Below are 115343 nucleotides of genomic sequence, written 5' to 3' on the forward strand. Positions count from 1 at the left end.
ATTCGTCTCCTCCTGTTGCTCTTCCGTGTTATTTTGATTAAGTAAATCAGGTAGAACAATATTAGGAATCTCAGCATCAGGATTCAAGCCCTCTGTACTGCTACTATCCTGACGAACACGCACTCTAGGTCCTGGACAGTTGTATTTCTTGGTAATTTCAACTGTTGATTCCGGAAATTTCCCAAAGGTCACCCCTAATTCAGGATGTTTATAAAGCTCTTCCATAAACAGGGCATATATCGGTAATGCAGTCTTAGACCCTTCTCCAGTTGCAGAACTCTTAAAATGTATGCTTTGTTCATCACAACCTACCCACACTCCAGCAACCAAATCTTTCGTTACCCCCATGTACCAACCGTCAACATAATCTGAAGAAGTACCTGTTTTACCACCGATTTGATTCTCATCCTGAAAAAGATCCCATTCCCATAAAGCTTGGGATGTGCCCCCCGACTCTTCGATGGTACCCCTAAGCATATAGCCCATTAACCAAGCATTTTCAGCAGTAATTGCCTCCTTCGTAGTGGTTTTGAATTCAGCCAATACCTTTCCATCCTTATCTTCAATCCTTGAAACCAATACCGGCTCCGTACGCTTTCCTTCATTCATGAAGGTGCTATAACCCCTGACCATTTCAAAAACGGAAACATCATTCGAGCCCAATCCAACTGACGGAACCGACTCCAATTTACTATCAATACCACATTTATGAGCCATCTCCACAACCTTATCCCAACCTACTTTCTCTGTTATCTGTGCAGTAACCGTATTTAATGAACGAGCCATGGCATGTCTTAGCGACAAGTCACTGTGAGAAAATGACCAATCCGCATTTTTTGGCTCCCAGATCTCATGCTCCCCTTTATTGTTAATGAATTCAATTTTTACTGGTTTATCGGTGAATTTATCACATGGTGCCATACCAGACTCCAAGGCTGCTGCATAAGCAAAAGGCTTAAAGGTAGATCCAGCCTGTCTTTTCGCTTGGTTTACATGGTCAAATTTGTAATAGTTGTGATTGATACCACCAACCCAAACTTTAATATTTCCATTGTATGGGTCCATGACCATCATTCCTGTATTCAACATGGTCAGGTAATGTTTCAGCGAATCCATGGTCGAATAATCCACTTTCTCCATTCCATCCCAGGTAAAGACCTCCATGGATTTTTTCTTGTTCAACTCCTCAAAAACCTTGGCTTCATCATTGTATTTTTTCATCAATGATGCATAAGCCGGAAGTTTTTTCGCATGGTCTTCCAAAAAATTAGGGATCACATTACCTTCTTTATCTCTCCATGGCAGATCATTTCCCCAAACATTGTCCAGACGCTGTTGCAATTCCTTCATCTTGGTTGAAACAACCGTTTCAGCAATTTTCTGCATCCTGGAATCAATAGTTGTATATATTTTCAGACCACTGGTATAGATATCTATTTCGTTTTCTTCACCCCATTCTTCCAACCATTTTTCGACTGCCGTACGAAGGTAGGAATCGTTGGAATTGCGAACTTCCTGATTATTCAGGTTCAAGCCCAAGGAATCTTTACTCAGGGTTGCTACTTCATCCTTTTTCAGATAACCTTCTTTTTCCATTTGGTTTAGAACGACGTTTCTACGTTGCAGAGCGTTCTTAGGATTTCTGATTGGATTATAATAGGTAGTACCCTTCAACATACCGACCAAAACAGCAGCTTCATTGACGGTAACTTCACTTGGCAGCTTATCAAAATACCTTACAGATGCCGACTTAATACCGTAGGCATTATTGCTAAACGAAACGGTATTCAGGTACATCGTCAAGATTTCTTCTTTGCTGTATTTGCTCTCCAATTTGAAGGCAGTCATCCATTCCTTGTACTTTGTGACCAACAGACCAACTCCCGGGATCTTCCCTAACAGTCCTTGAGCATCCTTGTAGCGAGTTCTATATAAATTCTTTGCAAGTTGCTGGGTAATAGTACTTGCTCCACGATCACTTCCACTTAAAGTTGAAAACACTCCGCCAAACAACCCAATAAAATCCACCCCATGATGCTTTCTAAAACGAACATCTTCAGTAGCAATTAGGGCATTAACGATATTTGGAGAAATACTATCATAAGGGACAGGATCACGATCTTGCTTGTAATAGCGACCGATTAAAACAGAGTCGGCGGTAAAAAGTTCGGAAGAAACATTCAGTTCAGGCAACAATATTTCTTTCTTAGTAGGCGATGATCCGAACAAGCCTAGGAAGTTAATTTGTACCGCGCAAGTAAATAAGATAATAAAGTAAATAACAATCAGTGCGATACGCAAAAATTTGTTCCGGACTCGTCTAAACATACGGTAAATATGAACAAAACTTTGGAAAAAATCATATCAATTCGCCCAAAAATGAACCTTGAAATGAAAATTAACGAAATTTAACAAATGAAATTTTTGGTTTTTAACTAGGCTGTTTTTCCGAGACTTATAATAGCAAAAACTGTTCCTAAATTCTCTTTTGTTTACAACAATTTTATCTTATTGAATATTATTCCCTATTTTTACCTGACTTATTTATCGGGGACATGTTAAAGCAAACACTACAACAAAAATTATTACAGAAACTTTCACCGCAACAAATTCAATTCATAAAATTGCTTCAGGTACCTACTGTATCATTAGATGCCCGTATCAAAGAAGAACTTGAAGAGAATCCAGCCTTGGAAGATGGTAGTTTGACCAACATGAACGACCCTGTCGAAGAATACCCAGACAAAGATCCGGATGACGACTTCAACATGGAAGACAATAGCTATGATGACGAATTCAGCGTAGATGAATATATCCAGGAAGACGACTATAAAGATTACGGTGGAGGTTATGACCATGATGATGAGGATGGTAAAAAAGAAATCCCTATCGCAGTCCAAGATTCCTTCTTTGAAAATCTTCAAAATCAGCTTGACTTACTTGCCCTTTCTGATAAAGATTATGTACTAGGCCAACAAATCATCGGTTCCTTGGATGATGATGGTTATCTGCGCCGACCTATCCTTTCTCTGATCGACGACCTAGCCTTTTCCCAAAATGTCATCGTTGAAGAAGATGAGGTTGAAGAGATGCTGAAAATTGTTCAAACCTTTGACCCAGCGGGAATTGGCGCCAGAAATCTTCAGGAATGCTTGAGCATACAACTTCGTAAGAAAGATCAAAATAATCCAATAATTCAACAGGCCCAATTGGTTGTAGAGAACTACTTGGATGAATTCACCAAAAAACATTACGACAAAATCGAAAAGCAATTGGGAGTAAACTCCGAAGAGCTTAAAGAAATTGTAAACGAAATCTTAAAACTGAATCCAAAACCAGGCGATTCAGGAGCTGTTGCTGGTAAGCAATTGCAGATTATCCCAGATTTCCATATCTCCAACAACGACGGTGTCCTGCACCTGACCTTAAATGGCAGGAACGCACCAGAGCTTCGTGTGTCCCGCTCCTACCAGGAAATGTTTGAACATTACGAAAAAGCCGAAAAGAACGACAAGAAAATGCGTGAGGCCGTTCAGTTTGTTAAACAGAAACTGGACTCTGCAAAATGGTTTATCGACGCCATCAAACAAAGACAGCAGACTTTGTTGAAAACCATGAATGCCATTATGGAATATCAATATGACTATTTCCTAACTGGTGATGACAGAATGCTGAAACCTATGATCTTGAAGGATATTGCCGACAAGATCGAAATGGACATTTCAACGGTTTCCCGTGTAGCGAATTCCAAGTATGTCCAAACCGAATTTGGCACTTTCCTTTTAAAATCTTTCTTCTCTGAAGCCATTCAGACTGAGTCCGGTGAAGAGGTTTCCAACAAGGAAGTCAAGAAAATCTTGGAAGAATGCATCGCCAATGAGGATAAGAGAAAACCTCTGGCAGATGAGAAACTAACAGAGATTTTAAAAGAAAAAGGCTATTCCATTGCCCGTAGGACAGTTGCAAAATATCGCGAGGCCATGAATATCCCTGTTGCCCGCCTGAGAAAAGAATTATAGAAAATTTTAATTGACACTTGCATATTAAAATATAATCTACTAAGTTTGTAGAGTATTCAGAATTGCAGATGCAATACCAACCGAGTGAGAGACACCGCGGTGGTAAATCGATACGGGCGACAAGCCAAAATAAACGAATATTGCAAAGTCTTTTAAGACGCCTCTGAATGCAATTATGGTTAAACCCTTTAAACATTAATTGTATGTCGAACACAACAAAACCCTTACACCAGCACCTAGTGGAGAAATTCCACCACTATTCCACCAACGAATTAGTTGTATTGAACAATGATTTGGTAAAATCCAATTGGGGTGCAAACAAAACAGCTTTTAGGACTGCATTGATTTCCGCACTATCCAATCGCGGAATCGATCTGTCAGCCATAATCAGTACGGAAGACGGCTTTACCCAGATCCAAAGTGTCCCAGTGAAACTATCTGAAAATAAATTAATTCCTTTATGTTAAGTTAGGAGATTTGAGATTTGAGATTTGAGATTTGAGATATAAAGGTTAATACCTTTGTACTCAAATCTCAATACTATAAAAATGAGTAAGTACGGTTGATATCCCAATACTCATATCTCACATCTCAATACTATAAAAATAAGTTAGTACGATTAATATCTCAATACTCATATCTCACATCTCAATACTATCCCTAAAACCTCCCTATCGCGTACAGTGCGAACGTTCCTAGCCAATGGCTTCCCATATAGTCGTCTTCAGCACTTAAGTTAACTATGGAGAAGTTAAAATGTTCAATAGCATTGCCTTTTAAATGCTGCAAACTTCCATCGATTTTACTGATGCCGGAAAGACATGCGGCTCGACTATAATTCAAACCATCCAAATGAACCAATTTACCGTCCGTCCTATCCTTAACTATTGCGGGTTTCAATTCAAAGGAAGGGTCAAACAATCCTGGCATAAATCCTTTCAACCACGTTAAATACTCATTCTTTTCCATCAATTTACTCATCAAATAAGCTTCTTCTAAACATGGGGAAAGAAAATCATATCCACTCGGTTCATAGGCCAGATCACAAATCTTATCGTTTTGGAACAAACGCAATGAGTTTTCTTGAATGGATTTCTTAAAGGCCTCATCCCCTACGGAATTGGCATAATCCAAAGAAAGCGATAAACTAAAGGCCGAATTATCATGTTGTCCCGCCCTAATTGGGTATACCAATTTTGGGAGATATTCGATATATCGCTTGACCAAAAGATCCACTAATGGCTGTAAAGCCACTTTCCAGCGCTGCCCATCCTCATCTTCCCAATTTGCCAGTTCTTCTTGCAACTTGAACAGCCAAGCCCAACCATAAGTCCTTTCAAACCCTAAATTGTTCTTGTCATTGAAAAAAGCAATTTCAGTTTGCACATTCTCAGGCGTAATATGGCTATTCAACACTTTCCTCATATTCCCTTCTTTATCTAGTTCAGGAAAAGCCTTCAGCAATTTTATTACTGACCAATAACCATGTACAGAGGAATGCCAGTCAAAACATCCATAAAAGACAGGCCGAAGGGATTTGGGCGATTTAAGATCAGCTCCTGACCCCAAGACTTGGCCTAACTTATTGGGATACTCCACCTCAATACAATGGGTCGGCATGGCATAAATTTGCTGTGCTAATTCAAGGGATAATTTCACGTCTTCGACTTGCACTCCTTCTTCATTTTTCGATGGGTTATTGCAACCATAGAACAAAAGAACCGTAAGTGCAAAGATGTTTGAACATATTTTTTTCATACTAGTAAAATTGGCAATATATTTGAGTTATAAAAATAACATTTATAAACAATAACAATCTACAATATGAACATTAGTGACTTAATTTCAGGAAGCATTGGTTCACAAGCTACTGAAGGAATATCAGAAAAATTAGGACTTGATAAAAACCAAACCCAATGGGTTGTTTCTGCAGCTATCCCATTGATGATGTCTGCCTTGAATTACAATGCGCAAAAGGGGCCTGAACAAGCTCAAGGCATACAAAAAGCATTGGATAACCACTCTGGGGGGATATTCGATAACCTAGCAGGATTATTTAATCAAGGACCAACAGAAGATGAAGATAAAATTGTAAATCACATCTTTGGTCGCAACACCGATACGGTAAAACAATCCCTTTCTGAAAAATCAGGAATTAGCATGGGGAAAATCGGTGGCATTTTAGCGCTATTGGCTCCTTTGGTAATGGGTTATCTAGGTAAAAAGAAACAAGCTGACGCTGGAACTGGCGGCGGAGGGATTGGAGACCTTTTAGGAAGCATCCTTGGAGGTGGCACGTCAAATGCCGGTGCTTCAGGAGGCGGAATCGGTGATTTGATCGGAAGCGTATTAGGAGGCGGTGGTTCTAGCACTGCTAGCTCATCACAACCTAATATTGCTGGTGGTTTAGGTGATTTAGTTGGACAGTTTTTCGACCAGAAAAACGACAATAGTGCTAAAGGCAACATCTTGGATAGCCTTGCTGGAATGTTTGGAAAATAAACGAATAATTATACAACCACAAAGGGATTGGTCAATTTGATCAATCCTTTTTCTATTTTATTCCATCCGATTGCGAAAACGATTATATTTACACATGCAATCTAAAATAAGCTTCAAAAACGATTATAGTGAGGGTGCTCACCCCAATATATTAAACCTTCTATCCCAAACCAATCTTGATCAGGAAGCCGGTTATGGGGAAGATAATCTCAGCCTAAAGGCAAAATCTTTCATCAAAAAAAGAATCAACAATCCAGATGCTGAGATCTATTTTGTTTCTGGAGGTACCCAAGCAAACATGCTGGTCATTAGCCATCTCCTTAAACCATACGAATCCGTGATTGCTGCCGATACCGGACATATTGAGGTCCATGAAACGGGTGCCATTGAAAATACAGGACACAAAATCAATTGTATCCCCAACAAAGATGGTAAAATTTCCATTCAGGGAATACAAGCTGCCCTAGATTACCATACCGACAACCATATGGTCAAACCTGCTATGGTCTATATTTCGCAGTGCACAGAAATCGGAAGCATCTACAGCAAAGCAGAATTGGAAGAAATCTCCTCATTCTGTAAATCAAATGGATTGATATTATTTGTAGACGGTGCTAGGCTGGCTACTGCACTGACTTCAGCCTATGCTGACCTGAACATCGAAGATTTAGCAATTCTTGCAGATGTATTCTACATCGGGGCAACAAAAAATGCCGGATTATTAGGTGAAGCCATTGTATTCAAAAACAAAGAACTCGCTCATGGTTTCGATTACTATATCAAGCAAAAAGGAGCTCTAATGGCTAAAGGTCGAATCTTAGGGGCACAATTCTACGCACTGTTTGAAGATAACCTGTTTTTTGACCTAGGAAAACATGCCAACCGAATGGCCGCTAAAATAGCTGATGCATTCCAATCCAGAGGCTTTGAGTTCTCTAGCAAACCCGTTAGCAACCAAATCTTCCCTATCCTTCCATATTCCGCCATAAAAGAACTCCATAAAAAATATGAATTCTATGTTTGGCAGAAGTTAGATGGTGATAAGGCCGTGGTACGGATAGTGACCTCCTGGGCAACAGCTGAATCAGTCATAGATCAGTTTATCGCAGATCTTCCTCAGGATTTTTAGGTTAAATAGCCATAATTCCTTATTTTAGGAGAATACCCTAAATCTAGACTATGACTGTAGAAGAATTTGTGATATTGGTAGATCAACAGGACAATGAAATTGGCCAAATGGAAAAACAAGAGGCTCACCTTCAAAACCGAAAACACCGTGCTTTCTCTGTATTCCTTTTGGACGATCAAGGTAATCTGATATTACAACAACGTGCGGATTCAAAATACCACAGCCCCGGACTATGGACCAACAGCTGCTGCGGACATCCTCGACCTAATGAGACAACAATAGAAGCTGCCAAGAGACGAACTTTTGAAGAACTGGGAATCCACATAGACATCAAAGAGGTTTTCCAGCTGAGCTATGAAGAACACCTAGAAAATGGCCTTTGGGAAAATGAATTTGACCATATCTTCATCGGTAATTTCAATGAGGATATCCCAAACCCAAATCCAGATGAAGTTCAAGCTCTAAAATATAGCAGTGTTGCTAAAATCGAAAATGACCTCAAGGAAAACCCTCAAGACTATACCTTCTGGTTTAAACTGATATTCCCTAAGATTAAACATTTATTAGAGAAATAAGACCATAGGCATAAGACCTAAGAAGTGTAAACCTTCTATTTTCTCACTTCCAACTCTGAATAATAGCAAGATTCTGTTCGATTCTCTTTAATTCATCTAATCAGCCTTTTGGATAAAAGGCATTAGATTACTAAAGCTCTTGTGTCTTATGTCTTAAATCTCCTAACCTACCACCATTCTGCATTTGGCAAATAATAGTGGGCTGTATCTTTTTCATTTTGCCAAGGAGCCAATTCAAACAAATAGCCTTTTTGACTGACTTTCCAGGGATAATTGTAATCATATTCCCCCCATCGAAATTCAACCTTATAGGTTTTTCCATCTGAACTCGTCAAGGTCCCAAACAGTCTGGGATAAGATGAACCAGAAACCCCATTGGTATACATGACAGCTTTATCAAAAACTAACTTGGCATTGGCCTCAACCGAATCGCTCAGTTTGATGACAGGTTCTTCGGCTTGCAACATAGCTGTATAGGACTTCCAAGAAGATTGATTGGTATCAGACATCGCATAAGGATAATCCTTTTTTGTAGGGGTTTGCTCCATAAACAATCGCACTGGTCTATTAGTAACCAATTCCTTGCCCAAAACCTCCTTATATGGTGCTTTTTTACTGATGTTGGTAGACTTGGTCTTAACGGTCTGAATTATAGCAAGTACAAACAGAAAGAAGCCAACAATAATGCAAATAATAAATATCTTGATCACCTTTTTTGCAGTTATACCCTCTTTTATTCCCATATATTATTTTTTCTCGGTCAAACTAACTTCAAAACTACCGTCTTCAGAAACCAGGTCGATTTGATAGCTTTCCTGTCCTATTAATTTCATTGGCACAGTCTCCGTGTCAAAATCCGTACTATTCATTTCCATAGAAGTTTTAGCAGTAGTACTTTTTTCCCTTCCTTTAGCTATCAACAAGCTTCCTTCACCTGCATCCATTACCTTAAACCAACTAAAACCCGAACTTTTTGGAGCGCCTGTACCCGGGTTCTTTTCCGTAAACCTGCCAAAATACAAATCTCCGCCATGCATAGGTTCGGATAACTTGGAAACTCGCTCTTGCTGGTATGGATTCGGCTTCACCGTATCATATACTAAATAAGCAAAAAATCCAATAAAAGCTAGAATAAAGATATAACCAAAAATCGTTGGCTTCAGTCGGAAGGGGGCCTGACGTATATGTGGTTCACATTCCTTTACATAGCTTTTCATCCCATCGGACCATTTCCGCTTTGGGATAAACTTATCGGTTACACGATCATAATAACTAGGAGCAGCATTCTTGGAATAACCAGTATAGAATGCGGTAGAAAAATATGATCTATAAAACACCAAAATCATTTGATTTCCCGGATTCACAGGATTTTGCAAATGATCCGCTGAAAAACTCGCCTCTTCAATTTTCTTAAAATAAATAAACATATATGTTGCGTCTAGTTCTTATTGATTTTTTGTTCTGATTACCTCTGATTCCCAGCCACTATAGATTCCATTGAAGGATTTAGCTTTCTCCCATATCGGAAGACATAATTCGTCAATCTGTTCATAGCTTACATAGTCTTGCCTGGATATCCCTAATTTCCATAATTCATCCCGTTTTTCTTTCAAAAAGAGAACAAAGCGTTCGCTTTCCGCAAATTGGAGAAACTCATCCATATCCTTTTCTTCCCTGAAATCTAGGTAATGATGGACATTCCTGGATTCTTTAAGGTCATCCCCTGCTTCGGTCAACTGCCTCAGCACAATTCTGTTCTTGATCATTTCCATCTGGAATGGCAATGGATAAGCCAAATTGAAATAATCACTCCAATTGGGATCATGTCTATGGTCAATTTGATAGGTTAATTTTTCACCAAAATCCTTGTCTAATTGTGAAAGAAAGGCTTTGCTATTTTCTACCTTATGACAATAATACATCTGTAATCGTTCTGAATTCATGGTCAAGGTTGAGACATGCAACATATTCTCTCCATAACGTACGATCAAATCCGAAATCTTATCTTCAACTTCATTGATTAGCTTATAACTTTCTATGGTCGGCAAGCCTTCCTCATTGGCATAGTCAAATGGGATAATCAGATAAAAAACTTCCGATAAGGAATTTATAGGGGCAATTTCAGCTACATTGATATCTACGATGACAGAGGTAACCTGGTTATTGATCCTAGAAAAATAAACCTGCCAATTTTCATCATGACTAGGTACCTGAATCTTTTTCCTGAATAATGATTTGAACATGCTTTCCTTTAGATAAATCAATCCATGGTGAATTACCCAAAAGTAAGCTCCTGTTTTTACTTGTCCGAGTGAAGGGTTGTCGAATTTATATAAATGAAACAGATAGAAATAGCTGAAAAACGCTATTTATTGGTTTCTTCTTTCAGATAGTCCAAAAATTGGGATGGAGTAACTCCAGTACTTTTTTTAAACGCTTTACTGAATATACTATGGGATGAGAATCCACTGACCTCTGCCAAATATGAAATCTTGTACTGCTCAAATTTTGGTTCGTTCTTGATTCTTTCAATTATATATCGGATCCTCAGACCGTTGATATAATCATTGAAATTCATTTCTTTATAGGTATTGATTATTTTAGAAAGGGTGATGGTATTTGTTTCTAGATAACTCGCTAAAAACGCCAAACTCATTTTGCTGTCAACAAATAGTTCTCCTTCCTCAAAATCCTCTAGCTTGTCCAATATTCTGCTAGTTTTTTCATCCATCTCCTTGGTCTGGGAGCTAGCATTTGGCTCTTGATCAACGGTTTCCTTTTTTCGGTTAGCAACCTCCTCCTTATTCTTTTTATCTTTATTTAGCTGCTCCAGGTAATCAGAAATCTTTTGTTTGTTCTTCTTGTTTTCCTTCATTTGGTAAACCAAGATAATGGCCAAACCTGCAATCAGAACAGCTAATCCAAAAAGGATATACCTCAACATAAAATTGGTGCTGTCTTTTGCAGATATATCTTTCTGCAATTTGCCAACCTCCAGATTATTGATAAATGTATTGATGAAATTGGACCTTTTATTATCATTTAGCGCTTGATCTTGCTCCATAAACAGGCCTGAATACATCAGCGATTTCTCTGTATCCCCCAGCTGTTTGCTCGCCAAATAGGCATATCTATAGGATTCCATTTCATATTTGATGTAATCAGCGACAAGCATGTGGTTTTGGATGGCATCTTCCAAGTAATTAAGAGAAGTTTGATAATCTTCCAATTGATAATAGATCATGCCCAGAAAGACTTTGGCCATGTAGGCATATTCCTTGAAATCCTTTCGTTCATTGATATCTATCACTTCTTTAAAAAATGGAATGGCCTGATCAAATTCCTTTTTAAAGAAATGGTATTTACCTTTTACCAAGATCTCATGGACAAAGGTAGTGGTGGTATCTCCCTTAAAGTTTTCAGAATAGATATCTTCTACCAACTTCAGGTTCTTTTCAGCATTACTGAAATCTTCTTTCAGGATATAGCCACATGCTAGGTTCACGGAAAGAGTTGCGATTGCATTTAAATGAAAGCTTTTTTCCTCTTCGGGCAAACGGTCATTTTTCAACTTTTGGAGTTCCCCTATCAGTTTTTCCAATTCATGGTTATATACATCAAAGTTCCCACTCAGATAGTAGAAGTAATTGTATTCCGCATTGGCCAGTACACGTTCGATGCCAGGAGGATAATCATCTATGAATTTTTGGGCCTGCAAAAATGCTTCTTTACTTTTTGCATAATCAGACTTCTTATAATACACCTCGGCAATCCCCATTTTTGCAACAAATTGATTCACTGGATCTTTTGTTGCAACAGAAATGGAATCAAGCTTATTTAGATATTTTAAGGTACCATCCAAGTCACCATTCCCGGCCATAAGATAAAAAAACCAAGTGTAGACTTCTTTCTGTTGATCGGTAGTCAACTTCTTTTTCTCTAAATATTCTAAATAAACCGTGGAACGGGTTAGGTAAGCTTTATCCAATAATTCATCATGAGAATAATTAACCAAACTATCTGTTTTGTCCTGACCTTTTGTAACAAAACCATGAAACATTAAGCTTATAAAAACAATCCAATAAAATATTGAAATTTTCTTTCTCATGCACTGAACCTCAGTTAAATAATCATAGATATAGATGCCTTGAATTAATTTATTTACGAAGAACAATGGTAACTATTCGGGCATTTACGTAAATATAATTTTTTTTACCAATTATGACGTAGCATACCATCAAATAGATGCTATTTTTAAAATTTTAATTAGATGTTTGGACATTTAATTAAAATTCCATTTTTACACTGATCAGGAGCATTGCTTTATGCTCATTACTTTCTTCATGACTGCCGGTAATTGCAATAGATCAAAGTCATGGTCAAAAAGAAGGTATCTTTTCTCCCATTTATTGGAATATTTATCCTTAAAGTCCTTTTGATTTTTGTATTTACGGTATCGTGGAAAAGTATTCGAAACGAAATGCATGATATGCTCTGCAGCAGTATCTGGCTCTTCAATCCCTACCAAAGGCACCATTCCCAAATTAATATATCGATAATCCTGTGACTTGGCATATTCAATAAGCTTAACGATCAATCCGTCCATACAGGCACTTGGAGCATCCATTTTTTTCCTAAAGAGGTCATAAGTGCATTCATCCATTGCATAATCTGGAACGATGTTTAAAAAGGAAACTACATTTCCATCTTTATCATGAATGCAGATCATATCTAATGAACGTAAGATCTCATTGTCAAACTGCCCTTGCGAAAAGATCACCTCGCTCCGATTATTTCCTAATAACCATTCATCTGATACCGATCTTAATTCAGTGATAAACTTCTCGCTGTGTGGCGCATGATGGATCAATGCATGGTAGCCATTCTTCTCCAAAAAGTTCAATCCGTTTCGAAGGGACTTCCTTGATTTCCCATTTAAATTAAATTGAGATACATCTATGATCCCTTCAATTCCAATAAGCAATTTCTTCTTTCGCAGATACTGGAAATTGAACAAATTATCTTCTGAAACCCTAAAGTAAATGCTCTTTAGCCCCTGCTTACGGCAGTACTGATCAAATTCCTGGATAATATTTACCTTATCTGTCCAATGACAGACTGGCTCGTCCAATACTACAGCATATTTATTGGCAACCCGATAGGAAACAAAACCCAAAGCCAAATCCGAAAAATAAAGCTCCTTTTCCTTGGAGATCTTAAAATAATCCAAGGATGAATTTACAAACTTATCTAAAAGCATTTTAGCCATCGCTTTCTCATCCTGCCCATGGTCCTTTGCTATATACTTCTTCGATTGGAGGATCGTATAGAAAAACAAGATCCAACATGCAAAACCCAGAACATGGATGATATGGAGAAACTCCCGGCCAAAATTTGTCTTTGGTTCCAAGCCAGCATCGGAAAACAATAAAAAACCATTCAAGGCATATAAAAAAGATTCCTTCCAGCTAAAGTCTATCCCAAAATGCCTTTTATCAATAATATAAAAGCTAATGGTTTCAAAAAACAGAACCGCCAGAAATGAAACCAGAAAGGATAATATCCCGATCCGGACCCAATAGATATTGGCCTGAATGCGGTATTCTTTTCGATTATAGATCAAAAAGAGCAATGTAATGGCCGCAACAATGGACTCCTCATAGTCAATGCCCTTTATCAAGTGACCAAACAACGATAAAATACAGAATATGCTAGCAAACCAATACGCCGTCCTATAACCCTTTAACAAATAGGTGGAACTCACCAATAGGCCAATTCCAATAATTAAAACAAGCAGTTTAGAAATTGACAAGGTCTCTGCAGGAAAGTAAAACTTTTCTAAATGTAACCTATCAGCAATTGGAGGTAATAAGACCGATATGATATTGAGAATCCCCAACAAGAAAATCATCACTGAAGGACCAATTCGGGTAATCAATTGTGCCCCTTTCATGGAAAAGGAAATAAATCCAAATAAGAGCGGCAACCAAAACTCAAACACCCTATACAGAAGGGTAATTCCGAGACCTGCTTCTTGGCTATATCCAAATTTCTTAAAAATTAAAAACATGGATAGCTCAACAGCTCCTAATCCTCGCAAAAATGGCGATACAATCATCAATAAAGTTGAAATGATATAACCTAAAATAGCCGCTTCAAAAGAAAGTGGCAGGCCTAAAGCTTTCATGGCTATCAAAATATGGAAGATCCCACAAAATTCGACCAGAACAGAAAAGAACAAGGATAAAAGCAGGTACCTTTTGTCCACTTCACTTGAAAAGAGATTTGAAATCTGAATAACGGTATTCGGAAACCTTCTTTCTAAAAGTTGATAAAGCCTCGTTCTATACCTAATGCAATAAAAAACATAAAATGAAACAGCTAAAATTAAAGCCAATATGAGGAAGGGGACCAACAAATTGCCGACCTGATCACTCTTCCATAGGCTATATAACAAAATTGGAATGGCAAGTAAAAAGACCGAAAACAAGGCAAGATAACCATAAAGGATGCTGGTCTGGTGGATTTGGGTCTTATTGAGGTTCATCCTTCTCAATTGAGTGGTATTATAAGCCAAAGAAGAGATTCCTCCGGCTGGCAAAAAAACACTCAAAAGATTCCTTTTCAAGAAAAGTTCCAAGGCAACTTTGATACTGATCTTGAGGCTCATCGCTCTAAAACTGGCCACATACATATAGCCTTCCATCAGAATAAAAAATAAAGTCAGTAAAACACCAGCTATTACCCAATAGATATTACAGTTTTGTAATAGCGGCATGATCTGTTCTATTTCCTTCCGCTGATCCCGAAAGAAAACGAAGGCCAATAAAATAATGAGAATTCCCAAAAGCTCCTTCCAGTATCGTAGGGGACTTATATTCTTAAGGTTTACAACTATTCTTTTTGGCATACTATAAAAAAACAATGCGATAATTTCTATAAATCTAATCAGCTCATGTTTACAATTAGTTAAAATTTTATAATCTAATTATAAACTGTTCTTTTCTTTAAAATTCTTTAAAGGACTTTCCCTAAAATGTGTATGCTTTCCGTCTCATTTTAGTATATTTACTCTGATGATACATGTTGCTTGTGCCTTAATAGAAAAAGATCAACAGATATTGATCTGTCAGCGATCCGCAAAAATGAAATTGCCTCTAAAATGGGAGTTTCCAGGAGGAAAATTGGAAGAAGGTGAAACCCTGGAAGAATGCCTGGTTAGGGAAGTTTTAGAAGAGATCAATCTGAACATACAGATCCATGAACCCCTCACAAAAGTAGAATACCATTATCCCGACTTCTCTTTAACCCTTTACCCTTTTATTTGTTCCATTAAAAGTGGCAAACTGAAAGCCAATGAACATGAACAGGTAATCTGGGTTGATAGAACTGAATTGTTCCGTTTCGATTGGGCAAATGCCGACCTCCCTATTATTGAAGAATATATCAGGACACGAAGGGAAGAGGTGTAATCTCCTAAGGCAAATACCCAGAAAAAAATTAACAAATCAATAAAGATTGCATTGGCGTACTGCTCCTGCACCTTCGGTTTCCCCTTCCTGTCGTCCTGACGAAGGAAGAATCTCGGAATATTACAGACCTTTTCGATTAAGATATTGGGGATTGCATCGGCGTACAGTTCCTGCACCTTCCGTTTCCCCCCTTCCTGTCGTCCTGACGAAGGAAAAATCTCGGAACCATACAAATAAGATTGAATTAGCTTACTGCTCCTGCACTTTTTGCCTTACTGTCATGTTGAGGCACGAAACATCTCGGAACATTACAAACATTATCTAATAATAAATCAATAAAGATTGCATTGGCTGGCGGAAAGTTCCTGGACCTTCGGTGCAGCATGACATGCCTTAGTAGTAGAGAACCGTACAGATTCTTCACCGATCGTTCAGAATCAAAATTCGCTAAAGAGGGATTCAGAGTGAAACGAAGAATCTATTTTTTGTTTTTTAGGATCGCTGTCATCGTGAGCACAGCGAACGAACCGTTTTCTTACTTTATCAAGAACTATTGAAAAACATTTTACCCACGCTGTGGGTTGGCCATTACACACATCCAATTTCTACAAAGATTCCCCCCCCTCTGGGGATTCACAAAACAAACAACCATTCTTCCGAAGGAAGCCCATTAGCTACCGGCTCATTTCAATTGGCGGAAAAATGGAAAGAATGCCGTTGCCTGGAGCGTTGGGATCGGCTTCCTCGACATCAAGACATTCTTTTCATGTGTTGTGGCTGCTGCGAAAAGCCATCATAAATTGGCCGAAGCGTATTTTAGAAAATTTGCAGCAATGAGAAATGGTGGTATTCACCCATTTGGGTAAATGATTATTGGAATATATGCGGCGGGCGAATGCTATTCGCCCCTACAGCATTAGGGACTTTCCAACGTCAAGTTAATCAAAATCATGGTCCATCCGGTGGGTGAGCGGAGCTGATCCCTATCCTGGTTCATATCCAGTTCTTGGTCTATCCTCTTATCCGTTTCATCCTGGTTCATTTCCAGTTCTTGGTCCATCCTCTTATCCCTTCCATCCTGGTTCAAACCAACGTTATAATTTCTTTTTCATAGATCATTACTTATTTATTTTCTCTACAATTTGCCAACGGACAATTATTAAAACCACCTATTCTCTCAAAAAAAATGGCCCCGCAAAATCTATCAAAAAACAAAAAAGCCAGCAAAAATACTTTGCTGGCCGACAATTATTTACTATTCATCAACTATAGCAATTGCCTCAAGGCTAATTCATAAGCTCTTGAGGAAATGTTTATTTTAGTTTCAGGGTTATAGCTATGGATCTGCTCCAATGCTTTTCGGATAACATCTGAAACATCCTGAAACAGGGAGTCATCGCTGATCTCAATATTAGGCTGCATCAGGTAGGCAAAGACCCTTGCCATGCCACAATTGGCAACAAAGTCTGGGATCACTGCAACATGTTGATCGGCATATTCCATTACAGGGCCATAAAAAATCTCACGATCTGCAAAAGGAACATTGGCGCCAGAAGCAATTACCTCCAGACTGTTATCGATCATCTGCTGGATCTGTTCCTTAGAAACCAATCTTGAAGCTGCCGCAGGGATAAAGATTTCAGCAGGAATACCCCAAATTTTGGAATTGACCTCCTCAAATGGAATCATATCTTCGGCAAAAAGTGAATTTCCGTTTCGGGATAATAACAAAGATTGGATTTCCTCTTCGGAAAAACCCTCTTCTTTAATCAAACCTCCTACCCGATCGATGATACCAACAACTTTCACCCCTTTTTTGCTCAGATAAAATGCAGCAGAAGCTGCTACATTGCCCCAACCTTGGATGATGGGACTTTTTCCAGAAACATGACCCTCAAATAAATCATAATAATGGCTAACCGATTCTGCTACGCCGAAACCCGTAATCATATCAGCAACCTTAAATTTCCTTTTCAGGTCAGGGCTATAGTGTGAGTCTTCCAATACCTTGGAAACTCCATATCTCAATTGCCCAATCTGATGGATACGTCCATTCTCCCGAATATCAAAATGACCATTCAGGACACCCTCTTGAGGATGCCATAAGCCAAATTGCTCCGTCAATGGGATGACATCATGGATTTCATCCACGTTCAGATCACCGCCAGTGCCATAATAATTCTTCAACAGAGGAGTTACCACTTTAAACCAGCGTTCCAATACACCATGTTTTCTTGGGTCTGCAGGATCAAAATTAATCCCTGATTTTGCCCCTCCAATTGCAGGTCCAGAAACCGTGAACTTCACTTCCATTGTCTTTGCCAAGGATTCAACTTCATTCCTGTCCAATCCCGAACGCATCCTTGTACCACCTCCGGCTGCTCCACCTCTCAAGGAATTGATCACAACCCAGCCTTCTGCTTCAGTTTCAGTATCTTTCCATTCAAAAACAATCTCAGGTTGTTTCTGCTCAAACTCCTGCAATAATTCTTTCATAATCAATAGGTTCATTAAATTGAAATCTTATAGGTTACCTCTTTTTTCTTGTTCTCTTTCAATCGCCTCAAACAGCGCCTTAAAATTTCCAGCCCCAAAGCTTTGGGCCCCTTTACGCTGAATGATTTCAAAGAACAAGGTCGGGCGATCCTCCACCGGCTTGGTAAAGATCTGCAACAAATAGCCCTCTTCATCACGGTCAACCAATATCCCTAAATCTTGGATAGCCTTGATCTCCTCATCAATTTCGCCTACCCTTTCTGAAAGCATATCATAATAGGCCTCTGGTGGAGCTCCTAAAAACTCAACGCCTCTTTCCTTTAATGCTTTTACCGTTTTCATTATATCATGCGTTGCCAGGGCAGCATGCTGAACACCTTCGCCCTCATAAAACTCTAAGTATTCTTCGATCTGGGATTTCTTCTTCCCTTCTGCAGGTTCATTGATCGGAAATTTCACATAACCATTTCCATTGCTCATGACTTTACTCATCAATGCAGAATATTCTGTATTGATCTGTTTGTCATCAAAAGAAAGGATGTTTACAAATCCCATAACATCCTGGTACCATTCCACGGTTTCATTCATACGGTCCCAGCCCACATTTCCAACACAATGGTCTACATATAACAAGCCAGTTTCTTCAGGATTATAATCGCTCTCCCACTTGACATACCCCGGCATAAATGGTCCTGAATAGTTCTTCCGTTCAACAAACATGTGTACCGTTTCCCCATAGGTATAGATTCCAGCTGTCCGTACTTCCCCGAATTCATCTTCCTTGACCTCCAATTCCTGATAAACCTTTGCACCGCGTTTTTTCGTTTCTTGCAGTGATTTTTCAGCATCATCAACCCATAATGCCAATATCTTCACACCGTCCCCATGCTTTTTAACATGTTCAGAAATAGGGCTATCGGATTTCAAGGCGGTAGTCAGGATAATACGGATCTTGTTCTGCTTCAATACATAAGATGCTCTATCCCTAACACCAGTTTCGGGACCTGCGTAGGCCTCCGATTGAAATCCGAATGCCGTTTTATAGAAATGGGCCGCTTGCTTGGCATTACCCACATAAAATTCAATATAATCCGTTCCATTGATAGGCAAAAAATCCTGAGCCTTTGCTATCTTCTCTGCGAATGTTTGTGTCATAATATTTTTATTGATTGGTTAGTTTATCCATGATTTATAATAGTCCTGATCTTCAATTTCCAAGGCTTCCTCTGTTAACATCAAAGGCCTAAAAGGATCGATCATTACGGCGAGTTCTTCTGTTTTGGTCTGACCAATACTTTTTTCCACTGTTCCAGGATGTGGTCCATGCGGAATTCCACCAGGGTGTAAGGTAATCTGTCCGCGTTCTACAGATTTTCTGCTCATGAAATCTCCATCTACATAATAGAGGACCTCATCGGAATCTACATTGCTATGGTTATATGGCGCAGGAATGGAATCAGGATGATAATCGTACATCCTAGGGCAGAAACTGCATAAAACAAAGGAATTTGTTTCAAAGGTCTGATGGACTGGAGGGGGTTGATGCAACATCCCGGTAATCGGCATGAAATCATGAATGGAAAAGGCCCATGGATAATGGTAGCCATCCCAACCTACAAAATCAAAAGGATGTGTCCCGTAGATATAAGGATAAATCAATCCTTGTTTCTTGATCTTGATTTCGAAATCTCCCTTTTCATCAAATGTTTTCAGGTTCTGTGGCCTGCGGATATCTCTTTCACAAAATGGGGAATGCTCCATCAATTGCCCAAATTCATTTCTATATCGTTTTGGAGTTCGAATAGGTTCAAAGGATTCAACGATAAACAGTCGATTTTTATCAGCATCAAAATCAATCTGGTAGATTACCCCTCTAGGAATCACTAAATAATCACCGTAAGCAAATGGAATCTCGCCGTAGCCGGTCCTCAACGTTCCAGAACCTTCATGGATAAAGATTACCTCGTCTGCTTGGGAGTTCTTGTAAAAATAACTGTCCATAGATTTCTGTGGAGCAGCTAAAGAAATATGTAGATCGGAGTTGACCAGAACTGGGGTCCTACTCTCTAAAAAATCGGCCTTAGGTTTGACCTGAAATCCTCTCAAGCTGGTATGTTTCAAATGCTTGTCCCGGGCAATTTTAGGGTTCACATCATAAGGCTCCCTAATCTCCTTGACAATGGTCGGTGGATAGCAATGATACACCAAGGAATAAACACTTGAAAACCCATGGGTGGATACTAGTTCCTCAGAAAACAATTCTCCATTGTCTTTTCTGAAAACTGTATGTCTTTTTGGGGGAATCTTACCCAATTGATGATAAAGTGGCATAATAATAAGTTTAAAAAATGATTATAATATGATTGAATTACATAGCCTCTGGCTAGATATCACTTTGAAAAAGAATTAAATTTGGTATTAGTACTGCGCGAAAACAACATCAGCTATCAATGCCTTGATATAGGGCATTAAACCTTTTGGGAGGTTTTTTGGCTTTATGTTGCTTATGTTCATATTGGTATGTATTATTTCAAATATACCCTTTATAATTTTATATTTACATAAAGATTGGGAAAATAAATATGGTATTATGAAATTTAATTTTCCGTCACAGAAAAATTATAACCTTTATAAATAAATAAGCAGAGTATTCAAAAAATCATTATGAAAATTGTAACATACTTGGAAAATGGCAAAGAACAGCTTGGTTTTGTTATTGAAAACCTCGTTTTTCCTAGCCATATGATATCTAACAAACTTCCCAATTCCTGCTTAGCATTGCTTCAGCTCGGGCAAGAAGGACTTGATTTAGCAAATAAGGAGCTACAAGAATTCAAAAAGATAAAAGATTTTCAAAATGAGGGCGTAAGTTTTTCGGAAATTACCATGATCGCCCCCCTTCCCAATCCAACCTCCTTTCGGGATGCCTATGCATTTAGACAACATGTAGAAACTTCCCGTCTGAACCGTGGATTGGAAATGATACCCGAATTCGACCAATTCCCCGTGTTCTACTTTTCCAATCACCAAGCCATTCAAGGTCCTGGACCCGTATATTGCATGCCCCGCCATTTTGAAAAAATGGACTTTGAATTGGAGGTGGCCATTGTCATCCTTAAAAAGGGTAGAAATATCAAAGCATCCGATGCTGATCAATATATAGCTGGTTTCACCATCTTAAATGACCTCAGTGCCAGAAATTTGCAGATGCAGGAAATGAAGCTCAACCTGGGACCAGCAAAAGGAAAAGATTTCGCCAGTACCTTTGGTCCTTATCTGGTTACCCTCGATGAACTGGAGCAATACAGAACAGCACCTTTGCCAGGGCATACAGGAAATGCCTATGACCTTAAAATGAAATGTTGGATCAATGACCGGCTGGTTTCTGAAGGTAGCCTTGCCAGCATGAACTGGACCTTTGCTGAAATTATCGAACGGGCATCTTATGGCGTGACCCTCTTTCCTGGTGATATTATAGGTTCTGGAACGGTTGGAACGGGTTGCCTATTAGAAATTAACGGTACTGGAAAGCGTAAGGACCAAGCTTATCAAGAAATCTGGATCCAACCAAATGATAGAATCAGTATGGAGGTAACAGGTTTGGGGAAACTTGAAAACATCATCTACCAAGAGGACCTTTCTGAATAATCAATAATTAATACGATATATATGCAGTTCAACGAAACAAAGACATTCAACCAAGAAACCCACGGATCAGTTTTCGATAGCTTAATAAAATACGCAGTGGCGCCAAGGCCGATTTGCTTTGCCTCAACCATAGATAAAGCAGGAAATGTAAATCTAAGCCCATTCAGCTATTTCAATTTCATGTCCCAGAACCCGCCCATTTGTGTGTTTTCACCGCTTACCCGGGTCCGTGACGGAAAAGATAAACACACCTTGGAAAATATCCGTGAAGTTCCTGAAGTCGTTATCAATATCGTAAATTATGATATGGTACAACAGCAGTCCTTAGCCAGTACGGAGTACGCAAAAGAAATCAATGAGTTTGACAAATCTGGATTTACCGCTTTACCCTCAGGATTGGTCAAACCACCTAGGGTAGCTGAATCACCAGTCCAATTGGAGTGTAAGGTCAGAGAGATTATCACCATCCAAGAAGGTGGAGGAACAGGAAATTTAGTTATTGCTGAAGTGGTCAATATGCATATAAAAAGTTACCTATTGGACGAAAATGATCAAATGGACCAAGCAGCCCTAGATCTTGTGGCACGATTGGGTGGGGACTGGTACTGCCGAGTGACGAAAGAAAACCTTTTTGAGGTTCCAAAACCGCTACGGAAATTAGGGATCGGAGTAGATCAATTACCAGAACATATCCGCAATTCCTCTATATTGACAGGAAACCAATTAGGTCTCCTCGCTAATATAGAAGCGATCCCATCATTTGAAAATGACATCTTGGAGGATGAACAGATCCATACCTTAAAAAGTATGTGGGAACAGGACCAAACCCAATTGAATAATGAGCTGCAGCGATATGCTGCCAGATTATTGGATGAAGAGCAAATAGAAAAAGCTTGGCAAGTCCTACTGGTACATTAATTCCAAATTAATTGGTTGGGTCTGTGCAAGCCTTATTCCATCAGATATTAACTTTTCAAGGTCAGGGTTTTTCCTGGCCTTTTCCTTTAAAATAAACCTTAAACTATCTTCTAATTCAATCTGCCCTTCGTGGATCGCTAATTCATAGAGCTCGACCATGGCTAACCAATCGTTAGGGAATCCTTCCAACAGCTCTTGAACCAATACTGATAAGGCCCTTTCTTTTCCCTGCCCTTCTCTTAATTCCCTGATTTGCCCGTAAATTTCATGGAGATCTTTTTGTTCATCGGTCCAATTTTGCTTTTCAGTTTTAATTTCTGAAATATTGATGTCAGGATCAAATGCAAATTTATCAGCAGCCCCTGCATACACAGATTTAACCGAGCTTCCTACAGCCATGTCATAGATACCCCATTCAGGCTGGAATAAAACTTGACCAGTAGGTTCATGGACGACCGTGCATTCCTCAAAACTAACGAGCAGCAGCAAGCCATCTTCATTGAACACAAAGGATCTTACATTCCCTGATACCAATATTCCAGATTTAAAATATAATGATCCTGGCATGCCTTCAATCAATCCTAGGCCCTCTAAATCTTCTGCTCTACATTGTTCCAATGGCAATCGCTTTCCTATCAATAATCCAATCGGAGAACTAAATCCATCTTTATGGTAATGCTTTCCATGACCTTTCAATTCCAGATTTTTATAAGCCAATGCGGTTGGCCCTGTAGTTTTAATTGCAATCAGTTCCTCCCCCAAAAACATGGATGTAAATACTCCTGAAACCTGTAAACCAGAACTCAGCTCTACCGTGCAGGTATTACTGCTGTCAATGGCTTTTTCCATCGCTTCCTGCCCCCCCACACGAAAAGCCATAGTTTTTGAAAATTCATCCAGTACCTCGTAAGCATGTTTAAAATCAGGCGTTACAAATAATTGAGGTTGCGGCTTGGTAATATCATATGAAAACTGGAGGGTATCGATATCATAAGGCAGTTTTTTGACGTCCGGTTGCATACAACTTGCACTTTCACCAATGGAAGAAAGCAAACCTGCGCCATATATTTTATGATCTTTTACCGTTCCGATCAATCCATATTCCACCGTCCACCAATGCAACCTGCTCAGTAAAGCCATTTCTGAAGGCTCACCCATATTACTTGAAATGGCGTCAAAACGATCCGTTGCTGCTTGTACTTCTTCTTCAGTGGCATCTTCTCTTTCTTTGACAATGGATAAGGCCCTGATAGCCTCATACAGCTCAAAATCTTTACCTGAACTCATGGCTTTGGATCCAACCTCACCGAAATGCTGTAAATAGGCGGCATATTCAGGTTCACCTATGATAGGTGCATGACCGGAAGACTCATGAATAATATCTGGAGCTGGTGTATAGGTAATATGTTCAATCTGTCTAATGTCTGCTGCAATGACCAACACACAATGTGCTTGGAATTCCATGAATGCTGCTGGCGGTATAAATCCATCAACCGTTACTGCCCCCCAGCCTATTTTCTTTAGGCTATCATTCATGGATTGCAAGTTAGGGATACGTTCGATCGTCAATCCAGCCTTTGTCAACCCTGGTATATAAGGGTAATACGCAATGTCCTTCAGGTAGGCATAGTTCTGCCGCATCACATATCGCCAAATCGCCTGATCTAAGGCAGAGTATCGATCATAATTTTGCTCGACTACATATCTTTGAAGATGTTTGGGCAATCGCTCTAAGACGGGATTATCGTAGCTATTCATTATAAATTAGTTTAAACGAAAATAAAAAAATTTAACTAAATAAACAATAGACCAAACCTTCCTCTCCTAGAATGTCCCTTAAATCTGATGTTTATTTTTCTGTTTATATTGGTTCCTTTGGATGAGCAATTTACAACTATTTTCAGAAACTATTTTTGCAATCTGGCCATTATGAACTGAACTACACTACCGAAAACCAAATTTATTAAGTCTAAACGCAACAATTTCATACTTTTGCAAAACTTCTTAACCATCATTTCTGTTATCTTGGTTAAGCTTCCTGTCGATAAACTTGAAAGACAGGCTTTTATATGTTATGGTGGAAAATCTTAGACTTTTTGATCTTGCCTTAAGGCAGGTAAACCTTTTTCCGGACCTCAATATGTTCGCGCATAAAAAAGAGGGGGAATGGAAAACCTTGACTTCTGTAGAATTCTTGGAACAGGTGAACGCGATCTCCAAAGGATTGCTTGAACTTGGTGTTAAACCAAACGACAAAGTTGGATTGATTGCTGATAGTAGCATTGAATGGCATATTGTCGATTTCGCTATCCAACAGATCGGAGCTGTTGTCGTTGCCATCTATCCAAATATCAGTGATTCCGATTATCAGTTCATTTTCAATGATGCTGAAATTAAGCTCTGCATCGTTAGCAATAAAAGCTTATTCCATAGATTGACCCAACTAAATGACTCTATCTATACCCTAAAGTATATTTTCTGCATTGAAAAAAATGAAAATGTACGCAATTGGGATGAATTGAGGACCGTTGGTGCCCATATTCCCGATTCTAAAATTGAAGAACTTAGAGCAAATATCAAACATACCGACTTAGCTACGCTAATCTATACTTCAGGCACCACAGGAAAGCCGAAAGGGGTCATGTTGACCCATCATAACATTATTTCCAATGTGGAAGCAGCAAGAGAGATTACACCTTGTAAGGCCTACGACAGGGCATTGACTTTCCTTCCACCTTGCCATGCCTATGAAAGAATGGTCATCTATACTTATCTGTACATTGGGATCACGGTACATATCGCCGAATCCTTGGACAAAATCGGTCAGAATATCAATGAAGTAAAACCTCATATCATGACTGCCGTTCCGAGGATCTTGGAAAAGGTCTACGAAAAGATCATGAAAACAGGTATGGAACTGACCGGTATGAAGCGCAAGATCTTTGACTGGGCTGTTGAAGTGGCTGAACAATTCGACCCAAATCCAGAAAAAAGGAGTTTCGGCTACAACATCAAGCTAAAGTTGGCAAAAAAACTGGTCCTAGATAAGTGGTACCAAGCATTAGGTGGAGAGTTAAAAACGGTTGCTTCGGGAAGTGCATCGCTACAGGCCAAACTTGCCCGAGTATTCCTCGCTGCGGGAATCCCGCTCTACGAAGGATACGGCATGACTGAAGCTTCCCCCTTGATCTCTGTAAACCATTACCTCAAAGGAATCCGTATCGGAACCGTGGGATTAGCTGTAAAATATGTGGAAATTAAATTGGCGGATGATGGAGAGATCTTGGTCAAAGGTCCCAATGTGATGCAAGGCTATTATAAGAACAGGGAAGAAACGGATAAAACCATTATCGATGGTTGGTTGCATACAGGTGATATTGGCGTTTGGGAAGATGAGGTTTTCTTGAAAATCATCGACCGTAAAAAGGAGATGTTCAAGATTTCTGGAGGTAAGTATGTGGTGCCACAACCTATCGAGAAGAAATTATTGGAATCCAATTACATCGAACAGGCGATGGTGATCGGTGATGGTCAGAAGTTTGCTTCTGCCTTTATTGTGCCTAACTATGCCCACCTACAAGATTGGTCCCGAAATGAAGCTCCTGAATTAAAAGGAATGCCCAAAGACCAGTTCCTGACTGAAACAAAAGTAGTCCGTAAAATCAATAAAGAAGTTCAATTGGCCAACCAACATTTTGGGAACTGGGAACAGATCAAAAAACCGATCATCCTCTCGGATGAGTTCACCATTGAAAACGGAGAACTGACCCCTACCCTTAAAATGAAACGTAAGGTCATTCTGGAAAAATACAAAAAGGAATTTGAGGAATTGTACCATTTGGCAGATTAATAAAATGGTTACTATTTCTTAACATACATCAATCAAGATTTAAATGGATAGGATTAATTTTACCAAAGATTACAAACTATCCATTTAAATTTTTGTTGATTCGGTATGAAAGATAAATTTATCAACCTCCCATTAATTAAGAACGAAGAAAAAAGCAGATTTGAATTAGATGTCGATGGCCATATAACTTTCATTGACTACAAAGAAACAAGCAGTACCGTTGCCCTGATCCATACCGAAGCTCCTTCTGAATTGGCAGGAAGCGGAGCCGCAGCTGCCATTGTAGAAAAAACATTGCAGCACATCAAGGATGCTGGAAAAACAGTCTCTCCCTATTGTCCGTATGTGTTTGCATTCATCAAAAAACATCCCGAATGGAAAGAATTGGTATCACCAAGGTTTCCAAAATTCAATGAATTGTAATTTATTGTTATTCTGAAAGGTTTGAACCAGGATGTTCGGGATTGGAGGATGGACCAAGATCATTGGCGGAATGCCTACCGAATAAATATAAATCAAGTTTTGTAGGGTCGTATCGCATACGCCCGCCCCATATAGGCAAAAAAACAATTAATTTTCCATTTTCCGCTATCATCCTGAGAAGAAAAATTTGGGCTAAATTTATTGGAAGTTGATGACAGCTTGTTGGCAATGAAAATCAATTAGCTCTTTTATTTTTTACATATAGAACCCCTTTGGGGTTCCATTATTTTAGCTGGCATGGCACGTTAGCCTGAAAGTTGCGCAAACCTGATGTTCGATTAATCGAACATCAGTTTTGCGCAACTCCTATATTGTTCAATACTATTGCTAAAATAATTCATCCCCGCTGGGGATGTATGACGGCTAGATATATCTTCTGCTAAATAAACATGGGTTTGGATTGCCATAAACGTGGATCTAACAAACTTGTCATTGGTAGGAACGAATCATTTCGGATAAATGCGAACTTTTAAAATCAAAGACACCCATCATGGTATTGGCGTACAGTTCCTTGACCGAAGGTCAAGGATGACAGGGTCGGTGGGAGGAAAACCGTACAGATTCTTCACTATTCGTTCAGAATCGCAAATGCGCTAGAGAGGGATTCAGAGTAAAACGAAGAATCTATTTTTATTTTTTTAGGAAGATTTGGTCATTCCGAAATCGTAAGATGAGCAAACTATTTTCTATATTTAGGAAGAGCTTTTGAAAACCATACCAGCCCCGTGTGGTTTACACTCCCCACCCCTTGCCTTCCTGTTTTATGCGTGTTTGCGGTTTTTTAATTCCATGAGGTTTTATCGATTTCAAAGCGACCTCATTCGAGGCATATTTTCAAAATTCGCAAAGCATCCCGAATATGTCTCGAATGAGACCAAAAGAATTCCCAATCAGGGACAAAATTTGTCAAAGCCTCCTATGTTCCAAATTATATGTCAAAAAATGAGTAGGAAAATAGCGTTTAATTAGCGTAAAACAAAAAAGAAAGGGAAGCAATCTGGCAATTGCTCCCCTAACTATTAACCAATTATAAACTTAAATTATGAGATAGCAAATATAGTTATTAAAAAGATTATTCCTAATAATATTTGCGTTTTTATGCGGTTTTATTTTAGCGGTCGACTTCACCAAGCACAATATCGATGGAACCTAAAATGGCTATCAGATCAGCGATGAGCACTCCCTTACCAAGCTCTGGCAACACCGAAAGGTTATTGAAGCTGGGTCCTCTAGCCTTCACCCGCTTAGGGATGTCGGTTTTCTCTTGCGTGACAAAATAGAAGCCTAGTTCCCCCTTAGGGTTTTCGGCACGGACATAATATTCCTGCGCTTTCAGGTTTACTTTCTTTGGTACCATGCCACGAGGGTCAAAGTCAGGTGTTCTCTTGAAATCACTCATCAATCTTGGCAAACATTGTTCAATAATCTTGACAGACTCTTTGACCTCATCTACCCTGACCTTATAGCGATCCCAACAATCTCCGACTGCACCCATTTCGCCTTTACCTACAGGGATCTCAAAATCCAACTCCGGATAAACGGAATACCCATCCACCCTTCTCAGGTCCCATTTGATACCTGAGCCGCGCAACATAGGTCCTGAACAGCCATAATTGATGGCTACATCAGCTGGCAGAACGCCAATATTGGCCGTCCGCTGTATAAAAATCTGGTTATTGGACAATAGGTCGTCCAATTCGACCAATTTCGGTTTAAAGTAATTGATAAATTCCAGGCAACGTTCTTCAAAGTTGACCGGGATATCATAGAACAAACCTCCAACCCAGATATAATTATAGAGCATCCTGGAACCGGAAGCCCATTCTAACATATTCATGATATGTTCCCGATCGCGGAAACACCACATAAAAGGTGTAAAAGCTCCAATATCGATCCCATAGGTCCCTATGGCAATCAAATGGGATGCAATACGGTTCAGTTCGGTGACCAAGACACGGATATATTCAATTCTTTTGGGAATTTTATCTTGAATTCCAAGCATACGCTCAACCCCCATCACAAAGGCATGTGCATTGTTCATGGAAGCTAAGTAGTCCAAACGATCGGTGAAGGGAATAGTCTTTCCGTAATTCATGGACTCTGCATGTTTATCAAAGCAACGGTGCAGGTAGCCCATATGTGGAATGATTTCCTTAACGATTTCACCGTCAGTGATCAACTCCAACCTCAAAACACCATGGGTAGATGGATGTTGAGGGCCCAAGTTGATTACCATCTCCTGAGATGAAACCGAATTAATTTTATCCTGATAGTTTTTATTAGCTTGTAGGTATCTTTCGTTCATAACTATTTGATCGGGATATTATGATAAGTTTCAGGATCTTGATAATCTTTACGTAGTGGATACCCCACCCAGTCTTCAGGCATGAGGATGCGTCTCAAATCAGGATGACCTGTAAAGAAAACACCCATCAGGTCATAGGCCTCGCGTTCATGCCAATCCGCTGTTCGCCAAACTTCAGACACAGAAGGAATCTCTGGCAATTCATTCAGGTCTCTTCCGGCATCTAGCGTTACTTTAAGCGTAAGTTGTTTTTGAAAGGGAATGGAAGTTAGGTTATAGACCAGCTCAAAGTATTCTTGCGGAAAATAATCTACTGCCGTGATATTTGCCAGGAAATCAAAATAGCAGTTTTCATTATCCCGGAGAAAAAGACAAACCTCTTTAAGATGTTCAGGTGCAATAAAAAGAGCAGGCTGTAGCCCATGCTCCTGCACATCCTGCACCGCATCGATATGTACGTATTCCTCTAGGTATTTTTTTATTTCTTGGATCATTATCAAGGCGCTAAACGGTTGATCGTCCAATTGCCATCATCCTTTATATAGACAATGCGGTCATGGAGTCTGCTTCCCCTTCCCTGCCAGAACTCAACCCGAACAGGTTTTAACAGGAAACCACCCCAAAATTCCGGTCTTGGGACTTCTTTAATATTTTCCATTTCCTTTTCCACTTCTGCTACTCTTTTTTCCAAAGTTTCCCGATCAGGGATAATGGCACTCTGAGGAGAAGCAATGGCACCGATTTGGCTACCTCTAGGTCTAATGGAGAAGTATTCGTCAGAATCTGCTTTAGGTAATTTTTCGACCTCTGCTTCAAAGCGTACCTGTCTTTGCAATTCAGGCCAGAAAAACAAGGCCGAAACATGTGGGTTCTGGATGATCTCTTGTCCTTTCCTACTGTTGTAGTTGGTAAAAAAACTCAGACCTTCCGTTTTAATGTCCTTTAACAGTACAACTCTGGAAGAGGGATAGCCATTTTCGGAGACCGTAGAAACGACCATGGCAGTCGGTTCAGTGACCTGCGAGGACATGGCTTCATCAAACCATTTTTGGAATTGTTCGATAGGGTTTTTCTGTACGTCCGATTCGCTCAAACTGCTTTTCACATAGTCTTCCCGAATGGCGGCAATTTCTTTATGTTCAATGGACATGGCAAAGGATATTTCCTACAAACTTAACATAATATCCATTTTTTATAGAAAATGAAATGAAAAATTATTGCTATTTTACAGTGGATTAATAATGATATTCTATAAATTTGGTATAAACACATCTATTCTGTTATGTTCAACGAATATATCCCAAAACGCGGCAGTCTAATTTTATCTGAGCCCTTCATGCTGGATCAGAATTTTGAGCGCTCAGTGATCTTGTTGTGCGAGCATGATGAAAACGATGGAACCGTCGGATTGATCCTCAACCATCGCTCCATGCTTATGCTATCGGATGTCCTTGAAGAGGTTGACAATTCTGAAATACCTTTATACTTCGGTGGTCCAGTGGAAGGAAATGCGCTTTTCTTTGTCCACAAGGCCCACGAGAAAATCGAAGGCGGCACCCATATCGTAGATGACCTCTATTGGGGTGGTGACTTTGAACGTTTAAAATATCTGATCAACGAAAATTTGATCAGCAGTGAAGAAGTCAAGATTTTCCTAGGATATTCAGGATGGAGTCCGGGTCAACTTGATGGAGAGATCAAACAGAACTCTTGGGCAGTACATAATTCATTTAATATAGACCTGGCCTTTATTACCGATGGCGAAAATCTTTGGAAGGAAGCCTTGATCAGTATGGGTCCGAAATATGCACATGTTGCAAATTTCCCGAAAAGACCTGAATTCAATTGAAAAACAACAAATAAACATAAATCAACCAACATGAAGAAACACTTCTCAAACGCATTGTTTTTGGCAGCAACTACAGCGTTCGTGGCTTGTTCAGGAGCGAATTCCAACGGTACAGAACCGCAGGATTCAACCGCAGTAGTACAGGACACGACGAAATACCCGCCTGTTGAAACAAAACCAGGAAATACAGATTACAAACCGGCATTTGAGGGTCAAACCCGAATTGCAGGCGTAAAGACTACTTCACCTTATGAAGCTGCGGTGGTTGTTGAAGGTCTAAAAACTCCATGGGGAATTGCAGAGCTCCCAGATGGAAGACTATTGATTACTGAGAAAGAAGGTACCATGCGTATCGTCGACCCGAATGCAAAAACCATCGGTGAAGCGATTACAGGTATTCCAAAAGTAGATTCGCAAGGTCAAGGCGGCTTATTGGGCATCACCCTAGATCCTGACTTTGCCAACAACAGAATGGTTTACTGGACTTTTGCAGAACCTGTTTCAGGGGGCAACCATACTGCCGTAGCCAAAGGTAAGTTATCACAGGATGAAAAAAGCATTGAAGGCGCTAAAGTGATCTACCAAGCCTTGCCAACCTACAACGGTAAGCTGCACTATGGTGGCCGTATCTTATTTGATAAAGAAGGTAATCTATTTGTGTCTACAGGAGAGCGTTCAGACCTTGAAACTCGTCCGCAAGCACAGCAATTAAATTCTGCCCTAGGTAAGATCTTAAGAATCACAACCGATGGTAAACCAGCGGCTGGAAACCCTTTTGCCGGCAAAGGTGATGCAAAACCAGAAATCTACAGTTATGGACATAGAAACGTTCAAGGTTTGGCATTCAACCCCGTTACCGGAGAACTTTGGGACTCAGAATTTGGACCTCGAGGAGGTGATGAAATCAACTTGGTCAAACCAGGAAACAACTATGGCTGGCCTACGATTACCTATGGTATCGAATATAAAGGAGATCAAATCGGTAACCCTCCTATCCAACAAAAGGAAGGTATGGAGCAACCAGTTTATTATTGGGACCCCGTATTGTCACCTAGTGGAATGACCTTCTACACAGGTTCGAATGTTCCTGAATGGCAAAACAACCTATTCATCGGAGGCTTGAGCAGTACGCATATCGCTAGATTGGTCATCAAGGACAACAAAGTTGTTGGCGAAGAAAGATTATTAGCGGATAAAGGTGAACGCTTTAGAGATGTAATCCAAGGTAAAAATGGAGCATTGTACAGCGTTACTGATGGCGGTAAATTATTTAAGATCGACAAAAAGTAAAATTAGAGAATGCCTTGAAAAAGGTGTTTTTGGATAATAAAGAGGGGCGCTTGAAGAGTGCCCCTTTTTTTATTTTTGAACCAGGATGCCCATCGGCTTCGCTCTAGGTACGGGATGGGGGGGATGGACCAAGATCATGGAATGAACCAGGATGCAAAGGATGAGAGGATTAAACAAGAATATATCCGGATTGAAAAATTTGGACTAAATTTAAAGAAAGGTGATGACAGTCTTTTTCCACGAAAACATTTAGGCCCTGAAATTTGAGTTATAGAACCCCTTCGGGGTTCCATTATTTTAGCAAACATGGCACGTTAGTCTAAATGTAGCGAAAAACTGATGTTCGATTAATCGAACATCAGTTTTTCGCTACTCCTATATTGTTTAATATCATTCATGCTAAAATAATTCATCCCCACTGAGGATGTATGGCGGCTAGAAAAATTCTTCGGATAAATAAATATGGAACTGAAGGCTAGAAACACAGTTCTAACAAACTTGTCATTCGTACATAGGAAGGGTCTCCGAATAACTCAGAATTAGTCAAGGAAAGCTAAGAATGGAATTGTCGTGCAGTTCCTTAACCTTCGGATGACAGGATCTGTGAGAGGGAAACCGCACAGATTCTTCACCAAACGTTCAGAATCAGCAAAGGATCTGTTCGGAAAGTATGCTGTAAACCTATGATCAGCCAAATAAGATATTAACTCAGGATTTTATCAAAACCGTATCCAATTAAAATTATTAACATTCATTTTGTAAAATTTTACAATAAAACATATTACTTTCAAATAAATTTAACATATTAGACTCATTATAAGCATTTTTTAATTTGAATATTAATTTTTTTATTTATTTTAGATTAAAATTTAAATATTTATTCATTAGTTTAATTTAATTGAGTTAATTCTTGTGATTGAACTTTGATTTAAGCCTCAAAAATTAACGATGAGATTTTATTAACTCAAACAAACATGAAATTTATTGAAAAGCTATTAGTGAGTCCATCGGGCTTATCTAAAAAAACTGCCAAATCAGCGAAGAAAAAACTTAAATTATTAAAAGCCGTTTATGAACTTGACAATGCTTCGGTAAATGATTTAATGAAGAGTTTGACCTTAAGTTTTCCAACCTTGAACACGTTGATGGTGGAGTTAGTGGAGAAGAAATATCTGAATCAGCACGAACGTGGTGAATCCTTAGGTGGAAGAAAACCTAATTTATACCAATTAAGCGACAGTCTGTTTCGAGTTCTGACCATAGAAATCAACCGCAGGTCTATTCGTATCGCTCTGGTAGACAACAATTGCAACATTCTCAATATTCCGCAGCAATTTCAATTTGAAATCTCTACGGACCTAAAGGAACTGCCTGCCTTTTTGATCATTGTTAAAAAATACATCAAGGATCAAAAACTGGACATGGAGCAAGTATCTGGGATATCTATTTCTATGCCGGGGCTAATTGACCGTTACTCAGGTGAGAACTTCACTTATTTTTACGAAGCAGGATTCAACCTAGAGAACCATCTGGAACATGAGTTCAACAAGAGAACCAAGGTTATCAATGATGCCAAGGCTGCAACCTTGGCAGAGAAATTCTACGGAAAACTGAAGCGGAAAAGGGATGCTTTAGTGATCCGTTTAGATTGGGGAATTTCCTTGGGGATAGTCTCCAATGGGGAAATCTATTTGGGTAAAGATGGATTCTCCGGTGAAATGGGCCATATCAGTTTTGTCAACGATGGCGAGTTATGCTACTGCGGCAAGCGTGGCTGTCTGGAAACCTTGGTTTCCGGTACTGCGCTGGTAAACAAGGCTACCCGGGACATTGAAGCTGGCATCCCTACCCTAATCGTATCAAAATATGAAAATTTGCAGCTGACACCTGAACATATTATCCAGGCTGCCATGGATGGTGATCAATATGCCATTCAGCTGATTTCTGAACTGGGCAGCAAACTAGGCAGGGCAATATCCCTTTTTATGCAAGTTTTCAACCCCGAAACTATTGTGCTTTCTGGAAGCTTTGCCAGAACCTCTATGCTCATGATTACTCCGATCCAACAACAGATCCAGACCTATTCCATGAGCAAGATCGCGACAGGGTGCAGCCTACAGGTTTCTACCTTGGGCGACAATGGGTTATCCTTTGCCTTGGCAAGACATTTTGTGAACTGCTATTTTGAGGAACGCATCGGTAGGAATTAAGGAATGGTTAGCTGAATATTAATCTTTAACATTCAGCACTTCTTTTATATTCAAAATCTTTTGGATTCAGGGCAATCTTAATACCTTTGCGTATAATTTCAAAATATGAGTACACAGCTATCCAAGTACAGCGTCCTATTCTGGGCCACTGTGCTTATGGTCTTCAGCTCCTGTAAGACCACATTTTACCAAGCAGCTGTATCAAACAAACAAATGTTGGCAATCAACAATCAGATTGCGGAAGATACAGCGATTACAAATTACATTTTACCCTATAAGAACCAACTTGAGGATAAGATGAACGAGGTATTGGGATATGCACCAGAGGCACTGATAAAAAACCGCAATCTTCCTGAGTCAGAATTGAGCAACTTCTTTTCAGATGCGCTATTGGCCATCGGCAAAAAAGTCGACCCGGAGGTAGTATTTTCCATGGCTACCAAAGACGGTATCCGTTCTGGCATCAAACAGGGCAATGTGACCGTAGGTTCTATTTTTGAGGTCATGCCATTCGAGAATTACATTACCATATTGGAACTTAAGGGAACGGATGTTCAGGTATTGGCAGATTTTATTGCCGAAACCAATGGTCAGCCCTTAGGGAATGTTGAACAGGTCATAAAGGACAAGAAAATCCAAAGTTTCAAGATTGGCGGGAAAGATATCGATCCTAATAAAACCTATAAGTTGGTCACTTACGACTTCATTGCCAACGGAGGTGATCTCGTTAGAGGGCTCAACAGTCCCATCAGTAAGAATGTTACTGCAGAAAGAGTGCGCGAAGCTTTGATCAGCTATGTACAGGAATTAACAAAAGAAGGTAAAAAAGTAGAAGCAAAATTAGATGGAAGAGTTAAGATCATTGAATAGAAGGAGCTTTTTAAAAAGCGTAATGGCTTTGGGAGCAACCGCATCCTTGAGTTCCATTCCATTTGTAGGCTATAGTAAATCTAAAGAAGTAAAGATTACCTTTCTACATACGAACGATGTACATAGCCGTATTGAACCTTATCCCATGGATGGGTCAAGGTTACAAGGTTTAGGCGGAGTGGCCCGAAGAAGCACCCTCATCCAGAAGATCCGTTCGGAAGAAAAGAACGTGCTGTTATTTGATGCAGGAGATATGTTTCAGGGCACGCCCTATTTCAATGTTTTTGATGGCAAGGTAGAACTTGAACTCATGTCGAAATTAGGATATGATGCAGGAACATTCGGTAACCATGAGTTTGACAATGGATTACCGGGATTACTTAAGCATTTTGACAAGGCGAACTTCCCTTTTGTCACTTCCAACTATGATTTTACGGGAACCATTATGGAAGGAAAAACCAAGGACTATCTGGTGTTCGAGCGAGATTCTGTAAAAATCGGTGTTTTTGGAGTCGGTGTAGACTTAAAAGGTATGGTTGATCCGCGAAGCTATGCAGGTGTTAAGATTTCAGATCCGATCGAGGTCGCCGCTAAATATACACAGAAGTTAAAAAACGAGTTGAAGTGTGACCTGATTATCTGCCTTTCGCATATTGGCTACAACTACGATACGGAAAAAGTATCAGATTTGATGCTGGCAAAGAATTCAAGGCATATTGACCTGATCATAGGTGGGCATACCCATACTTTCTTGGACAAACCGACTGAGGTGAAGAATCTGGACAACCAGATAACCTTGGTAAACCAAACGGGCTTTTCTGGGGTTAACTTAGGCAGGATAGATTTTATTCTTGACAAAAAGAAAGGGACGAAGCGAAGTATAGCAACGACCTATAGCATAGACAAAAGATTAGACAACCTAGCAAGCAGGATTGCTTAGATAAAACACACTATTGAGAGCATTAGTACGACTTTATATCAACTCCTATAAAGGCTTATCGCCTGCTGCATGGCTATTGGCATTGGTTATGCTGATCAACCGTGCGGGATCCATGGTAATTCCATTTTTGGGGATTTACATGTCCTCGGAATTAGGATTCAGCAAAACGCAGATAGGTCTCGTATTGGGCTGTTTTGGTTTAGGTTCAGTCTGCGGATCCTGGCTGGGAGGCTGGTTAACCGATAAATTCGGGAACTTCAAGGTACAGACCTGGAGCTTGATCTTGGTCATTCCGCTGTTCTTATTACTGCCTAACTTCAGGACCTTTGAGGGCTTGGCCATTATGATCTTCATCTTGACCTTGGTTGCGGACGTCTTCCGTCCAGCCAACTCCGTTTCTGTAGCAAGGTATGCCAAGCCTGAAAACATCACCCGTGCCTATTCCCTAAACCGGATGGCAGTGAACCTTGGTTTCTCCATAGGCCCGGCATTAGGAGGTTTTTTAGCTAAGTTTTCCTATAACTGGATATTTTACGGTAATGCCATCGCTGCAGCCTGTGCAGCTATTGTATTTATATATTTCTTTAGAAACAGAAAAGCAAGGACTGAAATAGGTCAGACGAAGGTTCAGGAAATTGAAGATGAAAAACCTGTCAGAAATGCCTATAAGGACGGACTCTTTATTGTATTCAATATTTTATGCTGTTTGTTCTCGATGGCATTCTTTCAATTATTGAGTACACTCCCGCTCTTCTATAAAGAGGCGCACAATCTCCACTCCGATGAAATCGGTTTATTGCTTGGATTTAGTGGTTTTGTGATCGTATTGTTTGAGATGGTACTGGTCCATGTAGTGGAACATCGATTTTCAGTCCGGCAGATTATGCTCTGGGGAACGGCGATTTCTGGAATGTCCTACTTGATGTTGACGGCAGACTTTGGGATTGCCTGGTTGTACCTAGCCATGTTTTTCCTGTCCACTGGAGAGATGTTAACATTACCATTTACAGCCACCGTAGCCATCAACAGAGCCAGTCGGAGCAATCAGGGCGCTTATATGGGCTTTAACTCTTTGGCTTTTGCTGCTGCCAATATATTTTCTCCCTTCTTAGGAACCTATACAGCTGAACACTTTGGCTATTCTACCTTGTGGACATCAGCAGGATTGATATTGATCTTCTGTGGGGTTGGATTTTATTGGATCATCAGCAAGATGAAAACAGAACATTAACCGACATTCCGTTCATATGGGACTCTTGTTGCAATAGATCTCCCCAAAGTGATTTCATCTACATATTCCAGTTCACCACCAAAGGCAATACCCCTGGCAATGGTACTGATCTGCACATTGAACTCTTTCAATTTGCGGTAGAGGTAAAATATCGTGGTGTCCCCTTCCATGGTTGCACTAAGTGCTAGAATTACTTCTTGGACTTGACCGGAACGTACACGGTCTATCAAACCCTCGATTTTCAGGTCTGCTGGCCCTATTCCTTCCATAGGTGATATCAAGCCGCCAAGCACATGGTAAACTCCACTATATTGGTTGGTATTTTCTATAGCCATTACATCACGGGTATCTTCGACAACACAGATCAAGGCTTTATCACGCTTCGGGGAAGCACAGATTTCACATTGCTCAGAATCAGAGATGTTAAAACAGGTACGGCAATATTTAATGTCTTGTTTCAATCGGTCCAAGGATTCAGTAAAACGGCTCACCTCGGCATCAGATTGTTTCAAGAGATGCAAGACCAAGCGTAAAGCTGTTTTTTTACCGACGCCGGGAAGTTTTCCAAATTCTTCCACAGCCTGTTCCAATAGTTTTGACGAAAAGTTCATTTTTCAAAATTACGAAAATAAAGAGCAAAAAAACACGCCAGAATTCTTTCGAATATCTGGCGCATCGGTTTATGAAACAAATCTATGTGTGCTCTAATTTAAAAATCCAAATAATCCCATTTCCCTCTGTATGCCCTACCCTTTAGATTATTGGCAAATGGGCTGTCGAACACTTCTTTGTTCGGATCCCATTTGATAGGTTTCTGTATTTGATAGGCGATGTTGACTGCATTACATACTGTAGCGGTTCTATGTCCAATTTCAACATCACAGATTGGTTTAGAACGTTTTTTGATGGCATCAACGAAATCCTGGTAATGGTCTTCCGAATAGTACACCTTCCGATCCTTCTCGGCAATCTGTAATTTTGGGAGGTCCGCTTTATCAGATCTCAGGAATTCCCTGGATACTTCAATCTTACCTTCTGTCCCTAAAAACTGGATAGCATTGAAGCTCCCCCAAGATTTATGATGGACTTTAATTCCATTTTTATAGGTGAAATATAGACCTTCCTTCGCCATGGGTATATCTGGCGGAGTAAAAGAAACAGGTCCTGATTGGTCCATTCCTAAGGCCCATTGAACGATATCAAACATGTGGGCTCCCCAATCCGTTACATATCCACCGCCGAATCCATGATACAGTCGCCATAGGGACCATTCAGGGGCATCTAAAGCTGGGCTTAAGATTGGATTATAGCCACGGTAAAGCGATGGGCCGATCCACGAATCCCAATCAAGATGTGCAGGGGTTGGCATGGAAGGCAGATCACATTCCTTTACAGGCTCTCCTACCGATACATTGACCTCTTTGATATCACCGATATAACCATTGCGGATCAGGTCAGCTGCCTGCCTAAAATTATATTGGGAGCGCTGCATACTTCCTGTCTGCAAAACCCTTTTATATTTCCGTACTGCATTTACCATTGCACGACCTTCATCGATGGTCAAAGCCAGAGGTTTTTCGCAATAGATATCCTTCCCTGCTTTTGCGGCATCAACCACATGCATGGCATGCCAATGGTCAGGAGAAGCAATGATTACGGCATCTATATCTTTAATGGCCAGCAAATCCCTATACTGTCCAAAACCTTGGACCTGATGAGCAGCCTTAGCGGCATTCAGCTTATTAGCCTTGCCAATGAAATTATTCAGTTTGCTACTATCCACATCAGCAGCCGCAATGACCATGGCCTCCGGAATTTTCATGAACTGGTTCAAAAGACCGTACATCTGCTTGCCTACACCGATAAATCCTAGGTTGAGACGATCGCTAGGTGCCAAGAAGCCATTACCACCCAAGACATGTCTAGGTATTATGGTAACTGCAGCTGCGCCTAAAGCGGTTTTACTAATAAAGTCCCGTCTATTCATTATAGGTTTAAGATTTTTTCAGTCGTGAATAGGTTTACGTTTGATAAATGTATTAAATCAGTTTAATAATTCAAAATTTAATTGAAATATTTATGTTTTTTTATGATAATAACAACAATCATCAAGCTTTCGAAAAATTTAATATAAAACCTTATATTACATCGAAAAGGGCGAAAAAAGCCCTTTCATGGACAAAAAACAAAAAGACCAAATGGTTAAAGACGATAAAATCAGAAATTCATTTGCCAATAAAACTTGGCAAGAAATTAAGGTAAAAGACTCTTGGCAAATCTTTAAGATCATGTCGGAGTTTGTAGATGGGTTTGAAAAATTGGCTAAGATTGGCCCCTGTGTTTCGATCTTTGGATCGGCAAGGACACCGGATGAGCATAAATATTATCAAATGACCGTAGAGATTGCGAGGCTATTGGCAGACCGCGGGTACGGTGTTATATCAGGTGGTGGACCAGGAATCATGGAAGCTGCCAATAAAGGAGCCTATACGGCCGGAGGTAAGTCGGTAGGACTGAACATTGAACTGCCACATGAGCAATTCCACAATAAATATATTGACCGCGATAAATTACTGGAGTTTAATTATTTCTTTGTCCGCAAGGTTATGTTCATGAAATATTCTCAAGGTTATATCGTATTGCCAGGAGGGTTCGGGACAATGGACGAACTGTTTGAAGCTGTTACATTGATACAAACTGGTAAGATTGCCCGCTTCCCTATCGTACTGGTTGGTACTGAATACTGGAACGGCCTTTTTGACTGGATCAAAAACACCATGCTTGGCAATAAATATATCAGCGAGGAAGATCTGAACCTATACAGAATGGTGGATACAGCGGAAGAAGCTACTGAACATATCTTTAGGTTCTATGATAAATATCTGTTGAAACCGAATTTTTAGGGTTGAACCAGGATGGAAGGGATGAGAGGATGGACCAAGATCAGGGATTGAACCAGGATGGAACGGATGAGAGGATGGGCCAAGATCGGGGATTGAACCAGGATGGAAAGGTAGCCGATTTTGTAGGGGCTTATTGCATAAGCCCACCTCTTGCAATCCTAACAATAATATCTCCCTTTAGGGTGATTAACTCCTTTATCCTTTTAGGACAGATAATAACCCCTAGAGGGGGTGAAATCTTTGTAGAAACTTGATGTCTGTAATGGCGAACCCACTGCGTGGGTGAAATATTTTACAACAAATCTCCTTTTATGGGCATAAAGTAAAAAAATAGTTCCCTCATCTTACGATTTCGGGATGACAAAAACCTCTAAATAAATAAAAAATAGATTCTTCGCTTCACTCTGAATCCCTCTTTAGCAAATTTTGATTCTGAACGATTAGTAAGGGATCTGTACGGTTTTCCACAAAAGGACACTGTCCTCCTAAATCGAAGATTTAGGAACTGTTCCCTAATTCAAAAATTAATATTCGGTTCTTTGATTTGGATTGTTCCGAGATCCTTCCTGCGTCAGGATGACACAAAAAACCTTAACTTAATGACATTGCCCCGATGGGGTTCTATATATAGAAATTAAGAAATCAATGTTTTTCAGGGCCAACATCCTGTCATCAACTTCTTATAAATTTAGTCCAAATTTTCACTTCTAATTATGACTAAAAGAATTAAATAAGGACATTGCCGTCTGGTACCCTATCGCCAAAATATTAAGGCAGTTTTTTCATTGCACTATAATGTCATTAGGTTTCGATAAGTGTTACTCAAATTGTCAAAACACAGGTAAACAGCCAGCTGGCATGAACAACATTATAAAAAGAAAGTCCCTCGGCACAACCGAGGGACTTTCAATATTTATTGGAATTAAATTTTTGCTTAGAAGTTGTAAGTCAAACCTGTGTTCCAAGTAGTACCTAAACCGTAGAAATAACCGAAAGCATCTTTTCTAGAGAAGTAGTTCTCGTTGAAAAGGTTTTTCACATTACCTCTGAATTTAATGTTTTTACCGTTTTTCAAGTTGAAAGTATAGCTTAAACCAGCATCTACTACGTTATAAGCTTTTAATTCTTCAGGTTGGTAAACTTCATTGTTCAAAGATGATTTGATTACGTCATCTACATTCACATTACCGTATAATCTAGCATAGTGGTTGTAATCAGCATCGATTGAGAATTGAGGAAGGATAAAGTATTTAACACCAAGACCAAAAGTTGTCTGTGCAGCATTACCTACTTTTACACCAGTTAAATCTTGACCTGCTTTATCTTCGAAAACGATATCAAATGAGTTGTTATCTCTTACACGGTAAGGAGATGTACCATCATATTTCCAGTCACCGATTGATCCGTAACCTCTTAATTTAAGGTTAGAAAGAACGTTTACATCAAATTCTAATTCTAAACCTTTGTGAAGCTGACCAACACCAGTGAATAAGTAAGTTACATCAGGGTATGTTGTTCCACCTACAGTATAATCTCTTGCTGTGTAATCAGTGAATCTGTTATCCCATTTTGTGTAGTAAGCATTGAAGCTAACTGCAACGATTGGGTTAGAATATTTATAACCAGCCTCAACACCGAAGATTTTTTCATTATCCACTGAAGGATCTACAAAATCTACCGTATTAGAAACAAATACGTTATCTAAGAATGGTTGACGGGAGTATTGTCCAATATTAGCGAAAATTGTGTGTGCATCTTCGAAAGTATAGGAAGCACCTCCTTTAATGTTGTAACCGAATTTGTTATCGAATTTAGATTTCTTTTCGCCTTCAGCATAGTTCCAACGATCGATTTTTTGGTAAGATTGGTTAGAAAGGGAACCCTGAACGAATGCAGTGAATCCATCTAAACTATATTCTACTTGACCAAAAAGACCTTGGTAATTGATTTTCTCGGAGTTGTCATATCCTACTCTTTGATCTACATCAGCACTATTGAACAATGAAGACCAAGGGTTAGTTGAGAAAGTCTCAGAAACTACATAACCTTTTTCACGAGTTTTATTATCGGCGATACGACCTTCAGAACCTAATAGGTTAATCAATTGTTGGAAGTGATCACCTTTGTAGAAACGTAAATCAGCACCTAAGTTGAAAGAGAAGTTTTCGTTTGCTTCGAAGTTGTAGTTAGAAACCAAACCGTACCAGAAGTGGTTGTTTACAGAAGCTCTTAATGCAGAACCATTGTTTCCGCTAGAGATTTTGTTAGGTTGAGCAGCATTAATAGCAGCTAGGGCATCCCAGTTTGTAGTACCATTTGCTGCGTTAAAACCATTAACGGTATAACCTGGACCATTACCCAAGATACCAGTACCACCACCTTTACCCATTGAAGCGTAAAGTACGGTAGAAAGAGATGATTTATCATCAATTTTCAAGTCCCAGTTTAAGTTCGTTACTGGCTTGTGGTAGAAGTTAGTTCTTTGAGAAAGACCTTCACCGTTGTACCAACCGTAGTTAGAGTTACCTCTTTCACCAGTGATATCATAACCTGGAGTAGCAATAACTTTAGTTTTATTTCCTGTAGGACCGATTTCTCTGTAGCTAGTCTCTAAAGGTTTAGAGAAGTTTTGGTCGTGCCACTGTGGAGCACCAAAGATCATGAAGTTGAAGGTGTTGTTATCATTTGGCTTGTAACCCACAGAAACAAAATAGTTTTGTCCAGCACCTGCAGTACCTAGAGCATATTTTTTATCAGCTCTCCATCCGTTCAACATAAATGATACCCCCCATTTTCCTTGCATACCAGTACTGTAAGAAATCATAGCTTTTGCTAATCCATCATTACCAGTTGACATACCTACGGAACCTCTTCTTACCATGTCAGTAGCTTTAGTTACGATGTTCACTGTACCACCCACTGAAGAAATAGCTAATTTAGAAGAACCAAGACCTCTTTGAATCTGGATCAAGTTAGCAACATCAGACATAGCTGACCAGTTAGACCAGTACATGTTACCATCTTCCATACCATTGATAGGTTGACCATTTAATAAGAATGCCGTATTCGATTGGTCGAAACCACGAACGAACATTTTAGAATCACCAAAACCACTTGCTTGGTCGGCAACGTAGATTGATGGGGTGTTCTTCATTAATTCCGGGAATTCAACGTTAGCACCACTTTTTTCTTGAATTTCTAAAGGTGTAATGGTTGATACAGCGATAGGCGTTTTTCTATCGGCGATATCAATAATACCTTTACCAATTACCACTACTTCACCAATTGCTTCACCATCTTCTTGAGCTTGTAAAACAATTGTTCCTAAATCAGATTGTCCTTCTGCGAATTTGATTTCGCTAGTGTTGAATCCTAGAACGCGGAAAATTAAAACACCTGATGTTTTTGGAGAGTTCAGGGTAAAAGCTCCATTTGCATCAGTCGATGTACCTGCCGATGTGCCCTGTACTAATACAGATGCCCCCGCAACCGGATTGGTGCCATCAGTTACAACACCTCTTAGGACTGTCTGTGCCCAAGCGACGTTGCAAAGCAACAACATTGAGAATAATGTTACTAATTGAGTAGAGATTTTTTTCATACTTCTATTTTATTAAAATAAGTAGTGCAAAAGTATAAAGACATATTGATTTTCAATCTCGATTAACATAAACTTAATATACTCACTACCACGTTTTTGCATTTAATTGACTTATTCGAGTAAGCAAAAATTTAAAACTTAATTAGTTTTTTAAACAACTATTCATTTTGGTTGAAATTTTGGCAATGAAACCGATGGGAAATTGATATTTTAACAAATTTTAACATTCTTGAAATTGTTGAAAAGTTTTTTCCTATTTCTAACGATTTAGCAGTTATCGCAACAACTATTTTTATAAACGGACAAAAATCAGGCGATTAACATGATCGATAAGAAGGAAAATAAAGCAACGTTTTTTTTGAAATTCGATAATCCCAAATTTTGAAAAGGAGTAATTAATGTTTTGGAACAAAAAAAAGGGAACTAAAAACTTAGTCCCCTTTCAAATGCTATAATTTTCTTAGTCCAGGTAAGCGTAGGTAATCCCATCTCCGCCCCTGTCGGCATGTTCATCTTCAAAACGGCTAACCTGGTTATATTTCCTTAAATAATCGCGGATGAATTTGCGCAAAATCCCATCTCCTTTACCGTGTACTATCTTTAATGATGGATATCCAATCATAACGGCGCGATCTAAAACCTGCTCTATTTTACCTAAAGCATCTTCAGTTCGCATGCCACGTACATCAACCTCGGGACTAAAGTCAGCAACACTATCCGAAGCAACGGATCTAAATCGCTTAGCGGCCTTAGCTTTCTCCTTTCCTCTCAGTTTTTCTACTTTATTTTTTTTGACAACCGTCCGGAGATCACCGAGGGCCAAGATCAGGTTATTCTTCGCAATCTCAATCACTTGGGCTTCATTACCTGTATCAATAATTTTCACCCAGTCCCCTACCTCTACCGTTTCAGCAGTTTCGTTGACAACCTCAGGCTTTTTGATTTCCTTAACTGATTTTTCCTTCAGGTTATCGGAAGCATGTTGCAATCCAGCTCTCAGTTTTTTGGTCTCTTCCTTATCGGCCTGTTTGGTCTTGATTTCAGCAATGGTATTTTCAACCAGTTTATTGGCGCTCTTAATGATCTGCCTAGCTTCTTCCTTGGCATCTTTGAGCAATTGTCGCTTATTCTCTTCCAAATAGCTCTTTAATTCATTCAATTCAGCTTGCTGTCCTACGATTTCTTTTTCACGCAGATTGATGGCAACCTTCGTATCGTAGACCTCTTTCTTTTCGCGTTCCAGGTCGACCAATAGGGTATCTACTTTCTTTTGCTGAACACCGATTTTCTGTTTGGCTAGGTGAAGGACTTCTTTAGGCAAACCAATATTCTGTGCGATTTCAAAGGCATAGGAACTACCTGGTTTCCCTGTCTGAAGCACATATAAAGGCTTCATCGCTTCATTATCGAATAGCATGGATGCATTTTCGATACCTTCTGAATTGCTCGCAAAGACTTTCAGGTTTGAATAGTGGGTCGTGATCACTCCCCGAATTTGCTTTTTGTTCAGTACTTCCAAGACAGCTTCGGCAATAGGGCCACCGAACTGCGGATCTGTACCCGTTCCGAATTCATCGATCAGGACCATTGTCCTGGCATTTGAAAACTGGGTAAAGTGCTTCATCTTGGAAAGATGTGCCGAGTAAGTACTTAAATCGCTGTCGATGGATTGATCATCCCCGATATCCGCAAAGAATTGCTTGAAAACACCAAGCTTAGAATTGGTATCACAAGGAATCAACAGGCCCGATTGAAACATCAACTGTAAGAGGCCAACGGTTTTCATACATACGGATTTACCTCCTGCATTAGGTCCTGAAACCAACAAAACACGATCCGTTCCATCGATCCTGAGATTCAATGGAACGACCGAATGATGACCTTCTTGTTTCGATGCCAAATAAAGAAGTGGATGTTTGGCATTTACCAGGAACACTTCAGCTTCTTTGGAAAGTTCAGGCATTTGCGCATCTATATCCAATGCGAACAATGCCTTGGCCCTCACAAAATCCAATTTGGTCAACAGCCCATGGTATGCAAACAATAAGGGAACATGAGGCCTTAGTTCAGAAGTCAGCGTGGTCAAGATCCTGACGATCTCCCTCCTTCTTTCAAATTCCAGATCCCTAACCTTATTATTAAGGTGGAACACTTCTTCAGGTTCAATATAAGCCGTTTGGCCTGAAGCCGATTCATCATGGATCAGACCTTTCAGCTTACGCTTATTTTCGGCTAGAATGGGAATACATAACCTACCGTCGCGGATGGTCAAACTCCCATCAGCTGTCCAACCATTCTGTTGCGCTTGCTTATAAACAGTATCAAGGCGTTTCCTTGCTTCCTGTTCTGCTTTGCTGATCTGTGAGGTTATTTCTAATAAGAGCTTAGAGGCATTGTCCTTGATCTTTCCCCTATCGTCGATGATCTGTTCGATCTGACGCAGGATATTCTTTTCTATAGGAAGGTGCTCGAAAAGCAGTTCCAGGTTTGGGTATTGCTGAGCACGGTCATTGAAATAACGGATTACGGCATAAACCGTCCTTAGGGATAGCAAAACACGGTGAAATTCTTCTTCCAGTAGGAAGGAGCCTTCAACTTTTGCTTTTTCAATAATGGCTTTTATAGGGTAAAAATGGTCTACAGGAAGAGGAGCATCATGGACAAGGAGTTCCTTGAACTCATTTGCCTGACGCAAGAAGCGATCGATTAAATCCAATTTCACTTGAGGTTGGATTTTATCTACCAATTCTTTCCCCGCCTCACTAAGGCATTTTGCCTTGATGAGCTCCTTAATTTCCGTAAATCCTAACTTTTCTACTGCGTTCTGTGGATATATCATTTGCTATTGTACAATAGGTCTTTCGCGTGGCCTAGTGACCGGCTTCAGTCTTTCGTTTCGATGTCTAAAAGGAATAGTATCTAAATTATCCTGCGGCTTCAACTCAGTTGGTTTTTGTACATCAGGTGAAGTTTCGGGAGTTGTATTTTCAGGGATTGGCAAAGTAGATATATCGGGGGTTTCAGTACCCATTGGTGCTTTCTTTTCCAAAATATTTTTTTCCCAAAAGCGCATCAATCCTACAGGTTCATAAAATCTTCTGGTCCTATCGGCAATGCTAAGTTCCGCAGAATCAGCTTCGGCATTTAGGATCATATTGTTCAAGGTCTGTAATTTAACTTGCATTCTGGTAACTCTGCTCATGCTATCCTGCAAAATGAGATTCTTCAAGGAATCCTGACTATAATAACTGCGTTCTCTTTTTTCCAGGGTTTTGACGACCTGGTCGTAAGTCTTTACGGTTAATGTGGGATTTCCGAAATAATAATTTACATTCTTGGTAAATTTTGCAGAATCTATTCCGAATTTAGCAAAAAGCTGCTCATACAGCGGGTCAATGACCTTTTTGGCACTATCCACGGGTATATTAGAAATGTAACCGTCAAGGATATGCACCTCGGTCATGAGCTCAACCATGTCTTCTTGGGGCAAAATACCTTCAGGAACCTGCTTTTTGCAGGAGAAAACGATAAAAAACAAAGGAAGTAAACCCAGTATTAAGCGTTGCATTTTGTAAATTTGTACAAAAATACGGAAAAGCTTGCAATAAGCTTTCCAATTTTCATCAATGCGAACCCTTTTTCATCATGAGTATAGCAAAGAATATTACAGAATTACAAAAAGAATTGTCGCCTATCGGTGTTACATTAGTTGCGATTTCGAAAACAAAGCCTAATGAAGATATTATGGAGGCCTATGAGGCAGGTCAACGGATTTTTGGTGAAAACCAAGTTCAGGACCTCGTTGCCAAATATGAAAGCTTGCCCAAAGACATTGAATGGCATTTGGTTGGCCACCTTCAGACCAATAAGGTTAAATACATAGCTCCTTTTGTAAGTTTGATCCATTCTGTTGACTCCTTGAAGGTTTTGGCTGAAATCAATAAACATGCGCTAAAGAACAACCGCATCATCGACTGCCTATTGCAGGTGTATATTGCTGATGAGGATACAAAATTCGGTTTGGACCATGCTGAGGCGATTGAACTATTACGTTCTGAGGAGTTTGAAGGATTTAAAAACATCCGTATCCGAGGATTGATGGGGATTGCCAGCAATACGGAAAACGAAAAGATCATTAAAGAAGAGTTCTATGAGTTAAAAATGCTTTTTGACGGAATAAAGACCACTTATTTCCGCAAAGAGGAAAGTTTTGATATCTTGTCCATGGGTATGAGCTCTGATTATAAGATTGCTATCGAGCAAGGCAGCAATATGGTAAGATTAGGAAGTACCATATTTGGTAAGAGAGTCATCAAACACTATAAAGCACAATAATGAGTTTAACCATTCGCAATGCAGTAAAGGCAGACTGCCCAAGGTTATTGGAATTGATCAAGGAATTGGCCCTGTTTGAAAAAGCACCTGAAGAAGTGACGGTCAGCATGGAGGAATTTGAAGATTCTGGATTTGGGGAAAATCCGGTTTGGTGGGCATTTGTTGGTGAATACGAAGGTGAAATTATTGGTATGTCCTTATATTATATAAGGTATTCGACCTGGAAAGGGAGAAGATTGTATTTAGAGGACATTATCATCACGGAAAGCATGCGTGGCAAAGGTTTCGGAAAAGATCTGCTGGATCATACCATTGCTTATGCCAAAGAGCAGGGATATTCTGGGATGATGTGGCAGGTACTAGATTGGAATACCCCAGCAATAGATTTTTATAAAAAGTATAACAGCAAATTCGATGAAGAGTGGATCAATGTCAATATCAATTTTTAGACCCAGCCTATACCCTATCTTAGCGTCTGTATTCCTTTTGGCCTCAGCCAGTTCTTGTCAGAGCAACAAAACAGATGGATCTAAATCGCATAAAGTGGTCGTTACTGGATCTAAAGACACCCTTGTTTACAACGACACCAGCATTAAAGAGATCAGTCCTTATTTTGCTGCAGATGGTGATCGGATTGACACGACCTATGTTGGATTGACATATCCAATTTTTGAGGACAGTACGATGAACCGATACGTCAAAGAAAACATTCTTTTGGACAAGGAACAGACATTGGAACAATATGTCCATAATTTCTTGGAGGGATATGCCAATTTTGTTGAAGAAAATGAGGTAAAACATCCTCTTGCTTGGCAAAAGGAAACCTTTATCGGTGTGATGATGAATAACCCCTATCTCATCATGATGGACAATATCACCTATGAGTTTTCGGGAGGTGCCCATGGCAATAGTTATACCCTATGGAACGTTTATGATGTCCAAACAAAAGAAAAATTAAAGCTGAATACGTTTATTTCTGAGAATAAGATGAAAGAATTTACTAAAATTGCAGAAAGATTCTTTCGAAAAGAGGAAGGACTCTCGGATACCAGCAGCTATAAGGATGATTATTTCTTCGAAAATGACACATTTTCCTTGGCAGCTAATTATGGGGTTTCCAAAGAGGGCATCATATTTTTTTATAATCCCTACGAAATCAAACCCTATTCGGGAGGTACCACTTATCTCACCATTCCTTATGAAGAAATTCAGGATTGTATGACCCAGACCGGAAAGAATTACATAAAAAACATTACAGAGTATTACAATTCAATTCAGTAGCGTAAATGCAGGTATTTAAATTTGGCGGAGCCTCCGTTAAAAGTGCAGAAAATATAAAAAATGTAGTTTCCATTGTTGAACGATATAAGGATTCTTCCCTTTTGATCGTGGTTTCGGCAATCGGTAAAACGACAGATAAGTTGGTAAAAGTGACAGAGAGTTACATCAAACGTGATGGTGCATGTTTTGAACACCTTGAAAGTTTGAAGAAAGAACATTTTGATATCCTGCATGAATTGTTTCCTGACCATAACCATCCTGTTTATGATGATATCGCCAATACTTTTGTAGAAATTGAGTGGATCTTGGAAGAAGAACCGCAAGATGACTATGACTATCTCTATGACCAGATCGTTTCTGTAGGAGAATTGCTTTCTACCAAAATTGTTGCTGCATATTCTTCTTATCAAGGATTAGCAACCCAATGGGTGGATGCAAGGGATTTTATCATGACCGATAACACTTACCGTGAGGGCAAAGTGGATTGGGAAAAGACAGAAGAAAAGATCCGAAAGGATCTGCCAAGCATTTTAGATGAATATATCGTCGTTACACAAGGATTTATCGGTTCAACTTCTGAAAACTTTACGACTACCCTTGGCCGAGAAGGTTCAGATTATTCTGCGGCCATCTTTGCTGCAAGCCTAAATGCAGAAAACATCACGATATGGAAGGATGTACCGGGAGTCCTGAATGCGGATCCTAAGTGGTTTGACCAAACAGAACTTATTCCTGAACTATCCTATACCGATGCAATTGAATTAACATATTATGGAGCAACGGTGATTCATCCTAAAACCATCAAACCGCTTCAAAATAAGAAAATCACACTGAATGTCCGTTCATTTATTAACCCAGAAGAGCCTGGTACACAGATAAAAACAACGAACCAAACCCTTCCTGTGCCTTCTTTTATCTTTAAGGTCAATCAGGTCTTTATCAATATTCAACCGCGCGATTTCTCCTTTATCGTAGAGGATAACTTGAGCCATATCTTTGATGCCTTCCACCAGAATCGAATCAAGATCAATATGATGCACAACTCTGCTATCAGTTTCTCGGTAAGCGTGGATGATACCGGAGAGAATGTCCTAAACCTATTGGAACAGTTGAAAAAGAGATATAAGGTATCAGTGGCCACTGGATTAGAATTAATTACCATTCGATACTACAATCAACAAACTATAGATCGCGTTTTGGTAAATAAGGAAATTTTTCGCGAACTTAAGGATAGTTACACTTGCCAAATGCTGGTGAAAAACAAAGATGAATAAACACATTTTAGAGAAGGATGTTCAACAATTCATTAAGGCTAACCGGGAGAAATCTCCCGCAGAGGTAGCCTTGAAGAAAAGTCCTTTTCCGAATGTGAGCTCAGCAGAATTGGCCTCCCAGATTGATGGATGGCAACGTAGCGTTAAGAAATTACCTACCTGGGCTTTCAGCGAAGGCATTTATTATCCTGATAAGATCAATCTCGAGCAGTGTTCCTCTGAACATACTGCACTCATCAAGCAAACTTTGATTGCGAAAGGAAGCCGTGTTATTGATCTGACAGGGGGCTTTTCTGTGGACAGCTGTTATTTAGCGCAAGAGGCTGAAGAGGTCATCCATTGTGAACTCAATGAAAGGCTTTCTGAAATTGTGGCCTATAATGCCAGCATACTCCGGGTCAATAATTTGGTTTGCAAAGCTACTGATGGCATCGAATTACTCAGACAGAGTGAAGACCATGCCTTTGATTATATCTATGTAGACCCCTCAAGAAGGGTGAACCAAGGAAAGGTATTTCTTTTGGAGGATTGTGAACCGAATATTGTTGCCAACCAGGACCTTTTCTTTAGCAAGAGCAAATACATCATCAGCAAAGTTTCTCCCCTTCTGGATATCAGTACTGCGTTGACAAGCCTTAAACATGTCAAATTTGTTTATGTCATCAGTCTGGATAATGATTGTAAGGAGTTGTTGTTCATTCAGGAGCGCGGATTTGAAGGAGAGACCAAGATTAAGGCTATACGATTATTTGCCGATCAACTGCAAACATTTGAGTTTACTTATGACGCAGAAAGGGCAACGATGAACCGCTATGCTGAACCACAGCATTATCTCTATGATTCGGATGTCGCGCTTAGCAAAGCTGGTGCCTTTAAGAGCGTTGGGAAGTATTTTGGATTAGGAAAGCTCCATCAACACTCGCATCTATATACTTCTGAGGTTTTTCAACCTGAGTTTCCAGGCAGGGTGTTCGAAATAAAACAGGTTCTTCCCTATTCAAGTCTAAAAAAGAACAATCCGTTTGTCCAGGCCAATATTGCCACTCGAAATTTTCCGGAGAAAGTCGAGGTGATTCGTAAGAAACATAAGATCAAAGATGGCGGAAAAACCTACCTATTCTTTACTACGGACAGTAACAATCAGTTTATTGTCATCGAATGCATGAGGATTCGATAAAATAGTTATTGAGCTAAAGTACACAGTAAAGCCAAGTAATTGAAGGTCCTTTTTTCAAGTTTTTGTCCCTTCCTTCCTGGAATTTTAAGAAAATCGGATTGGATAGCAACTCTGTTTGGATCACTTCATCCTTATATTCGGAAAGATGGATGAATCGCTTGCTTTCTCGGTCCTGGAATACGGAATACCTGAACCTCGAATTATCTAATCCCTCAAACGCCTTTAAGAAATCCTGGATCCTATCTTTATTCTCTCCTTCATATTCGGGAAAAACTTCATATTCTACTTTTACGGCAAACATAATTTTTAAATTAAATTGTTCAGTTTATATCCATTCACCAGGTTTGTTCTGATCTATCCACCATGGAAATCCAGTAATTCCCTTCGACTTCAAGCGCTCAATAAGCTGGGCTGTATGATGCTGAATATGCCTGATGGTATTTAAATGCAATTCCAATCTGCTATAAGGATACCACTCAAAACCGGAATCTGCTTCCAAGGGCAATAGCGTTAAGGAGCTTTCCAAATTTTGTTCAACCTCGTGGATAAATTCCAATATCTCTTGCTTAGAATGAAGTCCTACCACTTCAACTTCTGAGTTTTCCCAGTCTTTATCTCCACCTAAACTTTCTGCGCCTTCAATTGCTCCAGCAAAAGGCACAAAGGTTTCATAACTTGCAGATAGGTACAGTTTGGCGCTCCATATCGTATGATAAATCAATTGCCAATTTGGATTGTTATACTCATGACTGTTCCATTCAGTATCAGATACTTTTTCGGTCACATCACGTAACATGCCTAGGGCAGCTCGGTACTGGGATAATAAAATTTTAATAACACTTGAATATTCCATGATATAAACATTGATTTTCTCAAAAGTATAACATTCAATGACAGTAGTTTGTCAACAGAAACTTAATACTTTTTTAACTTTTGTAAAAAATAATAGGATTAATATTGTGGAGATTTGCATGGACAAAAAAAATCAATTCTTACAGAATTAAAAAGGAGATGAAAAAATGAACAATATTTTAACAAAAAACACAATTATCAGACTAATACTAATCTGGTTGATGGTTTTTATATTTATGTTTTTTGGAAAAAGTATTGAAGGCCTTTACGGAAACAACACATTGGCTATAGGTATTTTCGTACTTGTATTGGCAACTATCATCGGTGCTGCCTTTGGAGTTGTTAAAGAAGCTGATGAATTGGCCCATAAACTCGGTGAACCGTATGGAACGCTGATCCTAACCCTTTCCATTGTCTCCATCGAGGTCATCTTGATTGTTGCCATGATGTTCGGCCCTGAGGACAACCCGACCATTGGAAAAGATTCCATTTTTTCTGTGATGATGATCATTATGAACTTGGTTTTAGGTCTATGTATTCTTCTTGGTGGTCTAAGACATGGAGAGCAGGAGTATAACGCACAAGGAACAATTACCTATTTATCCATGATCATTATGCTTGGCGGGATCTCGATGATGATTCCCAATTTCATCGAAGGAAAAGGGAATGGGGAATTTACCACTGTACAGGCCGCCAGTATTTCAGGATTGGTCATTTTACTTTATGGGTTCTTTTTGGCCTATCAAATGAAGGGATATAGGCATCTCTATATTCAACCCAAACCCGGACAGATGGAAATCCTTTTCAGCCAACGGAATGAAAGCCAACAAACTGACGGACATGAAAATGAAAAAGTAAGTAAAAAAGAGGTGTTATTGCGGACTTTGGTGTTATTAGGAATGATATTGCCCATTGTTCTCTTATCCCATAACCTTGCTACTTTGGTTGATTATGGAATCAAGGAAATGAATCTTCCTCCATTGTTAGGTGGAGTATTGATTGCCATCATTGTGTTTACACCAGAATCGATGACAGCGGTTAAAGCAGCAATGAATAATGAGTTCCAACGTGCTATCAACCTATGTCATGGTGCTTTTGTATCTACGGTAGGTCTTACGGTACCTGCAGTATTGATTATTGGTCTTATAGCTAGCAAAACAGTCTTATTTGGTATGACCACAACAGAAACCATACTCTTTGTTATTACCTTGATCTTGAGCATGCTTTCCTTTTCTGGTAGAAGGACCGCTCCTATTGTAGGGATTATGCATTTAGTTCTGTTTGCGGTCTTTGTGATATTAATTTTCAATCCTTAAAGAGGATATTAAAGATAATTATTAAGTAACATCAAGAATTGAACGGAGAGCGTTGTTTTTTCCTAGCAACGCATCTCTTTCAATCTACATGCAAAAAGAGCTGTCCAAGGACAGCTCTTTTTGTTGTTTCAACTCTAAATAATTAAATAACCTCGATTCTAAACCTGGTTATTTGCTAATATTCTATTTCAATCAATGCTTTCAATGGAATAAGAATTCCATGTTTAATCTGGATATACCTATCGGTTAAGGACCACACAGTTGTTTCTATACGTTTTGGACCGTCTTCAGTATTGAAAACGATAGTAGTCTTCGATTTGAATTCATTGCCCAAGCGCACAGCACCTTGTAGTTTGTTTGAAAATTGGGTTGTTTTATCAGTCTCGGCGGGGATAATTCTAAATTTATCTACGTCTTCTTTTTCAATTAATGTTCCAGTCATTCGTCAATCTAATTAAGAGGTTTAAAAGGTTAACGTTAATTTATAAATTAATATATATTTCAGCAAGATTTTAGGGCAGAATATTAAATTAGTTACATTTGCATTAGATTTCAGAACACATATAAATGGGCATATTTGAAAAGGAATGGACATTGAACTTCACCCAATGTTATCCTAACGGGCAGTTGAAATATAGTGAATTAAACAACATTTTACAGATTACGGCGAGTGAGCATGCTGAGAACTTAGGGTTTGGCTATAAGGCTATGTTTGATGTAAGACAGTCTTGGGTGCTGAGCAGGATGCTGATTGAAATAGACAGTTTGCCAAAATATACCCAGACCGTGAAGATCCGAACCTGGATCCAGGATTTTACGGGAAGCCGTTCCATCCGTAATTTTGAATTATGGCTTGGTGATCAAGTATTGATTAGTGCCAGCAGTCTATGGATGGTATTTAACATCAGAACCCGAAGAGCAGATACCTTTGCCCTGAGCACAGACCACATGGAGTTTTTTAGAGATAAAATCCCTACCAAAAATGCTGTTGAGAAAATTGATGGCAACGTGGATTTTCAACTTTTGAGCGACTATAGGGTAAAATTGTCCGACCTAGACATTGTAAACCATGCCAATAACGTCAAATACATGGAGTGGTGCTTTGATGCAATGGACCCCAAAAGTATCTTAAAAGGCTCCTTTACTCGCTTAGAAATGAATTTCCTGAAAGAATTGAATTATGGAGACGGTATAGAAATCAAGGAATTTGAGGACAAAATATTCAGCATCCAGAAAGATGGCAGGATACATTTCCTGATGCGATTGACCAAATAAATATCAAAAAAAATCCCCCGAACCAAATCGAGGGATTTTTTTATGCATTAGCTGTGACTATAAAGCCCAAGCTTTATCTCCTTTTTTGTATGGATAATTACCATCAAATTTTCCAGGAATCTTTACAAAGCGTAATGCTTGTTTCATTCCTACTTCTGAAGTAAAGTAACCGGTCAATGTCAATTGTTTCAACATGGTGAAGAAGTGATTTGCATCGCCTTCTTTTTTGTTGCTTTGATATTCATTGGCTTCTTTATCGTAATTATTTACAAATTGTAGTTTCTCTTCAGCTGAAAGCTCTGCGAATCCTTTTTTGAATTCTTTTTGAGCACGATCATCTACACCGTTCAGACCATCCATAAAGGCTTTCTGATCTTTCTCTTCGTAGCAATCGCGGATCATCACTGGGATAAACTGACCAACACCAGCCTCTTTTGCGCCTGGAGTGGAGGTTTTAGGAAGAATAGCTTCGGCTAATTCACCCAAAAAATCAGGTGTATCACCTTCGAATAAGGATGCAACTTCTTTCGAAGCAGGTCTAGTACAACCTTGTAAGAACAAGTTCGCACCAATTACAGAACCCCCAACGATGAATGCAACGTTTTTTAATGCCTCTCTTCTATTCATTGTTCTTTAATTAAATTGTGTATTTAACATCCCAACCTTGGCGATAGTTACGTTTTACAAACTGATTAACCACGTCAAAGTTAGTAACTTTCATATTTTCGTTATCCCATAATAGCTTCAAGCTACGTCCAGGATATCTTCCATCTACACGTAAATCAGCACCACGGATAGCTAAGTTAGCCATTAATAGCGCCTCAGTCAATGGACCTGAGATTTCGAAAGGAGCACTTACTTCTTTCTTGCCATATCCTGCGATACAAGCTTCCACCCATTGTGCATAGTGACCACCTGCAGCTCCTGGTACACGCTCATATTTCAACGCTACGTTTTCTTTTCTAGAGGTAGGAAGTAACCTTGCGTTCTCACCGTAAGTATCAGCTAAGATTTTTCCTTTATCACCGATCAATAAGATACCATTACCACCATCACCGAAAATTTCGTTAGGTCCTAATTCTTCAGGACGAGCTGGTTGAATACCACCGTCCATCCAGTGCAAGGTCACAGGTCCTGTAGTTCTAGCAGCTTTCGGGAAAGTCATTGTCGCGTGAGAAGATGGAGGACAGCTTTCTGGGAAGTATCCACGTTTGAACTCATCCACATAAACTGAACCTACAGATGCTTGAACATCTTGTACATAAGTAAGCCCTAGGACGCTAAATGGAACCTCTAATAGGTGACATCCCATATCTCCTAGTGCACCTGTACCGTAATCCCACCAACCTCTCCAGTTGAATGGAACCAATTTATCTACAAAATCCTTTTGAGGAGCAGTTCCTAACCAAAGATCCCAGTTCAGTTCAGAAGGTACATTAGCCTTTTGCGTAGGCCAAGAAATACCTTGAGGCCATACCGGACGGTCAGTCCAACAGTAAACCGTATGAACATTACCGATCAGACCAGCTTCATACCACTCACGCGCCTGTCTAGGACCATCATTCGATGCTCCTTGGTTACCCATTTGAGTAACGACCTTGTATTTTTTGGCAGCATCCGTTAGAACCCTTGCTTCCCATACATCGTGTGCCAATGGCTTCTGAACATATACGTGCTTACCTAACTGCATCGCAGCTAAAGCTTGGATAGCGTGGTTATGATCGGGAGTTGAAACAGAAACAGCATCAATGTTCTTGTGCTCTTTGTCCAACATCTCGCGGTAATCTTTATAATATTTAGCTTTTGGAAAACGCTTTCTTGAAGTGGCAGCTCTACGGTCATCCACATCACAAAGGAAAGCAATATCTGCTTTTCCTGAATCATGGAATGATTTGATATCACTCTCACCTTTACCACCTACACCGATACCCGCAACAACTAATTTATCACTAGGAGCAGTAAATCCAGTACCACCTAATACGTGTCTAGGCACGATGCTGATTCCAGCCGCTGCTATCGCAGAATTCTTAATAAAATCTCTTCTTGAATTATTCTTACTCATATTATTGGGTTTAGTTTGTTATAAATTACCTTTTTTCAGCTCACTTACAGCAAAATCTACAGCTCTTGCAGTCAAGGCCATATAAGTCAATGAAGGATTCACACATCCTGCAGAAGTCATGGCAGCTCCGTCAGTAACAAATACGTTCAATGCATCCCATACTTGGTTGTTGCCATTCAACACTGAAGACTTAGGATCTCTACCCATTCTTGCAGTTCCCATTTCGTGGATACCCATACCGAAATTATAACCGCCATCATAAGTATTTACATCCTTAACGCCGATTTTCTCCAACATTTCCTTCATCTCTTCGGTCATGTCCTTACGCATTTTTTGCTCATTGTCCTTGATTTCCATATCCATCGACAATACAGGTAAGCCCCATTTATCTTTGACAGTCTTATCCAATGAGATTTTATTTTCATGGTAAGGAAGGATTTCACCGAATGCTGTAAATCCAACGCTCCAGTTTCCAGGTTCGCATAATGCATCTTTCCATGCACCACCCACCTGCATTTCTGCAATCTCTCCAGACCAACGGCCACGGCTTCCTGAACCCTGATAACCAAATCCACGTACATAGTCACGTTTCTTGGTATCACTAGGGATATTTACAAATCGAGGTACATAAAGGCCAGTAGGACGTCTTCCGAAGAAATACTTGTCATCATAACCTTCAACCCTACCACCAGCTCCCAATCGGAAGTGGTGATCCATTGCATTGTGTCCCAATTCACCACTGCTACTTCCCAATCCACCTTCCCAAACATCAGTAGCCGAGTTCATCAACACCCATGTTGAGTTAAATGCAGAAGCACATACAAAGATTACTTTTGCAAAGAACTCATAAGTTTTATTTGTTTCAGCATCAATGATCTCAACACCTTTTGCTTTTTTGGTGTCTTTATCATAGATGATCTTCGTTACGATAGAGAATGGTCTCAACGTCAGATTACCGGTCTTCATTGCTGGAGGTAATGTAGAAGACTGTGTACTGAAATAACCTCCAAAGTTACATCCCAACCAACATTGATTTTGGTATTGACAGTTGATACGGCCAGTATGCGGTTGGGTAATATTGGCGGTACGTCCCATAATGAAGTGACGATTTCCACCATATTCTTTCTTCAAACGCTCAGCTAGATCTTTCTCAACGATGTTAAAATCCATCGCAGGCAAGAAATCGCCATCCGGAAGTACATCCAGACCATCACGGTTACCGGAAATACCCGCCCATTTCTCAGCATAGCTATACCAAGGTGCGATATCTTTATAACGGATAGGCCAATCTACTCCATGGCCATCTTTCAAGTTTGCTTCAAAGTCCAGATCACCTAAACGGTAACTCTGACGACCCCACATCAACGAACGACCTCCAACATGATATCCCCTAAACCAGTCAAAGCGTTTCACTTCCGTGTATGGACTTTCTTTTTCATTAACCCAGAAATCTAAGTTTTTCTCGTTCAATGGGTAATCACGTTTTAAAACAGGGTAATCCTTCTCCATCTGCACTGTCCTACCACCACGGTGTGGATATTCCCATGCGTCTTTGTTGGCATGATAATCTTTCACGTGCTCCACATTGCGGCCACGCTCTAGCATAATTGTTTTCAGACCTTTCTCAGTAAGTTCCTTGGCTGCCCAGCCACCACTGATTCCAGATCCGATAACAATAGCATCATATACATTATTTTCCACCATTATCTTTTAAATTTTAATTAGTTTTCTACTTGTGTCTGAATAGTTTCCTTTTTGAAGAAAAGCATGAAGATGATCATCACCACAAATGCAATCCCCGCAGGAACTATCCATAATTTATTCCAGAACAAAGCCAAATCCGATGCTTTGATGTTCACATACATGTCACTCACATAACCTGCCACCCAGAATCCGATCAATTGGCCTACTCCATATGTTGCCAACGTAATCAATCCCTGAGCCGCACTCTTATTATCTTTTCCAGCTTTAGAATCTGTGTAGATCTGACCTGATACAAAGAAAAAGTCATAACAGATCCCGTGCAGTGCAATACCGATCAATAGCATAAAGGTCATCTCGCCTGCATTGCCATATGCGAATAATACATAACGAATTACCCAAGCCAACATTCCCAACAAAATGGTGTTCTTAAAACCAAATCTTGTAAAGAATACAGGTAATAACAATAAACAAAGTGCTTCTGAAATCTGACCGATCGTCATTTTACCTGTTGCATTCGCTAAACCGATCTCGGTTAAGAATGGATTCGCATATTGGTAATAAAACGCCAATGGAATACAGATCAGGATAGAACAGATAAAGAACACCAAGAAGTTACGATCTTTCAATAACTTGATGGCATCCAATCCTAAGATCTTAGAAATGCTTTCTTTCTCACCACTGTTTCCAGCTTTCACAGGTGGAGTTTTCGGTAGAGTAAATGAGAAGATACCCAAAACCAAAGAAGCAATTGCTGACATCATAAAGGTGTTTTTCAACAGGCCTTCTTGTAAGCCTTCTGGGCTATCCCATTTAAATAGGTAACTGATAGACAATCCAGCGATAATCCATCCGATAGTACCCCAAATACGAATAAATGAGAATTCCTTTTCAGGATTCTTCATCTGTCTAAATGATACGGAATTCACTAATGAAAGTGTTGGCATATAGAGGATCATATAGCCTAGAACATAAGGGAAGAAAGATCCGATGGAATCACTCTGATAAAGTTGGTACATTAGGAATGCCCCAACTAAGTGCAGAATACCAAGGATTCTTTCTGCATTGAAATATCGGTCTGCAATCATTCCGATGATAAATGGAGCTATAATAGCACCCCATGACTGTGTAGAGAACACATTTGCGATCTCCAAGCCTGACGCTTTTAAATTGTTTCCTAAAAATGTTCCGAGCGTAACGAACCAAGCTCCCCAAATAAAAAATTCGAGGAACATCATGAAAGAGAGTTTAAATTTAATTGATGAAGACATTCTAAAAGGTTTACTAAAATCTTGAATTTAAAGATAGAGATAATATGCTAATAACAAAATATAATCACGAATTTGTTTCAATACTAAATCCCTTTAGCATTAGAAGGAATCAACCTCCCTATAGGCTTTAACCAAGGTTTCTTCACCTTCTTTGCCCGACTTGGACATACCGTGCTCCATTCCAACCACACCTTTATACCCCTTCTCGTACAACCATTTAAATAGGTTCTTATAATTGATTTCTCCAGTTGTCGGCTCCCTTCTTCCCGGGTTGTCACCAACTTGGATATAACCGATTTCACTCCAGCATAAATCCATCATCGGAATTAAATTCCCTTCATTTTTTTGTTGATGGTATACATCATATAGAATCTTACATGATGGGCTATTTACAGCCTTACAGATTTCATAGGTTTGATCGGTAAATCTTAAGAACAGGTCTGGCGTATCACTCAATGGTTCCAATACCATGGTAATACCGTGCGGTTCGAATATTTCCGCTCCTTTTCTCAACCCTTCTACAACATTCGCAGTCTGCACACCAATTGGAAGGTTTCTGACATAATCTCCCGGTACCACAGTTACATGCTTTGCATGACAACGTTTCGCGATCTCGACAGACTCCCTGCATCCCTTTAGAAACACATCTACAAACTCCTGTTTTCCAGCAGCTAATGAATTCGCACCATTACCACCTTTGGGCACCACAAATACACCCATGGTCATCCCTAACTTCGCTAGCAAATCACCGATTTTCTTTTGTTCATCCACCGAACGACCTGGCATGCCATTGTCTTCAATTCCTCTGAAGCCTAAGTCATACATATATTGAATTTCATCAAGGAAATTCTTTCCTGCCGTTGCACTGAACATCCCTTGGTGCGGCGCATAGTTTAATTTGAATGGTTGATTGGCTGATTTCGATTCCATAGGTTTTTGAGATTGATCATTGGCAGAAAGCCCATTAGAGAATAATGAAGCTCCAACCAAAAGGGAACTGTTTTTTAAAAAATCCGAACGTTTCATTTAGGTATAAGTTTAAATTTTAAGTATTTAATCGGTTAGCAAATACTTCTTGAATCCAGCAGATTGGGCTTCTTTCACTGTCCCTTCCTCCAAATACATTAAATAAATATCAATTATATTTTTGGAATTCGCAAATGAAATCGCGTCCTCTGGTTTCATCGCAATGAACACATTATCATAGGCATCCGCCTCCATTGCTGTATTGGCAACCACTGTTACTGATATAATCTGTGATTTAATCGGAAACCCTGTTTTGGGATCCATATGATGTGAAAACCTGTAATCTTTTACTTTACGAAACTTCTCGTAACTCCCTGAGGTCGTGACCGCTTTGTTTCTTAATTCCAGAATATGGTCTGAACCTCCGATAGCCTGCTCCGGCCTTTGCACCAACACCTTAAAAGTGCTTTGATCGGGTTTTGTACCATAAGCCCTAATCTCTCCCCCCACCTCTACAATAAAACTTGCTATTTTCTTTTTTAGGAGAAAGTCATGTAAAACATCAACAGTGTAGCCTTGGGCAATTCCATTCAGATCAACCTCCACCTTTGGGGCCTTCTTTTTCAAGGTTTTTCCCGATAAGCGAAGTTTATCCATCCCGACATGCTCCATCGTTTCCCTGATAGTCGCTGTATCTGGAATATCAACGACTTCCTTTGGACCAAATCCCCATAAGGAAACCAATGGCATCACCGTAACATCAAATAAACCTTTCGAGTCTTTATATACTCGGAAAGATTCCTTCATCACTTTTAACATATGAGGATCCAATTTCATTTTATCCGTATTGGGATCATTAAACCTTGAAATTTGGGAATCCTTCTTATAAAGGGACATGGATTGATCTATGACCGCAAATATACTGTCGATAGAAGATTGGGTAATTGAAGCTGTTGGAGCGTAATAGCTAATGGTATAGGTTGTACCTTGAGCCCGTCCGTAAAGTTCGTGTTTCTGTAAAGCAGAAATTGGTTGCTGCCCATAGGCACAGCAACCAATTAATATCATAATGATAAAATTACAGAGTTTTATCACTATTAAATGTATTTCTCTACATCATGACCTGGAACTGCAACCGGATAGAATCCATCTGCATTCGGCAATACCTTTGGTTTTGCATCCCAAGTGAACTGATCAGGCATCAAGCTGATATTGGATTGAATAGCCTCATCCCACTTGATCACTTTTCCAGTATAACAAGCGATCCTTCCGATAATACCGGTCAACGAGCTATACGCTCCGTATTCGGCATCTTCAAATTTATATTCACCTTTAGCAATAGCTTCAAACAATTCTTTGTGCTCTTGCTGGTAAGGATTAGGATTACCTTTTGGATCGTGACGATAGATTTCTTTACCGTCTGGACCATATAAAACAGCCTGGTTTCCAGCAGATAAATACACTCTACCTTTAGTAGCCTGAAAGGTCTCATCTACCCTATTCGAGATTCCTTCAAAGTGACGACATTGGCTATAAACCACTGAACCATCATCATAAGTTAATTCAATAGCGAAGTTGTCATAGATCTCCCCATACTCCTTTCCAGTTCTATGGGCTCTACTTCCGGTTCCTTGGATAGAAACAGGATATTTTTGTTTTACCCAGTTAGCAATATCGATATTATGCACGTGTTGCTCAACAATATGGTCACCACATAACCAGTTAAAATAATACCAGTTACGCATTTGGTACTCCATCTCAGTTTGATTTGGTTTACGAGGTCTTACCCAAACACCACCGCTGTTCCAATATACCTGTCCGGAAACCACATCTCCGATAGCACCATCGTGAATACGCTTAATTGCTTCTCTATAGTTTGTTTGGTAGCGTCTTTGCAAACCTACCACAACGTTTAATTTCTTTTGTTTCGCAATTTTTGCTACTTCCAAGACCTTGCGAACTCCTGGAATATCAGCAGCCACTGCTTTTTCCATGAAAACGTGTTTGCCTTGTTTAACAGCCTCTTCAAAATGAATAGGTCTGAATCCTGGAGGAGTCGTTAATAAAACGACATCAGCATCTTTGATTGCAGCTTTATAGCCATCAAAACCCACATATTTACGGCTATCTGGCACATCTATCTTATCCCCAAACTTCTCCTTAAGTGTATCATAAGTAGAATCCAGGTTATCTTTAAATGCGTCGGCCATTGCCACTAATTTGATATTTTGACCTGAAGCAAAAGCATCAAATGTTGCTCCAGTTCCACGACCACCACATCCAATTAAAGCAATTTTTATAACGTCAGAACCTGCAGCGAATACACTGCTCACTGAACTACCCGTTAAGGCAGCAGCACCCACTAGGGCAGAAGAAGATTTTATGAAATCCCTACGTTTTAAACTTTCCATGAAATTAGATTTAAATTGAGTATTATACGGTTTAAGTTAATTAAAAATCCTTCAAAGGCGCTTTATCATAATACGCCATAATCTCCTCATGACTAGGTTGTTTAACCGGGCGTACTAAACGCATCCCTACGAAAGGAGCTTCCGGAAACCACCAGTTTGATTTTGGAATCTGTGGGTCCAATTGTTTCCAAATCGGGTCTGACGCCCCTCTTGCAGCTGAACGCATATCGGCAGCTCCACTTTCAAATGAACCGCCACGTACCGCATGAGGATATAATTTGGTCGGAACATTCACCGGGTTATCTGACACCTTACCTTCCAAAGTTTTATAAAAATCAGCATCATACTGATCATAGGTCCACTCCGAAACGTTTCCTAAAATATCATATAAACCCCAAGGGTTCGCTTTTTTTGTTCCAACCTTCGCTGTTTTACCAGATGAATTATCCTTGAAAACTGCATAGTCAGCTAGCTGCGCTGCATCATCTGCAAAGAAGTATTCGGTTTCAGAACCTGCTCTTGCAGCATATTCCCATTCCGCTTCAGTTGGTAACCTATAAAAAACACCCGTTCTTACATATAACCATTTACAGAACTGTATAGCATTGTAATGGGTCATTGCCAAGGCCGGTTGACCATCCTTGCCAAAACCAAAGGTCATATCCAGATATGGCTTTGTAGGCCTAGTCACCGCATCAACTGCTGTTGGCACTTTTCCATCCGTAGACTTGGTGATCTCGTAATCCTTGTATAAAAATGGCTCGAAAATATTCCAAGTAACTTCATAGGTACCCATCCAAAATGGATCTAACTTCACTTTATGAACGGGTTTCTCATCCGCATTAGACGACTTCGCACTTCCCATGTTAAATTCTCCTCCAGGAATGGCTTCCATCGTGAATTCTAAACTTGTCCCTTCTATCTTTTGTGTGTAACGCTCGTGTTTTTCTTGCGCATTAGACATTTGTATCCCTGCCAACAAGGCAAAGAATAAAACTCTCCTCATAAATAGTTATAGTATGTAAAAACTTAAAATCAATTCGATTTTCAATGAAATTATTTCAATAAAGATAAGCAATTCTAGAAATATTTCAATAACATTTAGGTTACATTAGGAATGTAATAAGGACTTGATACCAGAAGTAAGTGCTCAAAAGACCCAAGGGAATACTCATCCCAATGACACTGTTTCCCACCTTCGAATTCAACTTAAACTGACTTAATATAATACTGGTAGCCACCAAACTAGGCATCGCCATCTCAAATATAGAAACCTGAACAATCTCCCCTTTTAGCCCCATCATGAAGGCTACAAGGATTACGATTGCAGGTGCAAAAATCAGTTTATAAACCAAAGCATAGGTAATATTGGGAATTTCACTCTTTACAATCCCAAAGTTCAGTTGAAGGCCTATTGAAAACAAGGCGATGGGAGAAACCGTAGATCCTAAAATCCTAAAGAAATCATCTAAACTGCTTAGGTCTATTAACCTTCCCAAGGTTAAAGCCAATAAACATCCTATCAATGGAGGGAATGTAAATACCCTTTTCAAAATATACCTGAAATCAACATTATTCTTCTTCTTTAAACTCCCTTTCATAGCGACTACCACCCCTACGGTAGACAGCAAGAAAAAGGTCATCTGATCACTAACGATTCCTATTGGCAGGGCATCCGTGCCGAAATAAGCTGTAATCAGAGGAAAGCCAACGAAAGAAGTGTTGCTCAATCCAGCGATCAACATCAAGGTATGGGAAGTTCTTTTGGATATACGGGTCACTTTTTCCAGGATATAAAAGAAAATCAAGGACCCTGTCAACACCAAAACTGGTCCCAACATCGTGAACAATAAATTATTGTCCCAGCTCAACTTTGGTAGATAATTAAAGGAAATGGCAGGCAATCCGAAATACAAAACCCATGCATTCAAGGCTTTATATCCATCTTTGGCAACCCAATTAAATCTTCTACTTATTATCCCAGCGGCTAGGCAAAAAATAATGAGGATAAAGTTTGACACGTTAGCTAATTTTTTTTCAGCACGATCATTTGAAACAAAAATGACACTGAACTCGTTTTAAGGCACAAAGTTATTACTATTTTTGTCGACTTATGTATAATCCATAATTATTATTCTGTGATTAAGCACACTATACTTATCTTATTTACGCTTCTACCCTTTTTGGCCAATAGCCAAATAACGCAAATCAAAGAGGAAATCAAAAAGAGTCCATTGATTCTGGAACTAGAAACCGAAAACGGCGGCATTCTCGCTCAAAAAGGTCTTAAATCTTCAACCTATGAAGGTGCTTATTATAATGGATTAAACTTTAAGATCGGTTGGAAACAGCGTGCTAAAAAAGATCAGTATTATCAAATATACAACTACCCTATTTATGGTATCGGACTATATTCTAGCACCTTCAATACCGATATCTTAGGTAGCCCTTTCGCAATTTATGGCTTTGTCCAAACTCCAATCGCTCCAAAAGAGGACAGCCGCTGGAGCTATGATTACCGCATTGGCCTTGGTCTATCCGGAAACTTCAAGCCTTACAACGAAAATGAAAACCCATTGAATCTAGTCATAGGATCAAAAAACAACGTGTTTATTGACCTAGGGATCAGAACCCAATATAAAATCAATCCTCATTGGAAAGCTGGAGTAGGATTGGCATTCCATCATTTCTCTAATGGAGCACTCCGATTGCCTAACAAAGGTGTGAACTTGGTGCCTTTGACTGTTTCGGTAAACTATCAATTTAATCCTGACATCAAGATCAATCGAGATTCTGTACTTAAGCCCTATTCCAAAAAGATCCTTTACCATGTTAATTACGGTGTAGGATTTAAACAATTAAAGAATGAATCTGATGAACGGTTCTTTAAATCTACTTTGAGCCTTTATGCCAGTAGACATGTTTCTTATAAATGGAGGCTGGGTGGAGGATTTGACCTCTTCTATTCCTCATCAGGAAATGACGCCGAAATAGCGGGGGACAAATCTGGAAAGTTAAGTTCTAAATTATCAGGAGGCCCTTCCTTCTATGTGGCCCATATCCTCAATGAAAAACTGGTCCTGAACGGTAATGTGGGCTATTACTTGCACAACCAACGCTTCAACGGCGAAATCAGGCGTGTGTTCTTAAGAGCAGGTGCCCGCTATTACGTCTATAAGAACATCAATGCAGGGGTTTCCATTAAAGCTCATATGGGTAAGGCCGATTTCATCGAATGGACTGTCGGTTACACTTTCAATAGAGATAAAGGAAATTAAACCTAGCTTTTTCGTACCTTTAATGAAGCAATAGGAAACCAAATCCATTTGTCAAATGAATTTTGCAGATAAAGTAATTGACTTCAACCAAAGGCTTCAATATACAGGCAAATTACCCGAGGGATTTTTTGTGATGAACCCTTTTATGGATAATCCTGAGACCCTGGAAGTCATGCGGAAATTCTACAATCAATATTATGCCGACAACAATCCCCGAAAATTCCTGATCGGAATCAATCCCAGTAGACATGGTGCCGGCGTTACAGGTGTCCCCTTCACGGACACAAAAAGACTGGAATCGGCATGCGGTATAAAAATGACTTCTGCACGTACGCATGAAATATCTTCCGTCTTTATGTATGATATGATTGAAGAATTTGGCGGAGCAGCCGAGTTTTACAGAGAATTCTATATTAACTCCCCTTTCCCATTGGCCATAATCCGTGAAGTTAAACCCGGCCAATTCCTCAATGCCAATTACTACGATGACCCCAAACTCTTCCTTGCGGTTAAAGATTTCATGATCGAATCCCTAAAAAGCCATATCGAATTAGGTCTTTACCAAGATGAGGTCTTTATTTTAGGAAAAAAGAATGCCCAATTCATCCATAAACTCAATCAGAAAGCCAATCTATTTGATAAACTGACAGTCCTTGAACACCCTCGCTTTATTCAGCAATATAAATCAAAAGAAAAACCACTCTATATAGATAAATACTTAGTCGCATTCAATCAAAATCATGGAACGGTCTAAGATCATATACAGCATTGGGCATTCGACCCATCCCATCCAAGAGTTTTTGGATATGCTGGACTCCTTTGACATTGAACTCCTGGTCGATATAAGAAAGTTGCCTGGCTCTCGTAAATTCCCGCAATTCAATCAGGATGCACTCAAGATCTCCTTAGAAAAACATGGAATAAAATACATCCATCTGAGCTCCTTGACCGGTCGTAGACCTGCTCACAAGGACAGTCATAATAACGCTTGGAGAAACCCTTCCTTTCGGGGCTATGCCGATTATATGGAAACAGATGAATTTAAACAGGGAATCATTGAATTAGAAGCTATGGCAACTGAACAAAAAACGGTCTATATGTGCTCAGAGGCTGTTTGGTGGAGATGCCATCGATCTTTAGTTTCCGATTATCTGAAGATACGAGGATGGCAAGTCTATCATATTATGGCTATTGGCAAAGCTCAGGAACATCCATATACCTCAGCTGCACGCATTGTAGACGGTAAATTAAATTATTCATCATAAACAAGAACCTATTATCATGGACACAAAATTCAAAATTGGTGACCTGGTCAGCTGGAATTCTGAAGCAGGTCGGGTTTCTGGAACCATCATCAAAATCCATACTAGCGATTTCGATTATAAAGGCTACACCCATCGAGCCAGCCCGCAAGACCCGCAATATGAAATCAAGAGCAGTAAGACCGACCATATCGCTGCCCATAAAGGAAAAGCATTAACGCTCGAAAAATAATTTAATTAATGTAACAATACATGTTACATAAACTCATTTTTTCTACAAATAACTTAAATTTGTCGCATTCTCCCACTTGACTCTCGATTTAGGTTCAATTACGCATATTCCCGGCGTCAAGTTTAAATTCACTTTCTAAAATGAATAGAAAAAAAGTCATTCATCAAAATTATTTCAAGCTCTTTGCCATTTCTTTAATAGTGGGTTTACTGAGTTCTATTCTTGCTGTTTCCCTGCGCTATATTACAGAAAAGACCGAACATCATATGTTCAATTTTGTCTCTGAAACCAATCCTTACCTATTCATCATCCTTCCTTCAATTGGTATCACCATCATCTACTTCCTCAGAAAATATGCCTTTCAGGGAAGGAAAAACAAGGGAATGACTGAAATCTATAAAACTTTGGACCTTAGGAAAGACCACTTACCCCTATTTAAGATTCCATCCCACTTCATCAATGGATTCTTGACCGTAATCTTTGGAGGCTCTACGGGAATTGAAGTTTCTACAGTAGTTTCTACGGCAACCATTGGAAATGAAGTGTACAAGAAAAACTTTTCGGCCAAACTCTATAAAAGGGAACTTATCTGTGCAGCTTCGGCAGCAGGGGTTGCCATATTGTTCTCCAGCCCTTTAGCTGGATTGCTCTTCGGTATTGAAGCCATCAGCAGAAAATTCAAACCGACCATTTTGATCAGCTGCCTGGCCTCCACCTTAGTTGCAGCATTATTTATATATGGTTTAGGAAATGAACGGATCATCCCTACGCAGATCGTGGAATGGAAATGGCAGGCTACGCCATTCTTTTTACTCTTAAGCCTTTTAGGAGCCTTGTTCGCTGTAGGATTCACCTTATTGATGATCAGGATCAAGACTTTCTTCGGAAATATCAATAACAACTTTATACGGGTCAACTTAGGCGCTATTACGGTCGGAATTCTAATTTTCTTCTTTCCAGTTCTATTCGGAGATAGCTACCAGGGTTTAAATGAAGTCCTTCATGCAGAAACAAATTCCATGGGTTATTTGTTCCTGCTTGTATTATTGAAACCATTGGCATCCTCCCTTACCTTAGGTGCTGGAGGCGACGGAGGGGTATTCGCACCAAGCATTATTGTTGGAGCTTTCTTAGGCCTGCTAGTAGCAATTTTCTGCCAAACTTTCCTTCACATGGAGGTAAGTCCAATCAATTTCGCACTTATAGGTGCCGGATCAGCTCTTTCAGCAGCTATTTATGCGCCCTTTACATCCATCTTCTTGATTTGCAATATTGTGCCTAATGGATACAGCTTAATCATTCCATTGATCGTTTGTTGCTTGGTATCAAAATATTTGGCTTACAAACTCCTACCATACAATGTATACACCTACGACATGTACAAAGAAAATTTAAAGAATTCCTTGGCGTAGTTTAGCTATCCATACAATTGACAGTTAAGTGTTGCTGTCATGTTGAGAAGTAAAAATTTGAGCTAAATTTATTGGAAGGTAATGACAGCAAGTTGTCAATGAAAATTAATTAGCTCTTTTATTTTTTAAATATAGAACCCCTTTCGGGTTTCCATTATTTTAGCTGGCATGGCACATTAGCCTGGAAGTTGCGCAAAAACGATGTTCGATTAATCGAACATCGTTTTTGCATTAGCCCTATATTGTTTACCATCCATGCTAAAATAATTCATCCCCTCTAGGGAGGTATGGCGGATAAAAAAAATCTTCTGGATAATAATTATAGGTCTAAATACCTAGAAACACAGTTCTATCAAATTTGTCATTGGCAGGCACGAAACATCTCGGAACATTAGAATCATTATGGTGTTGGCGAACAGGTCATCCCTCTTCGATGGATGATGATAAGCACGTTGTGGGACATTTACGGACTGATTCTTCACTCACCGTTCAGAATTGGATATTCCTGAGAGGGATTCAGAGTGAAACGAAGAATCTATTTTTTATTTTATTTAGAGTTGTTTGTCATTCCGCTATCGTAAGATGAGGAAACTATTTTTTATTGCTTTATTCCCATAAAGGGGAAATACTGAAAAATATTTCACCCCCGCTAGGGATTATCCCTTAATCGCTCTGCCCTTCTACAAAGATCCCACCCCTGCTGGCGAATTTATACATCTCAATACTCATATCTCACATCTCAAATCCAAATAACAGAAAAGGGGCAAATTTCATTTGCCCCTTTTCTGTTATTTAAACAGCTTAAATATCTTACTGCCAAAATTCTTATCGACGGTGATATAGGATGGATAATAAATATTCTGTCCTGCGATACGGATAGAAGGTTTGATCTTAAGGACCATAAAGCCTTCAGATTTCTTGTTCAGGAGTTCATCGAAAAACTTCTCAAAGCCATTTTCTTTGGCTTTATTAAAGATATTGGCTTTGAATGTCATCGGAACAATGGTGCTTTGCCCTTGGGTCAAACTTACATTCTGATCTACCGTACCCTCAAACAGAGGAGAATTCTGGATCTCAATGACATATTTGAAAGAGTTAAAAGCAGCTTTTTGAGCTTCCGGATTGGTAACTTTCAGATTCACCTTACCTTCTAGAGGAAGTTCCTTGCTGAACAGAGCTACCGCCAATCCTGCAATCGAGGACATATTATAGTTCCCATCCGCTCCCTTGAAAGATTCCAAATTCTTGCCATTGAACTTCACCTGATCAACCGACTCGACATCATATTCGCAGTCCGCCAAAGCCTTGATCTGGGCTTTTTTGTTTACTTGGCAACCAGATAACATCAGGATTGCCAGAACGGATACTATTCCTATTAATTTTCTCATATTCTATTACTTTCTTCCAAAATTATAAATCAAACCAAGTGTAAAAACAGCATTTCCAGGTTTTAAATACTGATTGTCCATCAGACCAATATTCCAACCATTGGTATATTGGATTTGAAACCCTTTATTCAATTCCAACCTCGTAAAGAAAACAGGCTCTATATACACATTCTCTTCAAGCTGTGAGGCAACCCCATTAAGCTCAAATCGATCCATCTTGACACGGCTCAAGCGAATTGCTGTTCCATAGTTTAGAGTCCTCTTCTTGCCAAAAAGATTAATCTTGTTTTTTCTTGTTGACGAAAAATTTGCCTGAACGAAGATTTTGTTGAAGTCAAGGTCTCTTGTTTCCACTGGATCGGCCCCTGTGGTGCTCGCCCTTTTATCAACATCGGTTGTCGCTCCTACGCCATAACCTCCATAGAATTCCAGTACACTTCGCTTAGCTTTTCCAACTACCGTATAATAGCCTAATCCACCTTCATACAGATATTGTTTGAAATCATTATTGTCTGAATGGTAATTGATATAGGAGCCATTTCCGATAATGGCAAGGTGGTCGGTAAATGCAACACCTAGGTTGCCGCTTAGGTTCCCCTTAGGGTTAACATGTGCCGCAATATACCCTTCTCCTTTGTTATTAAACATCGGTGTTGCTGGAACATTGGGCAAATAAACTGAACTACAACTGCTCAAACAGGCGACCCCTGCAAGCAAACCCCACAAATGGGATGACTTTACTTTATTCATAAAACTCATTATCCCTGCATCTCCACAAATTATTATGCCAAAGATTCAGAATTTAAAAAAACTTTCATGTTTTCGCCGAAATTCAAACGATCATGAAAGTTTTTATAGCCTTTTGAGAAAAGACTGCACTATATTAATTTTATTTTTTAATTCAGATAAACCTAGATAACTCCATGGATTTCAAGTTGCTCTTGCATTTCTTTCTGCAATAGCACAGCCTCCTCACGAGCTTTCTCAGCAAAGTTTCTACCTTTAGAAGCGTAGATAATTCCACGGGTACTATTGACCAAAAGTCCACAGTCTTTATTCATTCCATACTGGCACACATCAGCCAATGATCCACCTTGCGCTCCAACACCTGGAACCAACAGGAAATGATCGGGAGCATGCTCTCTAATTTTAGTGAATGCTTCCCCACGTGTAGCTCCAACAACATACATCAGATTCTCCGAACTCCCCCAAGTATTTACCTTGTCGATGACTTCTTCAAACAATTGCTTTCCCTCTACATTCTGGAAATTCTGAAAGTCCAAACTACCTTGATTGGAGGTCAATGCCAGTACAATTGCCCACTTACCCTCAAAATCAAGAAATGAAGTAACCGAATCCTCTCCCATATAAGGAGCAATGGTAATGGAATCAAAATTCAACCCCGAAGATTCCGGATTGAAAAAAGCCTGCGCATACATCTTGGAGGTATTGCCAATATCGCCCCTCTTGGCATCTGCAATACTGAAACAATCCTTTGGCAAGATCTCACAGGTCTTACGCAGGGATTCCCAACCTCTCACGCCATAACTCTCATAAAAAGCAATATTCGGTTTATAAGCTACACAAAGATCTGCAGTGGCTTCAACGATAGCTTTATTGAATGAAAAAATTGGATCTTCCTCATCTAAGAGATGTTCTGGAATTTTCGTGATATCGGTATCCAATCCTACACATAAAAAGCTTTTCTTTCTTTTAATATTGTCTATTAGCTCTTTCTTGGTCATTATATATTACTGATTTATTAATGAGATCATGAAATCCTCAAACTCCTTGGTTGAATAGTCTGCCATGCCCTTATGGTCAAAAGCAAGGGCTCCCTGTTTATTCAGCACAACCGTGGAAGGAATAGATCCACTTAACCAAGTTGTTGGTATCTCACTTTCAGGATAAAATATGGGCATATTCAACTTCTCCTTTTCCATAAACGCCTTCGCACCATCTGCATTATGCTCAATCTCTACTAGCATAAACACAACCTTATCATTATCCTTATACTTATCATATAGTTTTTGGATAGATGGCATTTCGGCACGGCAAGGACCACACCAAGTTGCCCAGAAATTGATAAAGACTACTTTCCCCTGGAGTTCATGGGTTTGGATCCTTTTTCCGGTATCATCGGATAGAGTTACTGTTTCCGTCATCACCATTGGGGTTGCGGAAGGCTCTGCAGCCGTTTGTTTTGGGATTGAGGGATTAAAAAGACCTATTTTCATTAATCCTCTTTGAATTGCTGTTCTGGTCGTTGGTGTCAATACCAATATTGCCAAAACAATAATAAGGACCCAGGATAAAATATTTTTTGTGTTGTTTTTCTTTTCGGCCATGATTATGAATCAAATTTCTCCAACTGTTTCAACAAAGTAGCAAAATCTTTCGGATATTCTGCCTCAAATGCATATTCTTTACCATCCAAAGTAAACTTAACCGCCTTGGAATGCAGAGCAAAGCGCTTCATGATCGGCAATTCTTCTTGATCCTTAGAAAGTGTAAATCCTCTTTTCTTGATTTGGGAAAGATATACAGGTTTCCCACGGTACATCGCATCGCCTACGATGGCAGCATGCTGGGTAGCAAGATGGATACGGATTTGGTGCATCCTACCAGTAATCGGCTTACACTCCACTAAAGTAAAATGTTTGAAATATTGGATACTGTTGAAAATTGTCTCTGCAGGTTTCCCATTATAGCGATCAATGGTCACATTCTTATTTCCTTGGTTCAGGATCGGTAAGTCCACCAGAAGATCTTCAAAAACATGGGTCCCTCCAATAATGGCATGATAGGTTTTATCGACCCTACGTTTTTCGAATTCTATTGACATGAGCCTATAGGTTTCTGGATTTTTCGCAATCAGGAGAACACCGGAAGTATCCTTGTCCAATCGGTGACAGACCTGTGCGTCTGGAAAATAGTTTTTCGCCAAGCGAAGGATATTCACCTCATCACCTCCCCTTGCATCCAATGAGGCCACAAAGGGAGGTTTATTGATAACAATGAGGTTGTCATCCTCGTGTATGATCAGTTCGTTGAATTTCGGATATTTAAATAGATTTTTCTCTTGTTGAGCCATAACCGCAAAAATAAGAATTATTGCTAATTTTCTATAATTCAGCGTAGTTTAAGCAATAGGTTAACATTCAGGTTGATACTCCTACAAAAATGCCTACTTTTGCAATAAAAGCAATCTAACATGTCAGTAAATAAAGTAATCAAGCGAATTACAACATCTATTATTCGCGATATGAAAAACAGAGGGGAGAAAATCAGTATGCTTACTTCTTATGATTATTCAACCGCAAGAATCTTAGATGATGCCGGTGTTGATATTCTGTTGGTAGGCGATTCTGCTGCCAATGTTTTCGCAGGTTTTGAAACCACACTGCCTATTACGCTTGACAATATGATCTATCATGCTTCAGCGGTAGCTAGAGCAGCTAAACGCTCCATGGTCATCGCCGATCTTCCTTTCGGTGAATATCAAGGTGCTACTGAAGATGCTTACAAAGCAGCGGTCAGGATGATGAAAGAATCCGGCGTACATGCCATCAAATTAGAAGGTGGAACTGAAATCATTGACAACATCAAGAAAATCGTACAATCTGGAATTCCGGTTTGTGGACACTTAGGCTTGACCCCTCAATCCATCTATAAATTTGGTGATTTTGGTGTTCGTGCTAAAGAAGATGCTGAAGCCGCGAAATTAAAGGAAGATGCCTTAGCCCTTCAAGAAGCAGGATGTTTTGCCGTTGTTCTGGAAAAGATTCCTGCAGCTTTAGCAGGCGAAGTTTCTAAAATGTTGGACATCCCGACCATAGGAATTGGAGCAGGTAATCTTTGCGATGGCCAAGTATTGGTTGTTAATGATATGCTGGGTATTACGCAAGAGTTTAAACCTAAATTCTTGAGACAATACCTAAACTTAAATGAAGAGATCAACAAAGCCGTGAAGCAATACGTGGCTGACGTGAAAGCGCAAGAATACCCTAACGAATCTGAACAATATTAATCATGAACAAAATCCTTCTTATTGTAATCCTTGTCGGTATATTGATTTACTTTCTGTCGCGAAGAGTGATGATGAAGGGCAAATCTACTGCTGTTCAAAAAAGCAATAAGCAAGGCTTTTTTCTTGTGGAAAGTGGCGCGCCCATTATCCAAAGGACCATCAAGAACACCCTGTTCAGTGTAGGTATAGGGGTTGTACTCTTTATTATCACGATCGTATTGGCCATGAAGGTCAAGATTATCCTTTTCATGCTTCCGATCAGTCTCTATCTCATGAGCCAACTATTTCTCTTGAACAATCAATTGAAATATGCCAAGGATCAAAGGATCTGGTTCAATCCAAATACCAATGATGTGATGATTGAATGGCTAAGTGGAAATAAAGTTTCTTTTAATCTGCTGAAGGATGTTCAGCAAGTTCGTGCGGTTAAATCTGTTCAGAAGAACAATCAAATATTATTTGGTTATTATGAACTCAGCGTTCATAATAACCAAGTTTTTGTGCCCTTTATTTTGGAAGATAATCAGATGAATACACGTTTCTTCAAAACCTTGAAAGAAAATTATTCCATCAATCCTAAATCTTCCTTATACCCCATCATTTAAACCTGAGGCAACTTAAAGCCATTATGGTAGCCCGCTGCCAATAATTTATTGGCTTCAGCTTCTTTAAATCGTTGTTTTTCCTTCTCCCAATAGATCTTTTTCCCTGTTCTATAGGCAATGTTTCCCATTTGGGAGAATTTAGCAATATGACTTCCTACCTCTAGGGGAGCATTTAAAATATTTCCATTTTTGGTCCGGATGGCTTCCACAAAATTCTGCATGTGCAAATCCAGTCCATTGTCTACTTTCTTCTGATAGGGAACAGCCTCCATCCTATCCATCTCTGGAATCACTTCCCAGCCATTTCTATCCAATACCAAAGTGCCATTGTTACCTATAAAGGCAATACCGTGTTCACGACTATATGGACCTCCTGAAATACTGGTTGCATGTTCCCATTGGATATTGAATCCATCAAATTCATAGACAGTAGTCAAGGTGTCAGGGGTATCACCTGCATCATCAGGATAAGCAAATTTACCTCCTGCTGCCATGATGGAATTCGGATCTGAAACCTTCATCCCCAATAGCGCATAATCCAATAGATGGACTCCCCAGTCGGTCATCAGACCACCTGCGTAATCCCAGTACCACCTAAAATTATAGTGGAAACGATTCGGATTGAATGGTCTTGTCTTAGCGGGACCTAACCAAGATTTATAATCAACACCTGCTGGAACTGGTCCATCAGGCTCAACTGGAACACGCTTTTTCCAACCTAAGTAAGCCCAAGCTTTTACTAAGCGAACCTTCCCTAATTTCCCTGAGTGCACAAATTCAATGGCATCCTTAAAGTGCTTCTGCGATCGTTGCCACTGTCCTACCTGCACAATGCTGTTATACTTTTCTTTCGCTGCTAGCATGGCATTACACTCCACAATGGAATTCCCAATGGGTTTCTCCACATAAACTGCCTTACCAGCTTTACAGGCATCCACCAACATCAGGCAATGCCAATGGTCAGGCGTACCGATTATGACAGCATCGACCTCAGGATCTTTCAATAAGGCTTTATAATCTTTATATACCTTAGGTTTTTGACCTAAAGCTTCTAATTGTTTCTGCCTTTCCTGAATCACAGCATCATCCACATCACAGATAGCGGTGCAACTTACATTGGATACTTTTAGGATGGAACTTAAATCTGACCAACCCATCCCCTTGATACCAATAGCGCCAACACGCAGGGTAGATTGTTTTTTCGTCCTACCATATAATGATGTTAGGTGCAAGGCAGGAAATAACAAAGCTGACTTGTAAATAAATTCTCTTCTTGAAATGCTCATTCGTTTTAGGTTTCTATGAATTTACGGATCTTCCTGCAAATTCTACATAATTTTATAACTATTAATGGAAATTATGTAACAATTCTAAACCCAATTCTCCTGAAATTTGTATTCATTAATAACGATCAATAGCATGATGAAGAATCACACATATAAAGTAACAGGTATGACCTGCAATGGCTGTAGGACCAACGTCGAGAAAAAGCTGAATGAGATTCCTGGGATCAAAGCTCAAGTAAGTCTTGAAAAAGCGGAGGCCCAGATACAGGCCGACGAACCTATCCATATTACCGATCTTCAAGATAAGCTCAATGAACTGGGCGGACATTATCAGATCCATCAAGAGGAAAATCTGGACAGTCATGCTCCAACCGAAAAGATATTCTCAGTGACTGGAATGACCTGCAATGGCTGCAGGACTAATGTGGAGAAAAAACTGAATGAAATTCCGGAACTTCAAGCTACCGTAAATCTTGAAAAGGGAGAAGCCCAAATCAAAGCAAAATCTGCCATTTCCACCGAAGAACTACAAAATAAATTGGATGAATTAGGTGGACATTACCATATCCAGGAGAAAGGAAGTGCCCCGCACATGCATCATCAACATTCGCATGAGCCTGAGCTATCTGAAAGTGGAGAATATATCTGCCCAATGTTTTGCGAGGGTAAGGACAAGATTTATCATGAACCTGGCAGATGTCCGGTTTGTAATATGCATTTACGCCCTGTGGAAAAAGTGGACTTCAATGCTCCCTCCCATCAACATCAGGCACAACCGACGGTCAATGCCAACAATGCTGGGAAATACTATTGCCCTATGATGTGTGAAGGGGATAAAGTCTACGATAAGTTTGGTTCTTGTCCAGTTTGTGGAATGAATTTGGAAAAAATTCCTGATACCACCCTTAAAGTGGAATACACCTGCCCCATGCACCCAGAAATCGTTCAGGATCACCCTGGAGATTGCCCAATCTGCGGAATGGAGCTTGTCCCTAATCAGGTTACCGAAGAAGATGACCAACACTATCGGGACCTACTAAAGAAATTCTGGATTTCCGTCGCATGTACAGTGCCTGTATTTATCCTGTCCATGGGCGATATGTTGCCCGGTCAACCGATCAGTCAGGTTATCCCGTATAAAGTCAATGCCTGGTTGCAATTGATCTTGACATTACCTGTAGTTTTCTATACCTGTTGGATGTTCTTCCAACGTGCATGGACCTCTTTCAAGACTTGGAACCTGAATATGTTCAGCCTGATTGGCTTAGGAGCAGCAGCAGCTTTTATTTTTAGTTTATTGGCCTTTTTCTTCCCCCAGATCTTCCCTGAAGAACTAAAGGGGCATCATGGAGAGGTCCACCTGTATTTCGAATCCGTTGTGGTCATCCTTACCTTGGTTTTATTAGGTCAGGTAATGGAAGCCAAAGCCCATTCTAAAACTAATTCTGCCATTAAGGAATTGATCAAATTAAGTCCTGCTGAAGCTATCCTGGTTGAAAATGGAAAAGAAAGGAAAATATCGATCCACGATGTTAAAGTAGGGAATATCTTAAGGGTAAGAGCAGGAGATAAAGTCCCAGTAGACGGAATTGTGACTGAAGGTAATACTTCCATCGACGAAGCCATGATTACCGGAGAGCCTATTCCCGTTGAAAAATCAAAAGACGATCAGGTAATCGGTGGAACCATCAACGGAAACCATGAGATTTTGATCAAAGCGGAAAAGGTGGGTTCTGAAACCCTCCTTTCCCAAATCATTCAGCTGGTAAATAATGCCAGTCGAAGTCAACCTCCTATTCAAAAACTGACCGATAAGGTTTCCAAAATATTTGTCCCTGCCGTTATTGCCATTGCAATCTTGACCTTTATCCTTTGGAACATATCATCTGTCCCCAATAGTACGGCCATGGCTTTTTCAAATATGTTGGCTGTATTGATTGTTGCCTGTCCTTGTGCATTAGGTCTTGCAACGCCTATGTCTGTTATGGTGGGAATTGGAAAAGGAGCAAAAAATGGTATCCTGATCAAAAACTCAGAAGCGCTGGAAAAACTTGAAAAAGCCAATGTGCTGGTTGTGGACAAAACAGGTACTATTACAGAAGGTAAACCTTCCGTATCTGAGGTTACTTCAGAAAACGACAAATTCTCAGAAAATGACATCCTTCAGATTGCAGCATCTGTCAATAAAAACAGTACCCATCCGCTGGCACAGGCCATGACGGATAAGGCCAAAGAAAATGGCTTACAGCTATTAGATGTTGCTCAATTTGAAAACATTTCAGGCAAGGGTGTCAAAGGCCATATATTCCATATGACCGCCTTACTTGGAACACCAAGATTAATGGAAGAACAGCATATCGAGGTCAGCAATGAACAACTCCAAAAGATTGAGGAATTACAGAAAAAGGGAAATTCTGTATCCGTACTTGCCATCGATGGAAAAGTTGCTGGCTTGGTTGCCGCATTTGATGCTTTGAAAAAAAGCAGCATAGAGGTAATCAAGAGATTTATGGACGAGGGTGTTGAAGTCTATATGTTTACTGGTGACAACCAAAATACTGCAGATATCGTTGCGAAAGAGGCAGGTATCGACCATGCGAAAGGCAGTTTATTGCCTGAAGACAAACTAAATGGTATCAAAGAACTGCAAAAGGCTGGTAAAAAGGTGATCATGGTCGGTGATGGAATCAACGATGCTCCAGCTTTAACCCAAGCAGATGTGGGTATTGCCATGGGCACCGGAACAGATGTTGCCATCCAAAGTGCAGAAATCACCTTGATAAAAGGAGATCTTATCGGCGTGCACAAAGCCTTCAAGCTAAGTAAATCCATGCTGAGGAACATCAAGCAAAACCTATTGTTCGCATTTTTATACAATGTCATCGGTATTCCCATTGCAGCCGGTATATTATATCCATCTTTTGGGATTCTGATGTCCCCAATGATCGCAGCTGCAGCCATGAGCTTGAGTTCTGTCTCTGTAATTGTCAATTCATTGAGATTAAATGCAGTGAAATTGGATTAAGAGGAAAGGATTTAGGATCTATGAAAATAAATTCCAGAGGACATTGACATTTCATTTTTTTTCATGCTGTGGCACGAAACATCTCGGAATAAAACAGACCAAATCGATAAACTGGTTGAGGATTACATTGCTGTACTTTCCTGAACCTTCTTTCCTTTTTTTTGTCATGTTGAGGCACGAAACATCTCAGAATAATAAGGGGTTGCACTGGCGTACAGTTCCTGCACCTTCGGTGCAGGATGACACACATTAGTAGTAGAGAACCGTACAGATTCCCCACTAATCGTTCAGAATCAAAATGCATTAAAGAGGGATTCAGAGTGAAACGAAGAATCTATTTTTTATTTTATTTTTTTGAGGTGGTTGTCATCGTAAGATGAGAAAACTATTTCAAGTTAAGTATGGATAGTTCCGAGACCCTTCGGCAAGCCCTCAGGGTGACACAGAAAGGTATAGAAAAACATTTCACCCACGCTGTGGGTTCGCCATTACAAACATTCACCTTCCGGAGGAAGCCCTTTAGCCCCCGGCTCATTTCCAATGGCGGAAAAATGGAAAGAATGCCGTTGCCCTGTGCGATGGGATTGGCCTTGGAATGCTTTCAAAAAATTCTCCATCAAAAGGGAGAATTTTGAAGGAAGATATTCCCGACAACAAGGCATTCTTGTCCATGTGCGGATGACCGTGCGAAAAGCCATCTTAAATGAGCCGAAGCCTTTTGGTTACTTTTGGGCTTCAAAAGTAACGAAGAAAATTGGTATCCGTGAGCTCCTTCGTCGGTTTGGTTACTTTTGGGCTTCAAAAGTAACGAAGATAATTGGCATCCGTGAGCTCCTTCGTCGGTTTGGTTACTTTGGGCTTCAAAAGTAACGAAGAGAATTGGTATCCGTGAGCTCCTTCGTCGGTTTGGTTACTTTTGGGCTTCAAAAGTAACGAAGAGAATTGGTATCTGTGAGCTCCTTCGTCGGTTTGGTTACTTTGGGCTTTAAAAGTAACGAAGAAAATGATTTTAATTCATGTTTGTATGGGGCGGGCGTATTCGATACGCCCCTAACGTATTGGGGACTTTCCTGCGACAAATTGACCCAAATCTTGGTCCATTCTCTCATCCTCGTTGGGTGAGCTCTCCCTGAGCGAAGCCGAAGGGGAGTCGAATCCCAATCCTGGTTCAAAACAATCCTTCAATCGACTATTATTTAGCCCTAAAAATTTAATTCAAATCACCTTTCTTCATTTCATTCACTTTCTTCGCCAGCAGCAGGTGCGAGACCAGCCCCAAGACCGCAAAACTTGCCCCTACTGTACATACTCCTGTCCAACCGGCAAATCCCCAAGCCTGTGCTGCCAGCCATGAACCGAAAGAACCTCCGATAAAGTAGGTCACCATATAAACCGTATTCAACCTACTTGTTGCAGGGGTCTTGATAGCGAAATAATCGGATTGGTTCATGATATGCGAAGATTGCAATCCCAGATCGATCATGACAATGCCGATTACTAAGCCCAAATAGGTATTCCCCATAAAATAGGTAAAGAACCAACTGAAAAGGAGGATAAAAAGTGAAACCGTAATAATTTTATGTCTAGACCAAACTCGATTTAATTTACCAACAAAGGCAGCACCTAAGGCTCCTGCTGCGCCAATCAAGCCAAATGTACCCGCCACGGATGGACCGACCTCAAAGGGTGGCTCTTCCAAGTGAAAGGCCAAAGTGGTAAATACTGCACATAAAGAACCGAAACTAACTGCACCTCTAAATGATGCCAATTGTAGGATAGGTTCTGATTTTGCCAGATTCCAAACAGACTTCATTAAGGAAGAATAATTCCCTTTGAAGTTAGGTTTCATTTCCGGCAACATACGGTACACAAAGATCCATGAAATCAACATCAGGACTGCGGCTCCATAATAAATACTTCGCCAGCCCCAAATATCACCTACAATACCGCCGATAAACCTGGAAAGTAAAATTCCCATCAACAAGCCTGACATCACCATGCCGATATTATGGGACCTATTCTCTTCATTAGATAGGTCCGCAACCATAGGTACAAATAACTGTGGTATAACGGAGGTACATCCTATCAAGAAACTCGCCATGGAAATCATCCATAACTCTTTGGACATGGCCATCCAAAGCAAGGCTAAAAAAACAAATACCAGATCAATAAGTATCAACCTCTTTCTGAACAGCTTATCACCTAATGGAATGATCATCAATAATCCAAAGGCATATCCAAGCTGGGTCAAGACGGTAATCTTACTGATTGTGGATTCAGAAACCTCAAATTCTGATGCCATCTCTGCCAATAAAGGCTGATTATAATAATTATTCGCTACAACAACCCCTGATACGATTGTCATGAGCCATAACAGGGATTTTGAAAGTATAGGATTTCCGCTTTTTTCCATAGATTCTCTTAATATCGTAAATCTAAAGAATCTAGCCTTGGTTTGGATTTAAAACTTAAAATTTATAAATCCTATTTGAGTTACCTTCAATTATTAAAGGAACAGCACCATTCCTTCAGCATATCCCACAGAAACATCTTAGCTGTGACGCCTCAAGCGCTCAGCAAAATCCGAAAAAGGGTCGCTTATGCCTAATTCTTGAGGACCTGACAAACAAAATGATTTTTTGACAGTACAGATTTCCCGAAATCCATGACATTTTGGCTATTATTTTAACTATTATCAGTTGAAGAAATTAGCTATGGTTTGAAGATTGTTTGTTAATTGTCATTAAAAAATCCGGTAAATAATTTAAACTACCTGTATTTCAACACCTTATTGATTAGTTAAAAAAAATAGTTGCTTAAACATCTAATACGTCGATCAAGTTGGTACAGATATTGACTATTTGACCATATATGACAATAAAGTCAAACAATTAATATTGAAATCATGAAAAAATTATTACTTACATTATCTGCTGTAGCAGTATTAGGATTAGCAGCAAATGCACAAACTGAAAAAGGTAAATTTATGCTAGGTGGCCAAGTTACCTACCAAGGTCATTCTATTAAAGATTCAGACACAAAATCAAATGAGTTTAGCATTATCCCTAATGTGGGTTACTTTGTAGCCGATAATATCGCTGTAGGTACTGGTATTGGTTACTCTTGGAATGAACGCCAAAATGGTCCTGACACAAAAAATAACTATTCTTCTTTTGTTGTTGCTCCATTTGGAAGAATGTACAGTAACAATGAAGGTCCTGTAAAATTCTTCGGTCAATTGACTGTTCCTATGTCATGGGGTACTGAAAAATTAAATGGTGATAAAACAAGTACTACAGCAAACTATGGTGTGGAATTAGCTCCTGGTGTGGCTTACTTCCCTACTTCAAACTTAGGTATTGAATTTAAAGTAAAAGGTTTGTTCTACAACAATGGTTCTTCAACTGATGAAGCTACTGATGTAAAATCTACAGTGAATTCATACGGATTGAACGTTAATTCATTAGCTCCAACTGTTGGTGTTACTTTTCACTTTTAATCGATAATAATTATTATAGATAAAGGGATTGCCTAAACGGGCAATCCCTTTATTTTTTACCTACTTTTCTCCAAACGTACTAGTTTTCCATCCAGATGGGCAAGGCAAATTGTTTCAATAGATTGGCCAATTTCACTTCTTCTATCTCGGTTTTTTTTACCCAACGGATTTCCCTAAGTTCCGCATGTGGTTCTATCTTTTCAAATTGATCCACAAATTCACATTGAAAAACATAGCCCCGGACCGTTTTTCCCTTTTCATTGACAGCTTGGGCCTCATGTACGCCTAAGAGCTTACAATGCTGTTCTTCCAAATTAATATGCAATTCTTCGTTCAGTTCCCGGATCAAACTATCCACGGGTCGCTCTTCCGCGTCTATCTTGCCTCCCGGAAGCTGATAATAGCTGGAGCCATTTTTTTGGACGGTCAATAACTCGTCCTGTTTGTTAATGATAACTCCAACGGCAATGGTGATGTAGTTATTTAGCTTCATTTGATGAATTTGAGAATTAATTTCCTAATTTCCGAAATAATGGAATGATTTTTAGTATTCAATAGGTTGATATTGAAGTTAATCCTATTTTTGCATCAAAAATAGATTACAATCCACTAAAAAACACCAAACTAGCGAATGAAACATTACTTTTTCTGGTCCTTACTCTTTGCTTTATTAATCGTCGCATCCTGTAAGAACTCGTCAAAAACCACTAGTGCTGCTGAGAAAAGAAAGCAAGATTCCATAGAGCGCGTTAAAAAAGCTCAAGAAGAAGCGGAAAGAGCAGAAAGGGAAAGACCTCGCACTGCAGCTGACATCAAACTGGAAAAAGATCTACAATACGATAAACACTCTTTAGAGGAAACCTATCCTTACAAGGATACCACCCGCCAATTCCAAATCGAAAAGATCAAGGAAAAATTGGCATTCATTGAAAATTTCCAAAGGGCTCCCCATCAATATGGCGTCCTTCAAAACTATAAAAACCGTAATGGCGAAGCTGCCGTTGTGGAAAACTTTGTCCGTAATGCCTATAAACGGGTTTCCGACACCTTAGGCACCGAAAAATATCAGTCTGCACCGCTATACCAAGCCGAAGACAGTAAAAAACCTTCCATTTACGGCCGTGATGGATCCTTGGTAAGCTTGGAAAGCGCCGACACCCTAAAGATGGTCAAGGTCAATGGTATCTCCTTTGAAGGAACCTGGTTTGTGCCGAAAAGATATGTTAAATCTATCGGTGATTCCCTGAAAATTACCCATGTCAACATTGTAGATGTTACAAACCAAAATATTATGACCGTGGAAAGAACGGGCGAAAATGAATGGAAAATCCGCAGTATGAACCCTGCTACATCGGGTCAGCACAACCCGCCTCACCAGATGGAAACACCGGTTGGAATCTTTATGGTCCAAGAACAAAAACCAAAAATGTTCTATTACGGCGATGGGACGACGACCATTGAAGGATTTGCCCCATATGCGTCCCGATTCACCAATGGAGGCTATATTCACGGTGTTCCGGTGAATAATCCAAAAGGTAAGATCGTGGAGTATTCATGGTCATTGGGTACGACACCAAGGTCACATATGTGTGTCAGAAATGCGTCATCTCATGCCAAGTTTGTTTACGACACGTCAAAACCCTTTAAATCCCTGGTGGTTGTAATAGACTAGAACCGTATTTAACACTTTGATTGTCATATTTTTCCTAGCTTTGTAAAAAGAGACTAGGAAAATGTGCTTATGAATAAACTATTGCTTATTTCATTATGGGCTATTGCGACCTCCACAATGTCTGGAGACCTAAACATCAATCCGCAAGTAAATGCTCCTAAAGAAATCACACAGACAAAAGTAGAAGTAGTAAAAGATCCAGTTAAAGAATTATATGATGAAATGAAACTGCAAGGGATCATTAAATGGGACGCCTTCGAGCAAGCTATGCAAGGTTACCAGCAATTGAACCCGAAGAACAGGAACATCATGACCATCATTGATTTCACCTTGCCTTCAACCGACAAAAGAATGTATGTCCTGGACATGAAAGCCAAAAAGCTTTTATACCACAACATAGTTTCCCATGGAAGAAACAGCGGTGAAAAATTTGCAAAATCTTTTTCTAACAAACACGGATCTTTCCAAAGTTCACTTGGATTCTACTATGCTGAAGAAACCTATTACGGCGGAAATGGATTCTCATTGCGCCTGGATGGACTTGAAAAAGGAATCAATGATCAAGCAAGACCTAGGGCCATCGTGGTTCATGGAGCTGATTATTGCAGTACAGATATCATTAAATCTACCGGTAGATTAGGAAGAAGCTACGGCTGCCCTGCCCTACCTCGCGAATTGACCAAACCGATCATCAATACGATCAAAGGTGGAAGTCTGATGTATATCTATGCCGGAAACAAAGAATATCTGGCCTCTACAAAATTTGTAAAGAAACATCCTTTGGAACCAACCTCTACCCTGATTGCCACTCAGCATGATGAGGAAACAGGTAAATCCAAAACTGTTCTGAATTAAGTATTTAGTACTAAATATTTAGTATTTAGACGGAGGTTCCGATAAAAGATAAAGATCATGGATCCGGTTATTGAAACTGGGGTTCATGATCTTTTTTTTGATTACATATTTAGAAATATGGAATAACGGCAAAATTTGCTAGCTTCGAATTGAAACTATACGTTCTTTTTTGGCAAACAAAACATTCCCCCACCAACAAGGAATTTCAATAATATCTTGAATTCAAAATCAACCTATCAAAAGGCCAATTTTTTGGACAGGATTTTAGCTAAAAGACCTACCTTATTCGAGACATATTCGAGAATCATTCGGGAATTTACTGGATTGAATTGGGAATTGATCCCTAACATATTTTCAATTTTCCGAATGTGTCTCGAACAAGGTCAAACTGAGGTCAAGATAATAGGCACGAAAAAGGCCATGATAAAATCATGACCTTTAAATCTTAATATTTCTATAATCCAGACTAGCTGCTGAAGTATGCTCTTAAGTTCTTACCTTCCATCCAGTTCATGAAGGCACGGTTTACAACCTTGTTACCTCCCGGAGTAGGATAGTTACCAGAGAAGTACCAATCACCTTTGTGGTTTGGACAGGCAATATGCAAGTTATCCAACGTTTGGAAAATTACTTCCAACTCTGCGTTCAGGTTATGAGGTTTCACGATCCTGGAGATCTCTTGCGAGATCTGATCATCGGTAAACGGCTCATAGATTGCCTTTACATAGTTTTCAACCTGATCTTTCGGCATGGTCGTTGAAGCCAAACATTTTTGATAGACCTCATCAATGATGTGGGCCAATCCATTCTTGCGCAATAAGGCGATTGCTGCCTCAAATGCAACGAACTCTGACATCCTGGACATATCGATACCATAACAGTCCGGATAACGGATTTGAGGCGCTGAAGAAACGATTACGATCTTTTTAGGATGTAGACGGTCCAGAATGGTTAGGATACTCTGCTTTAAGGTCGTTCCCCTAACGATAGAGTCATCGATGGCAACGATGGTATCTTCATGGTCATTTACGATACCGTAAGTTGTATCGTAGACATGTTGTACCATATCTTGACGGTCAGCATCTTGCGTGATAAAGGTGCGGAGTTTGGCATCTTTCACGTTCAATTTCTCGAAACGAGGTTTTAGATCCAATACTTCATTCAATTCTTCATCCGAGATTTTATCCGTGCGGTTCAAAAGGGCCTCTTTCTGGCAATCTCTGACATGTTGGTTGATTCCTTCCATCATACCGTAGTAAGATACTTCGGCAGTATTCGGGATGAAAGAGAATACCGTATTCTTGATATCGTTGTTGATACCCTTCAATACTTGGGGGATCAATAATTTACCAAGGGATTTACGTTCTTGGTAGATATCAGCATCTGACCCTCTGGAGAAATAGATTCTCTCAAAGGAACAGGACATCTGTTCTACCGGTTGTCTGAACATTTCTTCAGTTACCGTTCCATCTTTTTTAGCGATCAAGGCATGGCCTGGTTTGATCTCTTTGACAGCAGTCAATGGAATGTTGAAAGCTGTTTGTATTACTGGTCTTTCCGAAGCCACGACCAACACTTCATCGTCTTGGTAGTAGAATGCTGGGCGGATACCTGCAGGATCACGCATAACGAAAGCATCTCCATGACCGAAAATACCGGCGATGGTATAGCCACCATCCCAAGTCTTTGCTGAACGGGTCAATATCTTGGCAACATCGATGTTTTTCGCAATCTGGGCGGAAATCTCAATATTGGAAAAACCGTCCTGCTTGAATTTATCGAAAAGCTTTTGGTTTTCTTCATCTAGGAAGTGACCGATTTTTTCCAGTACCGTAACCGTATCCGCTTGTTCCTTAGGGTGCTGTCCGAGATCGTACAGTTGCTGCAACAGTTCATCCACATTGGTCATGTTGAAGTTACCTGCTACAACGAGATTTCTGGACATCCAGTTATTCTGTCTAAGGAATGGATGACAGCTTTCAATACTGTTTTTACCATGTGTGCCGTAACGCAAATGGCCTAATAACACTTCGCCCGTGAAGCTCACATTGTCTTTCAACCATTGGGTATCCTTGGATTCCTCAGGATAAGCTTTGTTAACCGCAGCGAACTTCTTCTGAACGTATTCGAAGATTTCGGCAACTGCCGAAGACCCCATGGCCCTGTACCTCGAAATATAACGGTTACCAGGCTTGACGTCGAATTTAATCGTCGCAATACCCGCTCCATCTTGGCCTCTATTGTGCTGCTTCTCCATAAGAAGGTACAATTTGTTGATGCCGTAATAGGGCGTACCGTATTTTTCTTGATAATAAGATAGGGGTTTTAGTAGTCGGATTAGTGCGATACCGCACTCGTGTTTTATAGCGTCACTCATATCTTGAATTGATGGCACAAAGGTACGGAATTTTGAAAAAATATCAGATACATCTTAATGTAAAAAATATTTCACTTAAAGATAGACTTCAGACAAGAGACATCAGACACCAGAACGGAAATATCGGATATTACTGTTAAAATAATGTGGAGTTAATTACATTCTATAATCCTGTTGAGGGAAAAAGAATTTTGTATGGTTGGGCGTATCTGATATGCCCTTCCATACAAGACCTTTGGTACTGCGGCTCTCTCCTTATGGGTTTACAACTTTTGGCTTTGTGTATTCGATGAATTTTTCACGTCTTGAAACAAACTCAGCTTTTTCTATGCGTTGCCAAGTCATATAGCTATTGACCATGATACCGTCTGAAAGAATTGGTTCAACGGATTTCAGGTACAGGATATCACCTTCAAAATCGATCTTGCGTTCCTGGAATTGACCTTCCCAATTCGGGAATGAAGATGTTGTAATGGAATATTGAACAATAGCATTGTTATTGTCGATCTTATATGAACCGGCAAAAGCGATAAAACCTTTGACCTGTTCTTGGATTTCCTTTTCGTTCGCTAAATAGCGGTCATCAGAGGCATATTGACTGCGCTCTGAACTTGATATCTGGACTGACATAAAGCCATCAGCTCCATACATTAATAATCCCTTTGGAGATTGGCCCATCGGGAATATTGAATCTGCACCTTTAATAGGTACTTCTATATAGGATAGTAGTTGCCATGTGCCTACTAATTCATTCTTCAATGTTGTCATTTAGGGGTTATTGTTTGCCATTATAACGGCGATTCTTCATTAATAGTTTGTAACATTCCTTATATAGATATTTCTGTGACAAACGAAACATCTGTATATTCGGTAAACAAGTTTTAGACCAACATTGGTTCCTAAAAAAGAAGAAAATCTTAATCCCTTGAATATGAACATGAATTGTTATTGTGGTTCTGGAAATAATTATGAAGATTGTTGCAAAATTGTACATCTTGACCTAAAAAATGCCGAATCTGCCGAGCAGCTGATGCGGGCAAGATATAGTGCTTTCTGCCTATCCTTGGTCGATTTTCTGTATAATTCCTTCCACCCCAACAGCAGAAGGTTCCAGAAAAAGTCCGAAATTGAACAGTGGAGCAAAGAGAATAAATGGGAAGGATTGGAAATCATAAAAGCCACTGAAAACACAGTAGAATTTAGGGCCATTTATGTGGATCCCTTCGGTGAAAAACGGCTGCACCGTGAAAAATCCAGGTTCCAAAAACTGCAGGGGACTTGGTACTATTTGGATGGCAGAATAATTGCCTAAATAATATTATGGTTTTTGAGGGTTTGGAATTTATTGGAAATTAGTAAATTAGTAAATAACTAAATATTTTAAACTATGGGAAAGTTTGTAATTTCAACTAGGAAGAATGGGGAATTCCAGTTCAACCTAAAAGCTGCAAATGGACAGGTCATCCTAAGCAGTGAAGGTTATACCACAAAAGCTGCTTGTGAAAACGGGATACAGTCCGTTAAGAAAAATTCACAAGACAGTTCAAAATTTGACAAGTTAACAGCAAAGAACGGTAAGTTTTACTTCAACCTAAAAGCTGCCAACGGTCAGATCATCGGAACTAGCGAAATGTACGAAAGCGAAGCTGGCCGCAGCAACGGCATCAAATCAATCCAAGAAAACGCTCCTGACGCAAGTATTGACGATACAACAGTTTAATATTCGAAAATATTACCACTATGGAGAGCCACATTGATTGTGGCTTTTTTTGTGGCCAGATGTACGGATGATGTCCATCTCTCCAGCAAAGGAATGAACCGGGGGGATAAAGAGCTTCCTCCGGAAGGATGGATGAATGTTTTGAGAAACAATTGGAAGGGGTGAGATATTTTTCTGCAAATTTCTTCGTTACTTTTGAAGCCCAAAAGTAACCAAACCGACGAAGGAGCTCACGGATACCAAAAACTACTCGAATCCGTAAAGGCTTCGGCTCATTTAAGATGGCTTTTCGCACCATCCACTACACATGGACAAGAATGCCTTGTTGTCGGGAATATCTTTCAAAAGATCCTCCCATCAAAAGGGATGATCTTTTGAAAGCATTCCAAGGCCAATCCCATCGCACAGGGCAACGGCATTCTTTCCATTTTTCCGCCATTGGAAATGAGCCGGGGGCTAAAGGGCTTCCTCCGGAAGGTGAATGTTTGTTAATGGTGAGAACCCCCACCGGGGGTGAAATGTTTTTCTATACCTTTCTGTGTCACCCTGAGGGCTTGCCGAAGGGTCTCGGAACTATCCATACTTAACTTGAAATAGTTTTCTCATCTTACGATTTCGAAATGAAGAATTCTTGCAATAAAGAGAACCCTAGAAGGGTTCAATTATTTTAGTAATCCCATCGCACAGGGCAACGGCATTCTTTCCATTTTTCCGCCATTGGAAATGAGCCGGGGGCTAAAGGGCTTCCTCCGGAAGGTGAAATGTTCCTTTACCCACTGCCAATGCCAAATTCTTGCAATAAAAAGAACCCTAGAAGGGTTCAATTATTTTAGCAATCCCATCGCACAGGGCAACGGCATTCTTTCCATTTTTCCGCCATTGGAAATGAGCCGGAGGCTAAAAGGCTTCCTCCGGAAGGTGAAATGTTCCTTTACCCACTGCCAATGCCAAATTCTTGCAATAAAAAGAACCCTAGAAGGGTTCAATTATTTTAGCAATCCCATCGCGCAGGGCAACGGCATTCTTTCCATTTTTCCGCCATTGGAAATGAGCCGGAGGCTAAAGGGCCTCCTCCGGAAGGTGAATGTTTGTTAATGGTGAGAACCCCCAGAGGGGGTGAAATATTTTTCAATAAATCTTTCTGAATGGACATAAATCAAAGAAATTAGTTTTCTCATCTTACGATTTCGATGACAGTGATCCTAAAAACTAGATTCTGAGTTTCACTCTGAATCCCTCTAGGTCACATTTTGATTCTGAACGATCAGTGAAGAATCTGTTCGGTTCTCCTCCTCTAGATCTTGTCATTCTTAACCGAAGGTTAAGAAACCGTACGCCAAAAAAATCCATATTATTTAAATTGATTAGGTCTGTAATATTTCGAGACCCTTCCTTCGTCAGGTTGACACCGGAAAGGGACATTTTTTTGCGCTCCGCAATCCCAACAGGTGAGGCTATTTCAAATCTTGGTCTATCCTCTCATCCTGTACCCTGAGCGGCGGCGAAGGGTATCCTGGTTAATTCCCAGTTCTTGGTCTATCCTCACATCCTTTCCATCCTGGTTCAAAACCAACTGCCATATCCTATCCACCCCCAACCTCTCAAAACAAAAAACAGGAGCAACCTTTCGGTTACTCCTGTTTCCATTTTATATCAGGATCTGTTTACCAGATAACGATACGTTTATCTTTAGGGATGTACAGTTTGTCACCCTCTTTGGTTTCGAATGCTTTGTGGAACGCATCTAAATTGATGATCGGACCTGTCGCACGGTATTGAGCTGGAGAGTGTGGGTCAGTTTTCACTTGGTTTACCACAAACTCATCTGTCGTTTTAGTACGCCAGATTGTTGCCCATGACAGGAAGAAACGTTGATCTTGTGTGAAACCATCGATCAATCCTGGGTTTCCTTTGTCTTTCAGGTACATTTGCAATGCATCAAAAGCAACAGAAGAACCACCTAGGTCACCGATATTTTCACCTAAGGTGAACCTTCCGTTTACAAATACCCCTGGTACTGGCTCGTATGCTTCAAACTGTGCAACTAAAGCATCAGCAGCTGCTTCAAATTTAGTTCTGTCATCATCAGTCCACCAGTTGTTCAAGTTACCATTTCCATCGTACTGTGAACCTGAATCATCAAAACCATGAGATAACTCATGACCGATTACTGCACCGATACCACCAAAGTTCACTCCTGGATCAGCTTTGTAATCATAGAATGGAGGTTGTAAGATAGCTGCTGGGAATACAATCTCATTGAACAATGGACTGTAGTAAGCATTAACGGTTTGAGGTGTCATTCCCCATTCAGATTTGTCAACAGGTTTTCCTTGTTTAGCAAGGTTTTCTTCAAATGACCAACGACGTACATTATTTACGTTTTCGATCAAGGAAGTACCAACCTGAAGACTTGAATAGTCTTTCCATTTATCAGGATATCCGATCTTCACGGTAAACTTAGAAAGTTTCTCCAATGCTTTTTCTTTGGTCGTAGGCGACATCCAAGCTAGATCTTTGATGTGTACATTGAAAGATTTGATCAAGTACTGCACCAATTCTTCACAGGCAGCCTTCGCTTCAGCAGGGAAATTTTCTTTAACGTACAGCTTTCCTAACAATTCACCAGCATTGCCATTGACAAATTCCAATCCTCTTTTGTCCAGCGAACGTTGTTCTTTCTGACCTCTTAGTTTCCTCCCATAGAAATCAAAAGACAACTGATCTAATTCTTCTGTCAAATAACCAGTAGCATCATCCATTACATGGAATTTCAAGTATTCCTTGATTACCGGTAAATTTTCCTCATTAACGATCTTATCTAGGTTTTGGTAATAGTTAAGTTCACCAATGATTACGGTATCAGCTTTGAATCCAAGGGTCTGGATGTATTTTGCCACATCCATGTTCTTTACCATTTTATTCAAGTCTTTCACCGCTACAGGATTGTAACGTTTCTGAGCATCACGCATCTCTTCTACTGTTTTCAGGTTTGAAGCGATCAATTTCTCAAATTCAATTACTTTAGGACCTTTCAGGTCTCTGGTCTTCGGATCAACCTTGCCATATAAGGCGTTGATATATTGGTTGTAGTTTCCTAAAGTCTCTGTATTTTTGGCATCTTCTTTTTGGTAATAAGTACGGCCAAGACCTAATCCGCCACCACCTAAATAAACAGCATTCATGTTACTGTTTTTCATGTGGGCATAAACATAGGCACCGAAGAAAGGGTTACCACCGATAGCTCCGTATTTAACGAAGTAATCGTAAAGACCTTTCAGGTTCTTCACTTGGTCGATATCCTTCAATTGTTGTTGGATAGGTGCTATCCCCAACTTGTTACGGGTATCAAAGTCTACATAAGATTTATATAGATCAGCGATCTTTTGCCCATCGGTTCCTTTTTCGAATTTAGTGTTCAAAGATTCTTTAAGGATTTTCAAGGCCGCTTCATCCGTGTTTTCTCTTAGTTGATCAAAAGAACCCCAACGAGCCTTATCAGAAGGAATTTCTACAGTTTTCATCCAATTACCATTGACGTAATTGTAGAAATCATCTTGAGGACGAACGGATTTGTCCATGTAGGAAACATTGATTGCTTGATGTTCTTGCCCGTAAACATAAGCTGAACTAGCAAATAATGCTGCCATTAATACGTATTGTTTCATAATTAACCTATTTTGTTTTAGAACTAAGAGATAGTTCCTATGCAAACATAGCGATTCTAGGAAAAAACAGAAAGTAACTATTTTTATATATTTAATTGATTTTAATTTAACACAATGGAATTGCTAAATTGGCCGAAATGATAATTCAGGTAGAAAACATCGATTATTTATTGGTCAGCAGCGATAAAAAAGGGATCAGCATAGATTTTAATACGGAAGATTTACCGGTAATCTATGCCCCTGCAGATCTTTCTATCCAGGAACTGACAGCTTATGTGAAGCGATTTGCCAAGAAAGAACAGAAGAAATCCATGGCAGATGAAGAAATGGAATTCTTTACCCTAAAACTATTCTCCAAAGACTATCCTGTAAGACCTCTGACCAATGGACAGTCTAAACCTTATCTAAAAAACAATATCATCTATTATTCCAAGTCTCTATTTAAGAGCAAAAACCAAGAAAGACTTGAAAAACAGCTACGACAATATATGTTTGAACAAGTCATCAAGACGATGATCGGGAAATGGGAGGAGATATTGGATTACCTTCTGGAAGACATAGAATTTAAAAAACTTCCCAAGCGCTATTTTGTCAATTCAGGAAATACCTTAACCTATAATAAATCCAACATAGAATTGGACCTGAGGTGCAATGAATATTTATTGGCAAAGGCTTTGATAGGATTAGCTGGAAAAAATAAATTGCAGGCTGGAATTTTGGAAAGACATTTTCCGGATGCAAGACAAATTGAAAAAATATTATCCTATGGAAACGAAAGAATATAGATTTGAAACTGAAATAAACCCTGAGCAACTGGAAAGCTTCGCAGGAAATCCTTCGAGCTTATTGGACCATATATCAAAAGAAGAACTGGATAAATTAAGCTGGTTTATCTTTGATGTTTTAGGCGATAAAGATGGCAGTCCGGAAGTGGGGAACATACAGGTTTCAAGCTTTAAATATGATACCGAAAAAAATAAGGGTACCTTTCGGATGCAATTTGACATTGACCGAAAGTTTTGCTGTTCGGATATGGGGAGTTGCAGCAATGATTATCTTGATTTCAATTTCAATATCGAAAACAACCTACTTGTTGCAACCGGTAGTTACTTTGATTGGACGTTGAACAATTAATTGAACATATAGACTTTGAAATAATAAATGATAATGGCGATCAGGATCAACATGATCGATAGAATTATCAAGTTAGCTTTCAAAGCAGACCAATCTTTCTGAACAATATTGCTGGCAATTAGGATCAATTTGAAAAGGACACTTAATCCAGCTATGAGATAGAAAAAGTTATAGAAGTTAATCTGAATCTCCATCATACGCGTGAGGGATTAGAAAATTTAACAATTGGTTTTCAATCAAATATACAAATTTTAACATCCAATTACCTAGTAATTAAAGTATTATATCGTATTGGGTAGGGTGGATTAAAAAAGAACAGGTACCTGAAATCCAGATACCTGTTCTTTTATTTTAATATGTTCCTGTTTGTTCAAATGAACGGCGGGGATCTTAGCCAAACACTTCGTTCAACTCTTTAGCAAGTCTTAAACCTGCTTTCAACAAAGCGTTTTCCATTGGATCTTTGAACCTGAAGATATAGTCATAGGATAGCTTGTTGTTTTTGGCAACATCGTCATAAATAATGTTGGCCAATTGATGTGATTCATACAACCAATCTTCAAAAGTTGAATTTGTGTATTGGTTATAGAAGTACTTTTCATAATCCAATACACGGGCATATTCGCTATAAGACCATTTTTCATTATCGACCAAGTCACTATCCCATACGCGGTGTATATTCGATCCCCTACCAAAGAAAGTAACGGCAATTTTATTTCCACCCAGGTCTTCTGCCCTACTCACATGCATGGGTTGATGGGCATCCCCTAATAAATGGACCATAAAATAAAAAGCTTGCTGCCTTTGTTCGATGGACAAATCTCTGTTGGCAACCTCTTTTTTAACTCTTTGGTAAGCCTTGTAAAGGTTTTGTTCCGGTGAATTTTGAAGTTCCACTAAAAATTGCTCGTGGGTCAGGTTCCCTGGGGTATTCAAGAAATGCCAAGATCCAGTCTTCAGGAGAACGGAGTCTGGCGAGGATTTGATGAAATCTGCCCAGTTGGACCAATAAGCAATCTTTTGATGGCCGATCAGTTTCTCAATGTTTCGTTTCGCTTTTTTCGTAAGATGTTGTTCCGCGATTTCAGAAATCACGCGATGTCCAGTCATCCCCCATGCCAATACATGTTGGGATTGCGTTAATAGCATAAAAAATACTAGAATTCTACCTACTAGTTTCATATTCCTAATTATTTAAAAAGTTCAAATCCATATTTAGCTGTCGACCAGAAGCTATCAAGAGCGATAATCCGGGGTTTAAAGAATGATATGAGCGCGGGCCAATCTTCTTTATTAAAGACGCTCAAACCACGGATCTCGATGTAGATACGGGCAGTGTGTTTCCCATATTCATCATAAAAGGAATCGTCCCATATCCATTCTTCCCCTATTTCGGCTTCCAAAATCTTCGCGTATTCCTTAAATTGTTCGAAGAGCAAGTCACGGATCCCGGCATCAGGATTGGCTATTTCAATTCCTATCTGGGCCACCTTATTGGTTGCTTCCATCCTAAAGAACAGGTGCCGAATTCCGGTTTTGTAATTTACCCATGTTACCTTTTCACCGTCCTCACTCGGGATTGGGGCCATGTACTGCCCAAAACTGGTCCAAAAAGACTCCTTTATTTTCTTAGCTTCTTCTCTTGAATACAATTCTTTAATTTTATGCAAAACTAGGAATCTCTTTAAACATTTAGGTGGTTTAACCTGTTTTCCTATAAAATATTTACGATGGACAAAAAGAAAACCCTAATAACCCTGACAGCAGTAGCCCTAGGTTCTGTAATCTATAACTACTTGAAACCCATTAAATCCAATGCCGAGTCTGTTCAAGATTTTGACTTGCAACGATATTTAGGGAAATGGTACGAGATCGCTCGTTTAGACTTTTTTTGGGAGAAAGACCTGAAAAATGTGAGTGCCGAATATAGCCTGAACGATGATGGATCGGTCAGGGTGAAAAATGAAGGCGTGAGCACAGTGAATGGAAAAACAAAAACCAGTATTGGAAAGGCCAAGTATGCAGGTGATGTCAATGAAGGTTCCCTTAAAGTTTCTTTTTTCGGTCCTTTTTATTCTGGTTACCATATTGTCCAATTGGATGAAAACTATGAAGATGCCTTAGTCTTTGGCGACAACCTGGATTATATGTGGATCCTTTCCAGAACAAAAACAATCAGGCCAGAACGGGAAGCCGCTTACCTGAAATATGCAGAAGCTTGTGGTTATGACACTTCGAAATTAAAGTGGACCATTCAGGAGGGTTAAAGATCAAATACTGGTTGTATAATGGCGTAATTTAAGGTTGGGTCCTGCTGGATAACCTTAGCAATTTCTTGTTGATCTGCAGCACTGATTACGTTTCCTAATCCAGCATTAAAAAGACGAATTAAAAAGAGAGCTCCTTCCTCCTTTTCATGGATGTTCAATAATGAACTACCGATATAAAAGTTGAGGATGGAAGCTGCGTAATCACCAAAGAGTTCAAAATCTAGGGCCTTCCTTTTGGATTTCAAATCCTTAAAGTACTTTTCGAAATCTCCCTTGATCATGTCTTGTTGTTTCTCTGTAAGCATAAGGCAAAAATAACAATAGGATTGACAATAAAAAAAGCAGCCCAAGATAATTTGGGCTGCTCCATTTTGGTTTTCAATTATTATTTTCTGACGCTTATCGCAACTCTTCTATCTTTCACGCGGTCTGATTCAGGGGCATCAGCAGGGTATTTAGCAAATTGGGAACCATATCCCTCAGTTGCCATTACTCGATTACCGACCCCTTTTGCATCAAAAGCATTCTTTACTGCGATTGCACGGTCATTTGACAGTTTTTTATTGATGGCTTCATCACCAGTCTTATCGGTATATCCACCAAGCTTAACCTTAGCATCTGGGTATGCATTCAGGATGGCCACCAGATTGTCAAGCTGAACCTGACTTTCCGGGAGGATATTTGCTGTTCCAGTTTCGAAATTTAAATTATCGAAATCAAACCAGCGGTCTTTTAATTCCTCATCCGAAAGGCTCTTATAGTCTGAGTTCAGGAACTGAACCAATTGGTCTTCAATACCACCTTTATAGGCATTGAGTTCGGTATTATTTGGCAAAGTCACCATAATACTTTCCCTCACTACTTCAGCTGGTGTCATCGTCGTGTCTTGGTTAACTACTGAATCAGTAATCAAGGAATCCACATGGGCATCCGATACCGGAGCCTCTTCACGGTTACAACCCTTTCCGAAAAAGAACCATAATAAAAGAAGGATAATCGGAAGGAGTATCCACCACAGGCCTGCGCCTTTCTTACGGTCTTCATCTGCTGGAGGAAGCGCAGCAGGTGGTTCCTCGCGACGGACCCTGGAGGTAGGCACGATTGGATCTTCGACAAGAACATCCCTTGCTGGATCAACAATTGGGTCCACTTCTACCACTTCTTCTTCTGTTACGATGGTTGGTCCTTTTGGTTCTTCACCTAAAATATTCAACGGCAGACCAGCTGGAAGTGCCTTCAGGAAGTTTGAACGATTGTTGTTCAAGTCGGCTTCGATGGAAGTAGTATCCCAGCGTTGGCCATTGCTGGTCAAGGCACCAACCACAGCTGGAATCGCTGCGGAGAATAGGCGAATCAATGTGTTGGTATTCAACCCTAAAAAATTCGCAGTATTGGGTATTACCTGGTCAAAAGTGTTCCCGAAAAGGGAGCTTAAAACGGTTCTCGTGGTATCCCCATCTTGAGGCACATCCTGTACAGGAGGGCTAAACCTCAATACATCTGAAAAATTAAATCCAGAAAAATTTGATTTCAATGTTTCTAGGAGGCTTCCTAGGCCGTGTCCGGCTTTGCGTTGGAAACCTAAGAATAAGGAAGGAATTACAGTTTCGATTCCTGTTTTTGCCTGATCTGGAGAAATGTTTTCCTCGGAGGCAAGAGTACTATAAGTGTGCTCATTGAAGTATTGCTGAGCAAGCTCTAATAAATTGTTTTCCATAACCTGTGTTTATAAGTACAATTGAAGAAACAATCCGTGTAACATTTTGTTTGCAACAAGCTGTTTTTGCCAATTAACATTATCTTAATATGAGAACCTTAGTTTTGTATAAATTAATCCATTTGGTATGAACATTAAATTTTTCAATTTATTCCTCGCCTTATTCTTATTTGTAGGCTCAAGTTTTGCACAGAAACAACCGAAATACATTTTCTTTATGATTGGAGATGGTATGGGTTTGAACCAGGTACAGGCAGCAGAAGTATACAAAAGTTCTCTTGCAGGTAAAAATTCAGTTTCCCCTACTGTTTTCAGTCAATTTCCATTTGCCACGTTCGCAACATCCCATTCCTTATCTCATGGAGTAACAGATTCTGGTGCTGGCGGTACAGCATTGGCTGTTGGTTACAAGACTAAGAACGGTGTTATCGCTATGGACAGTGCAGGTGTGAAGTCCTATAAAAGCATTGCCTACTTGGCGAAAGAAAAAGGAATGAAGGTTGGAATTACGACTTCAGTAAGTATCGACCACGCCACACCGGCTTCTTTCTTTGCCAACCAACCCGATCGCGATATGTATTATGAAATTGGCTTGGATATCATTAAATCTAAATTTGACTTCTTTGCTGGATCAGGGTTTCTAAAACCAACAACTAATGCTAAAAAAGAAGAGGTCGCTTCTATTTTCCCTCAACTGGAAAAAGCAGGTTATAAATTGCTTTATGGTTTGGACGACTATAAGAAAGCCAATAAATCAGATAAACTGATCTTAATGAACAAAAAAGGAACGGACAATGTTTCCTTGAAATATGCGATCGATCAAAAACCAGGAGATTTGAACCTAGCAGAAATCACTTCAGCAGCGATCGAATCCTTAAGCCAAGGAGACAAAGGTTTCTTCCTGATGGTTGAAGGGGGAAAAATTGACTGGGCATGCCATTCCAATGACGGAGCTACTGCTGTACATGAAGTTTGGGATTTCAACAATGCAGTTCAAAAAGCCTTTGAATTCTACCAAAAACATCCAGAAGAAACCTTGATCATCGTTACGGCGGATCATGAGACCGGCGGTATCGGGGTTGGAAACGGAAGCTCTACCCTTCGTTTGAAAAACCTAGAAAACCAAAAGATTTCTCAAGAAGCACTTTCAGCTGCCATCAATGAATTCAGGTCCAAGAATGCGAATGCATCTTGGGATCAACTTAAAGAATTTTTGGGTCAACACCTAGGATTGTGGAAAGCAATCAAGGTAAGTGAAGACGATAATGAAGATCTTCATGAAGCTTACGAAAAAAGCTTTATAGAGCATAAAAATGAAACCAGCAAAAGTCTGTATGCCACCAACGATAAAATCGCATCGTTAGCGATCAAGGCCTTGAACAAAGCGTCATCGATTAGTTGGGCATCAGGTAGCCATTCGGCAGCCTATATCCCAGTGTATGCGATTGGAGTGGGTGCGGAAGCATTCCATCAGAAAATGGACAATGTAGATATCCCGAGAACGGTTTCTAAAGTTGCTGGTTGGCAACATCCATAATAAGTCAAAGAACTTTTTCAATCAATATGGGGGAGTTGATGAATTTCAGCTCCCCTTTTTATATGGGTAATGGACCTGATGCTTATGCACTGGTTTCAGGCTGCAATTTCTTGTTCAATCCCATCGACTCCATCAAAAACATGAGCTTATTAGCCCTGATTTCACAATATTGCTGGGGATTTCCGTTTCCCCCATCAAACTGTTTATAGAAGATCGTCCCTTGGATCAGCCACAGACTCCCCTTCTTACCTCGTTTTTTCATTTGATTGCACATCATATCTCCCCAAACTGCTATCCGATGCCATTGACTTTTTTCATATTGTTCGCCATTCTTCTTGACACCATATTCATTAGTTACCAAGGATATGAAGCAATATGGAATCCCATTGCTGCTGACCTTGATTTCTGCTTCCTGACCTAACCTGCCCAATAGTTGTACTGAATTTTTTATCGTGCTCATGGAAATTTCAATTTTTGATATTTATTTTCTTATTAATCAATTAACTTAGCTAAGTAACTGGTGCAAAATTGACGAAGGGCATCAAGTTTATTCGTATTTCAAACAGTTAAAAACGACTGTAGTCGGTTTTAAACGATTAAAATCATTTATGCCATGGGTATAAGAACATGTAAAGAATGTGAAGAGATATTGCGCGGAAGGACCGACAAAAGGTTTTGCAACGATGGATGCAGAAACGCCTATAATAACAGGGAGAATAGTAGGGATAGCGACCTATTGAAAAAAATCAACAACCAGCTCCGAAAGAACAGAAAGATCCTGAGGATGTTAATTGCTGAGGAGAAAATGCTGAAAACAAACAAAGATAAACTCCTCACGGAAGGTTTCTCCTTGAAATACCATACCCATAGGATAATCACTTCAAAAGGTCAGGAGTATATATTCTGTTATGAATATGGCTATCTGGATCTTGGAAATGATTTTATATTAATTGTCAAGAGCAAGGAAAAGAAGCGCGAGATAAATACATTGGTTTAGGCTAGATAAATGAAAACATAAAAAAGCACCTGTAACCCTTACAAGTGCCTTTACTTAATAATAATATATTTATACCGGAACTTCCATCAATAGGAATTCAGCATTGGTATCCGCTTTAATCTTTACATCTTGTGCTCCTGCAATCCCAAGTCCATCCCTGCTCTGCATCTTCTGTCCTTCCACATCGATCTCTCCATTTAGCACGAAAATATATAGACCATGATCTGGTTTTTTCATGATATATTGGCGTGCATAGCCAGCCTCAAAATCAGCGATATGAAACCATGCATCTTGATGGATCCATACTCCTGCATCATCGGGATCAGGAGAAAGGATCTGTAAGAAATTATTCTTTGCAGCATTAAAGTCGATGCTCTGTTGATCGTAACGGGGTTCTACATGCTGCTTATTTGGAATTACCCAGATCTGAAGGAATTTTACCGGATCAGTCTTGCTGTTATTATATTCGCTATGTTCAATGCCAGTACCTGCACTCATAACCTGGATATCCCCTTTCTTGATGACTGAACCCGTACCCATGCTGTCATTATGCGCCAGTTCGCCTTCTAATGGAATGGAAATAATTTCCATGTTGCTATGGGGATGTTTTCCAAAGCCCATTCCAGCCGCTACGTTGTCATCATTCAAAACACGTAATGCACCGAAGTTCATTCTTTCGGCATTCATATAGCCTCCAAAACTGAACGTATGATTCGATTTCAACCATCCATGATCTGCATGTCCACGGGAGTCCGCTGGGTGATAAAAAAATTTTGCCATGATATTCTCCTCCTTTAATAATTAACACAAAGTTCAGGGATTAAGTTTTGCTGTGCATTGACATAGGGTAAGAAATCAGGTGGAAAGCAAACCTTCATCCCGAAAGCTATAATAGCTCTCATCTGTAATGATAAGATGGTCGTGTACATGGATGTCCATCAATTTGGCCGCCTGTGCTATTTTCTTGGTCAGGGTCCTATCGGCATCACTGGGCCTTAAGGTTCCTGAAGGATGATTATGGGCTAGAATAATGGAGTTAGCCTTGTTCATAAGGGCAAACCTAAGGATGATCCGAACGTCTACAGGGGTAAAGTCGTTGCCTCCCCTGCCGATGAGCTGTTTGTCCAAGACTTTGCAACTGGTATTCAGGAAAATTACCCAAAATTCTTCATGGCTAAGGTCTTCTAAAAGATGTTTTAAAAATTCATAGGCTTTTTTGCTGCTGTTGAGGACAGGTTTTTCCTGTACATCTGACTCTTGCCTCCTTCGACCAAGCTCCAGCGCCGCAATGATACTGATTGCCTTTGCTTCTCCAATCCCCTTAAACTGACAAAGCTCCTTGACATCCATTTTGCTGAGCCTAAATAAGTCGTTGCTGACCGAGCTGAGGAGTCTTTTGCAGAGTTCAACTGCTGTTTCATGTCTTGAACCGGAACCAATGAGGATGGCTAGAAGTTCGGCATCGGTTACTGCCCTTCTACCCTGTTCAAGTAGTTTTTCGCGCGGTCGATCCGATTCTGCCCAATCCCGAATGACTAATTTTTGCATATATATTATGAAAATTTTATTTCTTTAAAGTAAAGATAGGGATTGTAAACGACAGCTTAAAAACTGGGATTCAACATCTTAATGTACAATCTTTAGAATTTACGCAGAAACCTTATCTTTGTAGGCTATTACAACATTAAGGACAGAAATAATGAGCAAAGCGATTATCAAAACAGAAAAAGGCGACATGACTGTGCAGTTTTACACAGAAGATGCTCCAAATACAGTAGCGAACTTCATTAAGTTAGCTAAATCAGGATATTATGATGGTTTAACATTTCACAGAGTTATTCCTGATTTCGTAATTCAAGGCGGATGTCCAAATACACGCGAAGGTGCAACAGGAATGCCGGGCACAGGTGGTCCGGGATACAAGATCGATTGTGAATTGGACGGTGGAAACCAACACCATGACCGTGGTGTTCTTTCAATGGCTCACGCTGGAAGAAACACTGGTGGATCACAATTCTTCATTTGCCACAGCCGTAACAATACAGCTCACCTAGACCGCAACCACACTTGTTTTGGAAAAGTAATCGAGAACGTTGATGTTGTTGATGATATCCGTCAAGGTGATCGTATTTTAGGAGTAGAAATTATTGAAGATTAATTCTTATATAAGAAGCAAAAAATGAATTTAAGAGGATTAGTGTCAGTTACTGGCAAACCAGGATTATTTAAATTGATCGGTCAAAACAAAGGTGGATTCGTTCTTGAATCGCTAGATGGCAGTAAAATCAAATCGGTAGTGAATCTATCGACTACCAAAATGGCTACGCTAGAAGACATCACTATTTATGGTGAGGACGAGGAAATCCGTCTATTGGACGTGTTTGAGACCATCAAATCAAACGGAGGCAACACGCCAGATGTAAAAGCTGACGGAAACACTTTGCGTGAGTATTTTAGAGAGGTAGCTCCTAATCATGACGAAGCAAGAGTTTACTCTTCTGATATCAAAAAGATCATTACTTGGTACAATATCATCAAAGAACTTCCTTTGTTTGAAGAAGAAGCTCCAGAGCCTCTAGCATAAATTGACCAACATATAAAAAAAAACCTATCCTAGATATTTTTTAGGATAGGTTTTTTTATATCCTTATATTTAAGAATTGGTGATTTTCATCTATTACATTCAAGTAAATTCCATAAATATGAGCAGCGAAAAACCCATTTCTTCTACCAATTTGAATCAATGCTATCAGGAATTCTGGCATTGGTTCGAAGCCCGAGCCAAGGAATTCTATCAAGTCATCAAATCGGGAAAAGATGTTGAAGAAAAGTTTATCAACATCTTTGCACCTGAGTTGGATAGAGTGGAACCAAAAGTGTTTTTCTTGGTTGGAATGGACAAAGATAAAAAGGCCGAACTGGTTTTTACGCCTGATGGCATCATCAAGAATGTGCTGTGGGCAGAAAAGATCGTGGAAGCTGCCCCAGACATCGAAAACTGGAAATTTACTGCCCTGAAACCCGAATCCAACAATGAGGATTTTGCGATCCGCATGCATGACCTACATTTTGATAAGGAGAACATAAAGTTCTATCCCATCCTTCACGATAATTATCCCGACAAAATAGACCTGATGTTTGTTTATGATCCCTATCATGAGGAATCTAGAGAAGAGATCCTGAATGGCATCTTTATTTTTCTGGACAACTATTTAGGCGAGGAAACCATGATCCAATGCATTGATAAGATCGATGTACGAGGTCCTCAAAACCTACAGGAGGAATTGATTCCCTTGAACAAGTTGGTTGATTACATCAATTGGCGGGAGAAGGAGTTTGTAGAGAAGTACCAGGATGTAAGACATGATTCCAGCGATGACCGCTTCTCGGGATTTGAAGGAACGGTAGAAGGCGGCAAAACCATTTTGTCAACCATCAACACCTCGGTCTTAGACTGGGACCATAAAGCATCCCATCCATGGATTTTGGTGATCATGAATGCCTATGATTCGGAAACAGACGCTGGCTTTCCAAGTCCGGAAACCTATGAGGACATATCCAGGTTTGAAGAAGACCTGGAGGAAGAACTCCCTAGCAGGGATGGTTATATCTTCTTGGGATCGGAGACTGTGGATGGATTAAGGGAAACTTTCATTGCCTGTAGGGAATTCCGCAAGGCCACGGAGGTCATGGAGCGATTGCTGATCAAATATCATGACCAACTCAATCTTTCATTCGATTTCTTCAAGGACAAATATTGGCAGTCCTTTGAGCGTTATAAAATGGTTTAATCCAAATATGGTACCATGAACACATTCTCCATCCGTCGATACCAGCCCGTAGACTTCCAAGAGGTCATCGGTGTTTTCAACAGCAATGTTCCGGATTTCTTTGACCCTAGCGAGACGCAGGACCTCTTCCATTATCTGGAACAAGAGATAGAAGATTATTTTGTAGTCATCAAAGATGCCCAGATAGTTGGTGCTGGAGGGATCAATTACGATGAAGATCAAATCACGGCGCGTCTAAGTTGGGATTTCCTAGATAAGACCTTGCAGCAAAATGGAGCAGGGACTTTATTGACCCAACATCGAATCCTGCATGTTCAGCAAATGCCCCATATCCAAAGATTGATTGTAAGGACTTCACAAATGGCCGAGGGATTTTATCAAAAGATGGGCTTTCAGGTCAAAGAAAGAGTTCCCGATTATTGGGCTAAAGGTTTTGATATGGTCCTGATGGAATACCAAGGCTAGTGGTTTGTAAAAAAGGCAATTATTTAGCTTTATTTCATCTTTGAATTCTCCATGAGAAACTTTCTTCTATTTTCGTCAATTGCATACTATAGAGCTGTGTAACAAAAGATACAGAGCAACATAATATTAATCTACACTTTTGTGCTATTCTTTGTAAGAAATAAAGAGTAGCGTTCTTAAAAAATCACTCAATGGAAACATCTTTAGATCAGAACTTCTGGAATGAGCGTTGGGAAAACCAACAGACAGGTTGGGATATTGGCTATGCCTCTACTCCTATTGTAACCTTCATGGACAGTTATCCTAACAAGGATGCGAAAATATTGATCCCTGGATGTGGGAATGCCTATGAAGCTGCCTACCTCTTGGAACAAGGTTTCACTGATTTAACCTTGATCGATATTGCTCCAAAGGCTATTGAAAAGGTACGGGAAAGATTTAAGGATCAAGCAAACATTGAGATCATATTAGGTGATTTCTTTCAACATGAAGGGGAGTATGACCTGATGCTAGAACAAACATTTTTCTGTGCATTGGAGCCAAAGCTTCGTCCGGATTATGTAAAAAAAGCACATTTGCTTTTGGGATCTGAAGGAAAGATTGCAGGGGTTTTATTTGGAATTGAATTCGAAAAGCAAGGTCCTCCATTTGGTGGGTCTGCTGAAGAATACAGCAAGCTTTTTGAGCCTTATTTCAAACTTGAGAAGATGGAACTTTGCTACAATAGCATTGTGCCAAGAAAAGGATCGGAATTATTTATAAAATTGGAGAGAAAAAATGGATAAAGTTAAGATTTATTTGTCCCAATGGAATGTGATGCGGGTATTGCGATTGGTCATGGGTATCCTCATTATAATCCAAGGGGTTAAAGCAGAGATGTGGCTAATAGCCGGCTTAGGCGTACTATTTACGATTTTACCCTTGATGAATATTGGGGGATGTTCGGTAAATGGCTCTTGCCAAGTACCACCTAGAGAAAGAAGATAGTGATCTTCAAAAATAAAATAGCAAGGTATAATTAATAATAGTTAGTGACTATAGGCTCAGGTTCCCAACCTGGGCCTTCACTTTTACCGAGCTTTCGCTTTCTGATTTTTTTCCCTAGCTTTGTAAATATCACATGATGACGAAGATAGTTTACATAATCTGTTTCACACTCATTGCCTTGATCAGCCCCAAGCTTACATTTGCTTGTACGGAACATCAGGAAAAGATCGCTGTGGAAACAAATTGTGAAACTGACCAACATCATACTGCTGATGAGCATAGTTGTTGCGACACTGAAGCCCACGATCAACCTGAGAGCAATAAAGACAACAGTAACTGTGGCGATAGCACCTGCTGCTGTCCAATGATGGCAAACCATAGCTGTTGCCTCTATTCCAACCCTTCATTTGAATTTCACTTCCATATCCCTACTCATAGGGAAAAGATATCTACATTATTGGTTTTTCAAGAAACCACCGGATATTCTTCGATTTTCATCCCTCCCAAAATAGTTTAATACAAGCTACAAAAACCTATTGGTTTTAGAATTTATTGGCAAATCAGGTTTGCCAGGTTATTTATATGTATTAAAAAATTAAAAGATGAAAAAGATATTCTTAATCTTAGGCCTTATCCTGGGCTTAGGTATAAATGCTAGTATAGCTCAAATCAACAATGCAAAAACAGTAACGGTAGCCGTAAACGGCAATTGCGGAATGTGCAAAAAGACTATTGAAACGAATGGTTCGGAAGGCAAAATCGCAAAAGTAACATGGGACACCAAACAGAAACAAGCCGAAATCACCTTTGATACAACAAAGACCAGTGAGGAAGCTGTTTTGAAGAAAATTGCCCAGGCGGGATATGACAATGCGCAATTCAGGTCACCAGACGATGTATATGCCAACCTGCACGAATGTTGCAGATACGACAGAAACCACGAGGTGAAAGGTGGGCCACATGCTCAGATGAACCACAATAACATGCCTAAGGCAGCTGCTCAGCATGAAGATGCAGGCCAAGCTAAAGGGCTAGCGCCTGTATTCCAAAATTATCTGACCTTGAAGGATGCCTTAGTGAGCAGTGACCAGAAAAAAGCAGCGATTGCTGCCGAGAAGCTAGGCCAAAGCATTCTAAAAGTAGACATGAAAGCACTTGCAGACAATGAACACAAGCAATGGATGAAAGTGAAAGGAAGCTTGGAAAAGGCATCTACAGCAATTTCAAAGGATGGCAAACTGGAAAGCCAAAGAAATACTTTCATGGCCCTTTCCAACCATATGTATGAATTGGCCAAACCTTCAAAAGCAAGTGAAGGCCTTTATTGGCAATATTGCCCGATGGCAAACAACAATAAAGGTGCACATTGGCTAAGCAATGAGGAGGCAATTAAAAACCCTTATTACGGATCTAAAATGATGAGCTGCGGCGAGGTAAAGGAAAAAATCTAAAACCATTGCTGTAAATCTATTATTTAAACACGTAAGAGGTATTCATGAGAGAACAAATCAAATACATATTGATCTGTACATTTTTGCTATGCTCAACAGTTGGTTTTTCCCAAAAAGTTGTGCGTTACGACCTGAATGTAACAGACAGCATGGTAAACTATGCAGGTAAGGATCGTAGGGCGGTGGCAGTGAATGGCATGATCCCTATGCCTACATTGACCTTTACTGAAGGTGATACTGCAGAAATCCATGTACACAACAAACTCAAGGAAGGGACTTCCCTACACTGGCATGGCGTCTATTTACCGAACAAGGAAGATGGAGTTCCTTTTTTGACTCAGATGCCGATCGCTCCAAACAGCAGCTTTACCTATCGGTTTCCGATCATCCAAGACGGGACCCATTGGTACCATAGCCATTCCGGTATGCAGGAGCAGATCGGTATGTACGGTGCGATGATCCTGAAAAAAAGACCTGAGGACCCCAATTTTAGAAAAGGGATAGATGACCTTCCTGAAATCCCGATTGTATTAAGCGAGTGGACCAATATGGACCCCGATAATGTGCACCGAATGCTCCACAATGCCAACGACTGGTTTGCCATCAAGAAGAATGCAACCCAAAGTTATGCAGAGGCAATCAAGGAGGGCCATTTTAAAACCAAGCTTACCAACGAATGGAAGCGCATGCTGGCCATGGATGTCAGTGATGTGTATTATGACCGTTTCTTGTTGAATGGTACATCAGAGCAGACATATTCGCAGTTCAAAGCTGGGGATAAGGTAAGGCTGAGAGTTATCAATGCCGGTGCTTCCTCCTATTTCTGGCTGACTTATGCCGGTGGGAAAATCACGGTGGTAGCCAATGATGGCAATGATGTAGAACCAGTCGAAGTCGACCGTTTGATTGTCGGAGTTTCAGAAACCTATGATATCGTTGTGACCATTCCGGAAGATGGCTTCGCCTATGAATTTATGGCAACTCCTGAAGACAGGACCAATCATGTTTCCATGTATTTGGGTTCCGGTGTAAAGCAATTGGTCAGTCCTTTACCGAAGTTGAAATACTTCGAAGGAATGAAGATGATGAACGACATGATGAAAATGAATGGCGACCTCGACGATATGGGGATGAAGATGAGCCTGCAGAAAATGGACATGAATACCGTCATGTATCCTGAGATCCAAGATCAGAAAGGACATCAAGATCATCAAAACCATGGAGCCCAGGACAGCTCTTCCCACAAGGAAGATCATTCCATGCATGATATGGGAAATAAGGAGGAACAAGCAACCAGGCATGACCATTCCAAAATGGAAGCTATGGACCATAGTCAACATGCTAGTTCCGATATCGTGACCTTAAACTATGGTATGCTTCGATCTCCTACGAAGACAACCCTGCCAAAAGATGCCCCAATTAGGGAAATGAAGTTTGAGTTGACAGGTAACATGAACCGATATGTTTGGAGCATGGACAATAAAGTTCTTGCCGAAAGCGACAAAATCCTCATAAAGGAAGGCGAAATCCTAAGGATCATCCTGTACAACAATTCAATGATGCGACACCCCATGCACCTGCATGGACATGACTTTAGGGTAATCAATGGTCAGGGAGATTATGCGCCATTAAAGAATGTCTTGGATATTATGCCTATGGAAACAGATACCATTGAATTCCTATCCAATGTGGAAGGGGATTGGTTCTTCCATTGCCATATCCTTTACCATATGATGGCAGGGATGAACCGCGTGTTCAGCACCGAAGACCAACAGCCAAATCCATATCTGCCAAATAAAGCATGGGCATATCGCGAATTGCAAAAAGAAAGCAACATGAAGCACTTCATGATCCAAAATGATTTTGCGACCAATGGAAACGATGGCGAATTGATGTTGCACAACACCCGATATAGCCTCACTACCGAATGGCGATTAGGCTATTCTGATATGCACGGCTATGAGGTCGAAACCCATCTAGGCCGATACATTGGAAAGATGCAATGGTTCATGCCTTTTATCGGTTTTGACTATCGCTATAGGAGAATGGACAAACATGGTCCAGAAAAGAACATCTTCGGACAGCGGAACAGCAAAAACGAAAGAGCTTTACTCTCTGCCGGTTTTACCTATATGCTGCCTATGTTGGTGAGATTCCAGGCCGAAGTATACCATGATGGAAATGTCCGATTGCAATTGATGCGTGAGGACATACCAGTAACCAAAAGATTAAGAGCCGGAGTGATGGTCAACTCCGATCTAGAATACATGGGCGACCTGCGTTATATCCTGACCAAGAATTTAGGGGTCCGAACCCATTATGATTCGGACATGGGATTTGGAGTAGGATTGTCGGTTAACTATTAAAAGCAACAAGGGTAGAACAACATGTTCTACCCTTGTTTATTTATCGATGGAAATATTAATCTTCCAGGTAACCGAATTTGCCAGTTTGAAAATCACGGAACGCTTGTTTGATCTCATCCTCGGTATTCATGACAAATGGACCATAAGCTGCGATGGGCTCATTGATCGGTTCGCCACTCAAAACCAAGACTAATGCATCCTCGGCAGCTTCCAACTCGATCTTTTCACCCTTGTTTGCAAACAAAACAAAATGATCGCTTGCAACATCCTGTCCATTGACCTTGACAGAGCCTTCTAGAACTAACAATCCCGTATTAAAGTTCTCTGGAAATTCAAAATCTACTTTAGCCGTGGCCTTCAACTTAGCATTGAATAAGTTCACAGGCGAAAAGGTACTCGCAGCACCCTTGGTTCCTTGGTATTCACCCGCCACAACCTCAATATATCCTAAGCCACCATCTATATCAACCTTTGGGATGTTCTTATTTTCCAAAGCCTGATATTTTGGTGTCGACATCTTATGTGCAGCTGGAAGGTTTACCCATAATTGCACCATTTGAAATTCACCACCATTCTTGCTCCATTCCGATTCATGGAATTCTTTATGCAATACACCAGAAGCAGCGGTCATCCATTGTACATCACCCTCACCGATAATTCCACCACCGCCACTGCTGTCCGCATGCTCTACCCTGCCCTTATAGGCTAAGGTCACCGTTTCAAATCCACGGTGTGGATGCACTCCTACCCCTTTTGGGATTTCACTCGCTGGAAAGTTATATTTTGAGTTATAATCAAATACAATAAATGGATCCATTCTCTGCATTGGAATAGCAGAAGGAATAAAACTATGCACTCTAAAACCATCCCCGACAAAATGTGGCATTCCAGGTTTAATAATCCTTTCAATTTGTTTTTCTTTCATGGTATTCTCCTTATTAGTAATACAAAGTTAACCCTTCCTTAACCGGAAAGCGTTGACCTATGGTAATAAGTAAAGCAAAAAAATAAGGCCTTGCTAACAAGGCCTTTCCAAATAAAACTAAGAAATCTTTATAGGTTTTCTAACCTATTAAATTTGTCTTTTATAACCTGGCTTATCCATCGCTTTGTCCAGTGACATTGGCCCTGAACCTACGATCAAGAAATAGATAAGGAGTAAAAGTACCACTAGGGACAACCAAAATTCCGAATTCAAAAAGCTGAATCCATTCGTAATGTTCACAAAGAATACCGCTCCTATCAGGATGGGAATCTGTAGAGCTACCGCCAATCGGGTACAAAGTCCCAATGCGATGAATATCCCGCCAACAAGGTGGGCAAACACCACATAGTGAACTGCACTCCAAATGGATAATTGAAAATGTGTCTTCTCGATCAAAGTAGCGACTGAATCACGATCCATAATAAAGCTTATTCCTTTTGCAAAGATCAGAATCCCGAGAACAATCCTCATAAAATCGATCCATCTCGGATGATGGGCATCTCCCCAATGTTCAATGCGTTGAATTAGGTTCATAACAACCTCCTTTTTAACTGGTTATAAAACTAAAACGCAGATAAAGACCTTGATATTATGTATTTAATAATTTTTTGTAAAATAATTAGCAAACCTCGCTTTTCCCTAAAATCAATAAACCTCTCGAAACCTTCCAGAAAACTAATTAATGGATTTATTGTTCATTAAAGTAGAAAAGATATTTATGGCAAAATTCACCAAGTATTTCATTAAAAGAATAGATAGCCCCTTTTGGGCTTTTGCGATTCATGATGGACAGCAGATCGATCCTTTTATTGACCCATATATCAATCTCAATGAAAGTGAAAGACTGCGTGAGGAGGATCCATTTACAGCTGTCATGGCTGAATTACCTATGAATCAATTTATCGTCGGCTCCTCACGGTTCCAACTTGATCTCAACCGAAAGATTGAAGATTCGGTATATCTGCGTCCCGATCAAGCTTGGGGACTGCAGGTCTGGAAAGACAGCCTTCCCGAAAATATTGTTACAGAACTCTACCTAGACCATAAAAACATCTATCAGGAAATTGAAGAGCAGATCCAAGAGACCATCGACCAATATGGCTATTTTGTAGTGTATGATATCCATAGCTATAATGCCAAGCGCAATGGATCTGAGGAAGAAGTTGACACCGAAATCAATCCGCAAATCAACCTTGGAACAGCCTATGTCGACCCAAAGTGGCAACCCCTGATTGATCAGTTAATGGGTTTCATCAGCAAGGATAGCTTGTACGATGGACCGATTGATATTCGAGAAAACATTAAATTTAAGGGAGGATACCTATCCCAGTTGATCAACAAAAAATTCGGAGCATATGGCTGTGTCCTATCCATCGAATTCCGAAAGGATTTTATGGACGAGTGGACCGGTGCTCCTGACCTTCCAAGGGTAGTCTCCTGCAAACAACTTCTAATGAATTCAATCCAGGTCTTAAAACAGTACTTTAAAAATGATTCAAGATAAGAACAAACCCCTTTTAAGAATCTTAAACGCTATCAATAAGCGGAATGCAGTCCATTATCAGATTCCCAACGTAGGCAAGTTCATCTTCAACAAAATTGTTCCCTATATCTTTATTTACAGAGTGCCCAGTGCAGAAAAGAGGGACAAGATGTTGGTGGATCTCGCCAAAACGGAAAATGCCAGCATTGTCTGTCGGTCCAAGGAATTTGATCTGGAGGAATGGATTAAACCTATATCCCAGCGGCTGGCTGAAGAGTTTGGCGCATGTCTGTTAGTCGAGGCATGGACTGCTGAACCGGGACAGAAGGAGGATATCATGGTCCATGTGGGGCAAAAGGATATGCTGCCGCTGGCTGAATATTTTCAGAAGAACATCAAAAAGGAAGCCCGTGAAATCAATGTTTCCCTGGCGAAGGATCTTAATATCCCTCAACCTTTGGATGTTTCAGCTCTGTTCAGCAAGAAAGAATTACAGAACAAGCAGATTCTCTATATGGGGCTTTCCATAAAACAGAATTATATTGAAGATGAGGATCAGGTCTTACCGATCTTGATGCGCTTATATCGCGAAACTCTAGCGAAGTCCCTTTCCCGATTGTTCTTTGAGTTCCTGCGCGTCTACACCCATCTCAATGCCACAGCACAAAGGCTCAACTTCCATCAGGAACTCACGCCCTTGATGATCGATATCGATAAATCATTGGCCCAGGAAAGCACCAAATTCGACTTTCTCTTGATGGTGACTCCATTGAATGCGCATGAAGCCTGGTTACAGTTCAAAAAAGACAAGTACTGGAAAACACCCAAGTTCCTCTATAGGCCCATGCACATTGACCCCGACTTGGTCAAGCGGAGACTGTACAATCTTCGAATAGAAGATATTTACGATCCTACCATGGCCTATATCTTTCGGGATAAGCGGACCGAATTGGACTCTATGGTCAGCATGATTGCCGATCGTGGCAAGGAGGACTTCCTGCACGGCAGTCTACAGGTCTTTGGCAACGTCTCAGAGAAACTATACAAGTCAGCTATGGCCATCCTGATGGTCACGGAACCCGAAGAACCGATCAAAAAAAGCGATGACTATATCAGTGCAAATGAGTTTGCAAAACTGGCAAGGGATGAAATCAAGTTTTTACAGAGGCAGAACCAGGAATTCAACAGTCCTGTCCGAGTCCGTGAGGATATCTCTGGCGTGATGGTCAACCGCGGCGTTCTGAACATCAGCAAGGAATATAGACTGACCCGCAAGCGGGCTGAAGCCTTGATCCAGCATGAGATCGGAACCCATGTGGTCACTTATTTCAATGGACGACAGCAACCGTTGAGCATCTTCAGCTTAGGTGTTCCCGGCTATGAAGAACTGCAGGAAGGACTTGCCGTATTGGCGGAATACATTGTAGGCGGATTGAACAATGATCGCTTGCGCATCATTGCAGCACGTGTTATTGCCGTGCAGAACATGCTTTTGGGAAATTCATTTATCGACACCTTCAACATGCTCGTTGAACAATATAGTTTTCAGCCCGAAACGGCCTTTCAGATCGTCATGCGCGTTTATCGGGGTGGTGGCCTGACCAAGGATGCCCTTTACCTGAAAGGGATTATGGAGCTG

107 protein-coding genes and 1 riboswitch (2 of these 108 running past the window's edge) are annotated in these 115343 nt (G+C 40.0%); of the genes, 54 read left to right on the top strand and 53 right to left on the bottom strand.

The window, feature by feature from the left end:
* A protein-coding gene (locus NLF99_RS08945) for a transglycosylase domain-containing protein (protein WP_185218376.1) crosses the window boundary here: on the bottom strand, positions 1–2328 show its 5' portion. 3 nt of this gene lie to the left of the window's left edge; the window shows 2328 of its 2331 coding nt (coding positions 1–2328); its start codon is at positions 2326–2328; its stop codon lies off the left edge, out of view.
* Between the two features lie 227 nt (positions 2329–2555).
* Here NLF99_RS08945 and rpoN point away from each other — a divergent pair, with 227 nt between their 5' ends.
* Both rpoN and NLF99_RS08955 read left to right on the top strand, forming a co-directional pair.
* Entirely contained in the window at positions 2556–4019 is a 1464-nt protein-coding gene (gene rpoN / locus NLF99_RS08950; protein WP_185213712.1) for an RNA polymerase factor sigma-54, read from the top strand.
* 47 nt (positions 4020–4066) lie between these two features.
* Positions 4067–4161: riboswitch (SAM-I-IV-variant riboswitch) on the top strand.
* 61 nt (positions 4162–4222) lie between these two features.
* Positions 4223–4486 carry a 5-oxoprolinase gene (locus tag NLF99_RS08955; protein WP_185218377.1) on the top strand — a complete coding sequence of 88 codons (264 nt, stop codon included), beginning with the start codon at positions 4223–4225 and terminating at the stop codon, positions 4484–4486.
* A gap of 193 nt (positions 4487–4679) precedes the next feature.
* Here the strand turns inward: NLF99_RS08955 and NLF99_RS08960 are convergent, their stop codons facing one another.
* A complete protein-coding gene (locus NLF99_RS08960; protein WP_254527811.1) occupies positions 4680–5777 on the bottom strand; it encodes a DUF2891 domain-containing protein in 1098 nt (365 codons plus the stop codon).
* A 66-nt stretch (positions 5778–5843) separates the two neighbouring features.
* Here NLF99_RS08960 and NLF99_RS08965 point away from each other — a divergent pair, with 66 nt between their 5' ends.
* The 3 genes from NLF99_RS08965 (at position 5844) to idi (ending at position 8225) form a co-directional block, all read left to right on the top strand.
* Entirely contained in the window at positions 5844–6521 is a 678-nt protein-coding gene (locus NLF99_RS08965) for a DUF937 domain-containing protein (protein ID WP_254527812.1), read from the top strand.
* Between the two features lie 94 nt (positions 6522–6615).
* Positions 6616–7650, top strand: coding sequence for a low specificity L-threonine aldolase (locus NLF99_RS08970; protein ID WP_254527814.1), 1035 nt, complete (start codon positions 6616–6618; stop codon positions 7648–7650).
* A gap of 50 nt (positions 7651–7700) precedes the next feature.
* Positions 7701–8225 carry an isopentenyl-diphosphate Delta-isomerase gene (gene idi, locus NLF99_RS08975; protein WP_254527816.1) on the top strand — a complete coding sequence of 175 codons (525 nt, stop codon included), beginning with the start codon at positions 7701–7703 and terminating at the stop codon, positions 8223–8225.
* Between the two features lie 167 nt (positions 8226–8392).
* On the opposite strand, the gene NLF99_RS08980 is transcribed toward idi, so the two are convergent.
* The 5 genes from NLF99_RS08980 to NLF99_RS09000 all read right to left on the bottom strand — a co-directional run bounded on the left by NLF99_RS08980 (position 8393) and on the right by NLF99_RS09000 (position 15135).
* Positions 8393–8968, bottom strand: coding sequence for a hypothetical protein (locus NLF99_RS08980; RefSeq protein WP_254527818.1), 576 nt, complete (start codon positions 8966–8968; stop codon positions 8393–8395).
* A gap of 3 nt (positions 8969–8971) precedes the next feature.
* Complete coding sequence (locus NLF99_RS08985) at positions 8972–9652, bottom strand: hypothetical protein (RefSeq protein WP_254527820.1); 681 nt, start codon at positions 9650–9652, stop codon at positions 8972–8974.
* A gap of 18 nt (positions 9653–9670) precedes the next feature.
* Entirely contained in the window at positions 9671–10468 is a 798-nt protein-coding gene (locus tag NLF99_RS08990) for a DUF695 domain-containing protein (RefSeq protein ID WP_185218384.1), read from the bottom strand.
* A 122-nt stretch (positions 10469–10590) separates the two neighbouring features.
* Positions 10591–12240, bottom strand: coding sequence for a helix-turn-helix domain-containing protein (locus tag NLF99_RS08995; RefSeq protein ID WP_254527822.1), 1650 nt, complete (start codon positions 12238–12240; stop codon positions 10591–10593).
* A 294-nt stretch (positions 12241–12534) separates the two neighbouring features.
* Complete coding sequence (locus NLF99_RS09000; protein WP_254527828.1) at positions 12535–15135, bottom strand: phosphatidylglycerol lysyltransferase domain-containing protein; 2601 nt, start codon at positions 15133–15135, stop codon at positions 12535–12537.
* Positions 15136–15301: 166 nt separating this feature from the next.
* On the opposite strand from NLF99_RS09000, the gene NLF99_RS09005 reads away from it, so the two are divergent.
* Complete coding sequence (locus NLF99_RS09005; RefSeq protein WP_185213702.1) at positions 15302–15697, top strand: (deoxy)nucleoside triphosphate pyrophosphohydrolase; 396 nt, start codon at positions 15302–15304, stop codon at positions 15695–15697.
* Positions 15698–16613: 916 nt separating this feature from the next.
* Here NLF99_RS09005 and NLF99_RS09010 read toward each other — a convergent pair.
* The 4 genes from NLF99_RS09010 to NLF99_RS09025 all read right to left on the bottom strand — a co-directional run bounded on the left by NLF99_RS09010 (position 16614) and on the right by NLF99_RS09025 (position 20524).
* Positions 16614–16784: a hypothetical protein gene (locus NLF99_RS09010; protein ID WP_254527830.1), complete on the bottom strand. Its 171-nt coding sequence runs from the start codon at positions 16782–16784 to the stop codon at positions 16614–16616.
* A 179-nt stretch (positions 16785–16963) separates the two neighbouring features.
* Positions 16964–18193, bottom strand: coding sequence for a Glu/Leu/Phe/Val dehydrogenase dimerization domain-containing protein (locus NLF99_RS09015; protein ID WP_254527832.1), 1230 nt, complete (start codon positions 18191–18193; stop codon positions 16964–16966).
* Positions 18194–18220: 27 nt separating this feature from the next.
* Positions 18221–19348, bottom strand: coding sequence for a 4-hydroxyphenylpyruvate dioxygenase (gene hppD, locus NLF99_RS09020; RefSeq protein ID WP_214648506.1), 1128 nt, complete (start codon positions 19346–19348; stop codon positions 18221–18223).
* 18 nt (positions 19349–19366) lie between these two features.
* Positions 19367–20524: a homogentisate 1,2-dioxygenase gene (locus NLF99_RS09025; RefSeq protein ID WP_254527834.1), complete on the bottom strand. Its 1158-nt coding sequence runs from the start codon at positions 20522–20524 to the stop codon at positions 19367–19369.
* Positions 20525–20857: 333 nt separating this feature from the next.
* On the opposite strand from NLF99_RS09025, the gene NLF99_RS09030 reads away from it, so the two are divergent.
* Both NLF99_RS09030 and NLF99_RS09035 read left to right on the top strand, forming a co-directional pair.
* Entirely contained in the window at positions 20858–21841 is a 984-nt protein-coding gene (locus NLF99_RS09030; RefSeq protein ID WP_254527837.1) for a fumarylacetoacetate hydrolase family protein, read from the top strand.
* 21 nt (positions 21842–21862) lie between these two features.
* On the top strand, positions 21863–22759 hold the full coding sequence (locus NLF99_RS09035) for a flavin reductase family protein (RefSeq protein ID WP_185218390.1): 897 nt from the start codon (positions 21863–21865) through the stop codon (positions 22757–22759).
* On the opposite strand, the gene NLF99_RS09040 is transcribed toward NLF99_RS09035, so the two are convergent.
* A complete protein-coding gene (locus NLF99_RS09040; RefSeq protein ID WP_185218391.1) occupies positions 22745–24517 on the bottom strand; it encodes an aromatic amino acid hydroxylase in 1773 nt (590 codons plus the stop codon). The genes NLF99_RS09035 and NLF99_RS09040 overlap by 15 nt on opposite strands.
* A gap of 316 nt (positions 24518–24833) precedes the next feature.
* On the opposite strand from NLF99_RS09040, the gene NLF99_RS09045 reads away from it, so the two are divergent.
* Both NLF99_RS09045 and NLF99_RS09050 read left to right on the top strand, forming a co-directional pair.
* Positions 24834–26609 (top strand): long-chain fatty acid--CoA ligase, encoded by a 1776-nt coding sequence (locus tag NLF99_RS09045; protein WP_254527839.1) that lies wholly within the window; start codon positions 24834–24836, stop codon positions 26607–26609.
* A gap of 105 nt (positions 26610–26714) precedes the next feature.
* Positions 26715–27032: a GNAT family N-acetyltransferase gene (locus NLF99_RS09050; protein WP_254527841.1), complete on the top strand. Its 318-nt coding sequence runs from the start codon at positions 26715–26717 to the stop codon at positions 27030–27032.
* Positions 27033–28203: 1171 nt separating this feature from the next.
* Here NLF99_RS09050 and NLF99_RS09055 read toward each other — a convergent pair.
* Genes NLF99_RS09055 through pdxH form a run of 3 tightly spaced genes read right to left on the bottom strand, consistent with a single transcriptional unit; the run spans position 28204 to position 30547 of the window.
* Positions 28204–29397, bottom strand: coding sequence for an NADH-quinone oxidoreductase subunit D (locus tag NLF99_RS09055; RefSeq protein WP_254527850.1), 1194 nt, complete (start codon positions 29395–29397; stop codon positions 28204–28206).
* A 2-nt stretch (positions 29398–29399) separates the two neighbouring features.
* On the bottom strand, positions 29400–29891 hold the full coding sequence (locus tag NLF99_RS09060; RefSeq protein WP_302328325.1) for an NADH-quinone oxidoreductase subunit C: 492 nt from the start codon (positions 29889–29891) through the stop codon (positions 29400–29402).
* 2 nt (positions 29892–29893) lie between these two features.
* Positions 29894–30547, bottom strand: coding sequence for a pyridoxamine 5'-phosphate oxidase (gene pdxH, locus NLF99_RS09065; RefSeq protein ID WP_185218395.1), 654 nt, complete (start codon positions 30545–30547; stop codon positions 29894–29896).
* Positions 30548–30733: 186 nt separating this feature from the next.
* On the opposite strand from pdxH, the gene NLF99_RS09070 reads away from it, so the two are divergent.
* From NLF99_RS09070 to NLF99_RS09095, 6 genes are all read left to right on the top strand, one after another.
* A complete protein-coding gene (locus tag NLF99_RS09070) occupies positions 30734–31246 on the top strand; it encodes a YqgE/AlgH family protein (RefSeq protein WP_237219560.1) in 513 nt (170 codons plus the stop codon).
* A gap of 30 nt (positions 31247–31276) precedes the next feature.
* Positions 31277–32536 carry a PQQ-dependent sugar dehydrogenase gene (locus tag NLF99_RS09075; protein ID WP_254527852.1) on the top strand — a complete coding sequence of 420 codons (1260 nt, stop codon included), beginning with the start codon at positions 31277–31279 and terminating at the stop codon, positions 32534–32536.
* Positions 32537–33510: 974 nt separating this feature from the next.
* Complete coding sequence (locus tag NLF99_RS09080; protein WP_254527854.1) at positions 33511–34746, top strand: ROK family protein; 1236 nt, start codon at positions 33511–33513, stop codon at positions 34744–34746.
* Between the two features lie 105 nt (positions 34747–34851).
* Entirely contained in the window at positions 34852–35616 is a 765-nt protein-coding gene (locus NLF99_RS09085) for a 5'-nucleotidase C-terminal domain-containing protein (protein ID WP_237235631.1), read from the top strand.
* Positions 35591–36556 carry a bifunctional UDP-sugar hydrolase/5'-nucleotidase gene (locus NLF99_RS09090; protein ID WP_185213687.1) on the top strand — a complete coding sequence of 322 codons (966 nt, stop codon included), beginning with the start codon at positions 35591–35593 and terminating at the stop codon, positions 36554–36556. Before NLF99_RS09085 ends, NLF99_RS09090 begins: the two co-directional genes overlap by 26 nt.
* A gap of 13 nt (positions 36557–36569) precedes the next feature.
* On the top strand, positions 36570–37787 hold the full coding sequence (locus NLF99_RS09095) for an MFS transporter (protein WP_185213686.1): 1218 nt from the start codon (positions 36570–36572) through the stop codon (positions 37785–37787).
* On the opposite strand, the gene recR is transcribed toward NLF99_RS09095, so the two are convergent.
* Both recR and NLF99_RS09105 read right to left on the bottom strand, forming a co-directional pair.
* The gene (gene recR, locus NLF99_RS09100; protein WP_185218398.1) at positions 37784–38398 is read right to left on the bottom strand and encodes a recombination mediator RecR; all 615 of its coding nucleotides are present in this window, start codon (positions 38396–38398) and stop codon (positions 37784–37786) included. The genes NLF99_RS09095 and recR overlap by 4 nt on opposite strands.
* A 98-nt stretch (positions 38399–38496) precedes the next feature.
* Complete coding sequence (locus NLF99_RS09105; protein ID WP_254527855.1) at positions 38497–39774, bottom strand: Gfo/Idh/MocA family protein; 1278 nt, start codon at positions 39772–39774, stop codon at positions 38497–38499.
* Between the two features lie 211 nt (positions 39775–39985).
* Here NLF99_RS09105 and NLF99_RS09110 point away from each other — a divergent pair, with 211 nt between their 5' ends.
* The gene (locus NLF99_RS09110; protein ID WP_093097958.1) at positions 39986–40690 is read left to right on the top strand and encodes a TIGR00730 family Rossman fold protein; all 705 of its coding nucleotides are present in this window, start codon (positions 39986–39988) and stop codon (positions 40688–40690) included.
* 934 nt (positions 40691–41624) lie between these two features.
* Here NLF99_RS09110 and NLF99_RS09115 read toward each other — a convergent pair.
* The 3 genes from NLF99_RS09115 to NLF99_RS09125 all read right to left on the bottom strand — a co-directional run bounded on the left by NLF99_RS09115 (position 41625) and on the right by NLF99_RS09125 (position 47859).
* A complete protein-coding gene (locus NLF99_RS09115; protein ID WP_185218400.1) occupies positions 41625–44291 on the bottom strand; it encodes a TonB-dependent receptor in 2667 nt (888 codons plus the stop codon).
* 460 nt (positions 44292–44751) lie between these two features.
* Entirely contained in the window at positions 44752–47130 is a 2379-nt protein-coding gene (locus NLF99_RS09120) for an endonuclease MutS2 (protein ID WP_254527856.1), read from the bottom strand.
* A gap of 3 nt (positions 47131–47133) precedes the next feature.
* Positions 47134–47859, bottom strand: coding sequence for a DUF4296 domain-containing protein (locus NLF99_RS09125; protein ID WP_185213681.1), 726 nt, complete (start codon positions 47857–47859; stop codon positions 47134–47136).
* A 77-nt stretch (positions 47860–47936) separates the two neighbouring features.
* Here NLF99_RS09125 and NLF99_RS09130 point away from each other — a divergent pair, with 77 nt between their 5' ends.
* From NLF99_RS09130 to NLF99_RS09150, 5 genes are read left to right on the top strand one after another with little or no spacing between them, the layout of a single operon-like run.
* A complete protein-coding gene (locus NLF99_RS09130; protein ID WP_185218403.1) occupies positions 47937–48626 on the top strand; it encodes a YggS family pyridoxal phosphate-dependent enzyme in 690 nt (229 codons plus the stop codon).
* A complete protein-coding gene (locus NLF99_RS09135; RefSeq protein WP_185213679.1) occupies positions 48626–49075 on the top strand; it encodes a GNAT family N-acetyltransferase in 450 nt (149 codons plus the stop codon). Before NLF99_RS09130 ends, NLF99_RS09135 begins: the two co-directional genes overlap by 1 nt.
* Positions 49056–49907, top strand: coding sequence for a DUF3298 and DUF4163 domain-containing protein (locus tag NLF99_RS09140; RefSeq protein WP_185213678.1), 852 nt, complete (start codon positions 49056–49058; stop codon positions 49905–49907). The genes NLF99_RS09135 and NLF99_RS09140 overlap by 20 nt, the downstream gene beginning before the upstream one ends.
* A gap of 5 nt (positions 49908–49912) precedes the next feature.
* Complete coding sequence (locus NLF99_RS09145; protein WP_185213677.1) at positions 49913–51181, top strand: aspartate kinase; 1269 nt, start codon at positions 49913–49915, stop codon at positions 51179–51181.
* On the top strand, positions 51174–52358 hold the full coding sequence (locus tag NLF99_RS09150; RefSeq protein ID WP_254527857.1) for a class I SAM-dependent methyltransferase: 1185 nt from the start codon (positions 51174–51176) through the stop codon (positions 52356–52358). Before NLF99_RS09145 ends, NLF99_RS09150 begins: the two co-directional genes overlap by 8 nt.
* Before the next feature lie 13 nt (positions 52359–52371).
* On the opposite strand, the gene NLF99_RS09155 is transcribed toward NLF99_RS09150, so the two are convergent.
* Together NLF99_RS09155 and NLF99_RS09160 are read right to left on the bottom strand one after the other, a co-directional pair.
* The gene (locus NLF99_RS09155) at positions 52372–52659 is read right to left on the bottom strand and encodes a hypothetical protein (RefSeq protein WP_254527859.1); all 288 of its coding nucleotides are present in this window, start codon (positions 52657–52659) and stop codon (positions 52372–52374) included.
* Positions 52660–52683: 24 nt separating this feature from the next.
* Positions 52684–53211, bottom strand: coding sequence for a DinB family protein (locus NLF99_RS09160; protein ID WP_254527861.1), 528 nt, complete (start codon positions 53209–53211; stop codon positions 52684–52686).
* 235 nt (positions 53212–53446) lie between these two features.
* Between NLF99_RS09160 and NLF99_RS09165 the strand changes: the two genes are divergently transcribed.
* Positions 53447–54526 (top strand): calcium:proton antiporter, encoded by a 1080-nt coding sequence (locus NLF99_RS09165; protein WP_214648507.1) that lies wholly within the window; start codon positions 53447–53449, stop codon positions 54524–54526.
* A gap of 175 nt (positions 54527–54701) precedes the next feature.
* Here NLF99_RS09165 and NLF99_RS09170 read toward each other — a convergent pair whose 3' ends face one another.
* Positions 54702–54968 carry a hypothetical protein gene (locus NLF99_RS09170; protein WP_093097978.1) on the bottom strand — a complete coding sequence of 89 codons (267 nt, stop codon included), beginning with the start codon at positions 54966–54968 and terminating at the stop codon, positions 54702–54704.
* Positions 54969–55093: 125 nt separating this feature from the next.
* Here NLF99_RS09170 and NLF99_RS09175 point away from each other — a divergent pair, with 125 nt between their 5' ends.
* Positions 55094–55801, top strand: a complete 708-nt coding sequence (locus NLF99_RS09175; RefSeq protein ID WP_254527864.1) for an acyl-[acyl-carrier-protein] thioesterase — start codon at positions 55094–55096, stop codon at positions 55799–55801.
* Between the two features lie 57 nt (positions 55802–55858).
* On the opposite strand, the gene NLF99_RS09180 is transcribed toward NLF99_RS09175, so the two are convergent.
* From NLF99_RS09180 to NLF99_RS19790, 9 genes are all read right to left on the bottom strand, one after another.
* Positions 55859–56428 (bottom strand): gluconate 2-dehydrogenase subunit 3 family protein, encoded by a 570-nt coding sequence (locus NLF99_RS09180; protein ID WP_185213672.1) that lies wholly within the window; start codon positions 56426–56428, stop codon positions 55859–55861.
* Between the two features lie 10 nt (positions 56429–56438).
* Positions 56439–57863 (bottom strand): Gfo/Idh/MocA family protein, encoded by a 1425-nt coding sequence (locus NLF99_RS09185; RefSeq protein WP_254527865.1) that lies wholly within the window; start codon positions 57861–57863, stop codon positions 56439–56441.
* Between the two features lie 18 nt (positions 57864–57881).
* Positions 57882–59564, bottom strand: a complete 1683-nt coding sequence (locus NLF99_RS09190) for a GMC oxidoreductase (protein ID WP_185218430.1) — start codon at positions 59562–59564, stop codon at positions 57882–57884.
* 20 nt (positions 59565–59584) lie between these two features.
* The gene (locus NLF99_RS09195) at positions 59585–60835 is read right to left on the bottom strand and encodes a nucleoside permease (RefSeq protein WP_185213670.1); all 1251 of its coding nucleotides are present in this window, start codon (positions 60833–60835) and stop codon (positions 59585–59587) included.
* Positions 60836–60934: 99 nt separating this feature from the next.
* Entirely contained in the window at positions 60935–61861 is a 927-nt protein-coding gene (locus NLF99_RS09200) for a hydroxypyruvate isomerase family protein (protein WP_185213669.1), read from the bottom strand.
* A gap of 27 nt (positions 61862–61888) precedes the next feature.
* Positions 61889–62869, bottom strand: coding sequence for an FAD:protein FMN transferase (locus NLF99_RS09205; RefSeq protein WP_254527866.1), 981 nt, complete (start codon positions 62867–62869; stop codon positions 61889–61891).
* Positions 62870–62898: 29 nt separating this feature from the next.
* Complete coding sequence (locus tag NLF99_RS09210; RefSeq protein ID WP_185213667.1) at positions 62899–64212, bottom strand: Gfo/Idh/MocA family protein; 1314 nt, start codon at positions 64210–64212, stop codon at positions 62899–62901.
* A gap of 40 nt (positions 64213–64252) precedes the next feature.
* Positions 64253–65218 (bottom strand): SUMF1/EgtB/PvdO family nonheme iron enzyme, encoded by a 966-nt coding sequence (locus tag NLF99_RS09215; RefSeq protein ID WP_254527867.1) that lies wholly within the window; start codon positions 65216–65218, stop codon positions 64253–64255.
* A gap of 100 nt (positions 65219–65318) precedes the next feature.
* A complete protein-coding gene (locus tag NLF99_RS19790) occupies positions 65319–66233 on the bottom strand; it encodes an AEC family transporter (RefSeq protein ID WP_254527868.1) in 915 nt (304 codons plus the stop codon).
* A gap of 117 nt (positions 66234–66350) precedes the next feature.
* Here NLF99_RS19790 and NLF99_RS09225 point away from each other — a divergent pair, with 117 nt between their 5' ends.
* From NLF99_RS09225 to NLF99_RS09245, 5 genes are all read left to right on the top strand, one after another.
* Positions 66351–67490 carry an acyloxyacyl hydrolase gene (locus tag NLF99_RS09225; RefSeq protein ID WP_254527870.1) on the top strand — a complete coding sequence of 380 codons (1140 nt, stop codon included), beginning with the start codon at positions 66351–66353 and terminating at the stop codon, positions 67488–67490.
* Between the two features lie 55 nt (positions 67491–67545).
* Positions 67546–68244 carry an SMUG2 DNA glycosylase family protein gene (locus tag NLF99_RS09230; RefSeq protein ID WP_254527872.1) on the top strand — a complete coding sequence of 233 codons (699 nt, stop codon included), beginning with the start codon at positions 67546–67548 and terminating at the stop codon, positions 68242–68244.
* Complete coding sequence (locus NLF99_RS09235; protein ID WP_254527874.1) at positions 68231–68755, top strand: DUF488 family protein; 525 nt, start codon at positions 68231–68233, stop codon at positions 68753–68755. The genes NLF99_RS09230 and NLF99_RS09235 overlap by 14 nt, the downstream gene beginning before the upstream one ends.
* A gap of 16 nt (positions 68756–68771) precedes the next feature.
* Positions 68772–68984, top strand: coding sequence for a DUF2945 domain-containing protein (locus NLF99_RS09240; protein WP_093097998.1), 213 nt, complete (start codon positions 68772–68774; stop codon positions 68982–68984).
* Positions 68985–69124: 140 nt separating this feature from the next.
* Positions 69125–70396, top strand: coding sequence for a chloride channel protein (locus NLF99_RS09245; protein WP_254527876.1), 1272 nt, complete (start codon positions 69125–69127; stop codon positions 70394–70396).
* A gap of 788 nt (positions 70397–71184) precedes the next feature.
* On the opposite strand, the gene NLF99_RS09250 is transcribed toward NLF99_RS09245, so the two are convergent.
* The 5 genes from NLF99_RS09250 to NLF99_RS09270 form a co-directional block, all read right to left on the bottom strand.
* Positions 71185–71784: a hypothetical protein gene (locus NLF99_RS09250; protein ID WP_254527878.1), complete on the bottom strand. Its 600-nt coding sequence runs from the start codon at positions 71782–71784 to the stop codon at positions 71185–71187.
* 6 nt (positions 71785–71790) lie between these two features.
* Positions 71791–72534: a hypothetical protein gene (locus NLF99_RS09255; RefSeq protein WP_185218413.1), complete on the bottom strand. Its 744-nt coding sequence runs from the start codon at positions 72532–72534 to the stop codon at positions 71791–71793.
* A gap of 161 nt (positions 72535–72695) precedes the next feature.
* Positions 72696–73529 carry an orotidine-5'-phosphate decarboxylase gene (gene pyrF / locus NLF99_RS09260; protein WP_254527880.1) on the bottom strand — a complete coding sequence of 278 codons (834 nt, stop codon included), beginning with the start codon at positions 73527–73529 and terminating at the stop codon, positions 72696–72698.
* A gap of 6 nt (positions 73530–73535) precedes the next feature.
* Entirely contained in the window at positions 73536–74132 is a 597-nt protein-coding gene (locus NLF99_RS09265; protein ID WP_254527881.1) for a TlpA disulfide reductase family protein, read from the bottom strand.
* A 2-nt stretch (positions 74133–74134) separates the two neighbouring features.
* Positions 74135–74878: an RluA family pseudouridine synthase gene (locus NLF99_RS09270; protein ID WP_185218416.1), complete on the bottom strand. Its 744-nt coding sequence runs from the start codon at positions 74876–74878 to the stop codon at positions 74135–74137.
* 120 nt (positions 74879–74998) lie between these two features.
* On the opposite strand from NLF99_RS09270, the gene panB reads away from it, so the two are divergent.
* Positions 74999–75814: a 3-methyl-2-oxobutanoate hydroxymethyltransferase gene (panB, locus tag NLF99_RS09275; RefSeq protein WP_185213655.1), complete on the top strand. Its 816-nt coding sequence runs from the start codon at positions 74999–75001 to the stop codon at positions 75812–75814.
* Positions 75815–75816: 2 nt separating this feature from the next.
* Positions 75817–76419: a hypothetical protein gene (locus NLF99_RS09280; protein WP_254527882.1), complete on the top strand. Its 603-nt coding sequence runs from the start codon at positions 75817–75819 to the stop codon at positions 76417–76419.
* Here NLF99_RS09280 and NLF99_RS09285 read toward each other — a convergent pair.
* Positions 76416–77705, bottom strand: coding sequence for a Gfo/Idh/MocA family protein (locus NLF99_RS09285; protein ID WP_254527883.1), 1290 nt, complete (start codon positions 77703–77705; stop codon positions 76416–76418). The genes NLF99_RS09280 and NLF99_RS09285 overlap by 4 nt on opposite strands.
* A 133-nt stretch (positions 77706–77838) precedes the next feature.
* On the opposite strand from NLF99_RS09285, the gene NLF99_RS09290 reads away from it, so the two are divergent.
* Together NLF99_RS09290 and NLF99_RS09295 are read left to right on the top strand one after the other, a co-directional pair.
* A complete protein-coding gene (locus NLF99_RS09290) occupies positions 77839–80730 on the top strand; it encodes a heavy metal translocating P-type ATPase (protein WP_254527884.1) in 2892 nt (963 codons plus the stop codon).
* A 540-nt stretch (positions 80731–81270) separates the two neighbouring features.
* Entirely contained in the window at positions 81271–81600 is a 330-nt protein-coding gene (locus NLF99_RS09295) for a hypothetical protein (RefSeq protein WP_254527885.1), read from the top strand.
* 340 nt (positions 81601–81940) lie between these two features.
* On the opposite strand, the gene NLF99_RS09300 is transcribed toward NLF99_RS09295, so the two are convergent.
* The gene (locus NLF99_RS09300; RefSeq protein ID WP_254527887.1) at positions 81941–83095 is read right to left on the bottom strand and encodes an MFS transporter; all 1155 of its coding nucleotides are present in this window, start codon (positions 83093–83095) and stop codon (positions 81941–81943) included.
* 540 nt (positions 83096–83635) lie between these two features.
* Here NLF99_RS09300 and NLF99_RS09305 point away from each other — a divergent pair.
* Positions 83636–84229, top strand: coding sequence for an outer membrane beta-barrel protein (locus NLF99_RS09305; protein ID WP_254527889.1), 594 nt, complete (start codon positions 83636–83638; stop codon positions 84227–84229).
* Positions 84230–84308: 79 nt separating this feature from the next.
* Here NLF99_RS09305 and NLF99_RS09310 read toward each other — a convergent pair whose 3' ends face one another.
* On the bottom strand, positions 84309–84722 hold the full coding sequence (locus tag NLF99_RS09310) for an NUDIX domain-containing protein (RefSeq protein ID WP_254527892.1): 414 nt from the start codon (positions 84720–84722) through the stop codon (positions 84309–84311).
* A 138-nt stretch (positions 84723–84860) separates the two neighbouring features.
* Here NLF99_RS09310 and NLF99_RS09315 point away from each other — a divergent pair, with 138 nt between their 5' ends.
* Together NLF99_RS09315 and NLF99_RS09320 are read left to right on the top strand one after the other, a co-directional pair.
* Positions 84861–85901, top strand: coding sequence for a L,D-transpeptidase (locus NLF99_RS09315; protein WP_254527894.1), 1041 nt, complete (start codon positions 84861–84863; stop codon positions 85899–85901).
* Positions 85902–85970: 69 nt separating this feature from the next.
* Complete coding sequence (locus NLF99_RS09320) at positions 85971–86756, top strand: murein L,D-transpeptidase catalytic domain family protein (protein ID WP_237219580.1); 786 nt, start codon at positions 85971–85973, stop codon at positions 86754–86756.
* Between the two features lie 466 nt (positions 86757–87222).
* Here the strand turns inward: NLF99_RS09320 and NLF99_RS09325 are convergent, their stop codons facing one another.
* Both NLF99_RS09325 and NLF99_RS09330 read right to left on the bottom strand, forming a co-directional pair.
* Complete coding sequence (locus NLF99_RS09325) at positions 87223–89133, bottom strand: class II glutamine amidotransferase (RefSeq protein WP_254527895.1); 1911 nt, start codon at positions 89131–89133, stop codon at positions 87223–87225.
* Between the two features lie 255 nt (positions 89134–89388).
* A complete protein-coding gene (locus NLF99_RS09330) occupies positions 89389–89901 on the bottom strand; it encodes a lipocalin-like domain-containing protein (protein WP_185214270.1) in 513 nt (170 codons plus the stop codon).
* A 163-nt stretch (positions 89902–90064) separates the two neighbouring features.
* Here NLF99_RS09330 and NLF99_RS09335 point away from each other — a divergent pair, with 163 nt between their 5' ends.
* The gene (locus tag NLF99_RS09335) at positions 90065–90445 is read left to right on the top strand and encodes a YchJ family protein (RefSeq protein ID WP_254527899.1); all 381 of its coding nucleotides are present in this window, start codon (positions 90065–90067) and stop codon (positions 90443–90445) included.
* 75 nt (positions 90446–90520) lie between these two features.
* Positions 90521–90853, top strand: a complete 333-nt coding sequence (locus NLF99_RS09340) for a YegP family protein (protein WP_185214268.1) — start codon at positions 90521–90523, stop codon at positions 90851–90853.
* A 1664-nt stretch (positions 90854–92517) separates the two neighbouring features.
* Here the strand turns inward: NLF99_RS09340 and NLF99_RS09345 are convergent.
* On the bottom strand, positions 92518–94521 hold the full coding sequence (locus NLF99_RS09345; protein WP_254527901.1) for a M13 family metallopeptidase: 2004 nt from the start codon (positions 94519–94521) through the stop codon (positions 92518–92520).
* Positions 94522–94658: 137 nt separating this feature from the next.
* On the opposite strand from NLF99_RS09345, the gene NLF99_RS09350 reads away from it, so the two are divergent.
* Both NLF99_RS09350 and NLF99_RS09355 read left to right on the top strand, forming a co-directional pair.
* Complete coding sequence (locus NLF99_RS09350; protein ID WP_254527903.1) at positions 94659–95306, top strand: hypothetical protein; 648 nt, start codon at positions 94659–94661, stop codon at positions 95304–95306.
* Positions 95287–95655 (top strand): hypothetical protein, encoded by a 369-nt coding sequence (locus NLF99_RS09355; RefSeq protein ID WP_185214265.1) that lies wholly within the window; start codon positions 95287–95289, stop codon positions 95653–95655. Before NLF99_RS09350 ends, NLF99_RS09355 begins: the two co-directional genes overlap by 20 nt.
* On the opposite strand, the gene NLF99_RS09360 is transcribed toward NLF99_RS09355, so the two are convergent.
* The 3 genes from NLF99_RS09360 to NLF99_RS09370 all read right to left on the bottom strand — a co-directional run bounded on the left by NLF99_RS09360 (position 95652) and on the right by NLF99_RS09370 (position 97307).
* The gene (locus NLF99_RS09360) at positions 95652–95852 is read right to left on the bottom strand and encodes a hypothetical protein (RefSeq protein WP_254527905.1); all 201 of its coding nucleotides are present in this window, start codon (positions 95850–95852) and stop codon (positions 95652–95654) included. The genes NLF99_RS09355 and NLF99_RS09360 overlap by 4 nt on opposite strands.
* Positions 95853–96045: 193 nt before the next feature.
* Positions 96046–96837, bottom strand: coding sequence for a S1/P1 nuclease (locus tag NLF99_RS09365; RefSeq protein ID WP_185214263.1), 792 nt, complete (start codon positions 96835–96837; stop codon positions 96046–96048).
* Between the two features lie 8 nt (positions 96838–96845).
* The gene (locus tag NLF99_RS09370; protein ID WP_185214262.1) at positions 96846–97307 is read right to left on the bottom strand and encodes a DUF4268 domain-containing protein; all 462 of its coding nucleotides are present in this window, start codon (positions 97305–97307) and stop codon (positions 96846–96848) included.
* Positions 97308–97385: 78 nt separating this feature from the next.
* Between NLF99_RS09370 and NLF99_RS09375 the strand changes: the two genes are divergently transcribed.
* On the top strand, positions 97386–97922 hold the full coding sequence (locus NLF99_RS09375) for a lipocalin family protein (RefSeq protein ID WP_185214261.1): 537 nt from the start codon (positions 97386–97388) through the stop codon (positions 97920–97922).
* Here NLF99_RS09375 and NLF99_RS09380 read toward each other — a convergent pair.
* Together NLF99_RS09380 and NLF99_RS09385 are read right to left on the bottom strand one after the other, a co-directional pair.
* Complete coding sequence (locus NLF99_RS09380) at positions 97919–98230, bottom strand: hypothetical protein (RefSeq protein WP_185214260.1); 312 nt, start codon at positions 98228–98230, stop codon at positions 97919–97921. The two genes, NLF99_RS09375 and NLF99_RS09380, sit on opposite strands and share 4 nt — an antisense overlap.
* A gap of 80 nt (positions 98231–98310) precedes the next feature.
* On the bottom strand, positions 98311–99642 hold the full coding sequence (locus NLF99_RS09385; protein WP_185217474.1) for an OmpA family protein: 1332 nt from the start codon (positions 99640–99642) through the stop codon (positions 98311–98313).
* Positions 99643–99769: 127 nt separating this feature from the next.
* Between NLF99_RS09385 and NLF99_RS09390 the strand changes: the two genes are divergently transcribed.
* On the top strand, positions 99770–101179 hold the full coding sequence (locus tag NLF99_RS09390) for an alkaline phosphatase (protein ID WP_254527907.1): 1410 nt from the start codon (positions 99770–99772) through the stop codon (positions 101177–101179).
* Positions 101180–101261: 82 nt separating this feature from the next.
* Here the strand turns inward: NLF99_RS09390 and NLF99_RS09395 are convergent, their stop codons facing one another.
* Complete coding sequence (locus NLF99_RS09395) at positions 101262–101639, bottom strand: single-stranded DNA-binding protein (RefSeq protein WP_254527909.1); 378 nt, start codon at positions 101637–101639, stop codon at positions 101262–101264.
* Between the two features lie 153 nt (positions 101640–101792).
* Here NLF99_RS09395 and NLF99_RS09400 point away from each other — a divergent pair, with 153 nt between their 5' ends.
* On the top strand, positions 101793–102176 hold the full coding sequence (locus NLF99_RS09400; RefSeq protein ID WP_254527910.1) for a hypothetical protein: 384 nt from the start codon (positions 101793–101795) through the stop codon (positions 102174–102176).
* A gap of 69 nt (positions 102177–102245) precedes the next feature.
* On the opposite strand, the gene NLF99_RS09405 is transcribed toward NLF99_RS09400, so the two are convergent.
* Together NLF99_RS09405 and radC are read right to left on the bottom strand one after the other, a co-directional pair.
* On the bottom strand, positions 102246–102956 hold the full coding sequence (locus tag NLF99_RS09405) for a pirin family protein (RefSeq protein WP_185214255.1): 711 nt from the start codon (positions 102954–102956) through the stop codon (positions 102246–102248).
* Positions 102957–103031: 75 nt separating this feature from the next.
* Entirely contained in the window at positions 103032–103724 is a 693-nt protein-coding gene (radC, locus tag NLF99_RS09410; protein ID WP_185217478.1) for a DNA repair protein RadC, read from the bottom strand.
* A gap of 151 nt (positions 103725–103875) precedes the next feature.
* On the opposite strand from radC, the gene NLF99_RS09415 reads away from it, so the two are divergent.
* The 9 genes from NLF99_RS09415 (at position 103876) to NLF99_RS09455 (ending at position 111236) form a co-directional block, all read left to right on the top strand.
* Positions 103876–104334: a peptidylprolyl isomerase gene (locus NLF99_RS09415; protein WP_254527911.1), complete on the top strand. Its 459-nt coding sequence runs from the start codon at positions 103876–103878 to the stop codon at positions 104332–104334.
* A 21-nt stretch (positions 104335–104355) separates the two neighbouring features.
* Positions 104356–104760 carry a DUF5606 domain-containing protein gene (locus tag NLF99_RS09420; protein WP_185214252.1) on the top strand — a complete coding sequence of 135 codons (405 nt, stop codon included), beginning with the start codon at positions 104356–104358 and terminating at the stop codon, positions 104758–104760.
* Positions 104761–104878: 118 nt separating this feature from the next.
* Complete coding sequence (locus tag NLF99_RS09425) at positions 104879–105967, top strand: DUF695 domain-containing protein (RefSeq protein ID WP_254527912.1); 1089 nt, start codon at positions 104879–104881, stop codon at positions 105965–105967.
* Between the two features lie 15 nt (positions 105968–105982).
* Entirely contained in the window at positions 105983–106432 is a 450-nt protein-coding gene (locus NLF99_RS09430) for a GNAT family N-acetyltransferase (RefSeq protein WP_185214250.1), read from the top strand.
* A gap of 191 nt (positions 106433–106623) precedes the next feature.
* A complete protein-coding gene (locus tag NLF99_RS09435; RefSeq protein WP_254527913.1) occupies positions 106624–107217 on the top strand; it encodes a methyltransferase domain-containing protein in 594 nt (197 codons plus the stop codon).
* Positions 107210–107419: a hypothetical protein gene (locus NLF99_RS09440; protein ID WP_093098049.1), complete on the top strand. Its 210-nt coding sequence runs from the start codon at positions 107210–107212 to the stop codon at positions 107417–107419. The genes NLF99_RS09435 and NLF99_RS09440 overlap by 8 nt, the downstream gene beginning before the upstream one ends.
* Positions 107420–107552: 133 nt before the next feature.
* The gene (locus NLF99_RS09445; RefSeq protein ID WP_185214248.1) at positions 107553–107936 is read left to right on the top strand and encodes a hypothetical protein; all 384 of its coding nucleotides are present in this window, start codon (positions 107553–107555) and stop codon (positions 107934–107936) included.
* 85 nt (positions 107937–108021) lie between these two features.
* Positions 108022–108870: a DUF3347 domain-containing protein gene (locus tag NLF99_RS09450; RefSeq protein WP_254527915.1), complete on the top strand. Its 849-nt coding sequence runs from the start codon at positions 108022–108024 to the stop codon at positions 108868–108870.
* A gap of 44 nt (positions 108871–108914) precedes the next feature.
* Positions 108915–111236, top strand: a complete 2322-nt coding sequence (locus tag NLF99_RS09455) for a multicopper oxidase domain-containing protein (protein WP_254527920.1) — start codon at positions 108915–108917, stop codon at positions 111234–111236.
* Between the two features lie 55 nt (positions 111237–111291).
* On the opposite strand, the gene NLF99_RS09460 is transcribed toward NLF99_RS09455, so the two are convergent.
* Positions 111292–112161 (bottom strand): pirin family protein, encoded by an 870-nt coding sequence (locus NLF99_RS09460; RefSeq protein WP_254527922.1) that lies wholly within the window; start codon positions 112159–112161, stop codon positions 111292–111294.
* 147 nt (positions 112162–112308) lie between these two features.
* Positions 112309–112755, bottom strand: a complete 447-nt coding sequence (locus NLF99_RS09465; protein WP_093098056.1) for a DoxX family protein — start codon at positions 112753–112755, stop codon at positions 112309–112311.
* Positions 112756–112939: 184 nt separating this feature from the next.
* On the opposite strand from NLF99_RS09465, the gene NLF99_RS09470 reads away from it, so the two are divergent.
* Both NLF99_RS09470 and NLF99_RS09475 read left to right on the top strand, forming a co-directional pair.
* A complete protein-coding gene (locus NLF99_RS09470) occupies positions 112940–113725 on the top strand; it encodes an N-formylglutamate amidohydrolase (protein ID WP_185217487.1) in 786 nt (261 codons plus the stop codon).
* Positions 113712–115343, top strand: partial view of a flavohemoglobin expression-modulating QEGLA motif protein gene (locus NLF99_RS09475; RefSeq protein WP_254527924.1) — the 5' portion only. 204 nt of this gene lie beyond the right edge of the window; only the first 1632 of its 1836 coding nucleotides appear in the window; the start codon lies at positions 113712–113714; its stop codon lies off the right edge, out of view. Before NLF99_RS09470 ends, NLF99_RS09475 begins: the two co-directional genes overlap by 14 nt.

This window comes from Sphingobacterium sp. LZ11T8 (assembly GCF_024261425.1).
GTDB lineage: Bacteria > Bacteroidota > Bacteroidia > Sphingobacteriales > Sphingobacteriaceae > Sphingobacterium.

Coding starts and splice junctions, on each gene's coding strand:
- rpoN (WP_185213712.1), top strand. CDS start 2,556: ATGTTAAAGCAAACACTACAACAAAAATTATTACAGAAACTTTCACCG.
- NLF99_RS08955 (WP_185218377.1), top strand. CDS start 4,223: ATGTCGAACACAACAAAACCCTTACACCAGCACCTAGTGGAGAAATTC.
- NLF99_RS08960 (WP_254527811.1), bottom strand. CDS start 5,777: ATGAAAAAAATATGTTCAAACATCTTTGCACTTACGGTTCTTTTGTTC.
- NLF99_RS08965 (WP_254527812.1), top strand. CDS start 5,844: ATGAACATTAGTGACTTAATTTCAGGAAGCATTGGTTCACAAGCTACT.
- NLF99_RS08970 (WP_254527814.1), top strand. CDS start 6,616: ATGCAATCTAAAATAAGCTTCAAAAACGATTATAGTGAGGGTGCTCAC.
- idi (WP_254527816.1), top strand. CDS start 7,701: ATGACTGTAGAAGAATTTGTGATATTGGTAGATCAACAGGACAATGAA.
- NLF99_RS08980 (WP_254527818.1), bottom strand. CDS start 8,968: ATGGGAATAAAAGAGGGTATAACTGCAAAAAAGGTGATCAAGATATTT.
- NLF99_RS08985 (WP_254527820.1), bottom strand. CDS start 9,652: ATGTTTATTTATTTTAAGAAAATTGAAGAGGCGAGTTTTTCAGCGGAT.
- NLF99_RS08990 (WP_185218384.1), bottom strand. CDS start 10,468: ATGTTCAAATCATTATTCAGGAAAAAGATTCAGGTACCTAGTCATGAT.
- NLF99_RS09000 (WP_254527828.1), bottom strand. CDS start 15,135: ATGCCAAAAAGAATAGTTGTAAACCTTAAGAATATAAGTCCCCTACGA.
- NLF99_RS09005 (WP_185213702.1), top strand. CDS start 15,302: ATGATACATGTTGCTTGTGCCTTAATAGAAAAAGATCAACAGATATTG.
- NLF99_RS09015 (WP_254527832.1), bottom strand. CDS start 18,193: ATGAAAGAATTATTGCAGGAGTTTGAGCAGAAACAACCTGAGATTGTT.
- hppD (WP_214648506.1), bottom strand. CDS start 19,348: ATGACACAAACATTCGCAGAGAAGATAGCAAAGGCTCAGGATTTTTTG.
- NLF99_RS09025 (WP_254527834.1), bottom strand. CDS start 20,524: ATGCCACTTTATCATCAATTGGGTAAGATTCCCCCAAAAAGACATACA.
- NLF99_RS09030 (WP_254527837.1), top strand. CDS start 20,858: ATGAAAATTGTAACATACTTGGAAAATGGCAAAGAACAGCTTGGTTTT.
- NLF99_RS09035 (WP_185218390.1), top strand. CDS start 21,863: ATGCAGTTCAACGAAACAAAGACATTCAACCAAGAAACCCACGGATCA.
- NLF99_RS09040 (WP_185218391.1), bottom strand. CDS start 24,517: ATGAATAGCTACGATAATCCCGTCTTAGAGCGATTGCCCAAACATCTT.
- NLF99_RS09045 (WP_254527839.1), top strand. CDS start 24,834: ATGGTGGAAAATCTTAGACTTTTTGATCTTGCCTTAAGGCAGGTAAAC.
- NLF99_RS09050 (WP_254527841.1), top strand. CDS start 26,715: ATGAAAGATAAATTTATCAACCTCCCATTAATTAAGAACGAAGAAAAA.
- NLF99_RS09055 (WP_254527850.1), bottom strand. CDS start 29,397: ATGAACGAAAGATACCTACAAGCTAATAAAAACTATCAGGATAAAATT.
- NLF99_RS09060 (WP_302328325.1), bottom strand. CDS start 29,891: ATGATCCAAGAAATAAAAAAATACCTAGAGGAATACGTACATATCGAT.
- pdxH (WP_185218395.1), bottom strand. CDS start 30,547: ATGTCCATTGAACATAAAGAAATTGCCGCCATTCGGGAAGACTATGTG.
- NLF99_RS09070 (WP_237219560.1), top strand. CDS start 30,734: ATGCTGGATCAGAATTTTGAGCGCTCAGTGATCTTGTTGTGCGAGCAT.
- NLF99_RS09075 (WP_254527852.1), top strand. CDS start 31,277: ATGAAGAAACACTTCTCAAACGCATTGTTTTTGGCAGCAACTACAGCG.
- NLF99_RS09080 (WP_254527854.1), top strand. CDS start 33,511: ATGAAATTTATTGAAAAGCTATTAGTGAGTCCATCGGGCTTATCTAAA.
- NLF99_RS09085 (WP_237235631.1), top strand. CDS start 34,852: ATGAGTACACAGCTATCCAAGTACAGCGTCCTATTCTGGGCCACTGTG.
- NLF99_RS09090 (WP_185213687.1), top strand. CDS start 35,591: ATGGAAGAGTTAAGATCATTGAATAGAAGGAGCTTTTTAAAAAGCGTA.
- recR (WP_185218398.1), bottom strand. CDS start 38,398: ATGAACTTTTCGTCAAAACTATTGGAACAGGCTGTGGAAGAATTTGGA.
- NLF99_RS09105 (WP_254527855.1), bottom strand. CDS start 39,774: ATGAATAGACGGGACTTTATTAGTAAAACCGCTTTAGGCGCAGCTGCA.
- NLF99_RS09110 (WP_093097958.1), top strand. CDS start 39,986: ATGGTTAAAGACGATAAAATCAGAAATTCATTTGCCAATAAAACTTGG.
- NLF99_RS09115 (WP_185218400.1), bottom strand. CDS start 44,291: ATGAAAAAAATCTCTACTCAATTAGTAACATTATTCTCAATGTTGTTG.
- NLF99_RS09120 (WP_254527856.1), bottom strand. CDS start 47,130: ATGATATATCCACAGAACGCAGTAGAAAAGTTAGGATTTACGGAAATT.
- NLF99_RS09125 (WP_185213681.1), bottom strand. CDS start 47,859: ATGCAACGCTTAATACTGGGTTTACTTCCTTTGTTTTTTATCGTTTTC.
- NLF99_RS09130 (WP_185218403.1), top strand. CDS start 47,937: ATGAGTATAGCAAAGAATATTACAGAATTACAAAAAGAATTGTCGCCT.
- NLF99_RS09135 (WP_185213679.1), top strand. CDS start 48,626: ATGAGTTTAACCATTCGCAATGCAGTAAAGGCAGACTGCCCAAGGTTA.
- NLF99_RS09140 (WP_185213678.1), top strand. CDS start 49,056: ATGTCAATATCAATTTTTAGACCCAGCCTATACCCTATCTTAGCGTCT.
- NLF99_RS09145 (WP_185213677.1), top strand. CDS start 49,913: ATGCAGGTATTTAAATTTGGCGGAGCCTCCGTTAAAAGTGCAGAAAAT.
- NLF99_RS09150 (WP_254527857.1), top strand. CDS start 51,174: ATGAATAAACACATTTTAGAGAAGGATGTTCAACAATTCATTAAGGCT.
- NLF99_RS09155 (WP_254527859.1), bottom strand. CDS start 52,659: ATGTTTGCCGTAAAAGTAGAATATGAAGTTTTTCCCGAATATGAAGGA.
- NLF99_RS09160 (WP_254527861.1), bottom strand. CDS start 53,211: ATGGAATATTCAAGTGTTATTAAAATTTTATTATCCCAGTACCGAGCT.
- NLF99_RS09165 (WP_214648507.1), top strand. CDS start 53,447: ATGTTTTTTGGAAAAAGTATTGAAGGCCTTTACGGAAACAACACATTG.
- NLF99_RS09170 (WP_093097978.1), bottom strand. CDS start 54,968: ATGACTGGAACATTAATTGAAAAAGAAGACGTAGATAAATTTAGAATT.
- NLF99_RS09175 (WP_254527864.1), top strand. CDS start 55,094: ATGGGCATATTTGAAAAGGAATGGACATTGAACTTCACCCAATGTTAT.
- NLF99_RS09180 (WP_185213672.1), bottom strand. CDS start 56,428: ATGAATAGAAGAGAGGCATTAAAAAACGTTGCATTCATCGTTGGGGGT.
- NLF99_RS09185 (WP_254527865.1), bottom strand. CDS start 57,863: ATGAGTAAGAATAATTCAAGAAGAGATTTTATTAAGAATTCTGCGATA.
- NLF99_RS09195 (WP_185213670.1), bottom strand. CDS start 60,835: ATGTCTTCATCAATTAAATTTAAACTCTCTTTCATGATGTTCCTCGAA.
- NLF99_RS09200 (WP_185213669.1), bottom strand. CDS start 61,861: ATGAAACGTTCGGATTTTTTAAAAAACAGTTCCCTTTTGGTTGGAGCT.
- NLF99_RS09205 (WP_254527866.1), bottom strand. CDS start 62,869: ATGATATTAATTGGTTGCTGTGCCTATGGGCAGCAACCAATTTCTGCT.
- NLF99_RS09210 (WP_185213667.1), bottom strand. CDS start 64,212: ATGGAAAGTTTAAAACGTAGGGATTTCATAAAATCTTCTTCTGCCCTA.
- NLF99_RS09215 (WP_254527867.1), bottom strand. CDS start 65,218: ATGAGGAGAGTTTTATTCTTTGCCTTGTTGGCAGGGATACAAATGTCT.
- NLF99_RS09230 (WP_254527872.1), top strand. CDS start 67,546: ATGAATTTTGCAGATAAAGTAATTGACTTCAACCAAAGGCTTCAATAT.
- NLF99_RS09235 (WP_254527874.1), top strand. CDS start 68,231: ATGGAACGGTCTAAGATCATATACAGCATTGGGCATTCGACCCATCCC.
- NLF99_RS09240 (WP_093097998.1), top strand. CDS start 68,772: ATGGACACAAAATTCAAAATTGGTGACCTGGTCAGCTGGAATTCTGAA.
- NLF99_RS09245 (WP_254527876.1), top strand. CDS start 69,125: ATGAATAGAAAAAAAGTCATTCATCAAAATTATTTCAAGCTCTTTGCC.
- NLF99_RS09250 (WP_254527878.1), bottom strand. CDS start 71,784: ATGAGAAAATTAATAGGAATAGTATCCGTTCTGGCAATCCTGATGTTA.
- NLF99_RS09255 (WP_185218413.1), bottom strand. CDS start 72,534: ATGAATAAAGTAAAGTCATCCCATTTGTGGGGTTTGCTTGCAGGGGTC.
- pyrF (WP_254527880.1), bottom strand. CDS start 73,529: ATGACCAAGAAAGAGCTAATAGACAATATTAAAAGAAAGAAAAGCTTT.
- NLF99_RS09265 (WP_254527881.1), bottom strand. CDS start 74,132: ATGGCCGAAAAGAAAAACAACACAAAAAATATTTTATCCTGGGTCCTT.
- NLF99_RS09270 (WP_185218416.1), bottom strand. CDS start 74,878: ATGGCTCAACAAGAGAAAAATCTATTTAAATATCCGAAATTCAACGAA.
- panB (WP_185213655.1), top strand. CDS start 74,999: ATGTCAGTAAATAAAGTAATCAAGCGAATTACAACATCTATTATTCGC.
- NLF99_RS09280 (WP_254527882.1), top strand. CDS start 75,817: ATGAACAAAATCCTTCTTATTGTAATCCTTGTCGGTATATTGATTTAC.
- NLF99_RS09285 (WP_254527883.1), bottom strand. CDS start 77,705: ATGAGCATTTCAAGAAGAGAATTTATTTACAAGTCAGCTTTGTTATTT.
- NLF99_RS09290 (WP_254527884.1), top strand. CDS start 77,839: ATGATGAAGAATCACACATATAAAGTAACAGGTATGACCTGCAATGGC.
- NLF99_RS09295 (WP_254527885.1), top strand. CDS start 81,271: ATGGCGGAAAAATGGAAAGAATGCCGTTGCCCTGTGCGATGGGATTGG.
- NLF99_RS09300 (WP_254527887.1), bottom strand. CDS start 83,095: ATGACAATCGTATCAGGGGTTGTTGTAGCGAATAATTATTATAATCAG.
- NLF99_RS09305 (WP_254527889.1), top strand. CDS start 83,636: ATGAAAAAATTATTACTTACATTATCTGCTGTAGCAGTATTAGGATTA.
- NLF99_RS09310 (WP_254527892.1), bottom strand. CDS start 84,722: ATGAAGCTAAATAACTACATCACCATTGCCGTTGGAGTTATCATTAAC.
- NLF99_RS09315 (WP_254527894.1), top strand. CDS start 84,861: ATGAAACATTACTTTTTCTGGTCCTTACTCTTTGCTTTATTAATCGTC.
- NLF99_RS09320 (WP_237219580.1), top strand. CDS start 85,971: ATGAATAAACTATTGCTTATTTCATTATGGGCTATTGCGACCTCCACA.
- NLF99_RS09325 (WP_254527895.1), bottom strand. CDS start 89,133: ATGAGTGACGCTATAAAACACGAGTGCGGTATCGCACTAATCCGACTA.
- NLF99_RS09330 (WP_185214270.1), bottom strand. CDS start 89,901: ATGACAACATTGAAGAATGAATTAGTAGGCACATGGCAACTACTATCC.
- NLF99_RS09335 (WP_254527899.1), top strand. CDS start 90,065: ATGAACATGAATTGTTATTGTGGTTCTGGAAATAATTATGAAGATTGT.
- NLF99_RS09340 (WP_185214268.1), top strand. CDS start 90,521: ATGGGAAAGTTTGTAATTTCAACTAGGAAGAATGGGGAATTCCAGTTC.
- NLF99_RS09345 (WP_254527901.1), bottom strand. CDS start 94,521: ATGAAACAATACGTATTAATGGCAGCATTATTTGCTAGTTCAGCTTAT.
- NLF99_RS09350 (WP_254527903.1), top strand. CDS start 94,659: ATGATAATTCAGGTAGAAAACATCGATTATTTATTGGTCAGCAGCGAT.
- NLF99_RS09355 (WP_185214265.1), top strand. CDS start 95,287: ATGGAAACGAAAGAATATAGATTTGAAACTGAAATAAACCCTGAGCAA.
- NLF99_RS09360 (WP_254527905.1), bottom strand. CDS start 95,852: ATGATGGAGATTCAGATTAACTTCTATAACTTTTTCTATCTCATAGCT.
- NLF99_RS09365 (WP_185214263.1), bottom strand. CDS start 96,837: ATGAAACTAGTAGGTAGAATTCTAGTATTTTTTATGCTATTAACGCAA.
- NLF99_RS09375 (WP_185214261.1), top strand. CDS start 97,386: ATGGACAAAAAGAAAACCCTAATAACCCTGACAGCAGTAGCCCTAGGT.
- NLF99_RS09380 (WP_185214260.1), bottom strand. CDS start 98,230: ATGCTTACAGAGAAACAACAAGACATGATCAAGGGAGATTTCGAAAAG.
- NLF99_RS09385 (WP_185217474.1), bottom strand. CDS start 99,642: ATGGAAAACAATTTATTAGAGCTTGCTCAGCAATACTTCAATGAGCAC.
- NLF99_RS09390 (WP_254527907.1), top strand. CDS start 99,770: ATGAACATTAAATTTTTCAATTTATTCCTCGCCTTATTCTTATTTGTA.
- NLF99_RS09395 (WP_254527909.1), bottom strand. CDS start 101,639: ATGAGCACGATAAAAAATTCAGTACAACTATTGGGCAGGTTAGGTCAG.
- NLF99_RS09400 (WP_254527910.1), top strand. CDS start 101,793: ATGGGTATAAGAACATGTAAAGAATGTGAAGAGATATTGCGCGGAAGG.
- NLF99_RS09405 (WP_185214255.1), bottom strand. CDS start 102,956: ATGGCAAAATTTTTTTATCACCCAGCGGACTCCCGTGGACATGCAGAT.
- radC (WP_185217478.1), bottom strand. CDS start 103,724: ATGCAAAAATTAGTCATTCGGGATTGGGCAGAATCGGATCGACCGCGC.
- NLF99_RS09415 (WP_254527911.1), top strand. CDS start 103,876: ATGAGCAAAGCGATTATCAAAACAGAAAAAGGCGACATGACTGTGCAG.
- NLF99_RS09420 (WP_185214252.1), top strand. CDS start 104,356: ATGAATTTAAGAGGATTAGTGTCAGTTACTGGCAAACCAGGATTATTT.
- NLF99_RS09425 (WP_254527912.1), top strand. CDS start 104,879: ATGAGCAGCGAAAAACCCATTTCTTCTACCAATTTGAATCAATGCTAT.
- NLF99_RS09430 (WP_185214250.1), top strand. CDS start 105,983: ATGAACACATTCTCCATCCGTCGATACCAGCCCGTAGACTTCCAAGAG.
- NLF99_RS09435 (WP_254527913.1), top strand. CDS start 106,624: ATGGAAACATCTTTAGATCAGAACTTCTGGAATGAGCGTTGGGAAAAC.
- NLF99_RS09440 (WP_093098049.1), top strand. CDS start 107,210: ATGGATAAAGTTAAGATTTATTTGTCCCAATGGAATGTGATGCGGGTA.
- NLF99_RS09445 (WP_185214248.1), top strand. CDS start 107,553: ATGATGACGAAGATAGTTTACATAATCTGTTTCACACTCATTGCCTTG.
- NLF99_RS09450 (WP_254527915.1), top strand. CDS start 108,022: ATGAAAAAGATATTCTTAATCTTAGGCCTTATCCTGGGCTTAGGTATA.
- NLF99_RS09455 (WP_254527920.1), top strand. CDS start 108,915: ATGAGAGAACAAATCAAATACATATTGATCTGTACATTTTTGCTATGC.
- NLF99_RS09460 (WP_254527922.1), bottom strand. CDS start 112,161: ATGAAAGAAAAACAAATTGAAAGGATTATTAAACCTGGAATGCCACAT.
- NLF99_RS09465 (WP_093098056.1), bottom strand. CDS start 112,755: ATGAACCTAATTCAACGCATTGAACATTGGGGAGATGCCCATCATCCG.
- NLF99_RS09470 (WP_185217487.1), top strand. CDS start 112,940: ATGGCAAAATTCACCAAGTATTTCATTAAAAGAATAGATAGCCCCTTT.